Origin of the sequence: Ensifer adhaerens (assembly GCF_013283195.1) — a bacterium.
GTDB classification, from domain to species: Bacteria; Pseudomonadota; Alphaproteobacteria; order Rhizobiales; family Rhizobiaceae; genus Ensifer; species Ensifer adhaerens_G.
Genome location: NZ_JABEKT010000002.1, coordinates 1371533 through 1461079, shown reverse-complemented (window position 1 = coordinate 1461079; position 89547 = coordinate 1371533). Strand labels below are relative to the sequence as shown.

Below are 89547 nucleotides of genomic sequence, written 5' to 3'. Positions count from 1 at the left end.
CGCTCGACCGCAACACCGGACAACCCTTCTATCTCGCAACCGTCGAGATCACCGAACCGCTCGACAAGCTCGGCGGCCGCAAGCTCATGCCCGGAATGCCCGTCGAAGTGTTCGTCCAGACCGATGAGAGAACCGCGATCTCGTACCTCACAAAACCATTCTCCGACCAGATGCTCAGAGCCTTCCGCGAGGAATGAGGGGGAGACGGTCGGTAAGGGCTAAATGATAGCGGCAGGAGCTATCGTTTGGTGAACCGGCACCGGATGAGCAGATACGCTTTTTCGCTTCGGCGGTCGTGTCGCTTGGCTAGTCGCTCTTTGGGCCATGCGAAGGGGCGCATCTCCATCCGGTCCACACAGGGGGGAGCCGTTAATGCAGTTGGGCCAAATTGACGAGATCGCCAACACTGGCGCTCGTCGCCGCAGACATACATCGCTCGGAGGCTTTAGGATGACATGCCCATACTGCGGAAGAGGCACGCTCGTCAGAGATACGCGCGATGTTCCCTATGTCTACAGAGGGGAGGGCATTCTTATCGAAAAGGTGGCGGGCCGATTTTGCGATGAATGCAATGAAGTGGTTCCAGATGACACGGACGGGAGGCGGATCATCAAGGCGATGCTCGACCTCAAGAAGAAGGTGGATACAGAGAAAGTCGATCCGCGATTCATTACGACTGTTCGAGAGAAACTACATCTCGGCCAGAAGGAGGCGGAAGAGTTGTTCGGCGGCGGGATCAATTCATTCTCGCGGTACGAAACCGGGGAGTCAAAGCCGCCGCTGTCTCTCGTTAAACTGTTCTGCATCCTCCACCGTCACCCGGAACTGCTTATCGAGGTTCGCAGTGGGTGCCCCACATTACCCGAGGAATAAAGACCGACAAAACTCGGCACCGTTCAATGTGCGGCGTTTGACGCGCCGGAGATGAGCGTGGTGGATATTACGGCATAGTTGTCCGTGGCGATGAAAAATGTCCGCTGCCTTCGGCACGGCCGCGCTCTCTGGGAACATTTTCGTGTCAAATTCGTTTTGAGGCAAATGGGAATCTGCCTCCATGCCAGCTTGGAGCATTATCTACCGCTTGGTTAAAGTCCCGGCCCTGTGCATCATGGTGGTAACCCTCCATGTTGGCGACGTCACTGGCGGCGGCAATAAATCTCCCGTTGTCCAGCGGTCACGCAAGCAGCCCACGGTTTTGGATCGGCATCTGATCACGATGCTTGCTGTAGCGGTACATGGTGTTGTCCCGTTCTACAGGCGATGCCGTGTGCCGCCCCGCTCACCTCTATCGTTCAGCAGCCAACGGTTTATCTCGACCATCCGCGTCCCTTCTTAATCGTAGGCGGGGTCGACCCGCCTCCGAAGTCGTCAGCCTCCTGAGATGAAGCACGATTGACGTCCAAACCAATAGGAGAATCCAATGAAAACCGTCCTAAAGTTCGCGCTTGCCGCAGCGGTCGTACCTTTCTTTGCCCTTTCAACCGGCACTAACGTGGCAGCTCAGATGCCGATGCCGGACGCGTGCAAGGCGGAAGCTTCCGCCATGAAAGGCATGGGTATGTCGGGTGGGATGCAAATGGGCCAAATGGCAGATCACCAGAAAGCGACAATGGAAAGCATGCAGCAAATGCACCCGGCAATGATGCAGGCAATGATGGCAACGGATCCTGACGTCGCTTTTGTCTGCGGCATGATTGCCCACCACATGGGCGCGATCAGCATGTCGGAGGTTGAGTTGAAGTATGGTGACGACCAACAAGCCAAGTCTATGGCGCAGAAGATTATCGAAGCGCAGAAGAAGGAGATCGAGGAAATGACCACCTGGGTGAACGATCACGCCAAGTGATGCTCCGACTTCAGACGAAAGGACAATAGGCGCGCATCAGCATCCGTCGCCGGAGATGAGCCTGCATCCTACCGCGTTTACTTGATATTGAACTGAAGGTCTGGCGTACCATTGACCAACAGCCTGACCTGGCCCCGGCCTGCGTGAATAAGCCTGATCGGAAGGTTTCTTTCGTCCATGCGTCGACGCAGGAGCAATAGCCTCGTTTCGAGATTGTCCTTGATCTCGGGAAGGCGAAGGTTTGCTGCGGCGCGAATTTCACGGTTGGTGAACTCGCTGCGGCCCTCGCTCACGTAAAGGTCCAACATGTAGGCGAGAAGCCGCCCGGCGACGCCCTTTAGGACATAGAGGTTGTCGACAAAGACGCTGTCGTCGAATGCGTGATGCGCGACCTGTATCACGCGGCCGCCAACCGCTCCGTTCACCGGGCGGAGTTTAGCTGGCCGCGCCTGCGAGGCAAGCGCCTCGCACAGGGCAAGCGCGAGCGCGCCCTGTGCAGCAATGATTTCAAGCGCCAGCTCATGGTTCTTGCCGAAGGCGAGCCGTTCTCGGCTTTCCACAAAAAGCACGCCCAGCAACGTCCCTTGAGCGCGAAGCGGTACGGCCATCTGGCTCATTGCATCCGCCAAGGCGGGCAATGCGATCGTCCGGGTGCGGTTCTCGTCGCCGGCTGCCGCTGCCCCGATAGCGGCGCCCATTCGACGGATCCGGCTCATGTCGCTCACCTTGACGGGGCGACCAGTGAGAGCTGCCGTACCGATCAGCCCATCGCCAAACGCGATCTCAGAGCCAACGCCGGACCGGTCGTAGCCCCGGCTGGCGACAGTGGCAAGCGGGCCGCGAGCCGGGTCGCCGAGGAGCAGGATGGCGTGGTCGAACCCAAGTTCCCCGCAGCCCACAAGCAAGGCACTGATGGCGCCTTCCGTATCACCCTGTTCGGCGATGGCTCTCGCCATGCGTCCCGCCGCCTCGAGATCCGGCACCTTCGCACCGACCGGTGCTTCCTCGGTGGAAAAAGGCGAGGGGACGGCCGCAATCGAATCGACCCGGAAGATGTCGATGGCCCTGAGGCGCATGACCCCGGCCATGCCCACCTGCGCGCTGCTGGCAAGTAACTGGTTCTCGACATGGGCGAAGAACGGGCCGTTGTCTTCGGATGCTACCCAGGTGGCGTCGAGACGGTATTGTTTACCGTTGCGCCCGTTAACCAGTTGCAGCGACACATGCGGATTGGCGCGGATATTTGCGGCAGTCTTCGCGAAGAACTGATTGGAGATGGCGATATGATCGTCGTCAACCAGCGCGACGTGCGAGAGGTAGGATATATTGGGTGTGCCGTCCGCCGCTGCCGTTGCGATGATGGATGGAATGACGCCTTCGAAGCAGTCGTCGAGGTCACGGAGCCGTATCATCATGTCGCTGTGCGGACCGCGGTTCCCGCCTTGGGGCCGGGGGTTTGGACATAGAGTTCGCGCACGTTCAGACTTGCCACTATCGGTTCGCGGTCCACCAGCCACGGCCGCACCAGCTCGGCTGCGAGCCCGAGCTCGGAGAACATGTCCAGCACGGCCGCGCGATAGAGCGCCGAACGCTCTAGATCCTGCGGCCCTGCCGCGCGCAGCGTGACGCTGCCTTTGATCTGGTAGGACACATAGTCCGAGGGGCGGGCAAAGGTGATCGCGGCTTGTCCGTTGGCGATGAGGTTGGCGGCCGTCTCCGGCCATTGCCAGGCCGACAAGACGACCTCCGCGCAATCCTCGCGCAACGCGCGCGCGCCCAGCCCCCTGCCGATCGAGGGGCGGTTTGCCGCGTCCCGCGTTCCGACGATGATCATGACGGGGCTTGCGATGAAGTGCTTTATCTCGTCGGTCAGCTGCACCGTCTTCTTGTGCTCCGGTAGCCGAACTTCAACTTCCTCCGCGATTGCGTGCACACCCTTGACCCGTTGGGTGATGCTCTCTGCGGCATGTTTCTCCGCGTAGCTGTGGACATGGCCCGTCAATGTGACGACCCCTTTCTCGACCGCTACTCCGATATTTGCCGCGTCGATACTGGGTTCGTATTCGAGTTCATCCAGGATGTCCTGGCGCAAGCGACTGTCACTCATCGTTGCCTCCTCTGGAGATCAGAGCCCAAGGGCTGATGTCCCTACTATCGCGGCTTTTCGAGAAGCAGTCTTTGAGGCGCATCAAGGCAACGCAGCCAAGCGTGGCTCTTGGCCAAGAATGGCGAGACGGTAGTGCGTATGGTCAGGGCTGCTCAAAGCGGCGCGCGATTGCGACACATCATCGATGCAATGCCGATTATCGCTCTGCGCCGCACGGCTTCCCCTTAAGAGTGTGCAAGACAGATGAAGCGGGGAGAGAGGGGCGAGCTCCATTGCCGGAGACAATAGCGGTGTCGGTATCGAGTAGCCGGCTTGACCCGGCCGATGGTCAGTGCCGGTAGTTGGAACGTTTCGCTTGGCAGATACCTACGTTCATCCGGTTCAGCGCACCAACAACACCGGAACAACCGTGTTTTCGATCATCACTTTGGTTACGCCTCCAAATATCCTTTCGCGTATGCGCGAGTGCCCATAAGCACCCATCACAATCAACTCGGCAGAGGTGTCCGGCGCATGCTGGTTGAGCACTGCAGCAACTACGGCCGCAGTTGGGGAGCCTGTCAACGGCACCGTTATGCCGCGGCGCGCAAGATAAACGGCTACATTAGCTCCAGGTTCTTCGCCATTCTCTGCTGTAGTTGCCTTTGGATCGATCCTGGGGCGTCCGTTACCGATGTCACCGGAGCTGAAGATAGCTTTTGTAGAGCATGTATCCGGCGACCACGATGATCAGCGTTGCGAAGGCGATGTTCAGCGCTCCCTTTCTTGCGGCGAGCTTGCGAGCGACAACTCCGCCAACGAGCCCGCCGATCGCACCACCTGCGATGAAGACGGTCGCCAAAGCCCAGTCGACCAAACCTGAAAATGCATAGTTCAATGCCGTCGTCAGCCCGAATGCGGTGACGGCGACAAGAGAGGATCCGATGGCCACCAGGATTGGCATGCCGGTCGAGGCGATGAGCCCCGGAACAATCAGAAAGCCGCCGCCTATGCCAAAGAAGCCGGAAAAGATGCCCGTGAGGCCACCGAATATGACCACCTTCGGCGCGTTCTCGCGCGAGCACTGCGCTCCGGGATTGCCTTCGGCGCCACGGCGGGCGTGCCCGACGACATTCGCCAAGGCATTGGCGGCGACAGCAAAGGCGCTGGTTCCGATCGCGAGATGTGGGTTGGGAACCCCCACGATGTAGACCATCAGCGGGACGGCCAGAATGGAGCCGCCACCGCCGAACAGGCCGAGGGTAAAGCCCACGAGGCCGCCGGAAAGCGCGCCAAGGGCGTATTGTATGGGTTCCAGATACATATCGATATCTTGCCGGGTTCTCGTCGTTCAACGAAATGGTGGGGGGCAGCCGACCATCATCGCGTCGCCCATGCGGGGCGGCCGAGGGTCAAGCGGTAGACGATCATGCCTGCGAGCATGGCTGCCACGAACAGGCCGGCCTCCCAACGGCCAGTCGTCAACGCTGCAATCGCCGGACCGGGACATAGGCCGACCAGTCCCCATCCGATCCCGAACAAGGCGGCGCCGACGACGAGGCGACCGTCGGGGCGGCCCGGGGCCGGAACATGGAACCGATCGTCGAGCAGCGGCGCTCGCCGGCGGTTGCGAATGAGGTAGGCGAGCGATGACGGTATCAGCGCGCCGCCCATAACGAAGGCAAGCGACGGATCCCAGTTACCCGCGACGTCGAGAAAGGCGAGCACGCGCGCGGGGTTGATCATGTCGGAAATAACGAGGCCGGCACCGAACAGGATTCCGCAGGCGATTGCTGCAAGGGTTCTGGCAAGCATCAGACAGCACCTCCCGATACCAGGCGCATGATAAAGACCGTGAGGGCGGCAACTGTCATGAAGGTCAAGGTTGCGAAGACCGATCTAAGCGACAAGCGGGCCATTCCGCAGATCCCGTGGCCGCTGGTGCAGCCCGAACCGAGGCGCGTGCCGAAGCCGACGAGCAGACCGGCGATGACCAGAAGCGGAATAGACGAGGTGACTGTTATGTCCGGTTGGCGGATGAGAGCCGAGGCGACGGCCGCGCCGCCAAGAATGCCTGCGAGAAACCCGAAGCCGAGCTTGCTGAACCCGCCGTCCGTCAAGCCGGCCGCCGATGCGGCAAGGCCGGAGATGCCGGCGATGCGCCCGGTCGACAGGAGATACAACCCCGCAGAAAGGCCGATGAGGAGGCCACCTGCGAGCGGCCAGAGAAAATTGACGTCGTTCATGTCGCTCACAATGTGTTGACGGGTATCTTGATGTATCGGACGCCGTTGTCCTCGGCGGGCGGCAACTGACCGGCGCGCATGTTCACCTGGACCGATGGCAGTATCAGCTTGGGCAAGGCGAGCGTTGCGTCCCGTTCTGTGCGCATCTTGTAGAAGTCGTCTTCAGTGACACCCTCGCTCACGTGAATATTGCCGGTGCGTTCTGCGCCGATGGTGGTTTCCCACGCATAGTGGTCTCGGCCCGGTGCCTTGTAATCATGGCAGAGGAACAAGCGGGCTGCATCCGGCAGCTTCACGAGGCGCTTGATCGAACGGTAAAGCTGACGGGCATCGCCGCCGGGGAAGTCGCAGCGCGCCGTGCCGTAGTCGGGCATGAATAGCGTGTCGCCCGGAAAGACGGCATCACCGACCACATATGCGAGGCAGGCGGGCGTATGGCCGGGTACATGCAGAACCGCCGCATCCAGGTTGCCGATTCTGAAGCGGTCGCCGTCGTTGAAGAGCTGGTCGAACTGACTTCCGTCCCGCTGGAAATCCGTGCCGGCATTAAAAATCTTGCCGAAGACCTGCTGGACGCGAACGATCTCATGGCCGATGGCAAGTTGCCCGCCGAGTTCAGCCTGCAGCAGGGGCGCTGCAGATAGGTGGTCGGCGTGGGCATGCGTTTCGAGCAGCCACTGCACTTCGAGACTTTCGGACTTTATGTAATCGATGAGCTCTTGGGCCGACGTGTTGGTCGTACGGCCCGAAGCGGCGTCGTAATCGAGCACGCTGTCGATGATGGCGCAGGCGTTTGACTGCGGATCGCGCGCGACATGGCTAACCGTGTAGGTTTGATCATCGAAAAACGAGCGGACGATAGGGCGTTTCGTCCTGTCCGCCAGTGCCGTTTCGATAATGGCGCGGGCGTGATCAAGCGATGGGTCTGTGATGGCGCTTTGCATAGCGAGCGTTCTCCATGGGAGGTTTTCTAAAGAATACATATTTACATTAATTACGAAACTATGTATTTTCTGGAATCAGAAACGAGCTGACGCTATGAAGGCATTCGAGTCGCAGCCAGGAAGAAAATCATGACCGAAGTCATTACTCCGCCGACAATGCCGCCCCGTCTGAACGAGCCGGCGCCGGCGTTTGCTGCTCGTTCCACAGCGGGCCCGATAGCTCTCTCTGGCTATCGCGGGCGCTGGCTCGTCTTCTTTTCCCATCCGGCCGACTTCACTCCGGTCTGCACCAGCGAGTTCATTGCATTTGCCCGGGCGCAGGATCGGTTCGATGCAATCGGATGCGCGCTGCTTGGTCTGTCGGTGGACAGCCTCTATTCTCATATTGCCTGGCTGCGTGACATCCATGAGCGCTTCGGCGTGAAGGTTGCGTTTCCGCTGGTCGAAGACCCTTCCATGGCAATCGCCCAGGCCTACGGCATGATCGACAGTGCGTCTGAAAGCAGCGGGACCGTTAGGGCGACCTATGTTATCGATCCTTCGGGTGTCATTCGTGCCATTGTCTGGTACCCGATGAATGTCGGCCGTTCAGTGGACGAACTGCTGCGCCTTGTCGCGGCACTTCAGGCCTGCGAACGGGACGATGCGTCAACGCCTGAAAACTGGCGGCCAGGCGATCCTCTCGTTGAGCACGCACCGGTGGCCGATACCGATGATGCCGAGCTTCGCGAAGGCGAGAGCTGGTATTTCCGGGAGAAACGCGCATGACCGAGAGGACACGCGTTTCGCTGGCAACGTTGACGGAAAAGGCACCGGAGGCGGCCGAATTCATGCGGCAGTTCAGCAATGCCAACCGGTTGATGCTGCTTTGCCAGATCGCACAGCAGGAATCATCGGTCAGCGACATCCAGGAGGCACTCGGCATGAAGCAACCGGCGCTTTCCCAGCAACTCGCAGAACTGCGCCAGTCGGGTCTCGTCAAGACGCGGCGGGCGTCGCGCCAGATCTATTACTCGATCGCGGACGGCCGTGCCGAAGCAGTGATGAACCTGCTGTTCCAGCTGTTCTGCGGGGCCGGCTTGGCGTCGGTGGTCGCATCGATCGAGACACCGACCGCAGTTGCAGACGAACCGGGTCTGCAGGTTCACCCAACATCGCAGGGCGATGCAGCCCATTTTGCTCGTATCGAGCCCGCCGAATAGTTTCGCAGTATGCGTGAGGGTGCTGATCCTGTGCCTGGCGCCCATCACCCGGCGTGCCGATGACGTACGTTCGCCGCTCAGGCCGGGCAGACCCGGCAGTCATTGGTTGGATCAACTGACTTCGGATCAAGCATCCTTGTCGAGATCGGTCGTATCTCGTAGAGCTTTCTGCATTCTTGCGCGCCAATCCCCACCAGATGCCTTGAACCAGGCGATTACGTCGATATCGACGTTGAGGGTGAGTTTGGTCGTAGACCCGTCGGAGGGTGGCGCTTGCTTCTTGAGTGCTCGCGGACGTTCGAGAACCTGCTGCACCAGGTCGCCGGCAGCGCGTGTGGAAATTGCTTTAGCCATATGCCAGCCTTACGTCGTTTTGATGCCAGGCAGTATGTCACGCTTCCATCTGGCCGCCTTATCATTTATTGGCGCTCGTGCGGGCACGCAATCGCTTTGCGGGGAACTTCGGTCAATGAACCCTGGTCTGCGCCGGAACAAGCGCAACTTTGACATTCTTCACGCATTGCCCATTGCGCGCCTGGTCCGCGCAGCCGAACTTGGCTGCGATTGAGAAAACTGCGGTCTATCGCGACTGATATTCGCCTTCGCGATCCAAAACCAAACGCACCGTTCAACTGCCGGCGATTCATTCGTTGTCTTGCTCATGTCGACTCCACTCTCTCAGCAGTTGATGCCTTGATGGGGTCGGCGATTTAGTCGGTAGGGCGGTGCATAAAGAAGGCTCGGGCAGCAATGGGCAGGGAGGGGCGCTGAGCCAGCCCCCATTCGCCTCATCGCCTCACTGACCGGAATTTGCGTTATGATGTAAGAAATTAACGCGTCGCAGTGGAGAGGGACATGAGGCCGACACGGAGTTTTGTGCACGCTTCGGCTACCGTTGCGTTTATTGATCTGGCTGGATTCAGCGCAATTGCCGACGTTTATGGAGATTCCACCGCGATTGGCATTCTTGAACTTTTCGAGAGCATGGTCTGCGAAGCTCTTAGCGGCTACGAGCCTCCGATCAAATGGATCGGAGATGAGGCAATGCTCTCGTTTCCTGAGCCGCAAATGGCGATCCAGGCGCTGGGAACGCTGTTGCAGGCATGCCGGAACGAACCCCGCCTACCGCTTACTCGGGCAGGGCTGAACCACGGGCCGGTCATCCTTAGAGCAGGTGATCTCTTTGGCTCGACCGTCAATATCGCAGCTCGCATCGCCGCGCTCGCATCTCCCGGTCAATTGCTTGCTACCCGAGCCATTGCCGAGGCGGCTGCCGCTAACGGTATTCTTGTAACTGATCTCGGGACGGTGGCGCTTCGCTCGGTAACCGGGGATATCGCTCTTTACGAGATCGAGTTTGCGCCATCCGCGGATCCGGCCTGGATCGATCCGGTCTGCAAGATGCATGCACCGTACTCGGCCTATCGTCGCGCCGCGCCACAAGGGCCGTGGTTCTGCTCGCCGCGATGCGAAGAGGCATTTCGCAAATCGCCGCAGACCTACAGCTTGCCCCGCTGACGATGCGCTAACGAATAGGTCCGACCACCTCGGCCCGTCGGGCGGCCGCAAAGGTGACCGGCGGACGCGTTGGTGAGCGTTCTCCAGCGATAGCCGCGCGGATGTTTCAAATTCCGCGAGTGGCAAGCAAGTTTGCGTCACCGCATGCCTCAAATTCTATGCCGGCGCCTAAGGCGAGATCCTTGGCAGTTCTCGATGCAGTGATTTTGCCCTCATCACAGCCGTCTGCAACGCACTTAATGCACGTTTCGTACGAGGAGCACTCGCCCACAGCGAAAGAGGTGCGAGTAGCTTGGTCCCGAAATCGCAAAGGGCGGCATTCGAGGCGATGCACCATCGTCTATACAGCCTTCAGCGGGTGACTAGCGCCTCCCAAACACAGGAGGCAAGCTTCGCGCCGATGTTGTCCGCTGCAGCCAAACACAATGCCAACGATTGCTAGCTAGCGACGCGCAACGCGGCTCGTCGCCGGCTCCAGCCCCTTGCCGCGATAGGCGACCGGGATACCGAGAGTTTCATGCGCGGTTGCCAGCGCTTCGAGCCAGGTCGCCAGTTCTGCCGGCACCTTTTCGTCGCCCGTTTCCATCGCCTCTATCCACGCCAGATTGCAATGGAGCGCGCTCGCGAGATTGATCGGTGTCCAGCGAAGGGCAAGCAGGCATTGGGTAAATCGTGCGGGGGTCATTTTTTGCTCAGGATTGCGAGTGCGTCTGTTCAATGAGGCTTTACACGCGGAAATGAGTCAAGGTGATGACGTGTCGCACCACGATCACGTGATCACGCGTCCGATCCACAGCGATTGTCGGGACGGTGCAACACTTGCCAGCATTGGCGCCGCGTGATGTCGAACTTGCGTTTGTCGACGCTGCCCGGTAATGCCGATGATGATGGCAGGTAACAGCGACTCGCGCAGCGCGAGCGGGCAAAGGATAGCCAAGACCGGGGCGATTGACCGTTGAACGCGACCATTTACCAGTCCGCCATCAACATTGCCGCAAAGGTCGGGCTCTATCTTTCGCTCACCATGCTCATCCCCGCGCTGGTTGATCTGTATTTCGGCCATCCCGACTGGAAGGTCTTCGCTCTCTCGGCGTGCCTGATGGGTAGCCTTTCGCTGGTCACCGTTGCGGCAACGCAAGGCGGACCGCCGCCCTTCAACCGAAAGATGGGCTTTCTGCTCGTCAACCTGCTGTGGCTCGTCGTCTCCATTGTCGGTGCCGTTCCCTTCTGGCTGTCCTCGGTCAATCTCGATTTTGCCGAGGCGCTGTTCGAATCGGTGTCCGGGATTACCACCACGGGTTCAACTGTGATTGCCGGCCTGGACAACGCGCCACCGGGCATCCTCGTCTGGCGTTCGCTGCTTCACTGGCTCGGCGGCATCGGGATCGTGGCACTCGGCCTTTTCGTCATGCCGTATCTACGCGTGGGGGGCCTGTCCTTCTTCAAGATGGAATCGTCGGATACCACCGAGAAGCCGTTTGCACGCATCGTCACCTATACCCGGGCCTTCGTGCTGATCTATATCGTCATGACCGTGACTTGCGCGGTCATTTACGGCTATCTCGGGATGAATCGTTTCGATGCGATCAATCACGCGATGTCGACGATCGCGACCGGCGGCTTTTCCACCCATGACGCCTCGCTTGGCTACTTCAACAGCCTGCCGATCCTGTGGGTGGCGACCTTCTTCATGACGCTGAGCAGCCTGCCGTTTTCGGTCTTGATCCTTTTCATCGTCCGCGGTCGACTGGATACGCTGAAGGATCCGCAGATCATCGTCTTCCTGTCCTATCTGACCGTGCTTGCGATCGCTGCCAGCCTGTTTCAGCGTCTGGAAAACGGCGTCGCCTTTCATGAAGCGCTGGCGCATTCGTTCTTCACGGTGTCATCAATCCTGTCGACGACGGGTTTTGCCAGCGACGACTACATGCTGTGGGGCGATTTCATCGTTGCGCTTGCGTTTGCGGCGACCTTCATGGGCGGATGTTCCGGTTCGACGGCCGGGGGCATGAAAGCCTATCGCTTCATCATCATCTTCAATTCCATCCGGGCCGGGCTCTACAAGCTCATCTATCCGAACGGGATCCATACGGTTCGCTATGGCAAGGCGCTGGTCGATATCGATGTCCAGCGCACCGTCTTCCTGTTCTTCACCGCCTACATGATGATCTGGGCCTTCGGCAGCCTTGCCATGGGGGCCTTCGGTTACGATCTTCTGACATCGGCGTCGGCGATCGCCACGGCTCTTTCAAACGTCGGTGCCGGGCTCGGCCCGATCATCGGGCCAGCCGGAAACTTCTCCACCTTGCACGATCCGGCGCTCTATCTCCTGTCGATCATGATGCTGCTCGGACGTCTTGAGATCCTGACCGTTCTGGTCGTTCTGACACCGCTGTTCTGGAAGGAGTAATGTCGGAGAGCCCAAGTCAATTGGGCTCCCGTGGTTCAGACCGGTTCTGCTTCGCGCCGGGTTGCGGCATTGTCGACGTAGTATTTTTCGAAGCGGTGGCGATACTGTTCGGCGGCGCCGAAATCGCTGTATTTAGCCAGTTCGCGCATATCCGTCTTGTTGAGGATCACGCCGAGGATTTTGGCGTTGATCTCAGGTTCGGCGTGAAGCAGATCGCGCACGAGCCTTGACGGCGTGCGGCCCCATTCGGCGACGAAGAGGAAGCCGTCGGCAAGTGGCGAAAACGCCTTGGCGTCGACGACAGGTGCGAGTGCTGCAAGGTCGACGATCACATAGTCGAAGGACTTGCGCGCATTCGTGATCAGCTCCGCCATGGCCGGCGAGGCGAGCAGCTCGTGGCTGTCATGCGGGTAGTGGTCGGTGGCCTCACCTCCGACCGGGAAGATCGCAAGCTTCGTCTGATGGTCGATCTTGATGCCGGCCGGCCAGGACGTCTCTCCCGTCAGCGCTTCGACAAGCCCGGTCTTCGGCGCAGGCGTGATCATCTTGCTCAGGCCCGGCTTGCGGATATCCGCGTCGATCAGCAGCGTCCGCTTGCCGCTGGCGGCGAGAAGGGCCGCATAATTGGCGGCGACGATCGATTTTCCTTCGTCCGGAACTGCCGAGACGATGCCGACGACCCGGCAGGCGTTGCCATGCAGCATCTGGTCGCAGGCGAGCTTTGCGTTGCGGAAGGTCTCGGTAAAGGACGAGCGCGGCGCGTCGAGTACGATGCGACTGACGCGTTCGAAGGGAATCGGTTCCGGTGTCGGTTGGGTTGGTCCCTTGTCCTTCATCAGTCGAGCACGCATCTGGTCCGCTGCCGTTGGCGGCCGCGGGCCGATCAGGGGCACATAACCAAGCGACCGGTGCCCGAGGATCGAGCGGACATCGCCTTCGAGACGGAAAGTCCGCTCGCGGAATTCCTGAAATGCGGCAAAGGCGCCGCCGGCCATCATGCCGAGTACGGCCGAGAGCGCCAGGATCATCGTCTTCTTCGGGCTGGAGGGTGAAACAGGGGCACCGGCTTCGGAAATCACCCGTGCCTTGGCGATCGGGAAGGAGCGCTGCTGTGCGGCCTGCTCGTAGCGGCCGAGATAGGACTCGTAGAGTGTCTTCAGTGCGGCAGACTTCTGTTCAAGTTCGCGCAGGTGCACGAGCGATCGGTTGGCGTCGGAGTTTCGGCCGGTGGTGCCCTCGATGTTTTCGCGCAGCGAGGCTTCGCGCGAGCGGGCGACTTCGTATTCGTTGCGGTAGCTCGACGTCAGCTGCTGCAGTTCCTGATAGATCTGGCGGCCGATGTCGTTCTTCTCTGCCCGCAGCGAAACCGCCTGCGGATGATCGGCGCCAAAACTCTGGGTGACCTCCTGCTCGCGCTTGCCGACGGAGAGATAGCGGGTCCTGAGGTCACGGATCACCGAATTGTCGCCGTCCTTCGAAGAGATCGTCGCGTTGTCGACAGCCTTCTCCGGGCCCTGTTCGACGATCGCCTGAAACTGCTTGTAGCGGGCAGAAGCGGTGGCGGTGTCGGCCTGGGCAATGATGAGCTGGCTGTTGAGGTCGGAGAGCTGCTGCTCGGACATCAGTTCGCCGCGCGCCGAGGTCAGGCCGTTGTCGGTGCGGTACTGTTCGACCTCAAGCGAAGCGACCTGCGAGCGCTGCCGGAGGTCGGCAAGACGCTCCTGCAGCCATACGGATGCTCGCTCGGTCGCCTCGAAATTGGCGTTCAACTGGTCGGTCAGATACGCATCCGCATAGGCGCGCACCACTTGGGCTGCCAGCTGCGGATCGCTCGAACGGTAGGAAAGGGCAACGACAGAGCTCCGCGACACGCGCTCGACCGCAAGGCCCTGCTGGATGAGGGCAGCCGCCTTCTGCCGCCGTCCGCTGCGTGCGGCTTCTTCCGATACCGTGGGCCCGCCGCCAAAGACGCCGGTGATCGACTTCGTCCAATCCTTGACGACGCCAAAGGGGGACCGCGGCGGATTGAGGATCGTGTCGTTGTCGGCAAGGTTGATCTTGTCGACGACACGCAGAGCCAGTTCGCCCGACTTCAGGATCTCCACGGCACTGGCAATCTGGGTATCGAGCAATTGGCTGTTTTGCGGCGACGCCTCTTCCTCGGCGTATTTGGAGAGGTTCTCGTCGAGCAGGATCTGGGTCATCGACGTGTAGTTCGGCGTGGCAAACAGCAGGTAGACGCCACCAAGGACGACGAACAGGGCAACGAAAAGCCCGACTGTCTTGCCGCGGCGAACCGCCACCGAAAACAGCCGATCGAGGTCGATGAAACCATCGGAATCCTCGGCTTGTCGGGGCAAGACGCTACTGAACGGTAGACTTCTTTGTTTCATTGGGTCGCTCTGTCCGTTTCCATACAGTCAATCGGCCGGCGCCCTTGTCCAGGGCGCCGGAGCCGGGTTTATGCCGCGCGGATGCGGCCTTCGTGAGACAAAACCATGTCCCTGACGGACAAGTAGACCTGCTCGCCGATATCCTGACGAGCAAGGGCGAAGGCGACATTCGCCGCGATGAACCCATGCTTGGAGCCGCAATCGAACGTCCGGCCATCATAGGGATGGGCGTGGAACGACTGATCCTTGGAGAGTTTCAGCATGCCGTCCGTCAGCTGGATCTCGTTGCCGGCGCCGCGCTGCTGGCGGGCGAGAATGCCGAAGATTTCGGGCTGAAGCACGTAGCGGCCATTGAGGTAGAAGTTCGACGGAGCTTCGCCAGCGCGCGGCTTTTCGACCATCTCGGTGACGGTGAAACCATGCGGCACGGCCGATCCCTTGCCGACGATGCCAAACTTCGAGGCATCCTCGGGCGCGCACTGTTCGACGCCGACGACGTTACCGCCGGTTTGACGATAGAGATCCATCAAACCGGCCATGCAGCCGCGCGCACCATAGGAAAGCATGTCGGGCAGGAGCAGTGCGAAAGGCTCGTCGCCGATCAGGTCGCGGGCACACCAGACGGCGTGGCCGAGGCCAAGCGGCGCCTGTTGCCGGGTGAAGCTGACGGAGCCAGCTTTCGGCAGCATGCTTTCGAGCTCGGAAATCTGGGCGTTCTTGCCCGAACGTGTCAGTGACGAAATCAGCTCGGGTGTATCGTCGAAGTGGTCTTCGATCGCCTGCTTGTTTCGGCTGGTGACGAAGACGATATGTTCGATGCCGGCCTCGCGGGCTTCATCGACGGCATATTGCACGACCGGGCGATCGACGATCGTCAGCATCTCTTTCGGCACAGCCTTGGTGGCAGGAAGGAAACGCGTGCCGTTGCCGGCAACCGGAATAACTGCTTTTCTGACAGTTCTGATACGGTCCATGGCATTATCCTTTTTTCGTGTGAGGGCATTTGCCCGAGGTGGATCGTTCAGCCGCCACTGTCATCGTGGCGGGCTTCAAGCGCGACAGCGGCGCAACGAAGCGGCGCAGTCGCACGGCGATCGGCATCCGGAGATGCCGGAGCGCGCGGGGGCTGGAGAGTGCCGTCTTGATGGCGCTGCCCAGCGATCTGGATTTCAGGTGTTCAACGAGTGACAGGAAGGCGCGCGCCTCTTGAAGGCTGCGGCTGCGCTTGCGCTGCATTGCCATTGCACCTGCGTTGACGCAGTGGGTGCTGAGGAATGCGGCATCGGCGGCGATCATCGCATCGACGTGGTGCAGTTCCAACACGCGCGAAATCGAGCCTTCACGGATGTGATAGCGGTAGCCGGCGGAGGGATCGACGATGCATCGTCCGCCCTCGGCAAGGGCCGAGGCCAGCAGGATATAATCTTCGCCGATGCGGATATCTTGCCTGAAGCGCAGTCGCTTCTGCTCGAGAAACCGTCGCTCGAAGATTGGCTTCATGTAGCCGAAATTGTAGGTCGAACGGAAAAGCACGTTGGAGCCGATGAAGGCCGCAAGGGTAAGGATCGGTGTCTTCTCAAGCGTAGCGTCGGCAAACATCCGCTCGCGCCGGCCATCGAGGTTCAGGACCTCCAGATTGTCGACGGCGATATCGGCGTTTTCGCTGCGTGCCCGCGCGATCATTCGGGCCAATCGTCCCGGCCGAACGGTATCGTCGGCATCGAGAATGGCGACCCAGTCGCCGCGCGCCGCGTCGAGGCCGGCATTGCGCGCGCCACCGGGGCCCTGATTGGCCGGGAGCCGGATTAGCCGGATGCGCGGATCGGTCATCGCTTCGACGACGGCCGCAGTTTCATCCGGCGAAGCGTCGTCGACGACGATCACCTCGATCTCGACTTCTTCCTGGGCAAGCGCACTGTCGATGGCCCGCGCGATCGTATCCGCCGCCCTGAATGCGGCGATAACAAAGCTGACATCGGGATTGCTCTTCATCATCGCGCTGCCACTTCCGAGGCGCCGTATTGCTCAAGCTCGCGAATGCCGAAGAGGCCGCTGACGACGCCGGCATGCATGATGGCGCGCAGCGCATAGCGCGAGCGGACGACTGGCGAGGCGACGAAAAGCAGGCTTGCGGTCGCGCAATACCCGGACTTGGCAGTGGCGCGAACGACCTCCGCTGCTTTGCCGCCACCGGCCGCGGCCTGCTTCAACAGGCGCCCATGGGTCTGGCCGGAGCGAAAACGTCGTCTTGCCAGCCATTCGAAACTGGCGCGTTTTTCCGGCACGATTTCGTAGACCAGGGCATCCGGCGCATAGGCGAGGCGGCCGCCATCCCCATGCATATGGGTGAAGAACTCCGTGTCCTCACCGCCGGTCTTGCCAAGCGCCAGGTTGAAACGCCGGCCGGCCAGTGCAGGTCTTTTGCGATCGAGCAGGACATTGCACGTGTAGCCCGTCAGGATCTCACCGCCGACCCAGACCGGTCGTGTCGAATGAAAATCGCCGCGCCGCATCCAGGAGGGAGCATCAAGGTCGTACCCTGCTCGAACCGGACCGAGAACGGCCTCGGCCCCTGTGACAGCGGCCGTTTCCAGCAGGCGCATGAGCCAGTCGCGCGAGACGGTTTCGTCATCGTCGACGAAGGCAAGGTAGTCGGCTGTGGCGTTGTCGAGGCAGGCGTTGCGCGCGATGGAGATGTTGCCTGCCGGGCAGTGCACATAGTCGATCTCGAAGGGAACCTCCGAGCGCAAGGCGTCGACAAGCCCGGCAGCGCTTGGCTCGACGTCGTTGTCGGCGACGATGATCCGGATCGCCGTTCCCTCAGGCACCGTGATGGAGGCCAGAGAGCGCAGGGTTTCGGCAAGCTCGGGCCGGCGAAAGGTGCAGACCGCGATATCGACCCTGATATCCACGGGCATTTGGGTAGCGGCCTCAATCATGGTGCGACCCGCCTGTTGCGAAGGTCGAGTAATTCGCGCCAGAACCCGGCCGACCAGGCGAAGTGCATCACCATGGCCGAGATAGCAGCAAGCGGCCCGTAGGGGTTTTTCTGGCCGAGTGCCATCCAGGCACCGTAGCCGATGCAGGCTGCGGCCCAGAGCACGACCGGGACGACGGCAACCCAGTTGATCACGGCCAGCAAAGCGCCGATTGCCACCGGTGCGACCGCAAGCGGCAGCAATTGCCTGAGGCTAGGCACCACACGGTGCTTCAACACATTGCGGGCGCGCCCTCGGCCGTAGCTGAAGTACTGCCGGAACAGCGGGCCGACCTTGGCACGGGGGTAATAGACCATGCTCGTCCGGTCGGTCATCCAGATGCGGTAGCCGGCCTGGCGGAAGCGATAGTCGAACTCGGCGTCTTCGTTGTGGCTGAAGCTTTCGTCGTAACCGCCGATTGCCTTGAAGGCTTGAATGCGCATCAGGGCGTGATGGCCGTGGTCGGCCCAATGGCTTGTGGCTCCGAGCCGATGCTTGGCACCGCCATTTCCGAGCTTGGAATTCTGGGCGTAGGCGGTCGCCTTCTGGAAGGGCGTGAAGCCGACAGTCTCCATGGCAACGACGACGGAGTCGGCGCCGGTGGAGATCACCTCTTCGACCAGTCTCTGGCAGTAATCGTCAGGATAGGTGCCGTGCGCATCGATTCGGATCAGAAAATCGAACGAGCCGCCAAATTCAGTGACCGCCAGATTGATTGCGGCACTCTGGATGCGCCTGGGATTGTCGAGCATCAGGACGGCCGGATCGCCTTCAGCGAGCCGCGTTGCGATTTCGCGTGTGCCATCGGTGCTGCCGCCATCGGCAATCAGGATGACCGCGTTGAGCGGGCGGAGCGATGGGCGAAGCTTGTCCACTAGGATTTCGATATGGTCTGCCTCGTTGAGGCAGGGGATGACGATCAGACTGCGCGTCGACGTCAGATCTGTTGTGTTCATGACAAACCACCTTCGTTTTGACGGACGGGGGAAAGGGGTGCTGCAGGCTCGGGAGCCGTCGACGTGATTGCCGATAGGCGCCTGACGAGGTTCTCGCAATCGTTGCGACCAAAGACCCATGTGTCGGAATTGCAGGCGCGCACGCGATCAGACGCATCGGCGTAGCGGCCCGCGTCGACGTCGCCGAGAAGTGAAACCAGATTGTCCGGCTCGGCTTCATCGAGCAGAAAGCCGAGGCCGCGGACTGCGAGAAAGCGTGCGGTCTCCGTCCCGCGCATGGCGATCGGCACCCGACCAAATCGGCATCCCTCGTAGAGCCGGTTCGGAAGCAGCCATCTGGAATTCTGGCCTTCCTCGAAAAAATCGATCGCCCAGGTGAAGTCGACCTTGTCGTAGATGGCGCCGAGGTCCTCCGGGCTGCGATAAGGGCCGTGGAAGGTCATGTGCGGTTCATCGCGCACAAAGCCGTCGAAATCGTCGAATTCGGAATAGGCCGGCCGGCCGCGAAGGACGATCTTGAAGCGGCCGTCCATACGCCGGGAAAATGCGGAAAGCAGTGCGAGTGATTTGCGGCAGCGCAGCGCGCCGAACCAGCCGATCCGCCAGGGTTCGTCCGGTCGCGATGTGGTGACTGTTGCAAGTGGCGGATCGCCGCGCTCGCCGAGTTCAAGCACCTTGTTCTCAAGCAGCATGACCGGCGTTTCCAGCCCGGAGAGCGGGCGGAAATAATGCTCGACGAAGGCGGGCGAGCTGGTGATCAAAAGCCGCGCATTGCGCCCGAGGTAGGCTTCGCTGGCACGCACCGCACGCCCGGCCACATCGTCGCGCAGAAGCAGGCGGTGAATGTCGAGGCATTCATAGACGACAGGAACAAAGCCGCCGAACATGCCGACTGCCTTGTTGGCGACGGCGAGCATGTCGAGGTTGCGTGCGATGATCACGTCGGGCCGGTCGACTGCACGCAACTTCGCCGGCAGGGTCAGGCATGCCTTGGCGACCGCTGCGATCCGCTGGCCGAAGCGGCCATCGCGGGTCGTGCCGAGTTCGATCGGGTCGATGCCCTCGATGGCCGCCAGCGCGTTTGCGCCCCGGCGAAAGCCTGCGAGTGTTACGCGTGCACCCCCCGCTTTCAGCATCAGGACACGACGGCGCACCGCGGGGTCAGCCAGATCCTGTGCCAGATAGAGTACCTTCAGCATGAAAACGTCCGTCTTCCTGCTCAGCCCGAGCCAAGCGTCATTCAAGAAATCGTGCAACGCGCCATTTGTGGCGCGATGCACGGATGCGGCGGTGCGGTGGTGTCCTCAGTCCAGTTTGCAGGCGACGGATTCGGCGAACTGGCACTTGTCACCGGGCGCAGTGAAGGCGATCCGGTCGACCTGCAGCGCCGTCGGCCCCTTGTAATTGAAGGTGCCCATCCAATCGCTGAGCGTGTCAGTGCCCCACAGGCTGAAGAAGATCTTCTGCGCGTTGGTCGGGATCTTGGCGGGATCGCTCACCTCGTGGACCAGTTCGCCATTGACGTAGTAGCGGATCCGCTCCTTCTCCCAGACGAAGGCGTAGTCGTTGAAGCCCTGATTGGCGCCGCCCGGTACGTCTGCGAGCTTCTCGTTGCCGCCCTTGGCCGAGACATATTGGTTGAGCTGCACCTTGGCCGGGTTCTTGCCGAGCACCTCGAAGTCGATCTCGTCATGCGGCTTCTTGTCGGCGGGACCGATGTAAGTGAAGAAAGCCGAGTTCAGCCCGGATCCGTCGGCTGCCTTGATGCGGGCTTCGTAGGTGCCGTAGCCGAAGCGCTTGCGGGTCTGGACTTCACCGCAGGCATAGTTGCGCTCGCCCTTTTTGCCTTCCTCGAACTTGAGCTCAAGGACGCCGTCGACGACCATCGCCTGATCCTTCGACCAGGTGCAGTTCTGGTGTGGGCCGTTGTTCCAGCCATCGGAGACATACCAGTGGCCGGTGTCGAGCGCGTCGAAATTGTCGAGGAACGAGGTGCCTGTGGCGCCTTGCTGAGCTGATGCAGAGCCGGCAATCCCGGCAAGGAGAATCGTGAGCAGGGCGAGGCGGTGAGGTCTGATCGATCTCATGGTCAGGTCCTTTGCTGAGGGGAGTAGTCGGTGCGACGTCCGGTGTCCGGGCGCGCATTGGCTCGGGAGGCGTCGGTGCGGCTGCCGGTCAGGACGGCGGTGAAACCCGGTGCGAGGCGCTTGGCGTAAGCATGCGCGGCAACGAGAAGGGCAATCGTGATGAAGGGGATCACGAAGTAGAACAGACGGTAGTCGGTGAACCCGGTGCGGTTCCACACCATCCAGAAAAGGATGAGCAGGGGGTAGTGGGCGCAGAAGATCCAGAAGCTGAGGCCGCCGGAGCGCGCCAGCCGTTCGCCGAGCCTGGTGCGCATGAGAAGCGCGGATACGGCCCAGGAACCGACGATGCCGGAAAGGGCCGTCAGGCTGCGCAGCATATCGACCCAGGCGGGGAACTCGGGGCCTGTCTGGTAGAGAACGATCGACAGCGCGACGGCAGCGGCGAGGAAGAGGGCGGTGATCGATCGCGCATAGGGATCGAGCCGCTTAACGTCGATGCGGTGCAGGCTCAGATAGATACCGGTTGAGAAGCCGAACAGGATCGATTTCTTCAGGAAGATACCGTTCGGCAGCGGAAGCACCGCGTAAGCAAGTAGCAGGCCAAGCGCCTGCAGCGGATAGCGCTTGATCAGCCAGGCGAGCACTGGCGAGAGCAGGATGCAAAGCAGTAGATCGCGCAGGAAGTAGAGCGGCACGTTGATCGGCAGTCCCTCGAGCGCAAACGCCAGGCTCAGCCATTCGCGCGGGCTGGCGTTCACCACATCCGGAAGGTAGCCGAAACCGATGTTTTTGAGCTGCGCGACATACACCAGCGCCAGAAAGGAAAGGTTCCACAGAAGGAAGGGAAGCAATACCGTGCGCGCTTTGGTCCGAAGCGTCTTGCCGTAGTCGAACGTCTCCAGGCCGCGGCGGAACAGGAGATAGCCGGAGATCGCGCTGAGGCAGGGAACGCCGACACGAAAGAGGCTATCGCCCAGAAACACGCGCAGCCAGTCCCAGAACCCATAGGTACCGAGGAAGGGGCTCGTCTGCGGATCATGCGGCACATGTACGAAGACGATGCCGGAAATCAGCACGATGCGCATCAGATTGATCCGCGAGGAAATGTTCGCGTCCATAGCCACGATATCCGTCACTCCTATCTGCCAGCGCCATTTTCGGCGCCGTTTCAACAGAGCAGACTAGAGCCCGCATCACTTAAGCTAGGGCAGGGGCGCGGCTGAAAATATGGCGCTGCAGCAAAAGAATCGGTCATGATTTGTTGCGGTGCAGCATTCGCCGCATTTCGAATTCACCGCAAATTGAAGGCGAATTGACCGCTGCAATCGTCAAAAGCGCACCGCTTGTCGCATGTTGCGCAACATGCTCATATTCTAATGAAGCGTATCCTTGGGTTGAATTTACGTCGGATAATTGCCAGCAAAAATGGCAGACTTTTTTTCGTTGATCATTGTCAATTCAAGGTTTTTTGCCTCCCGCAGTGAGAATTGCGGCGAGTGTGAGGCACATCGCAGTTCGCTAACCCATATCATTCCGCAGGTTCTGGAGCCGGTGCCGCTGCGCCGCGCTGACGGATCATTTGCTGAAGCTTCACCAGCAGTTTGCGCTCCGTCAGAGCCATCAGAATGACGTAGATGCCACCGCCGATGGCGGCGCCGACGAGCACCTGCATGATGGCATTGGGAACGTGCGAACCGAAGCGCTCAAGGAGGAGGCGCACCGTAAGCGCCATGGCAAAGGCTGCAAACATTGGTCTGGTCGAGACGAAGAAACCTCTGAAGAACGGCATGCCGTCAGCCCGGAAGACCACCCACGAATACCCGACGAGCGTCAGGACGTTGACGATGCAAAGGGCGATCATCGCCTCGATCAGCGAGCCGTTGATGGCGCCATAGGCGACTGCGCCGGTGGTGACGAGAGCCCGGATCACGGCCCACCAGAACAGAACCGCCCCCTGGCCGATGCCCTTGAGGTATGGCACGTAAGTGCTGCACGGCGTGAGGACGCCCTTGGACAGGGCCAGAAGGCCGAGAACCGGCCATGCCGCCGCCCATTGGCTGCCGAAGAGCACGAGCATCGCTGGCTCGGCGAGTGCCCACAGCCCGAACATCATCGGTGCAAGCAGCACCGTGGTCACCTGCGTGCTCAGCATGAGCGCCTGGGAGCGGCGCTGGCGATCCTCGCCCATGTGGCTGAAGGCTGGGAAAAGCACACCCATGACGGCTGAAAGCACGATCTGGTTGGGAATGCTGGAAAAGCGGTTGGCGGCGGAATAGGCGCCCGCATCGGAAAGACCGAGATAGCGGGAAATCACCACCATCGGCGACTGGAAGGTAATGAAGTTGGCGATTTCCGAGCCCATCATGCCGAGGCTGAATCGGCTTAGTGTCCATACGCGCCGGAACGAAAAGACCAGCTTCGGAATGTAGCCGGAAACGGCATAGAGCCCCGCAAGGCGGATCAATGCCGATACAAAGAGCTGTCCCAAGAGCGACCAGATACCGAAGCCCGCAAGCGCCATGATAACGGCGACGAGTGCGCCAACCGTTTCCGAAATCATGCTCCAGGCCGCATCCTTGCTGAAATTCATGCGCCGGGCGAGAAGCGCATAGGCGACATCCCCGCCAAGCTGAAGCGGGATAAGCAGGCTCATGATCTGCAGAAGGTAGGTGGCGTCAGGCGCGCCGAGCAGCGTTGCGAGTGGGGCGGCAAAGACGAAAAGGCCAAGCGCCATGGCCACGGAAATCGCCAGATTCGCCCAGAAGGCCGAGTGGACAAGTTCCATTTCCTCCTCGCGTTGAATGATCAGCGCGGAGGCGAGACCGGCACCGCCGATCATCGCCAGAAACTGCACGACAGTGAGCGCGACCGCGACCGTTCCGAACTCTTCAGGCGTCAGGATGCGCGCCAGAATAGGCACGGTGACAAATTTCAGCCCGAATGTGCCTGTCTTTGAGAGCACGCTCCAGCCGACGTTACGGGTGACGGATTTGGCATTGACGGTGGAGGGCATGGCGAACATCCCGTGAGTCCTTTGAAAGAATAAGAGGCAAAGGACAGGCGATAGACATACGGCCGCGACCCGGTGGGAGGTGACCACGCAAGACTCTTTGTAGAGAAACCGCAGGGGCGAAAAGATGGCAAAGCTTACGATTATTATCCCTTACTACCAGAAGGAGCCGGGCATTCTTCGGCGGGCGCTCAAGTCCGTGTTCGCCCAGACATTCCAGGACTTTCACGTCTTGGTTGTCGACGATCAGTCGCCCTATTCCGTCGATGAGGAACTGGCTCCGCTTGGTGAAGACCTGCGCGCACGCATCACCATTATACGCCAGCCCAACCAGGGGCCGGGCGGTGCACGCAACACCGGGCTCGACCATGTTCCTCACGATGCGGAATACGTGGCGTTCCTCGATTCCGACGACATCTGGACGCCGGATCACCTGAAGAATGCCTATCAAAGCCTGACGCGCTACGATGCCGATTGCTACTGGGCATCGATCTCGGGCGGCGATGCATTCTACTATCATTTCGGCGTTGCCGATCTCCTGAAGAGCGACACCTGCATTCGCCTGCAGCAGAGCCCGCTGGTGGTGGAAATTCCCGATCTTTCACAGGTGATGCTGAGAAACTGGAGCTTCCTGCATCTGTCCTGCATGGTGATCGGGCGCGCGCTGTTCGAAAATATCCGCTTCGATGCAGCCTTGCGGCTGGCCGCCGAAGATGTGCTGTTCTTCTGCGACTGCGTGCTTGCGGCCAGGCGCGTTGTGCTTTGCGATGCGGCCGGTGCCGAGCGCGGCGAAGGCATCAACATCTTCCATTCGATCGACAACGATTCGCCGGAATTCTTGCAGCAGCAGTTCAACACCTTCGTGGCGCTTGAAACGCTCGAGGGCCGGTTTTCGCGCCGCCCACAGGAAATCGCTTCGATCCGCTCCTACCAGCACACGGCCCGCCGACAGGCGCTGTGGAGCCAGGCGCGGCGGCTGCGCCGCAAGCAATCGCCGCAGTTCAGGCTCCTGGCGCGCTGGGTGTGGCGCGATCCGAAATTGCTGCAAAGCGCCCTCCAATTGGCCGTCGGCAAACTATCACCGCAACGCTGATCACGAAGACAGCATCCCTCAGGAGGGAACAGAGACGCCGCTTGCGGCGCCGGACACATTTTCATTTGAGAGAAGGACCGCTCATGAAGCCCTATTACTGGGAATCACATCACGGCAATTTCGGAGACGACCTCAATCTTTGGCTCTGGGATTTCCTCTTGCCTGGTTTCCGCGACAGCCATGACGACATCGTGCTCGTCGGCGTCGGTACGGTGCTCAACCGAGCGTTACTGCCCGACGGTATGCGAAAACTCGTGCTCGGCAGTGGCTTCGGCTATGGCACGCTTCCGGATATGCGCGACAAGGCGGAGTGGGACGTCCGCTGTGTACGCGGGCCGCTAACCGCCGAGAAGGTCGGAGTTTCGCCCGAACTTGGCATCATCGATCCGGCCGTGATGGTTGCCGAGATGCCGGAATTCCGGAACCTGCCGAAGATCCACAAGCGCAGTTTCGTTCCCCATTGGGAAAGCGCGATCGCCGGCATGTGGCCGACGACCTGCGGTACGGTTGGCCTGCACTATATCGACCCGCGCGGCGAGGCAGGAGCCGTCATCCGGGAGATCGCCCAATCCGAGCTGATCGTGGCGGAATCGATGCACGGTGCAATCCTTGCGGATGCCTTTCGGGTTCCGTGGGTGGCGGTTTCGACATCCGACAGCATCAACAGCTTCAAGTGGAACGACTGGGCGCAGACGGTCGGCGTCACCTATCGCCCGCGCCATGTCCCGGTTTCAAGCCGCGCTGAAGCGATGATCAAGGGCACGAGGTTTTGGGGCATGGGATTCGATATCGCTGAAACCGACGGTGAAGACCCGAACCGGCGCCAGATCGACGGCGACCTCGTCGTCGGCACGACGCCGCCGAGGCAGACCTTCCTGCGTGGAGCCGCCAAGCAGTTTCTGGCTGCTCCCTCGACGTTGGCCCTGTGGCAGGCGAGCAGGGCCGAGCCGCAACTGAGCGAAGACCGCGTCCTTGCCGAGCGCAAGGCGCGCTTCCGCGACGTTCTCGAAACCGTTCGTCGCGATTATCTCTAGAAGGAGAAATTCAACGGCGCCCGCGACGGGCGCCGTTGAAGGCGATCAACTCAATTCGGCCGAGGCCGGCAACAGATAGCGCAACCGGTTCGAGTTGCCGCGTTCGGCAAGCGCCTCGGTCGGTCGTATGCGTTCGGCCTTGTCGGCAAAGATGCCACCGGCAACCGCAGGAATTGCCCCCGGCTTGCCGAGCAGATAGGTGATGGCGGCGATCGGGCCGCCTTCGCGTTTCAGATCGAGGAAACGCCGGTGCTCGTAGCGCCCGCGAATATGGCGTTCGTGCCGGCGAATGACGGCGGCCGCCTCGGCGCTCAATCGGTTGTCGGCGAGAATGCCCCGGTCGGCCTCGTAAAGCCTCTTCAGATCCTCGGTGCGATGGCTGCCGCTGAGCGAATTGCCACGCACGATCGCCGCGTAGCCACAGCTGTGGATGATCTTGTAACGCGCGCCTTTGGCAAGCGCTCGCAGGTAGAGGTCGTAGTCTTCGCCGAGACGAAGAGCCTCGTTGTAGGCGAGCTGATGCGTCGATAGAAAATCACGCCGCATCAGCGGTTTCAGAAAGCCGATCTCGCCACGCCTCACGCCGCGGTGCGAGATGTTGCCCTCGACGAAGCCGTTGAGGTCGAGAAGGCGTGGTTCCGGCTGGAACCGGCCGACGTCGGCCGCGGCGCTGGCGGCGGCCGTCTCGTCCATGAAGGCGATGTTGTCGGCAACGAAATCCCAATCAGACACAGCGAGAAGTCGGGTGAGCCTGCCGGGCAGAAAGAAATCGTCGGCATCGAGGATGGCAAGGATCGGCGAGCGGCTGATTGCGACCGCGTGGTTTCGTGCAGCAGCCGGGCCGCGATTGTTCTCGAAGCGAACGACGTTCAGACGTCCTGTGTCATCGGCAGCCGACAAGGCAGACGATGCGGTCGTGTCCGTCGAACCATCGTCGATCACGATTACCTCGGCGGTTTCGGGCTCGGCAAGCGCCGAAGCGACGGCCCTTGCAATCGTTTCGGCGGCGTTTTTTGCGGCGATGATGACACAGACGTCCATCGTTGCAGCTGCGGTCATTCTGGCCTCCAGCGTTACGTCGGGCATGGCCGGCATCGGTGTTGCTTTGCCGGCGCGCCGCAAGATGCAACGCGATCATGTCGTAACCGCGTCAAAACGTTGACTTTTTTGTCGATGGCATCATTGGCGGCAAAGGAAGGCCGCCTTTTGCGCGTCAGGGATTGAAGTGGCCGGGCCTGTTCAACCGCCCAGTCGAAACCTTGCCGGTCTGTTTTTCTTCCGTCGCTGTGCGTGCGTTCTCGGCTGCCTGCCGGTCGCGTTCGCGCGCCTTCTTCCAAACGAGGAAGACGACAGCCAGGAAATAGCCGACCTGCATCAGCACGGCGCAGATCAGGGTCTGGATCAGGGTCGAGGTCAGTGAGCCGTTCAGCAGGTAGGTGACGATGGCAAAGACCGTCAAGGCGCCAATCATGCTGGCAAAGACGCGGGGTGCGAACATCGCGCTACCTAGCTTTCGGATCTGTTGTTGGTGTCTCCATCGGAGCCAAAGCCCTTCCCACCACAGAGTTTCAATATATTGGCGGTTACGCCCCGGTTCAACCGACAATAGCCGCAGATGCAATATAAGCCGCTATAGCCCCGAAAATGTTTATGTCGCCTTTAGAACAGGCCGGTGCCAATCAAATTCCGTTGATTTGGCTTTTGATATGGCTTTCGGGAGAGGCAGAGGGAATCGATTTTCACCGGCCGAATTGAGGTTGGCAACGACCGGGCCGAACCTCCCGTTTCCACCCACTGTGGGTTTCGCCTTGTTTCGTTCGTCTCGAGGTTGGCCTTCGATCCGCTTTCACTATCAACTTTTGTTACAAGCTTCGCGTTGGTGACGGCTATGTGCGTGCAGTGCAAAATATTGCTGCATCGCAAGATGCGTCGCCCAAATTGACGGATTTCAATTTACCGAGAGGGCAAAATTTCCGATACAAGATGAAAGCAAACATCCTGATACCAAGGTACGGTCGATTATTTCATGAGTAATGTCGATACATCCGGAAATTACATCGGCATCTTCAGGAATACACTTGCTCATCCATGAATAGATGATCTTCGTTCACGAGGAAATATTACATATTCGCGATTGATGATATACGTCTGCGGGAGGTGCGCACGCCGCCGGTCATCTTTTCGCCTTTAAAAAGCAAATCCTAACCATACACTCATTCTTGGATACGAGTGCGCCCCAAGGGGACCGACCAATCGCCAACGTAAATGGAGTCTTCTCTATGAAGTCTGCGACTCGATCGGCCAATTCGCCGTTTTTCAGTACCGCAGAGTCAGGAGCATATCGTCCGGTGGGAGGAATTTCGAAGCGCGGCTTCGACGTCTTCACCGCTTCACTCGCTCTTGTCTTTCTCAGTCCGCTCTTCCTGCTCTTGATGACGCTCGTCAAGTTTTCGGATGGCGGATCCGTTTTCTACGGCCACCGCCGTATCGGCCACAACGGCCGCTCATTCCGCTGCCTGAAGTTCCGCACGATGCGGGCAGACGGCGATCGGCTTTTGCAGGATCATCTTCGCAACAATCCGGCAGCCTACGAGGAATGGCGAGCGACACGCAAACTACAGGACGATCCACGGGTGACCGTCGTCGGCAGCGTGCTGCGCAAGCTCAGCCTCGATGAACTGCCGCAGTTGATCAACATCATCCGCGGTGAAATGAGCATCGTCGGCCCGCGACCTGTCGTGGAAGACGAACTCGAACTCTACGACGCCGCAGCCGTCTTCTATCTTCAGTCTCGGCCGGGCCTGACCGGCCTCTGGCAGATCAGCGGCAGGAATGACGTTTCCTATGCAACACGCGTCGCCTTCGACACGCACTATGTGCAGAACTGGTCGCTGATCCGCGACGTCTCCATCGTCTTCAAGACGATCCCCGCAGTCTGCTTTTCTCGCGGCAGCTACTGACCAACGCTGCGCCACGGAGCCTGACGACCTCGGTCGTTGGACGCCGGAGCGCGCGACCAGCAACCGGGAAACCGCAATGACACATCAAATTGCCAACGGGAGATCCCTGATCTCCCTGCGAAAGCCATATTCTCTCAAGGCCGCCATGCTTGCGGCCATAACCGTGTTCGGCACGCTGCCGGCACATGCCGACGAATACCATCTCGGCGTCATGGACAAGCTGAAGATCCGCGTTGCCGAATGGCAGACAGCCGAAGGCGCGGTGCGCGACTGGTCCGTGGTCAGCGGTGACTATACCGTCGGTGCATCCGGCATGGTCTCCATCCCCTTCATTGGCGACTTGCCGGCAGCAGGCAAGACGACTGCCGAGATGAGCGAGGCGATCGGCGTCAAGATGCAGACGCTGTTCGGTCTGCGCGACCGGCCATCGGCCTCGGTCGAACTCGCCCAGTATCGCCCGGTCTATCTCTCAGGCGAGGTTCAGAAGCCCGGTGAGTACCCCTACGCGCCGAGCCTGACGGTGTTGAAGGCCGTCAGTCTCGGTGGCGGCTTGAGACGTTCGGAAAGCGGCCAGCGTTTCGCCCGCGACTACATCAATGCCCGCGGAGATTCGAGCGTGCAGGTCTCCGAGCGCAACCGGCTCCTGATCCGGCGCGCGCGCCTGCAGGCGGAGATCGCCGGCAAGGACAAGATCGAACTGCCGAAGGAATTAAGGGACGCCGCCGACGTCGCCGGCCTGCTCGAAAGCGAGACGGCACTGATGGTATCGCGCGACAAGAGGCAGAAGCGTCAGCTGGCATCGCTGGCCGATCTCAAATCCCTGCTCGAAAACGAGATCGAGGCGCTGGCGAAAAAGTCCGAGACCCAGAACCGCCAATTGGACCTGGTGATCGAGGACAGGGACAAGATCGAAGGCCTTGCCGAAAAGGGACTGGCGCTGGCTGCGCGCAAGCTCGCGCTAGAACAGCGCGTGGCCGAGTTGCAGGGGGCCGTCCTCGATATCGATACCGCATCCTTGAAGGCAAAGCAGGATGTCAGCAAGGCGACCCAGGACGACACAAACCTGCGCAACGATTGGGATGCCCAGCTTGCCCAGGACCTGCAGAACACCGAGGCCGAACTCGACACCTTGGCGATCAAGCTTGGCACCAGTCGCGACCTCATGACCGAGGCGCTGCTGCAATCGGCCGAGGCGGCGCAGACCAAGGACAACGGGTCGGAGGCTGTGATCAGCTATTCGATCGTCCGCGAGAAGGAAGGCAAGGCTGTCGAGATTGCGGCCGATGAGAACACGCCGGTTCAGCCGGGCGACGTGATCAAGATCGAAGCCAACGTTGCGATGCGTTAGCGCGTTTCGGGGAGAAGTGCGAAGCGCGGGACCATCAGGAAGCGCTTGAGAACAAAATAGAGCGTTTCTCGGATGCCCGTTAATCGAGAAACGCTTTGAAGGATCACGATGAAAATTTCCAAGGCAAGCCTCGTTTCTCCCGGTGAAAACCAGGCCTACGGTACGTTTGCGCTGGCAATATCGTTCTTCGTCTTCGCCTATTCCTCGCGGTTCGGGCAGGCGTCGATCCTGGTCTATTACGCGCTGTGGCTGCCACTGGTCCTCGTCGATTATCGAAGGGTGCTCGGCAATTACGGCAGATATATCTGGATCCTTGCCTTTGCGGTCTTTGCCTGCCTGTCGGTGTTCTGGTCGGCAGCGCCGGGGATGACGGCAAGGACGGGGGTGCAGTACCTCTCCCATGTCGTCTGCGCCCTGATCGTCATGCGCACGATCGACATCCGCACGCTCGTGCGCGGCGCGCTGGCGGGGGTCGGTATCGTGCTCGTCTATTCGTTGCTGTTTGGCGTCTACCACTTGGATCCGCTTGACGGCACCTATAGTTTCGTCGGTGCCTTTGCTTCGAAGAACCAGCTCGGGTTCTATGCGTCTCTTGGGATCTACTTTGCCTTCATCGCGCCTGTTGCGCTTGGGGAGCGCAGGTTTTGGCTCGGAGCCGCAGGAGCCGTCGGACTGATATCGGCCTATTCGCTGTTTGCCTCGCAATCGGCGACATCGGTTCTGACGGCCGTCGCTATCGTCTGTTGCTGGCTCGGCATGCGCGCCGTGGGCATGTTGTCGCCCAGCCATCGCAAGGGGTTGTTTCTCGCCGCCATCGTCGTGGGCGGGGTCACTGCCATTGCCGCGGTCTACGGTGGCGGCGTCGACCTCATTCTCGGGCTCTTCGGCAAGGATTCCACGCTGACCGGGCGAACCTATCTCTGGCGGCAGGGCATTGAGGCTGCACTCTCTTCACCTGTCGTCGGTGTGGGTTACCAGGCCTATTGGGTCCAGGGTTTTTCCGAACCGGAGCGGTTGTGGGAAGAATTCTTCATCGCGACCCGCTCGGGCTTCCATTTCCACAACACCTTCATCGAGGCGATGGTGGAGACCGGCGCGATCGGGCTCGTGCTGCTTTGCACCGTGCTCCTGGTGACCGTCTTCGGCCATATCAAGCGGCTGCTCACCTATGACCATCACGTGGAATCTTCCGTTCTGTTCGGCGTGGTGCTGCTGCTGCTCGTGCGGGCCTTCGTCGAAATCGACATCATGAATCCCTACCACGTCGGCTCTTTCCTGCTCTACTTTGCAGCCGGAAAGCTGACGATCAGGCAGGGCCGGCAGGTCGTCAGCGAGCGTCGGCTTGCTGAGGGCAGGGTGCTGGCAAGCCACCACCCGCAGCTGAGGTTCTGATGACCGCCACGCCGATGAAAACAATCCACGGCATACAATATCTGCGCGCGCTTGCCGCGCTCGGTGTCGTGCTCTTTCACGCGGCCGAGCGGACGGGCCACCACTTCGCGATCGGGGCTGCCGGCGTCGATGTCTTCTTCGTCATCAGTGGCTTCATCATGTGGGTGATCAGCGATCGTCGTCCGACAAGACCACTTGCTTTCCTTAAGGAGCGGCTGCGCCGGATTGCGCCGGTCTATTGGCTCGCGACGATGGTGATGATCGGGGGAGGTATTGCCGGCCTTTTCCCGAATCTCGTCCTGTCGCTCGAACACATCGTCGCTTCACTGCTGTTCATCCCGGCGCGCTCGCCGAGCAGCGGCGAAATCTGGCCGGTGCTCGTGCAGGGCTGGACGCTGAATTTCGAGATGTTCTTCTATGTCGTCTTCGCCGCATCGTTGATGCTGCCCCGGCATCGTCGACTGCCGGCGATGGCGGCGGTGTTCGTTTCGCTAGTGCTGCTCGGGCTTGCCATCGATACGGAGAACGCGCTGTTTTTGACCTATACGCGCGCCGTCATCCTCGAGTTCGTGGCCGGCATGATTGTTGCCGAGTTCTGGCTGCGGGGCCGGATTGCCGGACCAGGTGTCGGCATCGTGCTTGTCGCCGGTTCATTCCTGGGGCTCGCGGGCCTTGCCGTCCTGCGCCTGCCGTTCGACGAAAGGATATTGGGCCCGCTGGCCGTCATGCTGGTCACCGGCACCCTTGCGCTTGAATCCGACGGTTGGTTCCGAAAATGGACATTGCCGACCTTGCTCGGCGATGCCTCCTATTCGATCTACCTGTGGCACACCTTCGCGATATCGGTCGTCGTCAAGGTCGCGGCGGTGGTCGGCTTGAATTCAGCGCCGACACTGCTTGTCGCGCTCGTGGCCGGCACGCTGGCCGGCATTGCCGCGTATTTCATCATCGAGCGCCCGATTACGCGACGTACCCGCTCCAGATTGCCCCTGAACCGGGTACGTCCGGCATCCTAGCCGTCTAAGCCAGGATGCGGTTCGTCGAGGTTCCTGATCTCAGGCACCCTGGTTGCGGCGGGAATGCCAGTTCCAGGCCGTGCGCGTGATCGCCGCGAGGTCATACTGCGGCTCCCAGCCGAGCACTGCGCGGGCCTTGTCGTTGTTGGCGACGAGCGTGGTCGAATCGCCTTCCCGACGATCGACATAGTCGATGCCGAAGGTGCGGCCGGAGACCTCTGTAATCGCGTTCAGCAGTTCCTTGACCGTCGTGCCGGTGCCCGTGCCAAGATTGAGCTCGACGCTGTCGCCGCCCTCAAGCAAGTATTCGACGGCGCGCACATGCGCGTCGGCAAGGTCGAGCACGTGGATGTAGTCGCGCACGCAGGTGCCGTCGCGGGTGTCGTAGTCGGTGCCGAAGACCTTGAAGCCATCGCGGCGACCGAGGGCGGCATCGATCGCGAGCGGGATCGCGTGGGTCTCAGGCTCGTGCCACTCGCCGATCCGCCCCTCGGGGTCGGCACCCGCGGCATTGAAGTAACGCAGGATGACCGAGCGCAGTCCCTTGTACTGCCCGTAGTCCTTCAATGCCTGCTCGCAGACCCACTTCGTGCGGCCATAGGGGTTGATCGGGGCCTGGCGGTGCTGCTCGTCGATCGGCACGCTTTCCGGCAATCCATAGGTGGCGCAGGTGGACGAAAACACGAAAGCCTCGATGCCGGCCGAAAGTGCTGCCGACAGCAGGGTCAAGGTTCCGATGACGTTGTTGTCGTAGAAGGAGACCGGATCCTTGACGGATTCGCCGACTTCGATCATCGCGGCGAAGTGAAGGATCGCCCGCGGCTTGTGTCGTGCCAGCACGTCGTCGAGCCGCTGCCGGTCGCGGATGTCGCCCTTTTCCAGAACGCCCCATTTGACGAACTCCTCATGGCCGTTCGACAGGTTGTCGTAGACCATGGGTTCAAAACCCTTGGAGGCCAGCTGAAGGCAGGTGTGCGAGCCGATATAGCCGGCGCCGCCGACGACAAGAACCTTGTTATTTGTCATGAATATCTCAATCTCGGGCTTGGAAGGAATTGGCAAAGTTTTCAATGAATAGGGGCCGAATTGTCAATGGCACGTGAAGCGTTTCGCCCACGATAACAGACGGTCTTTCAACGCCCTGATCCGCATGTCGCTTGAGACCAGCAAAAGAAGGCAGTGAGACGGCCTCGGGAGAAATATCTCCATCGGCTCGGAGACGGAGATGCTTCTTTCCATTCGCTCGGAACATATAGCATATTAATTTACTAGATTTAGTTGATGATCCGACACTTCCTCGTACGATAGCCTTCAGACATTTGAAGGAAGGCTCCCATGACGACGAAACTGAAACGGCTTGCGCTGACGCTGGCGACAATCTCCGCCTCCGGCCTTTTCCTGCCTGGCGCTTTTGCTAGCGAGCCGGTCAAGGGCGGAACGCTGATCTATCTCGAGCAGCAGGCCCATACCAATCTCTATCCGCCGGCCGGCGGCTTCTATCCGAACGGTGGCATCCTCAATCAGATCACCGACAAGCTGACCTATCAGAATCCGAAGACGCTCGAAATCGAGCCCTGGATCGCCGAATCCTGGACGGTCAACGCTGACGCGACCGAGTACACGTTCAAGATCCGCCCGGGCGTCACCTTCTCCGACGGCACGCCACTCGATGCGGCAGCCGTCGCCAAGAATTACGACGTCTTCGGGCTCGGCAACAAGGCGCTGAAACAGCCGGTGTCGGAGGTGATCAACAATTACGAGCGCAGCGAGGTCGTCGATCCCCAGACGGTCAAATTCTTCTTCAAGAAGCCGTCACCCGGCTTCCTGCAGGGCACCTCGGTCATCGGTTCCGGCCTTGTCGCGGCAAGCACGCTGGCGCTTCCTTTCGAACAGCTGGGCGACGCCACCAAGATCATCGGTTCCGGTCCGTTTGTCGTCGATAGCGAAACGATCGGCAAGGAGCTGAACCTGAAGGCGCGTGAAGAATACGCCTGGGGTCCGGCAAAGCTGGAGCATCAGGGCAGGGCCTATCTCGATGGTATCAAGTACATCATCACCGGCGAAGACAGCGTGCGCATCGGCGCGCTGCTTGCCGGTCAGGCCGATTTCATCCGCCAGGTACAGGCCTATGACGAAAAGCAGGTCGAGGCCCAGGATTACCAGATCTACGCGCCCTCGACGCGCGGCGTGAACAACAGCGTGGTCTTCCGTCCCGACAATCCACTAGTCGCAGACGTCAGGGTCCGCAAGGCGCTGTTGCACGCGACCGACGCCAAGGAAATCGTCACGACGCTGTTTTCCGCCAATTACCCGCAGGCGACATCGATCATCGCCTCGACGGCGCTCGGTTACCGCGACATTTCTGCCAAACTCGCCTTCGATCCGGAAAAGGCAAAGGCACTTCTCGAAGAGGCCGGCTGGACGGTCGGCGCCAATGGCCTGCGGCAGAAAGACGGCAAGGAATTGGTGCTGACGGCGTACGAATCTCTGCCACAGCCGCAGAACAAGGAAACCTTGCAGCTCGTTGCCCAGCAATGGGGCAAGCTCGGCGTCAAGCTGACAGTACTTGCGGGCGACAGCGGCAGCCGGGTCGTCGACGATCTCGATCCGCTCAAGACACCGGTTTCTCCGGCGATGGTCGGTCGCGCCGATCCTGACGTGATCAAGAGCCAGTACTACCCGAAGAACCGAGACGTGCTGCGCCAGAAGGGCGGGCAGAGCGATAAGGTCCAGAGTTTTGCCGACGACAAGCTGAACGGCCTGCTTGAGGCGCTCACCGCAGAGCCCGATCGTGAGAAGCGGTTTGCAATCGCCGGCGAGGTCCAGGACTACGTCATTGACCAGGCCTATGCGATCCCGATCTTCGAGGAGCCGCAGGCCTTCGCCGGCGCGCCTTACGTCCAGGGCATCGCTTTCGAGTCGGTCGGCCGCCCGAGCTTCTACAGCACCTGGCTCGCCGAACATTGATGCTGTTCAACCGGCCACGCGCATTGCCGTGGCCGGTCTTCGCAATGACACAAAGCAGAGGAACGGCAAATGTCCGGATATTTGCTCAATCGCCTGGGACAGGCGTTGTTCGTCCTATGGGCGGCCTTCACCATTTCCTTCGTGCTGCTGCAGGCGATGCCGGGGGATGCCATCCTCATCAAGTTCCAAAACCCGGAACTTGGGCTAAACCCGCAGCAGATCGCCGACATCCGTGCGTCCTATGCAGCCGATAGCGCCATCTGGGTGCAGTATATCCAGACGATCGGGCGGTTTCTGACCGGCAATTTCGGCTATTCCGTTCAGGTGGGCGTGCCCGTCAGCACGATGCTTGCCGCTCATCTGCCGGCGACACTCAAACTTGCATCGCTCGGCTTCCTGCTGGCCGCGGTCTTTGCCGTCGTCATCGCCTTCGTGTCGAGCCTCACGCCTTTCGCCTGGCTGCGCGGCGCGATCCAGTCCGTGCCGTCGCTCTTCATCTCGATCCCGACCTTCTGGTTAGGCATCATGCTGATCCAGATCTTCTCGTTCCGGCTGAAGCTCGTGCCGGTCATCAATCCTGGTCCGTGGCAGGAACTGATCCTGCCGGTCTTCACGCTTGCCGTGCCGATCTCCGCCCCGCTTGCCCAGGTCCTGGTGCGCAACATCGATGACGTGCTGACACGGCCCTTCGTCGCTGTTGCCCGCGCCAAGGGGGCGACCCGCCAGTGGGTGCTGTGGCGGCACGTGGCGAAGAACGCGCTGCTGCCGACGCTGACGATCGCCGGCGTGCTCTTTGGCGAACTCATCGCCGGTGCGGTCGTTACCGAAACGGTCTTCGGCCTCAATGGCATCGGCGGCCTCACGGGAAGGGCCGTTGGCAGTCAGGATGCCGCCGTGCTTCAGGCGATTGTTGTGTTCTCAGCACTCGCCTTCGTCACCATCAATCTCATCGTGGATCTGCTCTTTCCTGTGCTCGATCCCCGCCTTCGTACAAAAGCAGGAGCCACGGCATGACCACGTTCGATACGATCCAGGACGACGCCATCGCGTCTAGGCATGGACAGCGGGCGGGCGGGCGCTTCTCGCTCCCCCATTTCGTCCGACGGTTGCCAGTGGGCCTCGCATTGTCCTGGCTGGTTCTTGCCATCGCCTTCCTTTGGGCCGTCGCTCCGTGGCTTTTCACCAGCTACAATCCCCTCGAAGGGGTCGGTGGCGAACAGTTGCGCCGGCCCGATGCCAGCCATCTGCTTGGTACCGATGCGCTCGGGCGCGATCTTTACGCCCGCATTGTCTACGGCGCGGTGCATTCGCTGACCGGTGCTTTTGTCGCTGTGGCGCTCGGTCTTGTCGTCGGCACCACCATTGGGGTCATAGCAGGATCGGTCCGGCGCCGGGTTGACGATGCGATCATGCGTCTCGTCGATGTCTTGCTGTCGATACCGCCGCTCATGCTTTCGCTCAGCATCATCATCCTGCTCGGCTTCGGTACGGTCAATGCGGCCGTTGCCGTTGGCGTGACCTCGGTTGCGCGCTTTGCCCGTCTGTCGCGTTCGGAGGTCGTTCGCGTCCGGCGCAGCGACTATGTCGAGGCAGCTTTTGGTAGCGGCGGCACATTCGCTGCGGTCCTCTGGCGGCACGTGCTGCCGAACTCCCTGACCTCGGTTCTGGCTATTGCGGCATTGCAGTTCGGGTCGGCCGTCCTGCAGATCTCGACGCTCGGGTTCCTGGGCTATGGCGCTCCGCCACCGACGCCGGAGTGGGGCTTGCTGATTGCCGAAGGCCGCAACTACATCTCGACGGCCTGGTGGCTGACCACGGCACCCGGGGTCATCGTCGTTCTGGTGGTTCTGGCTGCAAACCGCGTCAGCCAATCCTTCGGCAAGGTGGCAGCATGAGCGGCTCCAACGTTCCCCACCCGCCGGTGCTCGAGGTCGAGAACCTGTCGATCGGCTATCATGACGGCGTTGCGCATCGCCGCGTCGTGCACGACGTCTCGTTCCGGATCGATCCCGGTGAGGTCGTAGCGCTGGTCGGCGAGTCCGGCTCCGGCAAGACAACGACGGCGCAGTCGATCATCGGCCTGCTGCATGCCAATGGCCGCATCGATGGCGGCAGCATCAGGCTCAACGGCACGGACATCGCGCGCTGGTCGGATCGCCAACTCGATGCGGTGCGTGGGGCAAAGATCAGTCTGGTGCCGCAGGATCCGGCAAGCTCGCTCAATCCCGTCAAGACGATCGGCGCGCAGGTCGGTGAAATCCTCCGAATCCATGGTGTCGCAAGCGGTCGGGACCTGGAGGCTCAGGTGATTTCGCTTCTGGGGCGCGTCGGGTTGAGCGAGCCCGCACTCCGGGCGCGACAATATCCGCACGAGCTTTCGGGTGGTATGCGCCAGCGCGTGCTGATTGCGATCGCCGTTGCGTTGAAGCCGCAGCTCATCATCGCCGATGAACCGACAAGCGCGCTCGACGTCACGGTTCAGAAGCGCATCCTCGACCTGATCGACGAATTGCGTACCGAATTCGGCACGTCGGTCCTGCTCGTAACCCATGATCTCGGCGTGGCCGCTGATCGCGCCGACCGGCTCGTCGTCCTGCAAGACGGGCGTGTTCAGGAAGCGGGAGCGACCAAGGTGGTGCTTGCCGCACCGCGGTCTGCCTACACCCGACAGCTGTTGGCCGATGCGCCGTCGTTCTCGGCCGTTGCGCGCAAAGCGCCGGCGACCGCGCGCGAAAAGCCTCAGGCATCCGGCGATGACGTCATCATTGTCGATGGCCTTGTGCAGGACTTCGTGCGGACGGATGGTAACGGCAAATCGTTTCGTGCCGTCGATGACTTAAGCTTCCGGGTCCGTCGAGGCACAACCCATGCCATCGTCGGCGAATCCGGCTCCGGCAAGACCACCACCATCCGGGCGATTGTCGGGTTTCAGAAGCCGACCGCGGGTCGCATCGAGATCGATGGCACCGATCTCTCGACGCTTCGCGGGGAGACGCTGCGCCAGTTCCGACGCAAGATCCAGCTGGTCTATCAAAATCCGTATGGCTCGCTCGATCCGCGTCAGACGGTGTTCGACATCGTTGCCGAACCGCTCCTGAATTTTGCCAAGCTGGCCCGGCCAGCGCGCGAGGAAAAGGTAAGGGCGATCCTCAGACGCGTCGGTCTGCCTGAAACCGCGCTTGACCGGCGCCCGCATGCGCTTTCGGGCGGCCAGCGACAACGCGTGGCGATCGCCCGCGCGCTGGTGCTCGATCCTGACGTCGTGGTTCTCGACGAAGCGGTCTCCGCCCTCGATGTGACGGTGCAGGCCCGCATCCTCGATCTTCTCGATGAACTCCAGCGCGATCTCGGGCTGACCTACCTGTTCGTGTCCCACGACCTCGCAGTCGTGCGGCAGATCTCGGACACGGTGTCCGTGCTGAAGGACGGCCGGCTGGTCGATGGCGGAACGGTCGAGGACGTCTTCGAGCGCCCGGGCAGCGACTACACCCGCGAACTCATCAACGCTATCCCCGGACAAAAAAGAGCAGCCCTCGTCTGACGACGCGGGAATGAATGACAGGACAAAAAATGACAAAGACGACGCCACGCAAGCGCCTCGGGTTCTTTACACGTCTCCTCGACGACGTCCCCGCCGGCGCGCGCTATCACTATGCGGCAGAGCAGATCGCCACCGCCGAGCGTTTCGGCTTCGATACCGCCTGGGTGGCCCAGCATCACTTCCATGCCGACGAGGGTGGCCTGCCGGCGCCGCTCGTCTTCCTGGCGCATGTCGCCGCGCAGACCTCGCGTATCCGGCTCGGCACCGGCGTCATCACCCTGCCACTCGAAAACCCGATCCGGGTTGCCGAGGACGCGGCGGTCCTCGACCTTCTCTCTTGCGGGCGTGTCGAGATCGGCTTCGGCACCGGCGGCACACCGTCGTCCTTCACGGCGTTCGGCCTTGAGAGTGCAGAGCGCGGCGATATTTTCAGCCGGCACCTGCGAGTCGTTCTCGACGCGTGGGCCGGGCGCAGCCTTGCGGGCGGCGACCAGCTTTATCCGACTGCACCGCAACTTCTCGACCGGATCTGGCAGGCGACGTTCTCTGTCGCGGGCGGCGAGCGGGCAGGGCGCGCCGGCGACGGCTTGATGCTGTCGCGCACCCAGCCTCGGTCCGCCGACCGTCCGACTGCCTCGCTCGGCGAACTGCAGAACCCGATCATAGATGCCTATCTCGCGGCGTTGCCGGCAGGTCGCGCCCCAAAAATTCTGGGATCCCGCAGCCTCTTCGTGGCTGACAGCCGCGACGAGGCGTTGCGCTTGGCCGAGATCGGTTTGCGCCGTGGCGCGGAGCGCTTGATTGCATCAGGTCACAAGCCGACGGGCAGCTCGCTCGCCGATCTGATCGCGGCCTTCGACGTCCATGTGGGCACACCCGATGACGTGATCGAAAGCCTGCGTGCGGATACGACACTCGATCGGGTCACAGACCTCGTCTTCCAGGTTCACTCCATCGATCCGCCACACCCGCTGATCCTGCGCTCCATAGAGCTGATCGCGAGCAAGGTCGCGCCGGCGCTCGGGTGGGCACAGGAAGAGAAATTTGCCCCCCGACGGCTCGGAGCCGTCGGCTGACAGTTTGGACGCCAGCGGCGTCGCTCAATTCAAGGAAGGAGACTTCACGTGACCACATCGACACCCGATATCATTGACCTGCTCGCCGGCATCAAGCCGGGCTCATCGCTCGATCGTATTCGCACCCAGCGGCCGGAGACGCGCGAGCAGGCGCAGAAGAGCTACCTCGCTCTTTTCGAGCCCGCCACTCTAAGCGATGTTTCGCTGGTCGAGCGCCAGGCCATCGCCAGCTTCGTTGCTGGACTACACCGGCAACCGGACATCTTCGAATTTTATGTCAGTCCGTTGGAGGAGAGCGAAAAGAACCGCTGGTTGGTAGAGGTGTTGAAGGCCGAGATCGGCGCAGCCCAGGCCGTCGGGCCATACGGGCGATACCCGGCCGGTCCGTTGAGCATTGAGGACGCATCCGGTCCCATCTACCGCGTCTCAGACGCCGGCCGAGACGCGCTTGGCGAAAAGCTCGCCGCAGCGCTCGAACATACCCATCTGCTCGTCTTCCACCTGCGCGACGCAAGCCCCAAGGCTCTGCAGGCGCTCCTCGATGCGGGCTGGACGACTGACGGCATCGTGACGCTGTCGCAGCTCGTTTCATTCGTCGCGTTCCAGATCCGCGTGATCGCCGGCCTCGGTCTGCTTGCCGCATCTGCCCGGCGCGCAGCCGCCTGAGCCTCATAAGGAGTTTGTCATGACCGACCACATCATCACGCCCGCGATCGAAAGTCGCCCAGTGGCATTCACACAGGCCGAGATCGGCTGGACACCTTGGCTTGAACCGCTTGCGGAAGACGATCTTACGGAGGCGCATCTTGTCGGCCTCGTGGAGGCGTCGCGCGCCAAGTCACCCTATTTCCGCCTGCTCGTTCGGGATCCTGCGGTTCTCGAAGCCCGCACGAAGACGGACAAGGATATCTTTTACAACACCCGCACTGGCCTGCCACGCGCCGAGCGCGAGCTTGCGGCAACGGCCGCATCACGGTCGAATGGCTGCATCTTCTGTGCGTCCGTGCACTCGCGCTTCGCTTCGCATCATTCCAAGCGGGGTGACGACGTGCAGAAATTGCTGGACGAAGGTGTTGAAACCGATCTCGGCGAACGTTGGAACGCGATCGTTGCTGCCTCGGTGGCGCTGACGGCGACGCCACCCACCTTTGGCGACGATCATATCGAGCGCCTATCTGCCGCCGGCCTTGACGAACTTGAGATTGCCGACGTCATCCACGGCGCCGCATTCTTCAACTGGGCGAACCGCCTGATGCTTTCGCTCGGCGAACCGACACCGGCTGTGCAGTGATTTGCGATTGAGGGGCGGGGCGGAAGGGTGCGCGGCACCTTCGGATGCCGCCAAAGCCGTTTCGTGGTGAAGAGCCAGCGCCGCGAAATCGGGTCATAGCCTGAAAGGGCCAAGCGGCATTGCACAGCCTGATTGGGGGCAAGTGAAACATGGCGTGAGCATTGCCCGCGCCATGTCGGTATTCGGCCCGGCCAGGAGGCTGGCGAATTGGAGCCGAATGCCCGGCAGTCAACGCCTACTGCGTTGGTGCCAGCGGCGGCTCGACCTGTCTGCGCACGAGCTTTCCTTCCTCCGCCTTGTAGAAGAACTGGCTTGAGACCAGCCAGCCTTTCAATGGTCGAAGCGGCGGAATGCAGGTCAGCAACATGAACGGTCCGGTCACCAGCAGGTGCATCCAGAGAGGTGCGCTGTATTGCACCTCCAGCCAGACACCGAGCAGCACGCTCGGCACGCAACCGAAGCAGATGACAAAGAAGGCGGGGCCGTCGGCAGGGTCCGCGAAGCTGTAATCGAGATCGCAGACCTCGCACTTCTTGCGCATCTTCAGGAAGCCTTCGAACAGATGTCCCTGGCCGCAACGCGGACAACGGCCACGCAAGCCCGTCTGCATGGGAGGAATGGGAGGCCAGTCGTGGTCCGAAGACATGTGCGTTCCTTTCAGGCGTCCGCGGCGCAGCGCTTTGCCGGTGCGCCGGCCGATTTGCCCGGGTGCGGCTGCCAAATGGTCCGTGCCGCCTCAGGCCTGCGTGCATTAAGGCGCCTGAAACCCGCATTTGTCAATTTATTGTATGCATACATTGCTGCGACAATTTCGCCGATTGCTTGCGATACCTTCAAACGACGAGGCTTGATGCGGCCGGTGATTGCTGCAGCAGATCGGCGATCGCCAGCAGACTGCGGTGCAGCTCCTCGTGCGTTCGTGCCGCGCCGAGGCCGAGGCGCACAGCCTCCGGCGCCAAGCCGATTGCAAACGCATCGCTGGTAACGACGCTGATGCCCGATGCCCTGAGGCGGTTGGCAAAGTCGCCGCGTGTCCACGGAGGCGGCAGATGCAGCCACAAATGGAAGCCCTCGGGGTCCGTCTGCACGATGTCCCGCGGCAGCAGGCGCGACACCATTTCCTGCCGGATCGTCACCTCGCGGCGAATGGCGGCAAGGACCTCGGCGGCCGTGCCATCCTCGATCCAGCGCGTCGCAACGGCGCCATTGAAGGGCGGCGCCATGCCGCTCGTTGCGCGGATCGCACCTTCGAGGCGGATGCCGCTCTGGCGATCCGGCACGACGAGATAGGCAATCCTGAGCGCGGGCGACAGGCACTTGGCAAGGCCCGCGATGTGATAGACGATATCAGGCGCAAGCGATGCCAATGGTGGTGGACCGGCGACCGGTATAGCTCCATAGGCGTCATCCTCGATGATCGCGACGCCATGGTTGCGTGCAATGGCGACGATTGCCTTGCGCCGCGCCGCCGGCAATGTTGCCGTGGTCGGGTTATGGAGAGTCGGATTGCAGTAGAGCGCTGTTAATTTCTTGGATTCGCAGATTGCCTCAAGCTCTTCCGGTATCATGCCATTTTCGTCGATTGGGATACCGACGACTTTGATCCCAAGGTGCGCGGCGAGCGCCCGCAGGCCGGGATAGGCGATGGCCTCGGCCGCGATCGTGTCGCCGGGCTTGGCAAGGCTGCTGATTGTGGCAACCAGAGCGCTCTGCGCGCCCGCGCAGATCAGCACCCGCTCGGCCGGGACGTTTCCAAGGCGCGGCCGTAGCCAGGTGGCGCCAACGGCCCGGTTGTGCAGCGCGCCCCCTGCCGCCTGATAGCGCATCAAGAGATCGAGCCCGTGTTCGCCTTGCAGGCTGGCGATGTCGCTCCACAGTCGCATCGTCAGTGCGGCATCGTCGAACAACGGCGGCAGGTTCATGCTCATGTCGACCAGGCCGTCGGCTGCCGGCTGCAAGCCCTTCATCCGTCGCGCTTTGACATAAGTGCCTTGCCCGACGCGGCCCTCGACCAATCCACGGTGGCGCGCCTCGTTGTAGGCGCGGCTAACCGTGGTGAAGTCGATGCCAAGTGCGCCGGCGAGTGCGCGCTGGGGCGGCAATCGTGTACCCTCCGGCAGGCGCCCCTCGGCAATGTCGACGGCGATCGCGTCGGCGATGGCGATATAGAGCGGTCCATTAGCCTTCCGGATCGCCGGCAGCCACGTCGTCTCCGTTGCACCCACAGTCATGGCATCACCTCAAAACAGATTGTATGGATATTGCATGCATATCAACGGTAAGGCAAGCTCTGATCCTGTTCTGCATGGCATATCGTCGCTGGCCGCCGACGTCCGCTTGCAGCAGCTGTTTGACGATCAATCGTTCATTGTTGGCTCTTGACGCAACGTCCATACTCTCCACCGTTTGGCGTATCTCATCGGGAAACGCGACACCTTCATGGAGGCATTCTGCAAATGATGTTCGCTGCGGCTGGCCAGCTCACCCTTGTTACTGGCCTGGTCCACTCCATCCTCGGAGAAGTGATGATCTTTCGCCCTCTGCGCAACGGCAGCTTCGTTTCGGCGACATCACCAGCGCCGCTTGCGAAACGGACTATCGGGATACTCTGGGCAACGTGGCGTCTGGCAACAGTGTTTGGCTGGGCTTTCGCCGGCATATTGCTGCAGCTCGCCTTTGCGCCCCAGGCTGCTTCAACAACTGTGCCTGTCGTCACGGCCATTGTCTTTGCCAACGTCGGCGGTGGCTTGCTCGTTCTCGTCGGCACCAAGGGACGGCATCCCGGTTGGATTGCACTCTTGGCTGTGGCAGCACTTGCCTGGTTTGGCGTAAACGCTGCCTGAGGCGCTGCCTTCACGATCGAGCAACCGCGGCCAACCAAGTGGTGACTTCGACGCAAAGGTTGCTGCGACGGCATCGAATGTATCAGATCTTGTTTGCCACATCGCGCGGCTGTCATTTGCGCGAAGGGCAACAATGTCATACGCTTAAGCTGTGATGCCCTCCTGCAGCGGTTGTTTTCGCCGCCGAGGTGCGTAAACGAGAAATGCAACAGAACCGGTCCAGCCGAAGGACCGCGGAGCAGCGCCATGCATATCCCCCAATCAGAGCCCAATCGTTCATTCGTCGCAACCGCAGAGGGTGAGAGGGGCGGCACGGCCGGGCTCAAGCGCTCTGTTCGCGCTTATGGCAAGCGATCGATCCTCGGACTGTCTGCATTGCTTTTCACGCTCGGTCTGGCTGATCTCGCTTATGCGGCGAATTGCAAAGGACCGTCTGCGCCGGGGGCCGACTGGAGCGACTGCAACAAGAAGCAGCTGATGCTCGGCGGCATCGATCTCGAAGGCGGCAACCTGGCCAACACCGACTTCACGCTTACGGATCTGAGGGGCGCCAATCTCACGGCAGCAAACCTGGAGAAGGCGACGCTGGTCCGCTCGTCCCTGGCCGGAGCCAGGGCCGACAAGGCGAATTTTGCCAAGGTCGAAGCCTACCGCAGCAGTTTTGCCGGCATCTCGGCGGAGGGCGCCTCCTTCAACAGTTCCGAACTGCAGCGAACCAATTTCAGCGGCGCCAAGTTGACCGGAGCTGACTTCGAGAAGGCCGAGCTCGGGCGCGCCAATTTCGACAAAGCAGTGATCACGGGCACGCGCTTCCCGATGGCCAATCTGTCGCGTGCCACTTTCAGCGGTTCTACCTTTGAAGGCCCGCTCGATTTCACCGATGCCTTCATGTTCCTGACGCGGATCGAAGGCGTGGATCTGTCGGCCGCGACCGGGCTTGAGCAGGAACAGATCAACCTGACATGCGGCGACAGCGCGACCAAGTTGCCGCAAGGGCTGACAATGCCCACCAATTGGCCTTGCCCGGTCGATTGACGGAAGTGATCGCCTAAGCGAGGTGTTGCTTGGCGGCAATCGCCAGGCATTCCTTGAAGGCCTCAAGGTCTGTCAGACGGTCGGCTTCCGCCACTTCGCGCTTCACGAAGGTTCCGCCGCGCGCCAGGATGCTGCCATCGAGCATCAGATTGTCGGCCATGTCGAAATCCTCGATGCTGACCCCGTCCGGCCCGGCCATGCGGCCATCCGCCCGCGCGGCGGCCTTGCCGCCGTAGTGGCCGTGCAGGATACGGTCGTAATAGCTGCGCGCGGTGTTGGTATAGGCATAGACGTGCCGGCCGCGGCCGCACATGAAGCCAAGCTCGAAAACCGTGCCGACATCGGCGCTGATGCCTCGAAATGGCGTCAGGTTGGCGATGATCATGTCGCTGGCCAGCATCATGCCTTCGTCGACACCGTAGATCGCGCGGCCGCGGGCATGCTTGGTCTCGGCCGGCGGGATTTCCAGGTCGCCTGGTACCAGCGGCGTAAAGCCGGCCGCGCGTGCCAGCGCTGCTTTCTCGGCCTGAATTTCCACGGCATTGCTCAGGAACACTTCAGGGCCCGCCAAATAGACTTTCACGATCACGCCTCCTTACAAATTTGGTCGGCAGCCTAGGGACGTCACGGGCAAGCGCCTAGTGGGCGTGCTCCGCCGCTCCCCGCTTACCCACCGATATTTCGAAACGCATCTGTGCCCGCGGCAAGCGCGTCGATCGCGGCGCCGATGGACAGGCGGCTTCGTCATCCGCTATCTCTCGGGCGAATCTTCACGCATATCCTTCCGCGAGGTCCAGCATGTCGAGCCAGCCTTTGACCACCTATGTCGGCGTTGCCCATCCGTGGATGTGTGACACGATGGGGCACATGAACGTGCGCCATTATGCGGCGATGTTCGATGATGCCAGCTTCCAGTTGCTCGGTCATATCGCTGGGCTGGAGGTTGAAGGCGAGAAGGCCAGGGGGTGGGCCGATGTCCGGTCGGAAACGGAATACAAGCACGAAACCAAAGCCGGCACGCTGATCACCATCCGCTCGCGGGTCGTCAAGCTCGGCCGCTCCTCGGTAACTTTCGAGCAGATCATGTCAGGGACGCTCGACGATGTCGTTCATGCCGTCAACCGAACCGTGACGGTTCGCTTCGATCTTTCGGCGCGCACCGCCATGACGCTGGAGCCGGCGGCCCGCGCCCGCGCGGAGGCGCTGCTTCCAGCGTGATCTGTCGCGATCCCGCGCGCCCTTAGTCCGCATAGATCCGCTCTTCGACCGGGGTTTCGGCGATGAGCGTCTGTAGACCGGCAAGAAGCGCCTTTTCCGCGCGGTTCAAAGCCTTGTCGGGGTTTGTCAGCAGGAAGATGTCGATGGCAGGGGGCGCCTCGTAAGGAGGCAGCCGCCAGAGCGCACCATCGGCGACATCGCGACGCGCCACGTGCAGCGGCAAGGGGCCAACGCCAAGGCCGGCCATGATCATCCGGCGGACCTCTTCGAGACTGGAGGAGACGCCGACGACGTTGGCATTCAGCTTGGCCTCGCTGCGCAGCAGCGCAACGGGGCGCAAGGCGTCGGCGATGTGATCGGTGTGGAACGACACCGAGGTCTCGCCCTTGAGGTCGGCGAGTTTCAGCCCCTGTTTGCCGAACAGGCGGTGGTGCGGACCGCAGAAGAAGCCGAAGAACTCACGGAAGACCAGCAGATAGTCCAGCGCCGGATCACGCACGCTGACGAGGCAGAGGCCGAAGGATGCGCGCTTCTCCCGCACCTGGCGGGTGACTTCGCCGCTTGCGGCCACCGAGATGTTGAGCGTCGCACGCGGATAGTCGCGGTGAAACTCCATCAGCGCCCGATCGAAGATCGGCGAGATCACGTGGCTGGCGACGGCGATCGTCACGTGCCCGGTCACGTCATCGCTGACGCCGCGCACCAGTTGCGGCAGCTGCGATATGGTGCCGAAGACCTCGACCGCCTGCTCGTAGAGAAGTTGGCCGACTTCCGTGAGGTCGAATCGGGTCGCATCGCGCTCCACGAGCCTGCGCCCAACCCGGTCCTCCAGCCGCTTCAACGCATTGCTGACGCTCGGTTGTTTCAGGTTCAGACGCTCCGCCGCACGCGTGATGCTTTTGACCTCCGCGATCACCACGAAGGTGCGCAAAAGGTTCCAGTCGAGCTCCCAGACGAGCCGTTCGGATCGTGGTGTTACCATTCCTGAAATCTATGCCTTCTATTCCCATTATCTATTTGCGCAATGCTGATGCAAAGGCAATCATGAAATTCGGAAGGCGCCTCGATGCCCGTCCCAAGCGCACGAGAAGGCGCATTCGTCCAGAGGAGCAAGGAACATTTCATGAAGACCATTTTCTCCGGCCTTTTGGCCGCTACGCTGACCATTGCCGCAACCTTCTCGGCCGTTTCGGCGCGCGCCGATGATCTTGAAGCCGTGAAGTCGGCAGGCGAACTCAAGATCGCGATGAGCGGACAGTACCCGCCCTTCAACTTCGTCAACGAACAGAACGAGGTCGTTGGCTTCGATGCTTCGATCGGCAAGGCGATTGCCGAACGTGTCGGCGTCAAGGGCACGCTGGTGACGACGGCATGGGACGGCATCATTGCCGGCCTTCTTGCCAACAAATACGACACGGTCGTCGGCTCGATGACCATCACGCCGGAGCGCGAGAAGGTCGTCGATTTCGTCGGCCCATATTATCACGCCGGCCGCGCCGTCTTCGTTTCGGAAGACTCTGCTGTTGATAAGCTTGAAGACCTCAAGGGCAAGACGCTCGGCGTCACCCTCGGCGAAACCCACGAAAAATGGGCCCGCGAACAGGGCGGCTGGGACGTGCGCACCTACAAGGGCCTGCCCGAGCTGATGATGGAACTCAAAAGCGGCCGGGTCGATGCGATTGTCGTCGACAACATTCCCGTCATGGTCGCCGTCAAGGAAACCGGCGAAAAGGTCCGTCGTCTCGAAACCCCTGATATCGAAGGCGGCAGCGTCGCCATCGGCATTGCCATCCGCAAGAACAATCCGGAACTGAAGGCTGCCATGCAGAAGGCGCTCGAAGGTATGCTGGCGGACGGCTCCTACGAGAAGATCGCCATGGAATGGGTCGGCAGCGACATTCGCTGATCCTAGCCTAGCCTCGTTTCCGGCCGCCCGCTGACGGTCGCGGCCGGAGACCGTCGCATCCTCCCCCCGGAGTTTCCTCATGGACTTTTCGCTGGTGCAGCGCGTCTTCCCGTTCTTCGTGGAAGCGGCGTGGATCACGATCGAGATATCGGCGCTTTCGCTGGCCCTCGGGCTCATCGTCGCCTTTCTCGTGGCGGCGGCAAAGATGTCGCGCTCTTTGCCTTTGCGCATCTTTGGTTCTGCCTATGTCAGCCTGTTTCGCGGCACGCCGTGCCTGATCCAGCTGTTCGTCCTCTATTTCGGTGGACCGCAGATCGGCATCAATCTCGAGCCGTGTGCCGCAGGCGTGATCGGTCTCGGGCTCAACATCGGCGCCTATATGGCGGAAGCCATCCGCGGCGCGATCCTGTCTGTTGACCGCGGTCAGACCGAGGCTGCCCGCTCGATCGGCTTCAGCCGGTTCCAGACGATGCGCAAGGTCGTGTTGCCGCAGGCGGCACGATTGATGATCCGGCCTCTCGGCGTCAATGCGGTCGCTCTGGTCAAGGGTTCGGCGCTGGTCTCGACGATCTCGGTCGTCGAGCTCACCTACACGGCACAGCGCTACATCGGCTCGACCTACAAGCCGTTCGAGATCTTCGGCGTCGCCGCCGTGCTCTACATGCTCATCGTCTATGTCGTCGCGCGGATCGTCGATCTCATCGACCGTCGCTACGCCATAGCTTGAGGGGGAGAAACGCATGCAAGGTCTCGATTTCAGCGTCGTTCCGCCCTATGCCGAAATCCTCTGGATGGGGGTCTGGTGGACCGTCGTCCTCACCGTCACGGCCGCCGTGATCAGCTTTGTCTTCGGGGTGGTTTTCGCCCTGGTTGTCCTCTATGCACCCAAGACGATCGCATTGCCGGTGCGCGCATTCATGTGGCTGTTCATGGGCACGCCCCTGCTTTTGCAGCTGTTCCTGATCTATTACGGGCTGGGGCAGCTCGGTTTCAAGATCCCGGCGCTCGTCGCCGGCATCATCGGCCTCGGCCTGCACTTCGCGGTCTATAACGCTGACATCCTGCGCGCCGGCATCGTCGCGGTGGATGTCGGCCAGACGGAAGGCGCGCGCAGTCTCGGCTTCGGCCGCTTTCAGACGCTGCGCTATTTCATCGTGCCGCAGGCCGTGCGCAACACCATTCCGGCGATGGGCAACAACCTGATCGTGCTCTTGAAGGAATCTTCGCTGGTGTCGATCATCGGTATTGCCGAGCTGGTGCATGCCGCGCAGCTCGCCATTAGCGAGACCTTCCGACCGTTCGAATTCTACATCACGGTCGCCGCCCTCTATTACATGCTAAACCTCGTGCTCGAAGCGGGTCTGCGCCGGGTCGAACAGAACGTGGAGGTATCACGATGACCGCCCAGCGACCCATGGTCGAAGTCAAGGGGGCCCGCAAGGCCTATGGTGAACTCCAGGTGCTGAAGGGCATCGATCTGTCGGTCGCCCGCGGCCAGATCGTTGCCATCATCGGCCCCAGCGGCTCCGGCAAGAGTACGCTTCTGCGTTCGATCAATCACCTCGAAACTTTGAACGGCGGCGAGATCTGGCTTGACGGCGTAAAGGTCAACCAGGATCTGCGCGGCCAAGCCTTCGAGCGGCACATCAACGCGGTGCGCCAGCAGATGGGCATGGTGTTCCAGCACTTCAATCTGTTCCCGCACCTGACGGTCCTCGAAAACGTCACGATGGGGCCTATCATCCTGAAGGGCATGGCGAAGGCGGCGGCCCGCGAGCTGGCGGTGGAACTTCTGTCGAAGGTCGGGCTGGCGGAAAAAGTCGATGCCTATCCGTCGCGGCTTTCCGGCGGCCAGAAGCAACGTGTCGCCATCGCCCGAGCGCTCGCGATGCAGCCGAAGGTCATGCTCTTCGACGAGGCCACCTCGGCGCTTGATCCCGAGCTGGTCGATGAGGTCAACGCGGTGATGAAGCAACTCGCCGCCGAGCACATGACGATGCTGATCGTGACGCATGAGATGCGCTTTGCCGGCGAGGTCGCCGACCGTGTGCTGTTCATGGATGGCGGTGTCGTCGTTGAACAGGGACCCCCGAGCGAAATCTTCCGCGAGCCGAAACAGGAGCGCACGCGAACCTTCCTGAAAAAGTATCTTGCGGCGTGATGGATGCGATGAAGACAAGCAGCAACCAATTCCCCGATTTCGGGCTGACGCCGGAGCAGCGCCGCGAAGCGGTGCTCGGCCACTACTACGAATACCCAGGGATGGACGGCGAGCGCGGCGAGATCTGGTGCTACACCGACGCCTACGCCTACCCGCCGGGTGCAACCGTCCGGCTTCAGGTGAGCTCGACCGCGCCCCAGTTCGCGCTGGAGATCGCGCGCGACGGCGCCGTCGAAACGGCCGTCATGAAACGGCTGGGCATCGCCGCCCGCTGGCAGGATACGCCGGATCAATGTTCCGTCGTCGGCTGCGGCTGGGAGACGACACTTGAATTCAAGGTGGACGAGAGCTGGCCCTCTGGCGCCTACCGCATCACCCTGACGGCCGAAGGTCGTGACGGGGCGTCCATTCGCTGCCAGCACCTCTTCATCGTCCGCCCCGAGGCCGGTCGCAAGCCGGGCCGCGTGCTGCAGGTGGCGGCGACCGGATCCTGGACCTCCTACAACACCTGGGGCGGATCCAACCACTACCAGGGTATCACCGGTCCGAACCGCGACCAGTACGCGACCACCGTCAGCATCGAGCGGCCGTTCTGCCGCGGCTTTGTGCAACTGCCGGCCGATGCACCGCGGGTGCCGCTGGAGATCTATTCGCCGATGGCGGTCGCCCCGCGTTACCCGCATATGGAATGGGCCTATGCCAACGGCTATTCCAAGAAATATGCTTCCTCCGGCTGGGCGAGCTATGACAGTCACTTCTTCCGCTGGGCCGAGCGCGAGGGTAATGCCGTCGATCTCGCCAGCCAGCATGAGCTGCATTTCAATCCGGAAATCCTCGACGGCTACGACTGCGTCGTCTTCGTCGGTCACGACGAATACTGGACCTGGGAGATGCGCGACGCAGTCGACAGTTATGTCGAGCGCGGCGGTCACGCAGCCCGCTTTGCCGGCAACTTCATGTGGCAGACGCGCCTGGAGGACGGCGGCAAGCGGCAGGTGTGCTACAAATATCGCGCGCGCGCCGAGGATCCGGCCTGTCGATCTGACGATCCAACGCGCATGACCGGCTCCTGGGAGGACAGAAAAATCGGTCGTCCCGGTTCTTCGACCTTCGGGCTGATTGCCACACGCGGGCTTTATGTCGGCTGGGGCGGTTGCGCCCCCCGCGGCGCCCGCGGCTTTCCGGTCTATCGGCCGGAGCATTGGGCTTTTGCCGGAACCGGTATTTACTACGGCGACATCCTCGGCGCGGACGGCCATGCCTTCGGCTATGAGGTCGATGGCCTCGACTACATCATCCGCGGCGGCTTGCCGGAACCGACGGAAGACAGCGGCGCCCCCGATGGGCTGGAAATCCTGGCGCTCGGCATGTCGTCGCTGAAGGAAGAAAGCGCCGACATACCCGCCGACGATCAGTTCCTCTCTGACGCCGACGCCAAGTTCGTCGCGGAAACGCTGATCGGCGATGCCGGCGAGGCGGCCGTCGACAAGGTCAAGCGCGGCTGCGGCATGATCGTCAATTTCCCGCGCGGCAAGGGCGAGGTGTTCCACGCCGGCAGCTGCGAATGGGTGGCAGCCCTGAAACGCGGCGACGAGATGGTCGAACGCGTCACCGCCAATGTTCTCAACCGTTACCTCAAACGCTGACAGAGACCGCACATGCTCAAGACGACAGCTTCCAACGAACGGCCCGCTTCACACCTGTTCTACCAGTCGCGTCTGCGTCGGCCGCTGGTCGACCGGGCCGAGGGCATCTATCTCTGGGACCAGGATGGCCGCCGGGTGATCGACGGCTCCAGCGGTGCAATGGTGGTCAATATCGGCCATGGCAATCGCAACGTGCTCGAGGCGATGAAGCGGCAGATGGATCGCGTCACCTTCGCCTATCGCCTTCACTTCGAAAACGAACCGGCCGAAGAATTGGCACGCCGTGCCGCCGAAAAGCTGCCCGAAGGCATGGACAAGATCTTCTTCGTCTCCGGCGGGTCGGAGGCGGTCGAATCCTGCCTGAAGCTCGCCCGCCAATGGGCGGTCGCCACCGGCCAGAAGGATCGCTGGAAGGTGATCTCGCGCTTTCCGTCCTACCACGGCGGCACGCTCGGCGCGCTGGCGGTCACCGGCTATGCGGCGCTCTCCGATCCGTTTTCCCCGATGATGCGCGAAATGCCGAAGGTCCCGGCACCGACCGCCTATCTCGATCGTGACAACCTGACGATGGAACAGCGCGGGATCAAATATGCCGACATGCTGGAAGACAGTATCCAGTCCGAAGGCCCTGACAGCGTGCTTGCCTTCATCATGGAGCCGATCGGCGGCGCCTCGACCGGTGCGCTGGTGGCGCCCGACAGCTACTATCGGCGCATCCGCGAAATCTGTGACAAGTACGGCATCCTCCTGATCCATGACGAGGTCATGAGTGGGGCCGGCCGCACTGGGAAATTCCTCGGCGGCGACCATTGGGACTGCAAGCCTGACCTGATCGCACTGTCCAAGGGCTTTGCCTCGGGCTATTGCCCGCTCGGCGCCATGGCAGCACCCTCGAGGCTGGTCCAGCCGGTGCTGGACGCCGGCGGTTTCCAGCATGGCTTCACCTATGCCGGCAATCCGCTTGCCTGCGCTGCCGGTCTTGCTGTGCTTGACGAGATCGATCGGCTCGGGCTCATCGACAATGCGGCTGTCATGGGCGACGCCCTCAAGGCCGAACTCGTTGCGCTTTCCGAGCGCTTCCCGTTCATCGGTGACGTCAGGGGCAAGGGGCTTCTGCTTGCCGCCGAGTTCGTCTCGGACCGTGAGACGATGAAGCCATTGCCTAGGGAATTGAACGCGCATCAACGGGTCGTCGATCTCGCCTACGAGCGCGGGCTGATCATCTATTCACGCCGCACCCGCGGCGGCGTCGAGGGCGATCATTTCCTGGTCTGCCCGCCGATGATCATCACACGGGAGCAGATCGGCGAGATCGTCGCCATCCTCGGCGACGTGCTCGAACAGCTCGCTGCCGAGCTTAACCTTCCCGTCAACCGCTGAGATCGACACCATGACGAAAACCAAGACGTCGCGCAGGAAGGTCATTATCACCTGCGCGGTGACGGGCTCGGTGCATACGCCGACCATGTCGCCCCATCTACCTGTTACCCCGGACCAGATCGCCTCGGAGGCGATAGCGGCGGCCGAGGCCGGCGCCTCTATCCTGCATCTTCATGCAAGAAACCCGGTGGACGGTCGTCCGTCGGCAGACCCTTCGCTGTTCATGCAGTTCCTGCCACGCATCAAACAATCGACCGACGCCGTCATTAACATCTCCACCGGCGGCTCGTCGCTGATGGCACTGGAGGATCGCCTGGCGGCGTCCTTGCGCGCCGAGCCGGAGATGTGTTCGCTGAACATGGGCTCAATGAACTTCGCCCTGTTCCCGGCGCTGGACAAGCCGACCGACTGGAAGCACGCCTGGGAGCCGGAACTGCTAGAGGCGACGCGAAGCTCGATCTTCAAGAACACCTTTGCCGACATGGAGTTCATCCTGACGCGGCTCGGGCAGGGATGCGGGACGCGCTTCGAGTTCGAATGCTACGATGTCGGTCACCTCTACTCGCTGGCACATTTCCGTGACCGTGGTCTGGTTTCCGGCCATCTGTTCATCCAGTTCGTCTTCGGAATCCTGGGAGGTATCGGCGCCGATCCGGAGAACCTGACGCATATGAAGCGCATCGCCGACAAGCTCTTCGGCGACGACTACTCCTTCTCGGTGCTGGCCGCTGGCCGACACCAGATGCCGATGATCACCATGGCAGCGGCGATGGGCGGTAATGTTCGGGTGGGGCTGGAAGACAGCCTCTACAATGGCCGCGGGCAGCTTGCGACCAGCAATGCCGAACAGGTCCACCGTATTCGTACCGTGCTTGACGCCTTGTCGCTGGAGGTCGCCACCCCTAAGGAAGCACGTGAACTTCTCGGCCTCAAGGGTGGAGATCAGGTGGCATTCTGACACCGGAAGCTCGGGCGAGATCGCCGGCAGCTTTCGGCCGTCAGCATCAAGGGGAATGATTGTGACGACAACGCAAAGCTTGACCGCGGATATCCGCATTCGCACCGGGGAAATCGGCGACGCGGAAACGATACACGCCGCGATCCGGGCCATGGGCCGCGGCCTCGACATGGCGGGCAAGGTCACCTGCACAGCCGATGACTATCGCCGGTTCGGCTTCGGTCCAGACGCCGCCTTCGGCAGCCTGATTGCCGAGGTGGATGGAGGTTTTGCGGGCCTTTGCCTGTTCTTTCCGATCTTCTCGACCTGGCGCGGGAGGCCGGGGGTCTTCGTGCAGGATCTCTATGTCGACGATCGTTTTCGCGGCCTCGGGATCGGCGAGCGCCTTCTGCGAAAAGTGGCAGCCTGGTCGAAGGCGAGGGGCGGGGACTATCTGCGGCTGGAAGTCGACGTGGAGAACATGGCCGCGCAGCGCCTTTACGAGCGGCTCGGCATCACCTGGCAGACGAAAGATCGCGCACATGCCGCCTATGGCGATGCCTTCGTGGCGCTTGCCGGAAAATGAAAGCCTGAAGACGCAGGAATTGGAGAGAGCATGAAAGCCTTCTACGCCCAGGAACAGAAACGACACGATCCGAAGGCTTTCCTTTCGAGCGGCGCGCCGCAGCCGAACCCCGAGCAGCCCGAACGGGTCGAGCGCCTGCTTACCGGCGCCCGCGATGCCGGCTGCACCATCCTTCGTCCGCGCGATCACGGCCTCGGCCCGATTGCCGCCGTGCACACGCCCGAATATCTCGATTTCCTCGAACATATCTACGCCCGCTGGCAGAAGATCGCTGAAGCTTCGGACGAGGTGATCCCCAACATCCATCCGCTCGCCCGCGGCGGCCGGTATCCTGCGTCTGCCGTGGGGCAGGCAGGATATCACATGGCCGACACCGCGTGCCCGATCTCGGGAGAAACCTGGGATAGCGTGCGCTGGAGCGCCTGGAGCGCGGTCGATGCGGCAGACGCGGTCATGTCGGGTGACCGCGCCGCCTATGCACTCTGCCGGCCCCCCGGTCATCATGCCTTTGCCGATGTTGCCGGCGGCTTCTGCTTCCTCAACAATTCCGCCGTCGCAGCGCAACGCTTCCTCTCAAACGCGGCCCGCGTCGTGGTCCTCGACATCGACCTGCACCACGGCAACGGTACGCAGGGCATCTTCTACCAGCGATCCGATGTGCTGACGGTGTCGATCCACGCGGATCCCGTGCGGTTCTATCCGTTCTTCTGGGGGCATGCCGACGAGCGCGGCGAGGGGCCGGGCCTCGGTTACAATCTCAACCTCCCGCTCGAGCGCAAGTCCGGCGACGCCGAGTTCCTGGCAGCTCTCGATGTCGCCTTCCGCCGCATCCGTGCCTACGCGCCGGACGCGCTCGTCGTCGCGCTCGGCCTCGATGCCTTCGAGGGCGACCCCTTCGGCGGCCTGTCCGTGTCGACGCCAGGCTTTGCAAGGATTGGTGAGGCGGTCGCCGGCCTGGGTCTGCCGACGGCCATCATTCAGGAAGGTGGCTACCTCTGCGATGCGCTGTCCGACAATCTGACATCCTTCCTGACAGGCTTCGGCACTGCCGCGAAGCTCTGAGGCTGACGTTACGTTAGGGGTTCGGTGTCGGCTAACCTATTGCGTTAGCAATGATGCCGATGCATTTGTTTTACCCATGGTTTTCCCGCGATGCGCCGGCAGATGGAACGTCTCTCCGGCGTCGGGCAGCAGTCGGCTAGCCTCGTCGATGAAACCGCGGATCAGCGGCAGATGGCGACGCTCGGCGAGGCAGATCGCGTATTCGTCGATGACCTCTTTGGCGTCGTCGATCGGTACGAAGGAAAGCCTGGCATCGTGGCCGAACTCGAGGTCGGCGACCACCCCGAAGCCAACACCATTGGCGATGGCCTCGCGCACGCCTTCGCGCGAGGAGATCTCGACCAGCTGATGGATCGAGATGCCGTGGTCGCCAAGGTTCTTCTCGAAGATTTCGCGGGTGCGCGAGCCGCGCTCGCGCATGACGAAGGAGAGGCCTTCGAGGTCCTTCATCGTGACGCCGTCGCGCGCTGCCAACGGATGGGATGACGGCACGCACAGGCCGAGCCGCATGCTCAGGAAGTGCACGCCGTGCAGACGCGGATCATTGGGGATCTGCGCGGTGATCGCCACGTCTGCGCGATAGTCGATGATCTGGTCGATGACGCGGGCGGAGTTGTCGACAGCAAGCGAAAAGGTCAGTTTCGGCCGCTCGTTCTTCAACCGCGAGAGGATCGGCAGCGCCAGGATGGGGCCGTCGGCCGCAACGCGCAGATGCCCGCCATTCAGACCGGCTTCTCCCCGCAGAAAAGCATTCGCCTCCTTTTCCGCCTGGAACAGCCGCGAGGTGATCTCGAAGAGGCGCTCGCCATGCGCGCTGAGGCTGACGCCGCGGGCCTTTCGATCGAGCAGGTTCTGGCCGCAATCCGCCTCCAATTCCCGCACGTGCTGCGACAGGGTCGACTGGCTGATCGCCATGTCGCGGGCGGCTTGGGAGAAGCCGCCGGACAGGGCGACGATGTGAAACGCTTTCAATTGGGTAATCGACATTGCTTCCGGTTCTGTTGTCACGCGGGAGCCTGTTGGATCCGCGCCGGCATCATTGTCGGAAAAGCTGACAGGCACATGACACTTCGCCTCGCCAGTCTGCCAGGCCATCCGGTGACGGACGAAACCGATGGCAGCCATCGGAAAACGCTATGGCCGTTTTACGTTTTGTTAAGCAACTGTCATCTGCGCGGTAAGCGTGGCGGCTAACGGTGACGCACGGCCAAGAGCCGATCCCGTTCACCTTTAGAGAGAAAGCCGACATGACTTCCTCCCCCAATTCGATTGCGACGCCGATCCAATCTTCCTCCGATTGGCTCCTTAATATTCCCCGCGTGCAGGCCCAGCAGGGCATTCTCGTATCGCCCGGCGGCACAGGTAATGTTTCGTCCTATAGCCTCGTTTACGACGTCTATTTCCCGTCCGCCGGCTCCAGCGGCTGGATCCCGTTCCTGCAGACGGATGTCACCAACACGTCTGACGGCGATATCTTCGGCAAGGTCGGCGGCGAAAGCTTCGGCCTCGGCATCAACAGCGACTATCGCGGCTCTGCCAAGCTCGATGCCTGGAACCGCATTGGTCTCACGATCGACAAGGACGCCAGCGGCGGCGTCTCGATGAAGAAATATATCAACGGTGACTTTGTCGCCGAACAGAAGATGACGGGTTCGCTTGCCGCCCGCTTCACCATCGACAAGGCCAAGGGCTTCCTGATCTTCGCGGACGAAGACGGTGAAACCTCCTCCGGCTACCTCAGCAATTTCCTCTTCATCGAAAAGGTTCTGACCGGTTCGGAGCTCTCGGCGCTCGGCAATGCCAAGCCGGAAGGCATCGTTCCCGATGCACTGAAGGGCGATGCGCTGTCGTCCAACGGCACTGAGTTTCGTTTCGGCGAGGGCTCGACCACGCCGGCATTCGGCCAGGGTTCCCTCAGCGGCCAAGGCACGACCGTGTCGACGACGACGCCGGGATCGGCGGGTATTCCGGCCGTTGGCCAGGACACGACGAACCCCAATCCAGGCTCCGTCGTCAAGACCTTGGCCATCAAGGATATGATGGTCACGCCGGATGCGGCCAATGTGACGATTGACCTGTCGCAGCATTTCTCGGGCGAAAACCTGACCTTCACAGTGCAGAACAGCAAGGGCGAAGTACTCAGTGCCGTTCTGACCAATGGCAACAAGTTGGTGCTGGATTTTGCTGCCCTCGGCCATTCCGACATCCGCGTCACGGCAATCGACACTGCCGGTCACGTTGTCACCGACGATTTCCGCGTCCGGGTCGCCGGTGCGAACGCCTATACGATCGCCGTGTTCCCGGACACGCAGGACTACACCTCCAACGATGGAATCAAGCATTTCTTCGGCGACATGACGCAGTGGCTGGTCGACAATCGCCAGAGTCACAACATCGTCTTCATGACCCATGTCGGCGACATCACCCAGAACAACCTTTCCGGCCAGTGGGACATCGCTGAAGCGGCCCTTCGCAAGCTCGACGGCAAGATCCCCTACGCGCTTCTGCCGGGCAACCATGACCAGGCGAACGGCGGCAATGCCGCAGACCACTCGTCGATCCATCTCGATCAGCGCTTCTCGCCCGACAAGCAGACGGCGACCAATCCGGGCACCTTCGGCGGCGCCTATGATCAGGAACTGATGAGCGCCCGCAACACCTACAGCACGTTCACCGCGCCCGATGGCACCAAGTGGCTGTCGATCTCGCTCGAATTCGGTCCCCGCGACGACGTGATCCGTTGGGCAGGTGACGTCATCGAGGCCCATCCCGATTATCGCGTCATGCTCGCCACCCACTCGCTGACGAGCTATGCCGGCCGGCAGGACAATCTGGCCCTTCCGCTCTATGACGAAGGTGCCGGCTACGACTACGGCATGCGCACCGACCAGCGCGGCGCCAATGACGGCGAATATGTTTCGCGCGAACTGCTCGCCCGCTACCCCAACATCGTCATGACTTTCTCCGGTCACATCTTCGGCGATGGCGCCGAGACCGACATCACCTACAACCAGTACGGCGAGCCGGTGTTCCAGTTCCTGGTCAACTACCAGAATGGCGTGTCGCGCGAGATCACCGGCAACGGCAACGAGGCCAAGGGCAACAATGGCGGCAACGGCGCCATCCGGCTGATCACCATCGACCCCGACAACAACCGCATTTCCACCGAAACCTATTTCACCGGCTTTGACGACTACCTCGACGGCTTCCGCACCAAGCCGGAACTCGATCGTGATGGCCTGACCGGCTATTACCGCGGCCACCAGGAAGTTTTTGAGAACATCGACGTCAGCGGCGGCAAGGCCCGTGCCATGGCCGAAGCCGGCGACGACATCATCGCCGATGCCTTGGCCGGCGCCTCGTCCGCCAATGTCGCGCTTTCAGGCGCCAAGTCGCTACTGCCGGCAAGCGTCAAGAGCTGGGTCTGGACCAACGAAAACGGCGATGTGGTGGCTGAAGGCAAGGACGCGAGCGCCGCGCTCGAGCTTGGCAAGCACAAGCTGACGCTGACCACGACCGACTTCAACGGCGTCAAGACCGGCGACACGGTAGACGTCATCGTCCGCGGCGACCGCACGCTGTTGGTCGAGACCTTCAATGACGGCAACGCCAATGGCTGGGCGACCGATATCGGGGCTGCCAACGGCAACACCGGCAACTTCCTGCTCAAGGGAACGGTCTTCTCACGCCCGACCGGAGCAACCGGCCTTGCGGCACCTGAAGCAGCACTCTTCGATCAGAGCGATGCCGCCCGCAACAAGCTGGTCTTCGTCGGCGAAGGCTCGTCCACTTGGACGGATTACGTCTTCGAGGCATCGTTGACGCAGCTCGACAACGACACGATCGGCGTTCTCTTCTACTACAAGGATGCCAACAACCACTACCGCTTCACGCTCGATGGCGAGACCAATCGTCGTCAATTGGTCAAGGTTGCCAATGGCGTAGAGACCATCCTTGCATCGGTGAATGAAGGTTCGCCCTACAACATGGAAATCCCGCTAACGGTTGCTATCACCGGCGGCGTCATCAACATCTTCCTCGGTGACAAGAACGTCTTTGCCGGACCGGTCACCGACGCCAATGCACCGCTGACCGGCGGCACGGTCGGCCTCTATTCCAGCGGCCAGCGCGCTTCTGTCTTCGACGACATCGTCGTCACCAGGGCGGACACGACGGCAAAAGCCGGCATCGACCAGCGAACCTACGACATCGACGGCGACGGTAAGGTTTTGGTCAAGCTCGATGCCTCCGGCTCGTTCGGCCCGAAGCAGCTGGTCGACTATGTCTGGACCGACCTTGCCGGCAACGTCATCGCCAATGGCAAGACCGCCAACGTCAATCTCGACACCGGCGTCAACAAGTTGCTGCTCAAGGTGACGGCGGTGGACGGCTCGGTTTCGACCGACCGTGTCGACATCACCGTCGTCGACCGCAGCAAGATTCTGGTTGCAGAAGACTTCTCGTCGCCGCAGTCCCTGTCGCGCTTCAACATCGTCGATGAGGGCGAGCTTGGCGGGATCGGACCGGATGGAAAGGCCTCCGAATGGCTGCTTGCCGACGGCAAGCTGGTGCAGACGACCGGGCTTGCGAGCCGCGAGCTGACATGGAGCGGCGCAACGGCATCGGATCTGTGGAAGCGCGGCTGGAGCCCACTTGGCGACGGCGTCAACGTGCTTCGTCTCGGCACCTACGCGCTGTTCAAGGATCCGGCAGCCCTTGCCTGGACCGACTATGCCGTCGAGGCGACGATCCAGACGCCGGATAAGGACGGCCTCGGCTTCCTGTTCCGCTACAAGGACAACAAGAACTACTACAAGCTCGAGCTCGATGCCGATGGCATCCTCGATCGCAGCCCCGGCAATGGCGCCGGCAGCATCTTCAACCTCGTGCGCATGAAGAACGGGGTCGAGGAAATCCTTGCCCAGGTTCCGGGCAAGTATGAGCCGGGCCAGGCGATGAAGCTGCGCGTCGAAGTCGTCGGCGACAAGATCACCGCCTTCCTCAACGATGAGGCGCTGTTCGCCTATCCGGTCGGCGACCGTGGTCTCGATGCCGGTACCTTCGGTCTCTATTCCTGGGGCAATGCCGGGCTGTCCTTCGACGATCTGACGGTCGTCGATTTGAAGTCGGGCCTCGAAGGCGGCCAGGTGATCAACGGCACCAATGCCCGTGACATGCTGGTCGGTGGTGAAGTCGGCGAGACGATCTATGGCCTTGGCGGCAACGACACGCTCATCGGCAACGGCGGCGACGATCGCCTCGATGGCGGCGACGGCGACGATACGCTGTTGGGCGGCGCCGGACGTGACGCGCTTGCCGGCGGCAAGGGCAACGACGTGCTGATGGGTGGCGAGGGCGCCGACATCATTGCCGGCGGTCTCGGCGACGACGTGATCGAAGGTGGCGCCGGTAACGACGTCCTGATTGGCGGCGACGGTTCCGATACCTACGTCTATGGACGTGGCGAAGGCTCCGACGAGATCGTCGAAACTGCTACGGCGTCGGGCGACAGCGACGTTCTCGTCCTGCACGACATCGCCCGCGGCGAGGCGGTCCTGCACAAATACGGTGAAGCCGTTGAGGTCGAGTTCGCCAATGGCGAAAAGCTGACCCTGAAGGGCCAGCTGGCAGGCGGCGGTGTCGAACTCGTCACCTTTGCCGACGGCACGGTGATGAACCGCGCTGCGATTGCCAATGGTCTGGTCAACCGCGGCCCGGTTGCTGTTGGCGACACGCTTGTTGCGATCGATGAAGATGCGCCGTCCTTCGTCATCCCGTTTGCGAGCCTGCTCGCCAACGACAGCGATGCCGATCTCGATCAGCTGAAGGTGACCAGCGTCACCTCGGTCGTCGGTGGTGCAGCCACCGTCGAGGAGGGCGGCATCCGCTTCACGCCTTCCGCCAACTTCAACGGCGAAGCCTCCTTCCGCTACCAGATTTCCGATGGTCGCGGCGGGTCCAGCGAGGCAGGCGCCACCTTCACCGTCAAGCCGGTCAACGATGCACCCGTTGCGTCGCCCGTTGCCGTCGAGACGAACGAAGACACGTCGGTCAGCGGCACGGTCACGGCGACGGATGTCGATGGCGACACACTTGCCTACGCCGTCAAGACGGGGGCGGGGCCGGCCAATGGCAGCGTTACAGTCGACGGCAGGACCGGCGCCTGGACCTATACGCCGAACGCCAATGTCAACGGAACGGACAGCTTCACCGTCGTCGTGTCCGACGGCAAGGGAGGAAGCAGCGAAAGCACCGTCAGCGTCACGATCAAGGCGGTCAACGATGCACCGGTGACGGTCGCCGACACAGGAACTGTTGCCGAGAACGAGACCGCCACATTCGACCTCGTTGCCAACGATACGGATGTCGAGGGCGACCGGCTGACGCTCGTCGGCTTCGCGGTCACGGCCGTCACTGGATTGGCGTTGACGAATGCTCAGGCGGCCGCGGCCTTCTCGATCGTTGACGGCAAGCTCGTCGCCGATCCGTCTTCCGCCTTCCAGGCGCTGGAAGACGAGCAGGCTGCCACGGTTACCGTCACCTACACGGTGCGTGACGCCCAGGGTGGGGAATCGACCGGCACAGCCACGATCAAGATCGACGGCTACACGGAGTACAACGTCGTCGAAGGCACCGACGGCAACGACACGCTGGTAGCCACCGACGGCAAGGACATGATCGAAGCCGGCAGCGGCAACGACACGGTGCTCGCCGGCGATGGCAACGACATGGTCGATGCCGGTGCAGGCAATGACCGGGTGGTCGCCGGCGACGGCAACGACGTGGTCGAAGGCGGGGCCGGCAACGATGTCCTGATGGGCGGGGCCGGCAATGACGTGCTCAGCGGTGGCTCCGGCAACGATCAGTTGAACGGGGGGGCGGGCAACGACACGCTGAACGGCGGTACGGGCAATGACGTGCTGACGGGTGGTGCGGGTGCCGACACCTTCGTGTTTGCGGCCGGCGACGGTCGCGACGTGGTGCTGGACTTCCAGGCCGGCGCTGAAGGGCAGGATGTGGTCGTGCTGTCGAAGGATGTGTTTGCCGACTACCAGGCACTCCTGTCCTCTGGCGCATTCACCGACGGTGACGCTGGTGCCCAGATCGCGTTCGATGACGGCTCCTCCATCACCTTCAATGGTGTGAAAACGGAAAACTTCGTCATCGACGACTTCCGCTTCGCCTAACCAAAGCGAGGGGCGCACCTTCCGGTGCGCCCCTTTTTTGCGCGGCATCGGCTTCAGCCATCTCAAGCATGTCATCGCTTTGTGATGCCTGCCTGTTACCGCCGCGATCTCAACGGATCAGGGACCATGCGCGACAGTTCATCCAATAGAAATTCCAGCCAGTTCAAGGGCGTATTCGCCGGTTGCGCCAGCGCCTTCGTCGGCATCGGCCTGATGAGTGCCGTCGTCAATGTGCTCTACCTCACCGGATCGCTCTTCATGATGGAAGTGTACGATCGTGTGCTCCCGAGCCGGAGCCTGCCGACGCTGGTCGCCCTTCTCGCCATCGTCGTCGTGCTCTACGCGTTTCAAGGGTTGTTCGACGCGCTACGGGGCAGGCTGCTGGTACGCATCGCCGATCGGCTCGACCAGGCCCTTTCGCCAAGGATCTACGATGCGATCGTCGGGCTGCAGATGCAGGCACCGATCAGCGCTCGCTATGCTCAGCCGCTGCGCGATCTCGATACCATCCGGGCCTTTCTGTCCGGCAGCGGGCCGACAGCGCTCTTCGATCTGCCTTGGCTGCCCTTCTATATTGCCATCTGCTTCGCCTTCCATTTCTGGCTGGGTGTCACCGCGCTCGCCGGTGCCATCATCCTGGCCGCCATCACCTTGCTGACGGAACTCGTTTCACAACGGCCGGTCGAAGAGGCTGCCCGCCATTCCTCCAAGCGCAATCGCATGGCCGAGAGCGGCCGCCGTAACGCCGACGTGATCTCGGTCATGGGCATGGGGCCGCATCTGAGGAGCCGCTGGCAGGAGGAGAACCGTGCTTTCACCCGCGAGCAGCGCCGGGCAAGCGATGTCTCCTCGGGCTTCGGCGTGTTGAGCAAGGTGCTGCGCATGATGCTGCAGTCCGGCATTCTTGCGGTCGGCGCCTGGCTCGTCATCAACGAGCAGGCGACGCCCGGGATCATCATCGCCGGCTCGATCCTGTCTGCCCGGGCGCTGGCGCCGGTGGATCTGGCGATCGCCAACTGGAAGGGTTTCATTGGCGCGCGCCAAAGCCGACGCCGGCTGCAGAAGACGCTGGCGCTTTTGCCGGATGCAGCCGATCGCATGGATCTGCCTGCGCCCCGTCACGCTCTTTCCGTCGACCGCGTCAGCGCCCTTCCACCGGAAACAACCGAGGCCGTCTTGCAGGACGTCACCTTCACGCTGGAGGCAGGCACTGGGCTCGGCGTCATCGGCGCCAGCGGCTCCGGCAAGAGCTCGCTTGCGCGACTGCTCGTCGGCATCTGGCGGCCGGCGCGCGGTGCAATCCGCCTCGATGGCGCGACGCCCGACCAATGGCCGGCGGCGGCGCTTGCCCGCCATATCGGTTACATGCCGCAGTCGATCGAATTGCTCGACGGCACCATCGCCGAGAATATCGCTTCGTTCGATCCGGATGCTGAGCCCGACGCCATCATCGCGGCCGCCCGCGCAGCCCGAGTGCACGATCTGATCGTCAGTCTGCCCGAGGGCTATTCCACCGAAGTCGGTGAAAATGGCCGCCCGCTTTCCGCCGGTCAGAAGCAACGCATTGCGCTTGCGCGTGCGCTCTACCGCGACCCCTTCGTCGTCATTCTCGACGAGCCGAATTCGAACCTCGATTCCGAAGGTGAGGAGGCGCTGACGTCGGCGATCCTCGGTATCCGCGAGCGCGGCGGCATCGTCGTCGTCATCGCTCACCGCCCGAGTGCGCTGCTTGCGGTCGACAAAGTGTTGATGCTTACGGCCGGCCGCCAGCAGGCCTTTGGACCGAAGGACGAAGTTCTCTCGAAGGTCCTGAGGCAGGCATCCGCCAATCCGGGTGCGCTCAAGGTGGTGCAATCCGCAGAAGCAGCAAAGGCATGAACATGGACGATTGGCAGACACTCAGACGTTCGATCCGCACCCATCTGATTGTGGGCGCCCTCGGATTTGCCATATTGGTTGGGCTCTTCGGCGGTTGGGCGATCGGCACGGAAATCGTCGGAGCGGTTATCGCTCAAGGCTCAGTCGTGGTCGAGAGCAGCCTGAAGAAGGTTCAGCACCCGGTTGGCGGCGTCGTCAGCGAGCTGATGGTGCGCGACGGCGACCGGGTCAAGGCGGGGGATGTCGTCATGCGTATCGACGCGACGATGACCAGGGCCAATCTGGCGATCATCCTCAAGAGCCTCGACCAGTTTGCCGCCCGCAAGGCGCGGCTTGAAAGCGAGCGCGACCATTCGGAGCATGTTGCCTTCCCGGAGACATTGCTGTCGCGCGGCGGAGATCCCGAAGTGGCGGCGATGATGCATGCCGAACAGCGGCTCTATGAAAGCCGCCGGGATGTGCGCGAGAGTAAGAAGCGGCAACTGGAGCGGCGCGTCCAGCAGTTGAACGACGAGATCCGCGGCATGGAGGCCGAGCGCACTGCCAGCAGCCGCGAGCGGGTTCTCATCAACGAGGAACTCGGTCGCTACACGTTCCTGCACGACAAGGGGTTGATGGAAAAGAGCCGGCTCAGCACGCTCGAGCGCCAGGCAACCGATATCGACGGCGAGATGGGCAGGCTGCTCGCGGGGGTGGCAGGCGTGCACGAGAAGATCGCCGAGACATCGCTGCAGATCATCCAGGTCGACGAGCAATGGGCCGAAGAGGTCGGAACGGATTTGCGGGAAATGGACGCCCGGATCGGCGAGTATGTCGAGCGCAAGGTGGCGGCGGAAGATCAGCTGAAGCGGGTCGATATCGTCGCGCCGCAGAACGGCATCGTTCACCAGCTCGCCGTTCATACCGTTGGCGGTGTGGTCGCTCCCGGCGAGCCGATCATGATGATCGTGCCGGATATCGACAAGCTCGTCGTCGAGGCCAGGGTCGCGCCGCAGGACATCGACCAGATCTATTCCGGGCAGAAGGCGATCCTGCGTTTCTCCGCCTTCAGCCAGAAGACGACGCCGGAGATCTCCGGTGCTATCGAACGGGTGTCGGCTGACGTGTCGGTCGACCAGCGAACCGGTGCGAGCTTCTACGTCGCGCGCATCGCGATCACGCCTGAAGAGATAGAGAGGCTTGGCAACGTCGCGCTGATGCCGGGCATGCCGGTCGAAACGTTCATTGCCACCGGCGAGCGCAGCGTTGCGTCGTACTTCATCAAGCCGCTGATGGACCAGGTCAGCCGGGCATTCCGCGAGAGCTGATCCACCTCGTTTCGCGATAGATCCCTTGCTGCCAGAAAAGATGCAGCCCGTCCCATCCGGTCTTTCGACCGTGGCGGGGCGGGCTGTTTTGGTGTGCAAGGAGCAATGTTGCAGTCGAAGCCCAGCGGACTTGGGCCCGCATGCGGTTCGTCTTGAACCGGCTGAAATCGGTTGAGCGTGTCTCCTAAGGCATGGATCTGCTTCAGTAACTGAGCAATCGCCCGGCTGCTCACGCCAGGATTGCAAGCTGGCGGCAGTTCAAAGTCACTGATTTCGTGTGGTTTCCCCCTTGAAAATTGAGTTTGTCATTTCTTGCCGACATAATTGTCGACAAAATAGTTGACATTAGCGCCAACAACTTCAAATCTAGCGTCGTCAGCCTCCAGCGATCGAAGGATCGTGGACCGACCGGATCGGCACGGCGACGAATGGGAAAAACAGAGGGAACCACATGAAACTGAGAAAGCATCTCCTTGCGGGGTTGGCATTCGCCTTTCTCGCCTCCACGGCACAGGCCGAAACGCTGCGCTGGGGCAGCCCGCGGGATATCTTCTCGCTTGATCCGTATTCCTACGGCAGCACGTCGAACCTCGCCTTCCTCAATCACGTCTATGAAGGCCTGACCCGCTACACGCCCGAGTTCGTCGTCGAGCCGGCACTTGCCACCAAGTGGGAACTGGTCTCCGAAAAGGTCTGGCGCTTCCATCTGCGCAAGGGCGTAAAATTCCAGAACGGCGCCGATTTCACCGCCGATGACGTCGTCGCCTCGATGGCCCGTGTCAGTCACCCGACATCGCCGCTGCGCGGCAACATTCCGGCCTATGTCTCCACCACGAAGGTGGACGACTACACGGTCGACATCGAAGTGAACTCCCCGAGCCCGCTGTTCCTCAACGACATGACCAACATCTTCATGTTCGACAAGGACTGGCTGGTCGAGAACAAGTCCGAACTGCCGACCGATGTCGGCGGCAAGGTCGAGGGTTACACCACCTATCCAACGGCACTGGCCCGTTCATCGTCGAATCGCGCGTGCCCGACAGCAAGACAGTGCTGGTCAAGAACAACGGCTGGTGGGATACGCCGAAGCACAATCTCGACCGCATCGAATTCACCCCGATCACCTCGGCTGCGACCCGCGTCGCTGCACTCCTGTCTGGCGAGATTGACCTCACCGACGGCGCACCTGTCCAGGACCTCGACCGGCTGAAGAGTGACCCGAACATCAAGGTTGTCGAGCGCTCCGACCTGCGCACGATCCACCTCGTCTTCAACCGCAAGGAGAAGCTCAACGACGGCCGTGACAACTTCTTCAACGACATCAAGGTCCGCCAGGCGATCGATCATGCGATCGACCGTCAGTTGATCTTCAAGCGCGTCATGCGCGGCAAGTCGCACATCGCCGGCACCATGGTCGCGCCGGAGATCCCGGGCTACAGCGCCGAGCTCGATGTGCCGACCGCCTACGATCCTGAACTGTCGAAGAAGCTTCTCGAAGAAGCCGGCGCCGTCGGAACCGAGTTCACGCTCGTCTGCATGAACGACGAGAGCGTCAACGAGGAAGACGTCTGCAGCGCGCTCGTGTCCATGCTGTCGCGCGTTGGCCTGAAGCCGACGCTCGATATCGGTCCGCGCGCCGTTCAGGCTCCCAAGCGCGCCGGCGGCAAGTCCGACGCCTACATGATCAGCTGGGCCAACGAGCCGACGCTCGATGCCTACTCGCTGCTTATCCAGGTGCTTTCGACCCGCGAGGGGGCGGCAGGCGTCGCCAACTACGGCGGCTGGTCCTATCCCGAACTCGACGCCATGGTGAAGAAGGCCGCCGTCGAAATGGATCGCGACAAGCGATTGGCAATCGAGACCGAAGCGCTGAAGTTTGCCAAGGACCAGGTCATCATGATCCCCTTGCATCAGCAGCCTATGGCATGGGCAATGTCGAAGGAAGTGACCGACGTCACCATCCGCGCCGACAACAAACCGCGCCACTGGCTCACCCGTATCGGCGATTAAGCCCACATTGCCCCGGCAGAGCTTGCTCTGTCGGGGTTTCTCACTGAGCGGGAAACCCAATGATTGTCTTTCTGATCAAGCGGCTGGCCAATGCCGTGCTGGTCATGCTTGCCGTCGCGCTGATGGCCTTCATGATCTTTCGTTTCGCCGGCGACCCGGTCGAACTGATGGCCAACGAACAGATGTCGCAGGCCGATCGTCTCGAACTGCGTGAAAAGCTCGGCCTGAACGATCCGTTCGTCACCCAGTATGTGCGCTTCGTCGTCAATGCGGCACAGGGTGATTTCGGCATCAGCTATCGAAACGGCCAGGACGTGATGACGCTGATCGCCGAACGGTTCCCGGCGACCATCGAGCTGGCACTGGTGGCCACGGCCCTGTCGCTCCTGATCGGCATTCCGCTCGGTGTTCTCACGGCGATCCATCGCGGCCGCTGGTATTCGGAAGGCCTGCAATTCGTCAGCATCATCGGCGTCTCGCTTCCGAGTTTTGTCGTCGGTATCCTGCTGATCCTCGTCTTTGCCGTCTCGCTTGGTCTGGTTCCAGCCTTCGGTCGCGGCGACGTGGTGCAGATCGGCTGGTGGAGCACCGGCCTCTTGACCGCATCCGGGCGCGCTTCCCTGCTGCTGCCGTCCTTTGCGCTCGCTCTCTACCAGATCACGCTCGTCATGCGGCTCGTGCGCGCCGAGATGATGGAAGTGTTGCGTTCCGATTTCGTGAAGTTCGCCCGTGCCCGCGGCGTGCCGCGGTGGCGCATCTATTTCCGCCATGCGCTTCGAAACTGTCTGATGCCAGTCGTCACCATGACGGCGATGAATGTCGGCTCGCTGATCGCCTTCGCACTGATCACCGAAACCGTGTTTCAGTGGCCAGGCATGGGCATGCTGTTCATCCAGGCGGTGACCTTCCTCGATATCCCGGTGATGGCAGGCTACCTGTGCATCGTCTCCTTCATCTTCGTCACGCTGAACACGCTGGTCGATATCGCCTATGCGGTCATCGATCCCCGTCTTCGCGATGCCACACGCTGAGGCCGCCCCCATGACTGACCAGGCTCAGGAAACACCCCCGACAGCCAAGATCGGCCGGCTCGCACGCTGGCGCCAGAGCGATCTCTGGTGGTCCTTTACCCGCAGCCCGTCGGCAATCGCCGGCGCGCTGATCCTCACGATCCTCATTCTCGCGGCGCTTGCCGCGCCGTTGATCTCGCCGCAGAACCCGTTCGATCCGGCGCAGCTCGACCTCTGGAATTCGGAGCTGCCGCCGATCTGGCAGGCTGATGGCCAGTGGCCGTTCATCCTCGGCACCGATACCCAGGGCCGCGACATGCTGTCGGCCATCCTCTACGGTTCGCGCATCTCGATCCTGATCGGCGTCTGTTCGGTGATCCTGTCGCTGACCGTTGGCCTCACCCTCGGTCTCGTCGCCGGCTACTTCGGCGGCATCGTCGACAACGTCCTGATGCGCATCGGCGATGTCCTGCTCTCGATCCCGACGATCCTGATCGCCATTCTCGTCAGTGCAGTTGCCCGCCAGATGCTGCCGCCCGAACTGCGCGACGTCGGCTCGGCAGCGGTTCTCGTGCTGGCGATCACGCTCAGCGCCTGGGTGCAGTATGCCCGCACGGTGCGCGCCCAGACCATCGTCGAGCGCGGCAAGGAGTATGTGCAGGCGGCCCGCCTCCTGAAGACGCCGGCGCGGCGCATCATGCTCAACCATATCCTGCCGAACACGCTGACGCCGATCATGGTCGCCGCCACGTTGAACTTCGGCATGGCGATCCTGACGGAAGCGACACTCTCCTTCCTCGGCATCGGCATGCCGCCGAGCCAGCCGAGCCTTGGAACGCTGATCCGGCTGGGCAACCAGTTCCTGTTCTCCGGCGTCTGGTGGGTCGTTCTGTTCCCGGTCCTGCAGCTTTGCCTTCTCGTCGTCTCGGTCAACCTTCTGGGTGACTGGCTGCGCGACGCTCTCAATCCGAAACTGAGGTGAATGATGTCCAATCTTCTGATCCGTAACGTCCGTCCGAGCGGCGGCACACCGACGGATATCCTGATCCGCGACGGCAAGATTGAAGCGATCGGCCAAAACCTTCAGGCCGAGGGCGTGGCGGTCGAGGATGGCCTTGGCCACATCGCCATTCCCGGTCTGGTCGAAGCCCATACCCATCTCGACAAGTCCGTCTGGGGCATGCCCTGGCACGAAAACGCCAAGGTGGCGACTCTGCGCGAGCGCATCGATTTCGAGCGCGAGAAGCGATTGGAGATCGGTATCGATCCGCATCGCCAGTCGATGCGCCAGGCGATCCAGCTCGCGGCAAACGGCGCCAGCCATATCCGCAGCCATGTGGATATCGATACCACCCACGGCTTGGCGCTGATGGAAGGCATCATCGAAACGCGCGAGGCGCTCGACGGCGTCATCGACATCGAGATCGTCGCCTTCCCGCAATCGGGTCTGGTGACGCGCCCCGGTACTGTGGAGCTTCTCGACAAGGCTCTGAGCAATGGCGCGGAAGTCCTTGGTGGTATTGACCCTTGTGGCATCGACCGTGACCCGAAGGGGCATCTTGATGCGGTCTTCGGTCTGGCGGAAAAACACGGAAAACCGATCGATATCCACCTGCACGAAGCCGGCGAACTCGGCGCCTTCAGCATGGAGATGATGTTCGAGCGTATTCGCGCGCTCGGCATGCAGAGCAAGGTGGCGATCAGCCACGCCTTTGCACTCGGCGCTCCGGACTATCTGCGTGTCGCTGGCCTGATCGAACAGATCGCCGAGCTCGACGTGCGCATTGTCACGACCGGTTCGCCGTCCTCGACGGTCCCGTCGATCATGCGCCTCAAGGACGCTGGCGTGAAGGTCGCGGCCGGTTGCGATGGCATTCGCGACACCTGGGGTCCGTGGGGCCAGCCCGACATGATGGATCGTGCACGCATCCTCGGCATGAAGAACGGCCTGCGGCGCGACGTCGATCTGGAGCATGCGCTTTACGTCTGCTCCACCGGCGGTGCCGATGTCATGGACATCGCCGGCTACGGCCTCGACGTCGGTTGCAACGCCGACTTCACCCTGCTTGCCGGCGAAACGCTCGCCCATGCCGTTGTCGAAGTTGCGCCGCGTCCGCTTGTGGTCAAGCGCGGCCGCGTCATCGCCCGCAATGGCGTCGCGGAGGTCGCCATCCCATGATCGATCTCAAGGATTTGAAACTCGGTGCCCGCGCTGACGGCCGCACGCTGCTGACGGCGCAATGGGTTCTCGGCCACCGCGACGGCAGCCATCGCCTGATCCCGAACGGTGAGGTCGTCATCGAAGGCGGCAGCCTGCTCTATGTTGGGCCGCGATTCGAAGGAGAGGTCGCACGCAGGATCGATTTCGGCGCTGCGATGATCAGCCCCGGCCTGATCGATCTTGATGCCCTGTCCGACCTCGATACGACCATCCTGGCGGTCGACCACCAGCCCGGTTGGGCCAAGGGTCGCGTCTGGCCGCGCTCCTATGTCGAGCGCGGTCCTTATGAAATGTACAGTCAAGAGGAGCTGGCGTTCCAGAAACGCTTCTCCTTCGCGCAACTGCTGCTGAACGGCATCACGACGGCTGCACCGATCGCGTCGCTGTTCTATCGCGAGTGGGGTGAGACGGTCGAGGAATTCGCGGCGGCCTCGGATGCTGCCGGTGATCTCGGCCTTCGCGTCTATCTGAGCCCGGCCTACCGCTCGGGCGGCATGGTTCTGGAGGCCCCTGGGCAGCTCGACGCCGTCTTCGACGAGGCGAGGGGGCTGCAGGGCCTCAACGACGCCATCGGCTTCATCCGCGATCACGACGGCCGCCATGGCGGCCTGGTGCGCGGGCTTCTGGCGCCCGATAGGGTCGAGACCTGCACGGAGATGCTCTTGAGGCGAACGGCGGACGCCGCGCGCGATCTCGACTGCTCGATCCGGCTTCACGCCGCGCAAGGCACGATGGAGGTCGATACCGTTCGTCGTCTTCACGGCAAGACGGCGCCCGAGTGGATGGCGAGCCTCGGCTTCCTGAGCTCGCGGCTTATCGCGCCGCATGCCACCCAGGCAACCGCCAATGATCTCACGCTCTATGCCGACAACGGCGTCAGCATCGTGCATTGCCCGATGGTTTCGGCCCGTGGCGGCAGCACGCTCAACTCCTTCCGCTCGGTCAAGGAGCGCGGCATCAACATCGCCATGGGTACCGACACGACACCGCCGGACATGCTGATGAACCTGCTCATCGGTCTCATCACCTGCCGCGTCGTCGAGGGCGATACTGCAGCCGTCAGCTGCGCCGATCTCTTCGATGCCGCCACGCTCGGTGGCGCGAAGGCTCTGGGACGCAGCGATCTCGGGCGCCTCGAAGCGGGTGCCCGCGCCGATATCGCCGTCTTCGATCTGATGGATCATCATATGGCGCCAGCGATCGACCCGATCACGACACTGGTCGTCGGTGGATCCGGGCGTGTCACCAAGACGGTCTTCGTCGACGGCCGCCTCTCGATGCACGAAGGCAAGGTAGCCGGCTTCGACATGGATGCGGCCCGCCACCAGGCACAGCAGCAATTTGACAGGCTGATTGCGAAATACCCGGAGCGCAGCTGGGCACATCCGCCCATCAGCGAAATCTTCCCACCCAGCTATCCCCTGGAGGTTCTGCCGCATGAGTGAACCCAAAACTTCGCCGGTCCTCGACGTGCGCGGACTTTGCGTCGAGTTCCCCGGACGGCACGGAACCGTGGCAGCCCTTTCCGACGTCTCGCTCAGCATTCGCCCAGGCGAGATCCTCGGCGTGGTCGGCGAATCCGGCGCGGGCAAGTCGATGACCGGTCTTGCCGTCCAGGGCCTGCTCGAACCGCCGGGACGGATTTCCGGCGGCGAGGTCTGGCTCTCCGGCCGCCGCATCGACCAGCTGTCGGACAAGGACATGCAGAGCGTGCGTGGCCGTCAGATCGGCGCGATCTTCCAGGATCCGCTGACGTCGCTGAACCCGCTCTTTACCGTCGGCGCACAATTGGTCGAGACGATCCGTCTTCACCTGAAGCTGTCGAAGCAGGGGGCGAAGGATCGCGCGATCCACCTGCTGAAGGAGGTCGGCATCCCGGCACCGGAGGCCCGCTTCGATCACTATCCGCACCAGTTCTCGGGCGGGATGCGCCAGCGCGTGGTCATTGCTCTTGCACTCGCGGCAGAGCCGAAGCTGATCATCGCCGATGAGCCGACCACGGCGCTCGACGTCTCGATCCAGGCGCAGATCACCTCCTTGCTCCGTCGCCTCTGCGATGATCACGGCACGTCGGTCATGCTCGTGACCCACGACATGGGCGTCATTGCCGAGACCGCCGACCGTGTTGCGGTGATGTATGCGGGCCGCCTGGTCGAGATCGGCCCGGTGGAGGAAGTGCTGCGCAATGCGCGCCATCCCTATACCCGCGGGCTGATGGGATCGATCCCGGCGCTCGGCCGGCGCGTCGAGCGGCTGAACCAGATCGACGGCTCAATGCCACGTCTCAACGCCATCCCGCGCGGATGCGCCTTCAATCCGCGTTGTCCCGAAGCGGGGCGGCGTTGCCGTGAAGATCGCCCGGAACCGACCCCGGTCGGCCACGGCGTCAGTGCTTGCTGGCTCAATGCAGGAGGAGTTCTATGAGTGACGCCCTGACCGTCAATGATCTGACGTGCAATTTCGATGTGTCAGCCCCGTGGCTGAACCGGGTACTGGAGCGCAAGCCGCGCCAGTTTGTACGGGCGGTGGACGACATCAGCTTCACCGTGCCGATGGGCGGTTGCCTGAGTCTCGTCGGAGAATCCGGCTGCGGCAAGTCGACGGTGGCTCGTCTTGTCACCGGCCTCTACCGCGCTTCCGAGGGCGAGGTTCGTTTTGCGCCAGGCCGCTCGGGTGAACCACTCTCGGCCCAGATGATCTTCCAGGATCCCTTCGCCAGCCTCAATCCGCGCTGGCGGGTGAAGAACATCATCGCCGAGCCGCTTCGCGAACTGAAGCTGCGCAATTCGGACGCCGAGGTGATGGAACGCGTTGGCGAGCTGCTGCGGATCGTCGGCCTTGCGCCGTCGGACGGATCGAAGTTCCCGCACGAGTTTTCCGGCGGCCAGCGCCAGCGCATCTCGATTGCACGCGCGCTTGCCGGAGAGCCGGAGTTCCTCGTCTGCGACGAGCCGACTTCGGCGCTCGACGTCTCGGTGCAGGCGCAGATCCTCAACCTGATGCGCAAGCTGCAGGACGAGATGGGGCTCACCTACCTTTTCATCAGCCACGACATGAGCGTGGTCCGTCATATGTCGGACCGGATCGCGGTGATGTATCTCGGCCGTATCGTCGAGGAAGCGGACACCGAGACGCTGTTTGCCAATCCGCGGCATCCCTACACGCGGCTGCTGCTGGAAACGATCCCTGACATCGCTGAGCCGAAGCGCCAGCGCAGCATTACGGCAAGCGAAGTGCCGAGCCCGCTCAACCCGCCGTCGGGCTGCACCTTCCATCCGCGTTGTCCGCTCGCCGACGCCCGCTGCAAGAGCGAGCGCCCGGCGATGCGAAGCTTTGCCGACGGCTCGCGCGCAGCATGCCACCGCGTCGAGGAAGCTGCTGCTGCAACGACAAAGGCGACGCAGGCCGCTTAAGCCGACCGCCATAGACAGAACGAGAAAAGCTCCGGAGGGATTTTCCTCCGGAGCTTTTTGTTTTCAGAGGTTTGCTGTCGTTTGTTAAGCGACAGCATCCACAGGGCGGGCGACTACGGCTGACTTGACCCGTGGGTAATCATAGGCGCCGACCTTCGAGGTGGAATAGCCGGCCCCAACCAGGGCTTCGGCGAGCTTGACGGCAGCGGTGACGCCATCGATCACCGGCATGCCGGTTCTCGCCTTCAGCCGGTCGCACAGTTCGGACATGCCGGCGCAGCCGAGAATGATCGCCTCGGCGCCATCCTCCTGCTTGGCGCGCAGGATTTCGCGCACCAGCATCTCTTCCGTGTGGGCCAGATCTTCCTCCAGCGCCAGCACCGGCATATCGACCGAACGCACCTTGCGGCATCGATGACCGGCGCCATAGGCGTCGACCAGGTCCTCTATGATCGGCACGGAGCGCGGCAGGGTGGTGATGATGGAAAAGCGTGTGGCGATGTTCATTGCCACCTGGATGGCGGCCTGGCAGATGCCGATGACCGGTCCGCGGGCGATTTCACGGGCAGCACCAAGGCCGGGATCGTCGAAGCAGGCAATGACATAGGCATCGACGCCACGGGCCTCGCCAGCGCGGATCTCGGCGAGCATCGCCGGCACCGCCATGGCCTCGTCCGCATGGCCTTCGATACTGGCTGGGCTCGTGGTCGGATTGACGGACTCGACCCGGGTGGTGGCGGCTACCACGCGCTCGGCACTGCGGTGCGCCTGTTCGGTCATCGAGGCGGTGGAGTTCGGATTGACGAGAAGGATGCGCATGGATCAGGCCGTTTTCGCTTTGAGGGCGGTAAAGGAAGCGATGTCGGGTGCCCGCATCTCGAACTGTCGGTCGGAGGTGATGTAGTTGTTGGCGTGAAGCCGCGCGATCGGCTGGTAGCTCGACGGGTCGACATAGTGGCCCTTGTCGTCAAGGCAGTCCTTGCGCACATGCATGTGCACGACTTCGCCCAGCACGATGACCCGGCGGTCGTATTCGATCAGCTGTTCGACGCGGCATTCCATCGAGCAGGGCGATTCGACGATGCGGCGGGCGCCAACCTTGACGCCGTCGGCCGCGGTCAGCCCTGCCATCTCCACTTCGTCGACGTCCGGTTCGAAGGGGAGGCCGCAGACGAGCATCTGGTCGGAGATTGCCATGTCCACCATGTTGACGACGAACTCGTTGGTGCGGCGGATGTTGCTGACCGTATCCTTCTCCACGCCATCGGGGCGTGTCTGGATGCCGAGGATCACGATCGGCGGATCGTGCGAGAAGACGTTGAAGAAGCTCATCGGCGCGGCATTGTCCTGACCGTTCGGCGAGAGCGTCGAGACGAGGGCGATCGGCCGCGGACCGATGAAATTCGTCAGCAGCCGGTAGCGGTCCTGGGCGGGCAGTTGGGTGAAGTCGAAGTCCATCAGTGAGCTCTCGGGGTCAGGCGCGGTCGGTTGTCATACCGGTCGATGGCCGTTGTTTAAGTGGTTGCCACAGCATATCAAGTTACGGTACACAATATTGTCTACAATTTTGTAGTCAATATCAAACTGCAGTGAGTGGAATTGACTTTGAACGCTGGCCGGCCAGAGTACGCGAACGGCTAAGGGAGATTTCATGTACAATGCGGACGAAACCGCCGGAGCGCCGACGGCTATCATTTGTGAGAAGATCTGGCTCGCCATCGCCGAGCGGCGGTTGCGCCCCGGCACGCGGCTCAAGGAGGAGCAGCTTGCCGAGATTTTCTCTGTCAGTCGAGCCCGTATCCGCCAGGCGCTGACCGCGCTCGAACGCGATGGCCTGGTGACGATCATGCCCAACCGGGGCGCTTTCGTGTCGGAGCCATCGGTGGACGAGGCACGCGACGTCTTTGTTACCAGAAGAGCGATCGAGCAGCGCGTGGTCGAGCGTCTTTGCGAGCGTGCCTCGGTTGAGGACATCGAGCGCATGCGCTCGCATATCGATGAAGAACGGGTTGCGGGCAGGGCAGGCGATCTCTCTGCAATCGTTCGCCTTTCCGGGGGATTTCACCTGCTTCTGGCAGAACTTTCCGGCTCCGCCTTCCTGTTCGGCATCCTGCGTGACCTGGTTTCGCGCACGTCGCTGATCACTGCGATGTACCGCTCGAACCACCTGCACAATTGCGGGCCGGACGAGCATATGGCGGTCGTCGACCGCATCGCGGCGCGGGATGTGGATGCCGCGATCCGCGAGATGGCCGAACATCTGCACCACGTCGAGGCGGAACTGGATCTCGATGAGGAGAAGGATCAGCCGCGCGATCTGCGCGCAGCCCTGCTTTGACAAACCACTGGCAATGAACCCAACCGCGCCGCTCTTGTGAGGAGGCGGTGCCCGCTTGAGAACTGAAGGACGGAAATGACTGGTCGTAACTACTATGCGCCCCATGGCGGCGCTCCGGCACAAACGCAACTCCTGACCGACCGTGCGGTCTTCACCGAAGCCTATGCGGTGATTCCAAAGGGGACGATGATGGACATCGTCACCAGCTATCTGCCGTTCTGGGACAAGACCCGCCTGTGGATATTGTCGCGTCCGTTGTCCGGTTTTGCTGAAACATTTTCGCAGTACATCATGGAAATCGCTCCTGGCGGCGGCAGCGACCGGCCGGAACTCGACGAGGGCGCCGAGGGCGCGCTGTTCGTCGTCGAGGGCGAACTGACCGTTACGCTCGACGGCAAGGAACACCGCATGCTGCCGGGCGGCTTCGCCTTCATCCCGCCGGCCAGCAACTGGGCGGCGCATAACAGAAGTGAAGCGCCCGTTCGCTTCCATTGGGTCCGCAAGGCCTACGAATATGTCGATGGGCTTCCCGCGCCTGAAGCCTTCTTCACCAACGAGGCCGATATCACGCCCAATCCCATGCCCGGCACCGAAGGGAAATGGGCGACGACGCGCTTCGTCGATCCGACGGATCTTCGCCATGACATGCACATGACGATCGTCACCTTCGAGCCAGGCGCGATTATTCCCTTTGCCGAAACCCACGTCATGGAGCATGGCCTCTACGTGCTTGAAGGCAAAGCGGTCTATCGCCTCAATCAGGACTGGGTGGAAGTCGAGGCTGGTGACTACATGTGGCTTCGCGCCTTTTGCCCGCAGGCCTGCTACGCCGGCGGCCCCGGCAAGTTCCGCTACCTGCTCTACAAGGACGTCAATCGTCACATGAAGCTGCGCGCGCGCTAAGATCCGCGACGAAATGCATACGGAAACAGCGCCTCGCAAGCAGGCGCTGCTTCTTTTTAATCAATGGGATGCGCTCATATGTTGACAGGCGGCATTAAGAGCAGCGAAGTCAATCAACCAATTGCGGGTTGGTGGGGCGCAGGCTCTTTGGCCTGATCAGGCGCAGCGAACCACCGGCGGCGTCCTTCTCCAGTTCCAGCACGCGGGTGAAGAAGCCGTTTGCACGCTCCTTGCGGCCGATGTTGACGATTGCCGCCTTGCCGATTTCCTGGTCGAGGAAGGTCATGACCTTGCGATAGCTGTCGTCCTCCAGCGTATCCAGGGCCTCGTCGATAATCAGCCATCGTGGCTTGTGCAGTCCCAGGCGCGCGATCGCCAGCAGGCGCATTTCCACTTCGCTCAGATTGAGCTTCTTGCGCATGTCCTGATCGAGGCGGTCGGCAAGGCGGCCAAGACCGACCTTGGAGAGCACGCCGCTAAGTTCGCCGTTCCTGAAGCTGTCGGGCGTCTTGGGATAGGCGAGCACCTCTTCAAGCGTGCCTGGGGCAAAATAGGGCGAGCGTGGAACGAAGACCAGGCCGTCATCGATCGGCAGCGCGATGCGTCCGTGCCCAAAGGGCCATAGGCCGGCAATGGCGCGGAAGAACGGCGCCTTTTCCACTTCCGGCGCGCCGGTGACGAGAACCCGCTCGCCGGGATTGATCGTGACGTTCGGCTCGGAAAGCTTGATGCAGCCGGCAGCCGAGACGATTTCGATGTGGTCGAACGTCATCTGCGGGCCGTCTGAGGTGACGAACTCGATGCGCTTGTCGCCTTCATGCCGGTCGTCGACGACGAGCAGCGCTGAGCGGAAGGCGGCGACGCGCATCAACGTAGCGCGCCAGTCGGCAATGGCGCCGATGTTGTCGACAAACCAGCGCAGCGACGCGTGCACCTGGTTGAAGGCGCCCACGGCCATCATCAGGCCGCCGAAGCTGAGGTCGCCGGCAAAATAGACGGGCGAGGCGATGACGATTGGTGCGACAACGGTGATCCAGCCATAGCCGGCCGTCACCCAGGTCAATCGCGTGACGGCAAGCAGCAGGCTTTGGCTGATCTCGAGAACCGAAGCCAGATCCGCCTGCAACCGGCGTTTTTCGTTTGCCTCGCCCGATGAAAGCGAGACGGCCTCGATATGTTCGTTGATGCGCATCAACGAGAAGCGCAGCGACGCCTCGCGGGCGTAGTGTTCGCCGTTAAGCTTCACCAATGGACGCCCGACAAGCCAGCTCAGCCACGATGCCGTACCGGCGTAGAGAATGGCTGCCCAGACCATGTAGCCGGGGATGTTGATGGCCATGCCCGAGATATGAAAGACGAACCCGTCCGACAGCGACCAGAGCACGCCGATGAAGCCGGCGAGCAGGATGCCGGATTGGATCAGGCCGATCGTCAGCCCTGCCGAGAGGTCGGAGAGGTGGCGGGCATCCTCGTGGATGCGCTGGTCGGGGTTGATGCCGATGGCACCGGCATTGGCCAAGCGGAACGCACGCGCCGGCTTCATCCATTCGTTGATGAGGTCGAGTGTAAGGCCTTCCCGCAGCTTTAGCCGGACAAGCTGGCCAAGCCAGGTCTGCAGAACATTGAGGACGAGCAGTGCCCCGGCGATCTGGGCGAAAATCACGAGCTGGTGCAGGAAAGCCTGCAGGTCACGCCGTTCCAGCGTGTCGTAGAAGGGCTTGTACCAGCGATTGAGGATGATCTGGCCGAAGGCGGTGGTGACGATGACGGCCAGGATGCCAAGGGCGAGCCAGATGATCCTGTTTCGGAGTGGCGAAGCCATGAAGGCTGCATGCATCATCCGCAACTGGGCGCTAAGGGGTTGTTCGTCGTTGGCCTCTACCCGACCATTGTTCTTGTCATTCTTAGGCTTCGGCATCGATGCGAATCTCTCCGTCACGATCTCCACGGGGCAAATATAGCCTGCCGAGCCCGGTCTCCCTAGCGCCGATTGTCGTTATGCAAATCAGCAGGAGGTAATTTACGGGCACCCTGTTGCCAAGATAACAGCATTCGAACTGCGTATCCCGGTTCGACAGGGCGCTGGATGTCGGCGCAGAGGGCGCACCAAAAGGCGCGAAATTGATTGTATCCTGATCCAGAGAGTTCATAGTTCCGATGGACGAGACAGGGAGCGCATCCACGGGAGGAACGTGCATGTCCAGCAATCTCGACCAGATTCGTGAGCAGCAGAAAGATATCTGGGACCGGTTCTCGACCGGTTGGAAGAAGTGGGATGCGTTGGTTCTGAGCTGGCTCGCTCCGTTCGGCGACGCAATGATCCACAAGGTCAAGCTTCGGGATGGCGACCATGTCCTTGATGTCGCGGCCGGAACAGGTGAACCCGGGCTAACCGCTGCCGCCCTGATCCCGAATGGACGCGTCACGGTAACGGACCTTTCCGAGCGCATGCTCGACGTGGCTGCCGGAAATGCCCGACATCGCGGCCTTAGCAATTTCACGACCGAGATATGCGACGCCAGCGCCCTGCCGTTTGCTGACAACTCTTTCGACGCCGTATTGTGCCGGTTCGGGTTCATGTTCTTCCCGGATGTCGGGGCGGCGGCACGCCAGTTCGCCCGGGTGGCGAAGCCCGGCGCGCGCATTTGTACGGCCGTTTGGAGCGCGCCTGAAAAGAACCCCTGGGCGACAACAATCATGGCGACGATTGCGCGGCACGTGACACTGCCGGCGCCGATGCCCGGAGCACCCGGTCTTTTTCGCTGTGCCGCCGGAGGTATGATGGCGGCGGCCTTTGCCGATGCCGGTCTGCTGGATGTCGACGAACAGGAAATCTCGACGACGATGGTGCATGAGACGCCGGAACGCTACTGGACCTTCATGACCGAAATTGCAGCGCCCGTGGTCGCTGGGCTGGCTCAAGCCGACGCCGCGACGCGTGAGACGATCAAAAATGAGGTTCTTGATCTGGCCCGGCAGTCCATGCGCGCCAACAAGGTCGAGCTACGTTCTACCGCAACGATTGTCACAGGAACACGGAACTAAGGCGCGCCCCGCCGTTCCCGGAATGAAGATCCGCAGCGTGGGAGGACCGAATGGGTGCAGCTCCGACAGAACACGAACTCTTCGAAGAAGACACGCTTGATCCACAAGATTGGGGTGAACTGCGGGCATTGTCACATCGGATCGTCGATGACGCCATCGATTATGTCAGCGGCGTTCGCGACCGTCGTGTCTGGCAGGAAATGCCGGAGGAGGTGCGCGCATCGTTTGCCACAGCGCTGCCACTGGCGCCGACGCCGACCGAAGACGTCTACCGCGAGGTGGCCACGAACATCCTTGGCTATCCGATGGGCAATATCCATCCGCGTTTCTGGTCCTGGTACATGGGATCAAGCAATTTCACCGGCGCGCTCGGCGACTTCCTTGCAGCCATTCAAGGCTCCAACCTCGGTGGCGGCAACCATGCGGCCGCGCTCGTGGACCAGCAGGTCGTCGATTGGTGCAAGCAGATGCTGGGTTTTCCAGCCTCGGCGAGCGGCACGCTGGTCAGCGGCGGATCGGTCGCCAATATCATTGGCCTTGCTGTCGCCCGCAATGCTAAAGCCGGCGTCGATGTCCGGGAGTTGGGAGTCGCGGCAATCGAGCAGCCATTGCGCTATTACGGTTCCGACCAGATGCACAGCTGTCATCGCAAGGGGGTGGAGACGCTTGGCCTCGGAAACCAGGCTCTCCGGCGCATTCCGACCGATGCCGAACTGCGTATCGATGTGGATGCGCTCAGGCGTGCGATAAGAGAGGATCGCGCGGCCGGGTTCAAGCCTGCCTGCGTGATTGCGACAGCCGGCACGGTCAACACTGGCGCCATCGACGATTTGCAGGCACTCGCCTCCGTCGCGGCAGCGGAGGACCTCTGGCTGCACGTCGATGGCTGCATCGGCGCTCTGATCGCCATTGCGCCTGAAAACCGTTATCGCGTCGCCGGGATCGAGAAGGCCAATTCGGTGGCGCTCGATCCACACAAGTGGCTGCACGCGCCATTCGAGGCTGGCTGCGTGCTGGTGCAGGATGCCGGAGCCCATCGCGGGACCTTCGCGGTGACGCCGGAATATCTGGTCGCAACCGCGCGCGGTCTGGCATCAGCGCCTTGGCTCTATGACTATGGCCTGCAGACGACACGCGGCTTCAGGGCTTTGAAAATCTGGATGGCGGTGAAGGAGCACGGCATTGGCAAGTTCGGCCGGCTCGTCGACCAAAACATAGCCCAGGGACGGTATCTTAGCGACTTGATCGAGGTGGAGCCTTCACTGGAACTGGTCGCGCCGACCAACATCAACATCGTCTGCTTCCGTTACCGTTGCGAGGGCAAACACGCCGACGAACTGAAGGCGCTCAATACCGAGATCATGTTGCGCCTGCAGGACGAGGGGACGGCAGTTCTCTCCGACACCACGGTGCACGGCGAGCATTGTCTGCGGGTCGCGATCAACAATCACCGCACCAAACGTCGTGACTTGAAACTGCTCGTAGAAGAGGTCGTCAGGCTCGGTCGGGAAATCGTGCGGACGGATACGGCGGCCTGATCGGCTGCGCAAAAGGCGAGTATGATGCCCGTCATCACGGTGTTAGCGGCGGTCCACCTGGCATGACGATGCGGTCCGAGTTGCCGTCAGCAAGAAGGCGAAGCATTTCCGACACCGCGGCTTCCCGTTGCGGATCGCGGCCGGCGGCATAGGCAAGCGGAAGGTCGACAGGAATGTCCGGGGTTATCCCGTTTCCTTCCAGCCGGACATCGTCGTCGATCACTGCATCCGAAACGGCAATTTCCAGCAGGCTGTCATCGGGCAGAATGTAGGCGCGGCCCGCCAACAGGGCGCCGGCGGTCCGCTTGCCCACAAGCGGAATGCCATTGATCCGCAATGCATAGGCAAAAAGCTCAAGGCCGCTGCGCGTTCCCTCGTCGATCAACGCAACCACCGGACCGCGCCAGCGAACATTCGCGAGCGTTGCCCGTCCATGCCGCGGGATCAACCGGAACGATGGGGTGTCGCCGACGAAGAGTTCGGCCGCATCGGCAGCACCGCCGCCCCAGCGCCCGCGAAGATCCACGACCACGCCGTCGACACCACTCAGGCGGCCGTCGGAAAGCTCGCTGGCGACGATGTCCAGCCCGTCACGCGTCGACAAGGTCCAGAAACGGACATAGCCGATCTTTCTCCCGCCGTGTTCGCGCACGGCGATACTGTTCTCAATCGCTTTTTCGAACGTCGGCAGCGGCCGCAGCCGCTCGACAGCGACTTTGACATTTGTCGGCGCCACATCGGCCTTGCGGCGTAGGCGAATATCGACCGACTGCCCGACCTTTCCCTGAAAAGAGGCGATCTCACGATAAGGCAAGCCATCGACGGAAAGGATCTCATCGCCCATCACCACTCCAGCCTTTGCGGCCGGTGAACCGTCATAGACATCGCCGACGAACCGCTTGTCGCCTATCATGCGCGTTACCAGGCCGATGCCGGGATAACTGACCTCTCCTTCGGGCGGAAACAACCGCGACAGGTCGTTGCGGATCGCGAAGCGAAAGATGTCGCTTAACTCGAAATAGGCGATCGTGTCCGGTTTGAAGCGGCCGTTGTGTGAGGCCTGCAGGCTCGCAAGTGCTCCGTCGATGGCTGCATCCACGCGTGCGGTCGAGGCGTGTGGAGGCAGTGCCTGCCCCACGTCTTCGATCTCTTTCTTGGCCGTTTCGTTGAAGCGGTCCAGCGCGCTTTCGTCGTGAAACTCGGAGTTCACCAGCGCGATGACGCGGTCGAACACCAGGTTGCCCGATCGTGGTAGCTCGGCCGCTGGTACGCCTGCAGGCATGAGCACCAGCAGCAGCGCAGTTTGCAATAGCCTCAACATCGCGCCATGCATCGCCGATCTTTCGGTTGGTTTCTGCTCATTATCGACCGAAGCACGGCGCAGGCGAGGCGCTGGGGCGCAAAATTGCGTGATCGACAGATGTCGGGCGCGCGACAGGCAATCTCGAGGTTCACCCGCGACGGGTTGTGCTTAGCCGGTGGCCTGAGAACGCGCGCGTCGTTAGGCGGGCAAACACGGTTAGAACCCTGCTTGCCGAAGCTCGCTTGCGAGAAAATCGGTGAAGAGCTTCACTTTGGGCAGAAGCAGGCGGTTGGTGGGGTAGACAGCGAAGATGCTACGCCGGGCCAGCTTGTGCTGTGGCAAGATCCGCAGGAGCTTGCCGTTCCCGAGAAACGGGTTGGCGATAAAGGATGGCAGGACGCCAATGCCGATGCCGGACTGGATCATCTCGCACAGCATCAGGCTGTTGTCGGCCACGAAGCGTGCGGGCACGTCTATGCTCGTGGCGCCATCGGGACCTTCCAGCACCCAGCTGCCGGGTTGGTCGGCGAGGCGGTACGCCAGGCAATGGTGGTTCTTGAGATCGCCGACAACTGTCGGTGTGCCGCTCGCCGAGAGATAGGCGGGGGCTGCGCAGATGAATTGTTCGACGTCTCCCAGCCGCTTGGCGATCAGCGATGAATCCGTGAGCGCTGCGCGCACGCGAATTGAGACGTCGAACCCCTCTGAGACGACGTCAAGGAGGTGATCATCAAGCGTCATGTCAACCTTCAGCTTCGGATGATGCATCATGAAGCGGGCGAGCATCGGCGCCAGAACGGTCAGTCCGAAGGACAATGGTGCATTGATACGAAGCCGGCCATTGATTTCGCCGGCCTCCCCGGACGTCGTGCGCTCCAGGTGGTCGAGCTCATCGAGCAGCCGGCAACATTCCGCGAAGTAGCTGCGCCCGTTTTCCGAGAGGCTCATGCGACGTGTCGTGCGAACGATCAGTACCGTGCCCAGACGGGTCTCCAGCTGTCGGATCTGCTTGCTGATCGACGCATTCGATTGTCCCTGCTCTTCAGCAGCTTTGCTGAAGCTCTGCAACTCGACGACGCGACGGAACGAGCGCATGGCTGCCAGCAGATCCATATTTTCTCCGTTGTAAATTATGTTTTCAGATTATGGCAGATTATTCGCTTCGACGCTACCAATAGGGTGAACTCAGCTTCCCGATACCTGGGCAAGCGAGAAGAAGGAGTTCATCATGTTCGACACCAGAATTATCAACCGCGCTTTGGCCGCCTCCCTCATCGCCGGTCTCCTCGGCAGCGCGGCCATCGCGCAGGAAGTTGGCAAGAGCCCATGGGGCCCGAAGGATGAAATCGGGCGCCTCAACCTGATCACACCGGAATCCCGTGCCGCCATCCTGGCGCGCGTCGGCGGCGGCAGGTCCTACGATCTCGCTGTCGAGTATTTCATCGGCATGCCAAGTTGGGAGGCGGCGGGCGACCCGCCTTACCAGATGTGGATGACCCACACGCCGCACGGCACCGCGGTTTCCGATCCGATGAAAGTCGGGAAGGAAATGAATGACTACGTCAGCTACACCGGCTCGGCCGTGTCGATGTATGCCCATATGGGAACCCATATCGATGCGCTGAACCACTTCGGTCTGAACGGCAAGATCTGGAACGGCTATGCAGCAATCGATCATCTGGGCGACCAGGGCTGGACGGTCACAAGCGCTGAAAAGCTGCCGCCGATTATCGCGCGTGGCGTCATGATCGATGTCGCGGCAGCCAAGGGTATGCAGATGCTGCCGGATAATTACCGGGTGACACGCCAGGACCTGCAGGAGGCGCTCGACAGCCAAGGTGTGAAGCTGCAACAGGGTGACGTGGTTTTGATCCGCACCGGCCGCATGCAATTCTACGAGAACGCCTCCGCCTATATGAGCAATCCTCCGGGGCTGAGCATCGACGCGGCCAGGTTCCTGGTTGAAGTCGGTGGTGCGATGGTGGTGGGCGCCGACAATCTCAGCTTCGAGGCGTTTCCTGCCGAAACGTCGAACAACTACGTTCCTGTGCACACCTATCTGCTCGCACAACAGGGCGCGCCGATCATCGAACTCGTCAACCTGGAAGGGCTGTCGAAAGATCGCGTCTACGAATTCGCCTTTGTCGGCGCCTCGTTGAAGTTCCGCGGGGCCGACGCGGCGCCGATCCGCCCGGTGGCCTTGCCGCTGCGATAGGACCGAATAGCCGGCCACCGGGAGCAATCAATCGAGCAGCCGTGCGGACAGCGTGCGGCGCTCTCTTCGCTTTTCAAGCCGCACGTCGAAGATCTTGATCCTTATGCCGTCCGGCGGGCAGTGCCTCACTGAGGTGCCCGCCTGAGCGACGCCGATAGAAGGCCGGCAGGCTACCCTTGCCCATTTGACGTACCCTTCCAGTGCAGCCGCAAATGCCGCCATGACAACCAGAAGTAGCAATTCGGGGCTTGGCAGGTTTTCGGGCCGAAAGCGGCTGGTGTCAGTTACCGGCGCCTGCCGTGAGAAATCTCTACGATCTTGACGCCGATGGCGGTCTTGGATTCGTTGAAAACGATCTCGCCCCGGCCAATGACCGTGCCGTTGACCTTGAGGTCCACCGGGTCTCCGAAATTGGCGTCGAGATCGATGTGATCGTCGCGATGCAGTTTGGAAAGCTGCGCCACGGTCAATCTCGAACGGCCGAGGACGGCCTCGATGACGAGGGGTATGCCCTGGACGGCATACTCGCCGATTGGCGCGCTCTCTTGCAGGATCGGGGCATGCTCGATTTCCGGCAAGCCATTGTACAACGTTTCGTTCATCATCATGCACCACCCAAAAACACTGGTTTACAAGTCCTTAACGAAAGGGTTGCGCCAGTTCGCCATGACAGGCAATGGCACCGGGGAGGGCAGGACCCGTGCGTCTTATGCGAGCGTTAACGTTCCGTTAACATCCACAGAGCCCGCACCTGAAACGCCTCCTACAGTGTCATTGCGGACCAACTTCCTTCCTGCTTTTCGAACCCGATCGCGCGACGGCCATCCGGCAGCTTGTCACCGAGTCGCACGACATAGACATAACCGCCATAGACCATCAGCCCGCGATCACCGTCGCTGTATACAATCTCGAACTTCGGCGGGCTTGCGGCAACCGTGCCTTTTGAAGGGTCGGCCTCAGACGTGAATTCCACGGCGGGTTCACTCCACGGCAAATTCAGGGGAGGTCCCAGGTAGAATATCGCTGCCATGGCTGAAAGCGCGCAAATGGAAAGTGCTGCCATTTGTGGATTGAATCCAACGGACCCTGTAGTATTCGGCTGAAGCGTCGCGGTGGCCAATATAAATTCCTCCTGTAACTGATGTGGTGACCGGCCAGATCTGGGCACGTGATATTGTTGCGAGGTGGGCGCCTCTCAATTCACGGCACGGCAACAGATTGACCTCGGAAATTCGCTTCATCGCGCGAATCGGAGCTTTTGGCGCTTGCTGCGAAACATTCCATTCCGACTTTCGAAGAACAATGTGATGGCGGCGCTTTCCACATCTTTCGATTGCTCGCTTGATGCGATCACACTCAATGGCTTGCGCTGGCCATCGCATTAGACGGACAATCACACGCGCAAAACGATCGGGTGGAAATGCCGGGCGTAGTGCATGCCCGTAGGGCGCTTGTGGCAAGCTCAGGCTCGGTTCCGACTTCGGCGCGATGCCAGGCAGGTTGAGATTGCTTCGCCGGGTTTACCCGTACCGCCGGAACCATCCACAGCACAGACCGAATGCATCTTAATAAATGAAATAGCATTTTCGTTAATTAACGTGCTCGCTTAATTAACTATTGGGCAGCGACTGGTTCGTATCCCATCAAGGCGCTCAATTGGCCTCTATCAGGCTGCTTAGAGCCTGCTGGCATTCCCCGGTTTGACCGTCGACAAACCGGGGAACGTGATTGCTTCGCGTCAGTCTATGCCGCTTCGAGCTTTTTCTCACAGTGCAGGAGCATACCATAGAGGTCACGCGGTTCGTCGGGATCAGCGAGGAGGTCGAGTTCTGTGAACATACCGTGTCCGGCAATCTGGTCCCGCACGTAGCGGAGGGCGGAGAAGTCCTCGATCGCAAGCTTGAGCGAAACGCAGGCCTCAGGTGTATCATCAGATGATCATCGCCGGGGAACGACGTTCGCCGGATAGTTTGAACCAGTTGCGACAGGATTGTGCAACACGGAATTCCGACACTGTCAGGGACGGTAAGACGATCAGGTGCCGGGTTTGTTTCCGGTTTGTACGTCTGGGATCGCATAATGTATCGACTGTAATGATACCCGCCTTGGCGCGGCTTGGTTGGATGATGCCGCTTGGCCCAGTTGCACTCGGCATCGAATGTGCAAATATCCTAAAGTGGAGGGGTGGAGCCAGTTGCCAGCTCGATGCGCGCCTGGCCTACCGGCCGCTTTCCGTGGGGCTAATCGCGGAGAGGGCTTGAGACCCTCGCACACCGATTAAGGAGTGTGATCATGCGTAAGATACTCTCGTATCTAACAATCGCTTCGTTCTTCTCTTCCTCTGCGTTTGCGGATCCCGCGATCCTCACGGCAAACGTGAATTTCAGGGTTGGTCCGGGCACCGGATTTCAATCGATGCGCGTTCTTCCTCAGGGCGATGAGGTCGATATCAAGGAGTGCGATGCGGAAGCCTCCTGGTGCGCCGTCGGCTATTCTGGCACCAACGGTTTTGTTGCGGGGAAGTATCTCAATCAGTCCGACTCCACGGCCCCGGCGTGGCCGCGGGTCTTTACCACCGACACGGGTGCGACGATCACGCTGTTTCAGCCGCAGATAACCTCGTGGAAAGGTTTCCGGGAGCTCGAGGCGCTGCTCGCGACCGAACTGAAATCCTCCGCCGACGCGACGCCGGTCTACGGGGTCATCGGGCTTTCAGCCAAGACCGTGGCTGACGATGCGAATGAAAACGTCACGCTGACAGATGTGAAAGCGACACGGCTCGAATTCTCCGCACTGGACCGCAAGCAACTTGCAGATCTCGCACTCGATGTCGGAAAGCTTATTCCGACCGAGCCAATCGTGGTGTCGCAGCAGCGCCTGGCAGCGAGCCTTGGCGATTTCGAGCGGCTCGCAGACGTGCCGGATATCAAGTCCGACCCGCCGCCAATCTTTATCAGTGAGACACCGGCGATCCTGTTGCAGACTGACGGTGCGGTCGTCCTGGCTCCCGT

79 protein-coding genes and 3 pseudogenes (1 of these 82 running past the window's edge) are annotated in these 89547 nt (G+C 61.6%); 48 read left to right on the top strand and 34 right to left on the bottom strand.

Annotation, left to right across the window (positions count from 1 at the left end; all coding sequences use genetic code 11):
- From LPJGGPFB_RS23020 to copM, 3 genes are all read left to right on the top strand, one after another.
- The coding region (locus LPJGGPFB_RS23020) for a beta-barrel domain-containing protein (protein ID WP_486599035.1) at positions 1-197 on the top strand (197 nt) is incomplete at its 5' end.
- A gap of 175 nt (positions 198-372) precedes the next feature.
- Positions 373-873, top strand: a complete 501-nt coding sequence (locus LPJGGPFB_RS23015) for a type II TA system antitoxin MqsA family protein (RefSeq protein ID WP_209792446.1) — start codon at positions 373-375, stop codon at positions 871-873.
- 547 nt (positions 874-1420) lie between these two features.
- Positions 1421-1846 (top strand): CopM family metallochaperone, encoded by a 426-nt coding sequence (gene copM / locus LPJGGPFB_RS23010; RefSeq protein WP_173422191.1) that lies wholly within the window; start codon positions 1421-1423, stop codon positions 1844-1846.
- A 77-nt stretch (positions 1847-1923) separates the two neighbouring features.
- Here the strand turns inward: copM and LPJGGPFB_RS23005 are convergent, their stop codons facing one another.
- The 7 genes and pseudogenes from LPJGGPFB_RS23005 to LPJGGPFB_RS22970 form a co-directional block, all read right to left on the bottom strand.
- On the bottom strand, positions 1924-3261 hold the full coding sequence (locus LPJGGPFB_RS23005) for a GAF domain-containing protein (RefSeq protein WP_173422190.1): 1338 nt from the start codon (positions 3259-3261) through the stop codon (positions 1924-1926).
- Positions 3258-3953, bottom strand: coding sequence for a BON domain-containing protein (locus tag LPJGGPFB_RS33165; RefSeq protein WP_234902962.1), 696 nt, complete (start codon positions 3951-3953; stop codon positions 3258-3260). Before LPJGGPFB_RS33165 ends, LPJGGPFB_RS23005 begins: the two co-directional genes overlap by 4 nt.
- A 381-nt stretch (positions 3954-4334) precedes the next feature.
- Positions 4335-4607, bottom strand: a pseudogene (locus LPJGGPFB_RS32890) (universal stress protein); the annotation flags it as partial.
- Positions 4608-4629: 22 nt separating this feature from the next.
- On the bottom strand, positions 4630-5256 hold the full coding sequence (locus tag LPJGGPFB_RS22985; protein ID WP_173422189.1) for a TSUP family transporter: 627 nt from the start codon (positions 5254-5256) through the stop codon (positions 4630-4632).
- A gap of 56 nt (positions 5257-5312) precedes the next feature.
- Positions 5313-5747, bottom strand: a complete 435-nt coding sequence (locus tag LPJGGPFB_RS22980) for a YeeE/YedE family protein (RefSeq protein WP_173422188.1) — start codon at positions 5745-5747, stop codon at positions 5313-5315.
- A complete protein-coding gene (locus tag LPJGGPFB_RS22975) occupies positions 5747-6178 on the bottom strand; it encodes a YeeE/YedE family protein (RefSeq protein ID WP_173422187.1) in 432 nt (143 codons plus the stop codon). The genes LPJGGPFB_RS22980 and LPJGGPFB_RS22975 overlap by 1 nt, the downstream gene beginning before the upstream one ends.
- A 5-nt stretch (positions 6179-6183) precedes the next feature.
- The gene (locus LPJGGPFB_RS22970) at positions 6184-7122 is read right to left on the bottom strand and encodes an MBL fold metallo-hydrolase (protein ID WP_173422186.1); all 939 of its coding nucleotides are present in this window, start codon (positions 7120-7122) and stop codon (positions 6184-6186) included.
- Between the two features lie 129 nt (positions 7123-7251).
- Here LPJGGPFB_RS22970 and LPJGGPFB_RS22965 point away from each other — a divergent pair, with 129 nt between their 5' ends.
- Complete coding sequence (locus LPJGGPFB_RS22965; RefSeq protein ID WP_173422185.1) at positions 7252-7890, top strand: peroxiredoxin; 639 nt, start codon at positions 7252-7254, stop codon at positions 7888-7890.
- On the top strand, positions 7887-8324 hold the full coding sequence (locus LPJGGPFB_RS22960) for an ArsR/SmtB family transcription factor (protein ID WP_173422184.1): 438 nt from the start codon (positions 7887-7889) through the stop codon (positions 8322-8324). Before LPJGGPFB_RS22965 ends, LPJGGPFB_RS22960 begins: the two co-directional genes overlap by 4 nt.
- Positions 8325-8450: 126 nt before the next feature.
- On the opposite strand, the gene LPJGGPFB_RS22955 is transcribed toward LPJGGPFB_RS22960, so the two are convergent.
- Positions 8451-8678, bottom strand: coding sequence for a BrnA antitoxin family protein (locus LPJGGPFB_RS22955; protein ID WP_173422183.1), 228 nt, complete (start codon positions 8676-8678; stop codon positions 8451-8453).
- 501 nt (positions 8679-9179) lie between these two features.
- On the opposite strand from LPJGGPFB_RS22955, the gene LPJGGPFB_RS22950 reads away from it, so the two are divergent.
- Positions 9180-9842, top strand: a complete 663-nt coding sequence (locus tag LPJGGPFB_RS22950; protein ID WP_173422182.1) for an adenylate/guanylate cyclase domain-containing protein — start codon at positions 9180-9182, stop codon at positions 9840-9842.
- Between the two features lie 442 nt (positions 9843-10284).
- Here the strand turns inward: LPJGGPFB_RS22950 and LPJGGPFB_RS22945 are convergent, their stop codons facing one another.
- Positions 10285-10527: a hypothetical protein gene (locus LPJGGPFB_RS22945; protein ID WP_173422181.1), complete on the bottom strand. Its 243-nt coding sequence runs from the start codon at positions 10525-10527 to the stop codon at positions 10285-10287.
- Positions 10528-10797: 270 nt separating this feature from the next.
- Between LPJGGPFB_RS22945 and LPJGGPFB_RS22940 the strand changes: the two genes are divergently transcribed.
- Positions 10798-12252 carry a TrkH family potassium uptake protein gene (locus LPJGGPFB_RS22940; RefSeq protein WP_173422180.1) on the top strand — a complete coding sequence of 485 codons (1455 nt, stop codon included), beginning with the start codon at positions 10798-10800 and terminating at the stop codon, positions 12250-12252.
- 35 nt (positions 12253-12287) lie between these two features.
- Here the strand turns inward: LPJGGPFB_RS22940 and LPJGGPFB_RS22935 are convergent, their stop codons facing one another.
- From LPJGGPFB_RS22935 to LPJGGPFB_RS22895, 9 genes are all read right to left on the bottom strand, one after another.
- A complete protein-coding gene (locus LPJGGPFB_RS22935) occupies positions 12288-14645 on the bottom strand; it encodes a Wzz/FepE/Etk N-terminal domain-containing protein (protein ID WP_173422179.1) in 2358 nt (785 codons plus the stop codon).
- Positions 14646-14713: 68 nt separating this feature from the next.
- A complete protein-coding gene (locus LPJGGPFB_RS22930) occupies positions 14714-15619 on the bottom strand; it encodes a UTP--glucose-1-phosphate uridylyltransferase (protein WP_173422178.1) in 906 nt (301 codons plus the stop codon).
- Positions 15620-15623: 4 nt separating this feature from the next.
- Complete coding sequence (locus tag LPJGGPFB_RS22925; protein ID WP_173422300.1) at positions 15624-16637, bottom strand: glycosyltransferase family 2 protein; 1014 nt, start codon at positions 16635-16637, stop codon at positions 15624-15626.
- Positions 16637-17584 carry a glycosyltransferase family 2 protein gene (locus LPJGGPFB_RS22920; RefSeq protein ID WP_427858283.1) on the bottom strand — a complete coding sequence of 316 codons (948 nt, stop codon included), beginning with the start codon at positions 17582-17584 and terminating at the stop codon, positions 16637-16639. Before LPJGGPFB_RS22920 ends, LPJGGPFB_RS22925 begins: the two co-directional genes overlap by 1 nt.
- A complete protein-coding gene (locus LPJGGPFB_RS22915) occupies positions 17581-18579 on the bottom strand; it encodes a glycosyltransferase family 2 protein (protein WP_173422177.1) in 999 nt (332 codons plus the stop codon). The genes LPJGGPFB_RS22920 and LPJGGPFB_RS22915 overlap by 4 nt, the downstream gene beginning before the upstream one ends.
- On the bottom strand, positions 18576-19778 hold the full coding sequence (locus LPJGGPFB_RS22910) for a glycosyltransferase family protein (protein ID WP_173422176.1): 1203 nt from the start codon (positions 19776-19778) through the stop codon (positions 18576-18578). The genes LPJGGPFB_RS22915 and LPJGGPFB_RS22910 overlap by 4 nt, the downstream gene beginning before the upstream one ends.
- A 105-nt stretch (positions 19779-19883) precedes the next feature.
- Positions 19884-20666 carry an endo-1,3-1,4-beta-glycanase ExoK gene (gene exoK, locus LPJGGPFB_RS22905; RefSeq protein WP_412728411.1) on the bottom strand — a complete coding sequence of 261 codons (783 nt, stop codon included), beginning with the start codon at positions 20664-20666 and terminating at the stop codon, positions 19884-19886.
- Positions 20667-20668: 2 nt separating this feature from the next.
- A complete protein-coding gene (locus LPJGGPFB_RS22900; protein WP_173422175.1) occupies positions 20669-21784 on the bottom strand; it encodes an acyltransferase family protein in 1116 nt (371 codons plus the stop codon).
- A 410-nt stretch (positions 21785-22194) separates the two neighbouring features.
- The gene (locus tag LPJGGPFB_RS22895) at positions 22195-23679 is read right to left on the bottom strand and encodes a lipopolysaccharide biosynthesis protein (RefSeq protein ID WP_173422174.1); all 1485 of its coding nucleotides are present in this window, start codon (positions 23677-23679) and stop codon (positions 22195-22197) included.
- Positions 23680-23803: 124 nt separating this feature from the next.
- Here LPJGGPFB_RS22895 and LPJGGPFB_RS22890 point away from each other — a divergent pair, with 124 nt between their 5' ends.
- Entirely contained in the window at positions 23804-24769 is a 966-nt protein-coding gene (locus LPJGGPFB_RS22890; RefSeq protein ID WP_173422173.1) for a glycosyltransferase family 2 protein, read from the top strand.
- A gap of 83 nt (positions 24770-24852) precedes the next feature.
- Entirely contained in the window at positions 24853-25803 is a 951-nt protein-coding gene (locus LPJGGPFB_RS22885; protein ID WP_173422172.1) for a polysaccharide pyruvyl transferase family protein, read from the top strand.
- 45 nt (positions 25804-25848) lie between these two features.
- Here the strand turns inward: LPJGGPFB_RS22885 and LPJGGPFB_RS22880 are convergent, their stop codons facing one another.
- Together LPJGGPFB_RS22880 and LPJGGPFB_RS22875 are read right to left on the bottom strand one after the other, a co-directional pair.
- The gene (locus LPJGGPFB_RS22880) at positions 25849-26862 is read right to left on the bottom strand and encodes a glycosyltransferase family 2 protein (RefSeq protein ID WP_173422171.1); all 1014 of its coding nucleotides are present in this window, start codon (positions 26860-26862) and stop codon (positions 25849-25851) included.
- A gap of 154 nt (positions 26863-27016) precedes the next feature.
- Entirely contained in the window at positions 27017-27301 is a 285-nt protein-coding gene (locus tag LPJGGPFB_RS22875; RefSeq protein WP_173422170.1) for an exopolysaccharide production repressor protein, read from the bottom strand.
- Positions 27302-28082: 781 nt separating this feature from the next.
- Between LPJGGPFB_RS22875 and LPJGGPFB_RS22870 the strand changes: the two genes are divergently transcribed.
- The 4 genes from LPJGGPFB_RS22870 to LPJGGPFB_RS22855 all read left to right on the top strand — a co-directional run bounded on the left by LPJGGPFB_RS22870 (position 28083) and on the right by LPJGGPFB_RS22855 (position 32519).
- Positions 28083-28763, top strand: coding sequence for a sugar transferase (locus tag LPJGGPFB_RS22870; RefSeq protein WP_173422169.1), 681 nt, complete (start codon positions 28083-28085; stop codon positions 28761-28763).
- A 145-nt stretch (positions 28764-28908) separates the two neighbouring features.
- On the top strand, positions 28909-30111 hold the full coding sequence (locus tag LPJGGPFB_RS22865) for a polysaccharide biosynthesis/export family protein (RefSeq protein WP_282438150.1): 1203 nt from the start codon (positions 28909-28911) through the stop codon (positions 30109-30111).
- A gap of 108 nt (positions 30112-30219) precedes the next feature.
- Positions 30220-31503, top strand: a complete 1284-nt coding sequence (locus LPJGGPFB_RS22860; RefSeq protein ID WP_173422167.1) for an O-antigen ligase family protein — start codon at positions 30220-30222, stop codon at positions 31501-31503.
- 14 nt (positions 31504-31517) lie between these two features.
- A complete protein-coding gene (locus tag LPJGGPFB_RS22855; protein WP_173422298.1) occupies positions 31518-32519 on the top strand; it encodes an acyltransferase family protein in 1002 nt (333 codons plus the stop codon).
- Positions 32520-32558: 39 nt separating this feature from the next.
- Here LPJGGPFB_RS22855 and galE read toward each other — a convergent pair whose 3' ends face one another.
- Positions 32559-33545 carry a UDP-glucose 4-epimerase GalE gene (gene galE / locus LPJGGPFB_RS22850; protein ID WP_173422166.1) on the bottom strand — a complete coding sequence of 329 codons (987 nt, stop codon included), beginning with the start codon at positions 33543-33545 and terminating at the stop codon, positions 32559-32561.
- A gap of 309 nt (positions 33546-33854) precedes the next feature.
- On the opposite strand from galE, the gene LPJGGPFB_RS22845 reads away from it, so the two are divergent.
- The 7 genes from LPJGGPFB_RS22845 to LPJGGPFB_RS22815 all read left to right on the top strand — a co-directional run bounded on the left by LPJGGPFB_RS22845 (position 33855) and on the right by LPJGGPFB_RS22815 (position 41394).
- Positions 33855-35486, top strand: a complete 1632-nt coding sequence (locus tag LPJGGPFB_RS22845; protein ID WP_173422165.1) for a TIGR04028 family ABC transporter substrate-binding protein — start codon at positions 33855-33857, stop codon at positions 35484-35486.
- A 69-nt stretch (positions 35487-35555) separates the two neighbouring features.
- Positions 35556-36500, top strand: coding sequence for an ABC transporter permease (locus LPJGGPFB_RS22840; RefSeq protein ID WP_173422164.1), 945 nt, complete (start codon positions 35556-35558; stop codon positions 36498-36500).
- The gene (locus LPJGGPFB_RS22835) at positions 36497-37381 is read left to right on the top strand and encodes an ABC transporter permease (RefSeq protein WP_173422163.1); all 885 of its coding nucleotides are present in this window, start codon (positions 36497-36499) and stop codon (positions 37379-37381) included. Before LPJGGPFB_RS22840 ends, LPJGGPFB_RS22835 begins: the two co-directional genes overlap by 4 nt.
- Positions 37378-39027 carry a dipeptide ABC transporter ATP-binding protein gene (locus tag LPJGGPFB_RS22830; RefSeq protein ID WP_173422162.1) on the top strand — a complete coding sequence of 550 codons (1650 nt, stop codon included), beginning with the start codon at positions 37378-37380 and terminating at the stop codon, positions 39025-39027. Before LPJGGPFB_RS22835 ends, LPJGGPFB_RS22830 begins: the two co-directional genes overlap by 4 nt.
- Positions 39028-39056: 29 nt before the next feature.
- Positions 39057-40103 (top strand): putative FMN-dependent luciferase-like monooxygenase, encoded by a 1047-nt coding sequence (locus LPJGGPFB_RS22825; protein WP_173422161.1) that lies wholly within the window; start codon positions 39057-39059, stop codon positions 40101-40103.
- Positions 40104-40151: 48 nt separating this feature from the next.
- Positions 40152-40769, top strand: coding sequence for a CMD domain protein (locus LPJGGPFB_RS22820; RefSeq protein WP_173422160.1), 618 nt, complete (start codon positions 40152-40154; stop codon positions 40767-40769).
- A 19-nt stretch (positions 40770-40788) separates the two neighbouring features.
- Positions 40789-41394 (top strand): alkylhydroperoxidase domain protein, encoded by a 606-nt coding sequence (locus LPJGGPFB_RS22815; protein WP_173422159.1) that lies wholly within the window; start codon positions 40789-40791, stop codon positions 41392-41394.
- 235 nt (positions 41395-41629) lie between these two features.
- Here the strand turns inward: LPJGGPFB_RS22815 and LPJGGPFB_RS22810 are convergent, their stop codons facing one another.
- On the bottom strand, positions 41630-42040 hold the full coding sequence (locus tag LPJGGPFB_RS22810; RefSeq protein ID WP_053252046.1) for a DUF983 domain-containing protein: 411 nt from the start codon (positions 42038-42040) through the stop codon (positions 41630-41632).
- A 187-nt stretch (positions 42041-42227) separates the two neighbouring features.
- Positions 42228-43625 carry an aminotransferase-like domain-containing protein gene (locus LPJGGPFB_RS22805; protein WP_173422158.1) on the bottom strand — a complete coding sequence of 466 codons (1398 nt, stop codon included), beginning with the start codon at positions 43623-43625 and terminating at the stop codon, positions 42228-42230.
- Between the two features lie 225 nt (positions 43626-43850).
- Between LPJGGPFB_RS22805 and LPJGGPFB_RS22800 the strand changes: the two genes are divergently transcribed.
- Positions 43851-44237 (top strand): hypothetical protein, encoded by a 387-nt coding sequence (locus LPJGGPFB_RS22800; RefSeq protein WP_173422157.1) that lies wholly within the window; start codon positions 43851-43853, stop codon positions 44235-44237.
- 246 nt (positions 44238-44483) lie between these two features.
- On the top strand, positions 44484-45272 hold the full coding sequence (locus LPJGGPFB_RS22795) for a pentapeptide repeat-containing protein (protein ID WP_173422156.1): 789 nt from the start codon (positions 44484-44486) through the stop codon (positions 45270-45272).
- Between the two features lie 13 nt (positions 45273-45285).
- Here LPJGGPFB_RS22795 and LPJGGPFB_RS22790 read toward each other — a convergent pair whose 3' ends face one another.
- On the bottom strand, positions 45286-45861 hold the full coding sequence (locus tag LPJGGPFB_RS22790; protein ID WP_173422155.1) for a nucleoside 2-deoxyribosyltransferase: 576 nt from the start codon (positions 45859-45861) through the stop codon (positions 45286-45288).
- A gap of 209 nt (positions 45862-46070) precedes the next feature.
- On the opposite strand from LPJGGPFB_RS22790, the gene LPJGGPFB_RS22785 reads away from it, so the two are divergent.
- The gene (locus LPJGGPFB_RS22785; RefSeq protein WP_173422154.1) at positions 46071-46490 is read left to right on the top strand and encodes an acyl-CoA thioesterase; all 420 of its coding nucleotides are present in this window, start codon (positions 46071-46073) and stop codon (positions 46488-46490) included.
- Between the two features lie 22 nt (positions 46491-46512).
- Here the strand turns inward: LPJGGPFB_RS22785 and LPJGGPFB_RS22780 are convergent, their stop codons facing one another.
- On the bottom strand, positions 46513-47472 hold the full coding sequence (locus LPJGGPFB_RS22780; RefSeq protein ID WP_173422153.1) for a LysR family transcriptional regulator: 960 nt from the start codon (positions 47470-47472) through the stop codon (positions 46513-46515).
- Positions 47473-47613: 141 nt separating this feature from the next.
- Between LPJGGPFB_RS22780 and LPJGGPFB_RS22775 the strand changes: the two genes are divergently transcribed.
- The 9 genes from LPJGGPFB_RS22775 to LPJGGPFB_RS22735 all read left to right on the top strand — a co-directional run bounded on the left by LPJGGPFB_RS22775 (position 47614) and on the right by LPJGGPFB_RS22735 (position 56168).
- Complete coding sequence (locus tag LPJGGPFB_RS22775) at positions 47614-48396, top strand: ABC transporter substrate-binding protein (protein ID WP_173422152.1); 783 nt, start codon at positions 47614-47616, stop codon at positions 48394-48396.
- A 79-nt stretch (positions 48397-48475) separates the two neighbouring features.
- The gene (locus LPJGGPFB_RS22770; protein WP_173422151.1) at positions 48476-49123 is read left to right on the top strand and encodes an amino acid ABC transporter permease; all 648 of its coding nucleotides are present in this window, start codon (positions 48476-48478) and stop codon (positions 49121-49123) included.
- Between the two features lie 13 nt (positions 49124-49136).
- Positions 49137-49796 (top strand): amino acid ABC transporter permease, encoded by a 660-nt coding sequence (locus LPJGGPFB_RS22765; RefSeq protein WP_173422150.1) that lies wholly within the window; start codon positions 49137-49139, stop codon positions 49794-49796.
- A complete protein-coding gene (locus tag LPJGGPFB_RS22760) occupies positions 49793-50557 on the top strand; it encodes an amino acid ABC transporter ATP-binding protein (RefSeq protein WP_282438143.1) in 765 nt (254 codons plus the stop codon). Before LPJGGPFB_RS22765 ends, LPJGGPFB_RS22760 begins: the two co-directional genes overlap by 4 nt.
- Positions 50558-50565: 8 nt before the next feature.
- Complete coding sequence (locus LPJGGPFB_RS22755) at positions 50566-52203, top strand: N,N-dimethylformamidase beta subunit family domain-containing protein (protein WP_173422149.1); 1638 nt, start codon at positions 50566-50568, stop codon at positions 52201-52203.
- Between the two features lie 12 nt (positions 52204-52215).
- A complete protein-coding gene (locus tag LPJGGPFB_RS22750) occupies positions 52216-53583 on the top strand; it encodes an aminotransferase family protein (protein ID WP_173422148.1) in 1368 nt (455 codons plus the stop codon).
- A gap of 10 nt (positions 53584-53593) precedes the next feature.
- Positions 53594-54541: a 3,5-dioxohexanoate:acetyl-CoA acetone transferase gene (gene kce, locus LPJGGPFB_RS22745; RefSeq protein WP_173422147.1), complete on the top strand. Its 948-nt coding sequence runs from the start codon at positions 53594-53596 to the stop codon at positions 54539-54541.
- Between the two features lie 55 nt (positions 54542-54596).
- A complete protein-coding gene (locus LPJGGPFB_RS22740) occupies positions 54597-55106 on the top strand; it encodes a GNAT family N-acetyltransferase (protein ID WP_173422146.1) in 510 nt (169 codons plus the stop codon).
- 30 nt (positions 55107-55136) lie between these two features.
- Positions 55137-56168 carry a histone deacetylase family protein gene (locus LPJGGPFB_RS22735; protein WP_173422145.1) on the top strand — a complete coding sequence of 344 codons (1032 nt, stop codon included), beginning with the start codon at positions 55137-55139 and terminating at the stop codon, positions 56166-56168.
- Between the two features lie 36 nt (positions 56169-56204).
- On the opposite strand, the gene LPJGGPFB_RS22730 is transcribed toward LPJGGPFB_RS22735, so the two are convergent.
- Positions 56205-57293, bottom strand: a complete 1089-nt coding sequence (locus LPJGGPFB_RS22730; protein ID WP_234902960.1) for a LysR substrate-binding domain-containing protein — start codon at positions 57291-57293, stop codon at positions 56205-56207.
- 122 nt (positions 57294-57415) lie between these two features.
- Between LPJGGPFB_RS22730 and LPJGGPFB_RS22725 the strand changes: the two genes are divergently transcribed.
- The 10 genes and pseudogenes from LPJGGPFB_RS22725 to LPJGGPFB_RS22680 all read left to right on the top strand — a co-directional run bounded on the left by LPJGGPFB_RS22725 (position 57416) and on the right by LPJGGPFB_RS22680 (position 75194).
- Positions 57416-63355: an Ig-like domain-containing protein gene (locus LPJGGPFB_RS22725; protein ID WP_173422144.1), complete on the top strand. Its 5940-nt coding sequence runs from the start codon at positions 57416-57418 to the stop codon at positions 63353-63355.
- 126 nt (positions 63356-63481) lie between these two features.
- The gene (locus LPJGGPFB_RS22720) at positions 63482-65233 is read left to right on the top strand and encodes a type I secretion system permease/ATPase (protein ID WP_173422143.1); all 1752 of its coding nucleotides are present in this window, start codon (positions 63482-63484) and stop codon (positions 65231-65233) included.
- A gap of 2 nt (positions 65234-65235) precedes the next feature.
- Positions 65236-66540, top strand: a complete 1305-nt coding sequence (locus tag LPJGGPFB_RS22715) for an HlyD family type I secretion periplasmic adaptor subunit (RefSeq protein WP_173422295.1) — start codon at positions 65236-65238, stop codon at positions 66538-66540.
- 451 nt (positions 66541-66991) lie between these two features.
- Positions 66992-68550, top strand: a pseudogene (locus LPJGGPFB_RS22710) (ABC transporter substrate-binding protein).
- A 59-nt stretch (positions 68551-68609) separates the two neighbouring features.
- On the top strand, positions 68610-69581 hold the full coding sequence (locus LPJGGPFB_RS22705; protein WP_173422142.1) for an ABC transporter permease: 972 nt from the start codon (positions 68610-68612) through the stop codon (positions 69579-69581).
- Positions 69582-69591: 10 nt separating this feature from the next.
- Positions 69592-70542, top strand: coding sequence for an ABC transporter permease (locus LPJGGPFB_RS22700; protein ID WP_173422141.1), 951 nt, complete (start codon positions 69592-69594; stop codon positions 70540-70542).
- Positions 70543-70545: 3 nt separating this feature from the next.
- Complete coding sequence (locus tag LPJGGPFB_RS22695) at positions 70546-71739, top strand: amidohydrolase family protein (RefSeq protein ID WP_173422140.1); 1194 nt, start codon at positions 70546-70548, stop codon at positions 71737-71739.
- The gene (locus LPJGGPFB_RS22690) at positions 71736-73226 is read left to right on the top strand and encodes an amidohydrolase family protein (RefSeq protein WP_173422139.1); all 1491 of its coding nucleotides are present in this window, start codon (positions 71736-71738) and stop codon (positions 73224-73226) included. Before LPJGGPFB_RS22695 ends, LPJGGPFB_RS22690 begins: the two co-directional genes overlap by 4 nt.
- Complete coding sequence (locus LPJGGPFB_RS22685; protein WP_112811596.1) at positions 73219-74205, top strand: ABC transporter ATP-binding protein; 987 nt, start codon at positions 73219-73221, stop codon at positions 74203-74205. Before LPJGGPFB_RS22690 ends, LPJGGPFB_RS22685 begins: the two co-directional genes overlap by 8 nt.
- Positions 74202-75194: an ABC transporter ATP-binding protein gene (locus LPJGGPFB_RS22680; RefSeq protein ID WP_173422138.1), complete on the top strand. Its 993-nt coding sequence runs from the start codon at positions 74202-74204 to the stop codon at positions 75192-75194. Before LPJGGPFB_RS22685 ends, LPJGGPFB_RS22680 begins: the two co-directional genes overlap by 4 nt.
- A gap of 84 nt (positions 75195-75278) precedes the next feature.
- Here LPJGGPFB_RS22680 and LPJGGPFB_RS22675 read toward each other — a convergent pair whose 3' ends face one another.
- Together LPJGGPFB_RS22675 and LPJGGPFB_RS22670 are read right to left on the bottom strand one after the other, a co-directional pair.
- Positions 75279-76013 carry an aspartate/glutamate racemase family protein gene (locus tag LPJGGPFB_RS22675; protein WP_173422137.1) on the bottom strand — a complete coding sequence of 245 codons (735 nt, stop codon included), beginning with the start codon at positions 76011-76013 and terminating at the stop codon, positions 75279-75281.
- Positions 76014-76016: 3 nt separating this feature from the next.
- Positions 76017-76652, bottom strand: coding sequence for a flavin reductase family protein (locus LPJGGPFB_RS22670; RefSeq protein ID WP_173422136.1), 636 nt, complete (start codon positions 76650-76652; stop codon positions 76017-76019).
- A gap of 193 nt (positions 76653-76845) precedes the next feature.
- On the opposite strand from LPJGGPFB_RS22670, the gene LPJGGPFB_RS22665 reads away from it, so the two are divergent.
- Both LPJGGPFB_RS22665 and LPJGGPFB_RS22660 read left to right on the top strand, forming a co-directional pair.
- Positions 76846-77532, top strand: coding sequence for a GntR family transcriptional regulator (locus tag LPJGGPFB_RS22665; protein ID WP_173422135.1), 687 nt, complete (start codon positions 76846-76848; stop codon positions 77530-77532).
- Positions 77533-77607: 75 nt separating this feature from the next.
- On the top strand, positions 77608-78435 hold the full coding sequence (locus LPJGGPFB_RS22660) for a bifunctional allantoicase/(S)-ureidoglycine aminohydrolase (RefSeq protein WP_173422134.1): 828 nt from the start codon (positions 77608-77610) through the stop codon (positions 78433-78435).
- A 109-nt stretch (positions 78436-78544) separates the two neighbouring features.
- Here the strand turns inward: LPJGGPFB_RS22660 and LPJGGPFB_RS22655 are convergent, their stop codons facing one another.
- Complete coding sequence (locus tag LPJGGPFB_RS22655; RefSeq protein WP_173422133.1) at positions 78545-80353, bottom strand: ABC transporter ATP-binding protein/permease; 1809 nt, start codon at positions 80351-80353, stop codon at positions 78545-78547.
- 278 nt (positions 80354-80631) lie between these two features.
- On the opposite strand from LPJGGPFB_RS22655, the gene LPJGGPFB_RS22650 reads away from it, so the two are divergent.
- Entirely contained in the window at positions 80632-81480 is an 849-nt protein-coding gene (locus LPJGGPFB_RS22650; RefSeq protein ID WP_173422132.1) for a class I SAM-dependent methyltransferase, read from the top strand.
- A gap of 50 nt (positions 81481-81530) precedes the next feature.
- Positions 81531-83018 (top strand): pyridoxal phosphate-dependent decarboxylase family protein, encoded by a 1488-nt coding sequence (locus LPJGGPFB_RS22645; RefSeq protein ID WP_173422131.1) that lies wholly within the window; start codon positions 81531-81533, stop codon positions 83016-83018.
- 34 nt (positions 83019-83052) lie between these two features.
- Here the strand turns inward: LPJGGPFB_RS22645 and LPJGGPFB_RS22640 are convergent, their stop codons facing one another.
- Positions 83053-84351 (bottom strand): S41 family peptidase, encoded by a 1299-nt coding sequence (locus tag LPJGGPFB_RS22640; RefSeq protein ID WP_173422130.1) that lies wholly within the window; start codon positions 84349-84351, stop codon positions 83053-83055.
- 186 nt (positions 84352-84537) lie between these two features.
- Entirely contained in the window at positions 84538-85434 is an 897-nt protein-coding gene (locus tag LPJGGPFB_RS22635) for a LysR family transcriptional regulator (protein ID WP_173422129.1), read from the bottom strand.
- 115 nt (positions 85435-85549) lie between these two features.
- Between LPJGGPFB_RS22635 and LPJGGPFB_RS22630 the strand changes: the two genes are divergently transcribed.
- Positions 85550-86536, top strand: coding sequence for a cyclase family protein (locus LPJGGPFB_RS22630; protein WP_209792526.1), 987 nt, complete (start codon positions 85550-85552; stop codon positions 86534-86536).
- Between the two features lie 284 nt (positions 86537-86820).
- Here the strand turns inward: LPJGGPFB_RS22630 and LPJGGPFB_RS22625 are convergent, their stop codons facing one another.
- From LPJGGPFB_RS22625 to LPJGGPFB_RS33160, 3 genes and pseudogenes are all read right to left on the bottom strand, one after another.
- A complete protein-coding gene (locus LPJGGPFB_RS22625) occupies positions 86821-87138 on the bottom strand; it encodes a FliM/FliN family flagellar motor switch protein (RefSeq protein WP_173422128.1) in 318 nt (105 codons plus the stop codon).
- 161 nt (positions 87139-87299) lie between these two features.
- Positions 87300-87509, bottom strand: coding sequence for a hypothetical protein (locus LPJGGPFB_RS22620; RefSeq protein WP_173422127.1), 210 nt, complete (start codon positions 87507-87509; stop codon positions 87300-87302).
- Between the two features lie 770 nt (positions 87510-88279).
- A pseudogene (locus LPJGGPFB_RS33160) lies at positions 88280-88444 on the bottom strand (ornithine cyclodeaminase); the annotation flags it as partial.
- Between the two features lie 384 nt (positions 88445-88828).
- On the opposite strand from LPJGGPFB_RS33160, the gene LPJGGPFB_RS22615 reads away from it, so the two are divergent.
- A protein-coding gene (locus tag LPJGGPFB_RS22615; protein WP_210264581.1) for an SH3 domain-containing protein crosses the window boundary here: on the top strand, positions 88829-89547 show its 5' end (the start). 1879 nt of this gene lie beyond the right edge of the window; the window shows 719 of its 2598 coding nt (coding positions 1-719); its start codon is at positions 88829-88831; the stop codon falls past the right edge of the window.

Coding starts and splice junctions, on each gene's coding strand:
- LPJGGPFB_RS23015 (WP_209792446.1), top strand. CDS start 373: ATGCAGTTGGGCCAAATTGACGAGATCGCCAACACTGGCGCTCGTCGC.
- copM (WP_173422191.1), top strand. CDS start 1,421: ATGAAAACCGTCCTAAAGTTCGCGCTTGCCGCAGCGGTCGTACCTTTC.
- LPJGGPFB_RS23005 (WP_173422190.1), bottom strand. CDS start 3,261: ATGATGATACGGCTCCGTGACCTCGACGACTGCTTCGAAGGCGTCATT.
- LPJGGPFB_RS33165 (WP_234902962.1), bottom strand. CDS start 3,953: ATGAGTGACAGTCGCTTGCGCCAGGACATCCTGGATGAACTCGAATAC.
- LPJGGPFB_RS22985 (WP_173422189.1), bottom strand. CDS start 5,256: ATGTATCTGGAACCCATACAATACGCCCTTGGCGCGCTTTCCGGCGGC.
- LPJGGPFB_RS22980 (WP_173422188.1), bottom strand. CDS start 5,747: ATGCTTGCCAGAACCCTTGCAGCAATCGCCTGCGGAATCCTGTTCGGT.
- LPJGGPFB_RS22975 (WP_173422187.1), bottom strand. CDS start 6,178: ATGAACGACGTCAATTTTCTCTGGCCGCTCGCAGGTGGCCTCCTCATC.
- LPJGGPFB_RS22970 (WP_173422186.1), bottom strand. CDS start 7,122: ATGCAAAGCGCCATCACAGACCCATCGCTTGATCACGCCCGCGCCATT.
- LPJGGPFB_RS22965 (WP_173422185.1), top strand. CDS start 7,252: ATGACCGAAGTCATTACTCCGCCGACAATGCCGCCCCGTCTGAACGAG.
- LPJGGPFB_RS22960 (WP_173422184.1), top strand. CDS start 7,887: ATGACCGAGAGGACACGCGTTTCGCTGGCAACGTTGACGGAAAAGGCA.
- LPJGGPFB_RS22955 (WP_173422183.1), bottom strand. CDS start 8,678: ATGGCTAAAGCAATTTCCACACGCGCTGCCGGCGACCTGGTGCAGCAG.
- LPJGGPFB_RS22950 (WP_173422182.1), top strand. CDS start 9,180: ATGAGGCCGACACGGAGTTTTGTGCACGCTTCGGCTACCGTTGCGTTT.
- LPJGGPFB_RS22945 (WP_173422181.1), bottom strand. CDS start 10,527: ATGACCCCCGCACGATTTACCCAATGCCTGCTTGCCCTTCGCTGGACA.
- LPJGGPFB_RS22935 (WP_173422179.1), bottom strand. CDS start 14,645: ATGAAACAAAGAAGTCTACCGTTCAGTAGCGTCTTGCCCCGACAAGCC.
- LPJGGPFB_RS22930 (WP_173422178.1), bottom strand. CDS start 15,619: ATGGACCGTATCAGAACTGTCAGAAAAGCAGTTATTCCGGTTGCCGGC.
- LPJGGPFB_RS22925 (WP_173422300.1), bottom strand. CDS start 16,637: ATGAAGAGCAATCCCGATGTCAGCTTTGTTATCGCCGCATTCAGGGCG.
- LPJGGPFB_RS22920 (WP_427858283.1), bottom strand. CDS start 17,584: ATGATTGAGGCCGCTACCCAAATGCCCGTGGATATCAGGGTCGATATC.
- LPJGGPFB_RS22915 (WP_173422177.1), bottom strand. CDS start 18,579: ATGAACACAACAGATCTGACGTCGACGCGCAGTCTGATCGTCATCCCC.
- LPJGGPFB_RS22910 (WP_173422176.1), bottom strand. CDS start 19,778: ATGCTGAAGGTACTCTATCTGGCACAGGATCTGGCTGACCCCGCGGTG.
- exoK (WP_412728411.1), bottom strand. CDS start 20,666: ATGAGATCGATCAGACCTCACCGCCTCGCCCTGCTCACGATTCTCCTT.
- LPJGGPFB_RS22900 (WP_173422175.1), bottom strand. CDS start 21,784: ATGGACGCGAACATTTCCTCGCGGATCAATCTGATGCGCATCGTGCTG.
- LPJGGPFB_RS22895 (WP_173422174.1), bottom strand. CDS start 23,679: ATGCCCTCCACCGTCAATGCCAAATCCGTCACCCGTAACGTCGGCTGG.
- LPJGGPFB_RS22890 (WP_173422173.1), top strand. CDS start 23,804: ATGGCAAAGCTTACGATTATTATCCCTTACTACCAGAAGGAGCCGGGC.
- LPJGGPFB_RS22885 (WP_173422172.1), top strand. CDS start 24,853: ATGAAGCCCTATTACTGGGAATCACATCACGGCAATTTCGGAGACGAC.
- LPJGGPFB_RS22880 (WP_173422171.1), bottom strand. CDS start 26,862: ATGACCGCAGCTGCAACGATGGACGTCTGTGTCATCATCGCCGCAAAA.
- LPJGGPFB_RS22875 (WP_173422170.1), bottom strand. CDS start 27,301: ATGTTCGCACCCCGCGTCTTTGCCAGCATGATTGGCGCCTTGACGGTC.
- LPJGGPFB_RS22870 (WP_173422169.1), top strand. CDS start 28,083: ATGAAGTCTGCGACTCGATCGGCCAATTCGCCGTTTTTCAGTACCGCA.
- LPJGGPFB_RS22865 (WP_282438150.1), top strand. CDS start 28,909: ATGCTTGCGGCCATAACCGTGTTCGGCACGCTGCCGGCACATGCCGAC.
- LPJGGPFB_RS22860 (WP_173422167.1), top strand. CDS start 30,220: ATGAAAATTTCCAAGGCAAGCCTCGTTTCTCCCGGTGAAAACCAGGCC.
- LPJGGPFB_RS22855 (WP_173422298.1), top strand. CDS start 31,518: ATGAAAACAATCCACGGCATACAATATCTGCGCGCGCTTGCCGCGCTC.
- galE (WP_173422166.1), bottom strand. CDS start 33,545: ATGACAAATAACAAGGTTCTTGTCGTCGGCGGCGCCGGCTATATCGGC.
- LPJGGPFB_RS22845 (WP_173422165.1), top strand. CDS start 33,855: ATGACGACGAAACTGAAACGGCTTGCGCTGACGCTGGCGACAATCTCC.
- LPJGGPFB_RS22840 (WP_173422164.1), top strand. CDS start 35,556: ATGTCCGGATATTTGCTCAATCGCCTGGGACAGGCGTTGTTCGTCCTA.
- LPJGGPFB_RS22835 (WP_173422163.1), top strand. CDS start 36,497: ATGACCACGTTCGATACGATCCAGGACGACGCCATCGCGTCTAGGCAT.
- LPJGGPFB_RS22830 (WP_173422162.1), top strand. CDS start 37,378: ATGAGCGGCTCCAACGTTCCCCACCCGCCGGTGCTCGAGGTCGAGAAC.
- LPJGGPFB_RS22825 (WP_173422161.1), top strand. CDS start 39,057: ATGACAAAGACGACGCCACGCAAGCGCCTCGGGTTCTTTACACGTCTC.
- LPJGGPFB_RS22815 (WP_173422159.1), top strand. CDS start 40,789: ATGACCGACCACATCATCACGCCCGCGATCGAAAGTCGCCCAGTGGCA.
- LPJGGPFB_RS22810 (WP_053252046.1), bottom strand. CDS start 42,040: ATGTCTTCGGACCACGACTGGCCTCCCATTCCTCCCATGCAGACGGGC.
- LPJGGPFB_RS22805 (WP_173422158.1), bottom strand. CDS start 43,625: ATGACTGTGGGTGCAACGGAGACGACGTGGCTGCCGGCGATCCGGAAG.
- LPJGGPFB_RS22800 (WP_173422157.1), top strand. CDS start 43,851: ATGATGTTCGCTGCGGCTGGCCAGCTCACCCTTGTTACTGGCCTGGTC.
- LPJGGPFB_RS22795 (WP_173422156.1), top strand. CDS start 44,484: ATGCATATCCCCCAATCAGAGCCCAATCGTTCATTCGTCGCAACCGCA.
- LPJGGPFB_RS22785 (WP_173422154.1), top strand. CDS start 46,071: ATGTCGAGCCAGCCTTTGACCACCTATGTCGGCGTTGCCCATCCGTGG.
- LPJGGPFB_RS22780 (WP_173422153.1), bottom strand. CDS start 47,472: ATGGTAACACCACGATCCGAACGGCTCGTCTGGGAGCTCGACTGGAAC.
- LPJGGPFB_RS22775 (WP_173422152.1), top strand. CDS start 47,614: ATGAAGACCATTTTCTCCGGCCTTTTGGCCGCTACGCTGACCATTGCC.
- LPJGGPFB_RS22770 (WP_173422151.1), top strand. CDS start 48,476: ATGGACTTTTCGCTGGTGCAGCGCGTCTTCCCGTTCTTCGTGGAAGCG.
- LPJGGPFB_RS22765 (WP_173422150.1), top strand. CDS start 49,137: ATGCAAGGTCTCGATTTCAGCGTCGTTCCGCCCTATGCCGAAATCCTC.
- LPJGGPFB_RS22760 (WP_282438143.1), top strand. CDS start 49,793: ATGACCGCCCAGCGACCCATGGTCGAAGTCAAGGGGGCCCGCAAGGCC.
- LPJGGPFB_RS22755 (WP_173422149.1), top strand. CDS start 50,566: ATGAAGACAAGCAGCAACCAATTCCCCGATTTCGGGCTGACGCCGGAG.
- LPJGGPFB_RS22750 (WP_173422148.1), top strand. CDS start 52,216: ATGCTCAAGACGACAGCTTCCAACGAACGGCCCGCTTCACACCTGTTC.
- kce (WP_173422147.1), top strand. CDS start 53,594: ATGACGAAAACCAAGACGTCGCGCAGGAAGGTCATTATCACCTGCGCG.
- LPJGGPFB_RS22740 (WP_173422146.1), top strand. CDS start 54,597: ATGATTGTGACGACAACGCAAAGCTTGACCGCGGATATCCGCATTCGC.
- LPJGGPFB_RS22735 (WP_173422145.1), top strand. CDS start 55,137: ATGAAAGCCTTCTACGCCCAGGAACAGAAACGACACGATCCGAAGGCT.
- LPJGGPFB_RS22730 (WP_234902960.1), bottom strand. CDS start 57,293: ATGGCTGCCATCGGTTTCGTCCGTCACCGGATGGCCTGGCAGACTGGC.
- LPJGGPFB_RS22725 (WP_173422144.1), top strand. CDS start 57,416: ATGACTTCCTCCCCCAATTCGATTGCGACGCCGATCCAATCTTCCTCC.
- LPJGGPFB_RS22720 (WP_173422143.1), top strand. CDS start 63,482: ATGCGCGACAGTTCATCCAATAGAAATTCCAGCCAGTTCAAGGGCGTA.
- LPJGGPFB_RS22715 (WP_173422295.1), top strand. CDS start 65,236: ATGGACGATTGGCAGACACTCAGACGTTCGATCCGCACCCATCTGATT.
- LPJGGPFB_RS22705 (WP_173422142.1), top strand. CDS start 68,610: ATGATTGTCTTTCTGATCAAGCGGCTGGCCAATGCCGTGCTGGTCATG.
- LPJGGPFB_RS22700 (WP_173422141.1), top strand. CDS start 69,592: ATGACTGACCAGGCTCAGGAAACACCCCCGACAGCCAAGATCGGCCGG.
- LPJGGPFB_RS22695 (WP_173422140.1), top strand. CDS start 70,546: ATGTCCAATCTTCTGATCCGTAACGTCCGTCCGAGCGGCGGCACACCG.
- LPJGGPFB_RS22690 (WP_173422139.1), top strand. CDS start 71,736: ATGATCGATCTCAAGGATTTGAAACTCGGTGCCCGCGCTGACGGCCGC.
- LPJGGPFB_RS22685 (WP_112811596.1), top strand. CDS start 73,219: ATGAGTGAACCCAAAACTTCGCCGGTCCTCGACGTGCGCGGACTTTGC.
- LPJGGPFB_RS22680 (WP_173422138.1), top strand. CDS start 74,202: ATGAGTGACGCCCTGACCGTCAATGATCTGACGTGCAATTTCGATGTG.
- LPJGGPFB_RS22675 (WP_173422137.1), bottom strand. CDS start 76,013: ATGCGCATCCTTCTCGTCAATCCGAACTCCACCGCCTCGATGACCGAA.
- LPJGGPFB_RS22670 (WP_173422136.1), bottom strand. CDS start 76,652: ATGGACTTCGACTTCACCCAACTGCCCGCCCAGGACCGCTACCGGCTG.
- LPJGGPFB_RS22665 (WP_173422135.1), top strand. CDS start 76,846: ATGTACAATGCGGACGAAACCGCCGGAGCGCCGACGGCTATCATTTGT.
- LPJGGPFB_RS22660 (WP_173422134.1), top strand. CDS start 77,608: ATGACTGGTCGTAACTACTATGCGCCCCATGGCGGCGCTCCGGCACAA.
- LPJGGPFB_RS22655 (WP_173422133.1), bottom strand. CDS start 80,353: ATGCCGAAGCCTAAGAATGACAAGAACAATGGTCGGGTAGAGGCCAAC.
- LPJGGPFB_RS22650 (WP_173422132.1), top strand. CDS start 80,632: ATGTCCAGCAATCTCGACCAGATTCGTGAGCAGCAGAAAGATATCTGG.
- LPJGGPFB_RS22645 (WP_173422131.1), top strand. CDS start 81,531: ATGGGTGCAGCTCCGACAGAACACGAACTCTTCGAAGAAGACACGCTT.
- LPJGGPFB_RS22640 (WP_173422130.1), bottom strand. CDS start 84,351: ATGCATGGCGCGATGTTGAGGCTATTGCAAACTGCGCTGCTGCTGGTG.
- LPJGGPFB_RS22635 (WP_173422129.1), bottom strand. CDS start 85,434: ATGGATCTGCTGGCAGCCATGCGCTCGTTCCGTCGCGTCGTCGAGTTG.
- LPJGGPFB_RS22630 (WP_209792526.1), top strand. CDS start 85,550: ATGTTCGACACCAGAATTATCAACCGCGCTTTGGCCGCCTCCCTCATC.
- LPJGGPFB_RS22625 (WP_173422128.1), bottom strand. CDS start 87,138: ATGAACGAAACGTTGTACAATGGCTTGCCGGAAATCGAGCATGCCCCG.